Source organism: Lysobacter sp. ESA13C, from assembly GCF_019970005.1.
In the GTDB taxonomy this organism is placed as follows: domain Bacteria; phylum Pseudomonadota; class Gammaproteobacteria; order Xanthomonadales; family Xanthomonadaceae; genus Lysobacter; species Lysobacter antibioticus_B.
Genome location: NZ_JAHXYK010000010.1, coordinates 1 through 109,003 on the forward strand (window position 1 = coordinate 1; position 109,003 = coordinate 109,003).

Sequence of the window (109,003 nt, forward strand, 5' to 3'; positions counted from 1 at the left end):
CACCGCTCCTACCCAGAAGCCGCGCTGCAAAGGGTAGGAGCGGCGCGAGCCGCGACCGCGCCGCCGCACCAACGACGCCACTCGCATAGCATTCGCAATAAACAAACCCCGCAACAAAAAGGCCCGCATCGCTGCGGGCCTTTCGTTATGCACTGACCTGCCGCATCGCGCGACCAACGCGACTCAAATCCAACCGAAGAACCGCATCGCCTCGAACAGCGCGTAGGCGATGCCGCCGGCGGCCGGAATGGTCAGGATCCAGGCCCAGATCATCTTCTCGACCACGGTCCACTTGATCGAGTTGAAACGCTTGGCCGTGCCCACGCCCATGATCGCGGCGGAGATGTTGTGGGTGGTCGACACCGGGATGCCCAGCGAGGACGCGAACATGATCACCGACGCGGCGCTGGTCTCGGCGGCGAAGCCGTGGATCGGGTGCAGCTTGACCAACTTGTGGCCGAGGGTCTTGATGATGCGCCAGCCGCCGGCGGCGGTACCGGCGGCCATCACCACCGCGCAGGTCAGCTTGATCCAGGTGTCGATGTCGTTATGGGCGATCGCATTCGGCGAGGGATGCAGGAAGGCCAGCCATGCCGGCAGATTGTCGAGCGTACCGGCCTGCTGCGCGCTCATCAGCGCCAGGGCGATGATGCCCATGGTCTTCTGCGCATCGTTCATGCCGTGGGCGAAGCCCATGCCGGCGGCGCTGACCAACTGCGCCTTGCCGAAGAAACTGTTGACCCAGCGCGGCCGCGCGATCCGCGCCAGCACGCCGCCGCTGCGCGCCATGAACGAGATGATCGCGAACAGCACGCCCATCACCAGGAAGCCGGCGGTGAAGCCCAGCACCGGCGAGGTGAACATCGGCACGATCACCTTCCACAGCACGCCGGCGCTTTTCCAGATCGGTTCGGCCGGGTGCGACCAGACCACCGCGTGCCAGTTGTTCGAGGCCGCCGCGATGGCCGCGCCGCACAACCCGCCGATCAGCGCGTGCGAGGACGAGGACGGCAGGCCCAGCCACCAGGTGATCAGGTTCCAGATGATGCCGCCGAGCAGCGCGCACAGGATCAGCTGCGAGCCGACCTCGACCACGCCGGCGTCGATCAGGCCCGAGGCGATGGTCTTGGCGACCGCGGTGCCCCACAGGGCGCCGATCAGATTGGTCGACGCGGCCAGGATCACCGCCTGCATCGGCGACAGCACCTTGGTCGCGACCACGGTGGCGATGGAATTGGCGGTGTCGTGAAAGCCGTTGACGTACTCGAAGATCAGAGCCGCGACTATCACCACCAGGACGAGCGTCAGCATCGCGCGCGCCTCAGGAGTTTTTCAGGACGATCTGGTAGGCGACCACGCCGGCCTCGCGGCAGCGGTCGATCGCCTTTTCCAGGATCTCGAAGAACTCCTTGAGCAGGAACATCTGCAGGTTGTCGAGCTGGCCGGAATAAATGTCGCGGTACAGCTCGAGCATCAGCCGGTCGGCCTCGTTCTCGAGCGCACGCAGCTGGTCGTTGAGGGCCTTCATCGGCTCCAGCTTGAGCTGGCGCAGCTGGTGGACCATCTTCACCACCACCCCGGCGGCCTGTTCGAGCATCGCCGCGCGCGGCGCGAAGTCGATGTGCTCCAGATGGCGGGTCGCCAGCGAATAGCGGTCGGCGAACTTCTCGACCTGCTTGGGGATCTTGTAAAGCGCCGAGCTCAGCGATTCGATGTCCTCGCGCTCGATCGGGGTGATGAAGCTGTCGACCAGCTCCTGGCTGATCTTGTCAGAGGTCTCGCGCTCGCGCTGGCGGGCCAGCTTGAACGCGTCCAGCGCCGGCTGGCGGTCGGACTCCTTGAGCATGGCGTGCAGGGCCTTGGTGCTGTCGTGGGCGGCGACGGCGGCCTCCTCCAGCAGGGTATAGAACTGGTTGCCTTGGCCGAAAATGGTCTGCAGGGAAAACATGCTGGGGTGCCTCTGGGCTGGGCCGATACGTGCCGGCCGCGCCGGGCCGAAGGGTTTGCGGGCGCGATTATGACGGTTTGACGCCGCCGCGCCCACCTTGACGGCCGCCCGGGGCGCCCCCAAGACCTGGAAACGCGCACCGACCCTGCCGTCCCGCCCGCCCGGCCTTTCACGAGGGGCGGTCGTGAAGGCCTGCTAAGATCGGCCCCCGGTTCCTTACAGTACGCTCCCCCCAAACCTCTTCCATGGACGACGACCCAAAACCGCCGCCCGGCCGCGCCTCGACGGCCCCCTCCCATCGCGCAGCGCGCTCCTTCCGTGAACCCACCGGCCACAGGAGGCATTGCCGATGCTGGAACTACTGATCGTCATGGCCCTGATCGTCCTCAACGCCTTCTTCGCGATGTCGGAGATGGCGCTGATGACCTCGCGCAAGCTGCGCCTGAAGCAGATGGCCGAGGACCCGGCGCACCCCAGCCGCGGCGCCCGCGTCGCCCTGCAGCTGGCCGAACGCCCCGACCACCTGCTCTCGACCGTGCAGGTCGGCATCACTGCGATCGGCGTGCTCACCGGCACCTTCGGCGGCGAGTCGATCGGCCTGGCCATCGCCGGCTGGCTCAGCGGCGTGCTGCCGGGCGCGGCCGAGTACGCGCGCAGCATCGGCATCGGCACCGCGGTCACCCTGATCACCGCTTCCAGCGTGATCTTCGGCGAACTGATCCCCAAGCGGCTGGCCCTGACCAATCCGGAAAAGATCGCCAGTTCGGTGGCGATCGTCCTGGCCGGACTGGCCCGTTTCGCCAAACCGGTGGTCGGCGCGCTCGGCGCGATCAACCGCCTGGTGCTGCGCCTGCTCGGGATCAAGGACGACGCCCGCAGCGAAATCAGCGAAGAAGAGATCCGCCTGTTGGTCAGCGAAAGCCACGAGCAGGGCGTGATCGACGCCGACGAGCGCAAGATGATGAATCGCGTGCTCAGCCTCGGCGATCGCACCGCCGAAAGCCTGATGACGCCGCGCACCCGCATCGCCTGGCTCGATGCCGGCGCGAGCATCGAGGACAACCTGGCGGCCATGCGCGAATCGCCGTTCTCGCGTTTCCCGGTCTACCGCGGCAGCGACCAGGACGTGCTCGGCGTGCTCGAAGCCAAGACCCTGCTGCGCAATCTCGGCGTCGGCAATCTGCCGGACCTGTTCGGCCAGCTGACCGAAGCCTTGTTCGTGTCCGAGTCGACCCACGCTCTCAAGCTGCTGGAGATCTTCCGCGAGGAGCAGCAGTCGCTGGCCCTGGTGGTCGACGAATACGGCGACGTCACCGGCCTGGTCACGGTCAACGACCTGATGGGCGCGGTGATCGGCCGCATCCAGACCGCCGAGTCCGACGACCAGCCCGGCCCGGTGGTGCAACGCGAGGACGGCTCCTACCTGATCGACGGCGCCCTGCCGGTGGAAGAGCTGCGCGAGGTGATCGGCGGCGGGCGCCTGCCCGACGAGGACGAGCACGATTTCCACACCGCCGCCGGCATGGTGATCGCCCACTTCGGCCGCATCCCGCACGTCGGCGAGCACTTCAGCTGGCTGGGTTGGCGGGTCGAGGTGATCGACCTCGACGGGCCGCGCATCGACAAACTGCTGTTGCACCGCCATCTGCCGAAACCGCCGGAGTCCAGCGACGATGACAGCAGCGGCTGACAACGGCCCCGACGGCGAAGACGACCAGCCGTCGCGGGACCGGCGACACGGTCACAAGCCGCACGAGGCCGGCACGCGCGCGCTGCTCGATGCCATCGTCGCCGGCGATCCGGAGGAAGTGGTCAAGTTCGGCGACGTGATCGCCGGGCTCGGCAACCGTTCCTTCGGCATGCTGCTGTTCGTGTCCACCCTGCCCGCCTTCATCCCGATCCCGGGCGTCGGCGGCGCGATCAGCGGGCCGTTGGTGGTGCTGGTCGGGCTGCAGTTGCTGATCGGCCTGCGCAAGCCGTGGCTGCCGGGCTTCATCGCCCGCCGCGGCCCGCACCGCAAGGCGATGGGCAAGTTCCGCAATCTGCTGGCGCCGTGGCTGAGCCGCCTGGAGCGGATCGTCAGCCCGCGCGCGCCGGCCATGCTCGATCATCGCGCCGCCAACGCCTTCACCGGCTTGCTGCTGGTGCTGCTCGGCATCCTGCTGTCGCTGCCGATCCCGCTGACCAACTTCCTGTTCGGCGCCCTGCTGCTGTTGTTCGCGTTCGCGCTGCTCGAACGCGACGGCAAGCTCATGGGCGTGGCCTGGGTCGCCGGCTCGATCGCGGTGGCGGTGTTCGGCATTTTGTCCGGCAGCCTGGCCCAGGCCCTGGCCGAGTGGATCGCCCTGGCGCAAGACAAGATCGGCTGAAGAGCAGCTTGCGTCGAAGCGCCGCGATGGGCGTCGGGCGGCGTAGCGCAGGTCATCGATAAGGCCGCGACGCCGAGGTCGCGGCTTGCGTCGCCCCTGCCCCGGGTTGCCTGGCTTTGGAGGACGGCAGCCATGACCGACGTTCGCCGGTCGCGCCGCCTCAGCTCATCAACAGCGCCAGGAATTCCTCGGTATTGACCGGGTGACCGAGCCAATAGCCCTGGGCGAGATCGCAGCCGCGCTCGCGCAACACCGCGTACTGGCCCTCCTTCTCCACGCCCTCGGCGACCACGGTGATGCCTAACGAATGCGCCATGGCGATGATCGCCGTGGTCAGCGCCAGGTCGTCCGGGTCGCGCAACACGTCGGCGATGAAACTGCGGTCGATCTTGACCCCGTCGACCGGCACCCGGCGCAGATGGCTCAGGCCGGAGAAGCCGGTGCCGAAATCGTCGAGCCAGACCTTGACCCCGCTGGCGCGCAGGCGCGCCAGCAGGCTGCTGGCATGGATCTCGTCGCCGATCACCGCCGTCTCGGTGAGCTCCAGATGCAGATGCGCGGCCGGCAAACCGGTTTCCTGCAGGCAGGCCGCGACCACGTTCGGCAGGTCGCCGCTGCGCAACTGGCGCGGCGAGACATTGACCGACACGAACAGCGGCTCGGCGCCGGGCCGCGCGCGATGCCAGGCGATCGCATCTTCGCAGGCCGCACGCAGCACCTGCGGGCCGAGCGTTTCGATCAGCCCGCTCTGCTCGGCCACATCGATGAACACCGACGGCGCGATCAGGCCTTGCTCGGGATGCTTCCAACGCAGCAAGGCTTCGGCGCCGACCATGGCGCCGTCGGCAAGACGGAACACCGGTTGATAGACCAGGCTCAACTCGCCGCGATCCCAGGCGCCGCGCAGTTCGTGCTCCAGGTGCACGCGGCGCTCCACCGCCTGGTCCATCGCCCGGCTGTAGAAGCGGTAGCAGTTCTTGCCGGCGACCTTGGCCTGGTACATGGCGATGTCGCCGTTCTTCATCAGCGCGGTCGCACCGGACGCGTCTTCGGGATACAGGGTCACGCCGATCGAGGTGCCAAGGAACACTTGGCGGTCGTGGACCACGATCGGCTGGCCGAGTTCGCCGACCAGCACCTCGGCCAGATGGGTCGCGACGGTGCGCGCCTCGCCGTTGCGCTCGCGGCTGCCCTCGACCAGGATCACGAACTCGTCGCCGCCGAAGCGAGCCAGCAAGGCGCGTTCGCCGCCGATGCGCTGCACGGTTTCCTGGATGCGGTTGGCGAACTGCAGCAGCACCTCGTCGCCGGCGTCGTGGCCGAGGGTGTCGTTGACGCGCTTGAAGTCGTCGATGTCGGCGAACAACAAGCCCAGTTGCCCGCTGTCGCCGCGCAGGTGCAGCAGGCGCTGGTCCAGCACCTCGCGGAAGGCGAGTCGGTTGGCCAGGCCGGTCAGGGCGTCGGTATAGGCCATGCGGCGGATGTCGCGGTCGTGCCGGGCCAGGCTCTGGCTCATGCGGCCGAAGGCCTGCATCAGGTCGCCGACCTCGTCGTTGCTGTGGGCGGCCGGCGGCGCGCTGTCGAACTGGCCGTTCTCGATGGTGTGGGCGGCATCGGCGAGTTCGCGGATCGGGTTGACCAGCCAACGCTGGATCAGCCACAGCATCAGGCCGCCGAGCGCGAGCAGGCCGACGCTGAGCACGCCGACCCAGAACAACTGGCGGCGGCCGAGGTCTTCCAGGCGCTGGCGCACCTTGTCCAGGGCGGTGTCCTGGTAGGCGCGCATGGCCTTGAGGTCGTAGCCCACGCGCACCCCGCCGAGGCGTTGCTGGCCGACCTTGATCGGCGCGGACACGTCGAGCGTGGTCTCGCTCCACTGGGTGGACAAGGCCTGGGCGGTGATGATCTTGGCCGCCATCGCATCGTCCATGCGCTTGCCGTAGCTGGGGATCTCTTCGTTGCCGTCGTGGACGATGTTGCCTTCGTTGTCGTAGACGATGACGTAGCGCACGCCGGGATTCATCATCGCCGCGCGCCCGAGCTCGCCGATGGCGTCCAGGTCGAAGTAGTACAGCGGATTGGTCAGCGAGCCGGCGAGTTGGGTCACCTCGCCCTCGCCGTGCCGGCTCAGGCTTTCGGCGATGGTGTCGCGCATCGCCTCGCGGCTGATGCCGACGACTTCGCTCTGCATGCGCTCCTGGCGATTGAGCAGCATCAGGATCAGGGTCACCACGACCAGGAAGGCCACCGCCATGATGGCGAAGAACTTGACCTGCAAGCCGGCGCGCAGATTCATTCGACCTCCGCGCGCACGCGCGCGACACCGTCGGAAATATGTTCGAGCGCGCGCTGCGAGGCCGGGTCGATCGGCATGAAGCGGGTGGTCTTGAAGAAGCGCAGCAACGCCTCGCCGGCATCGGGATCGCCGGCGGCCTCCAGCAACACTTCGCGCAGGCGGGCGGCGACCTTTGGGTTCAAGTCGCCGCGCACCAGTTCGAGCGCGCGCGGGTAGTCCTCGCTGCGGCCGATCACGACCAGGTCGCGGCGGAAGGCATCGGGCACGCGGCGCGGGTTGTCCCAATCTAGGTTGCTCATCACCCCGGCATCGACCAGGCGCTTGTGCACCCAGGTCGAGATGTTGAGCTCGGACCGCGCGAACAGATAGCCGACCGCGCCGCGGTTGATGCGGTCGGTCGGCGACAGCAGGATCTCCAGCGACAGACCGCGTTCGAGCAGGGCCGCGGCCGGCACGAAATAGGCGCTGGTCGAGGACGGGCGCTGGAAGGCGACGTTGTGCCCGCTGAGGTCGTCGAGCGAGCGCAGGCCGCTGTCGCGGCGGGCGAAGAACACGCTGTGGTAGTGGCTGACGCCGTCGCGCTCGGTCAACAGCATCAGGCGCGCATCGGCGCGCTGGTGCAGCAGGACCGCGGTGCCGGCGGTCTCGGTGACCCAGTCGACCCGGCCGCGGCGCATGTAGCTGCCCATCTGCTGGGCGTCCTTGGCCATCAGGATGCGGCCCTCGCGGATGCCGACGTCGGCCATGCGCGGGATCACGTAGTCCAGCAAGGGCTTGAGTTGCTCGTAGTGGGCCTTGGGATCGTCGCTGATCCGGCCCAGGACCAGGACGTGGGCATCGGCCCCGTCCTTGTGCCCGTTTTCGGTCTCGTGGGCCGACGACACGGCCACGGGAGCCAACGCCCCGGCCAGGACGAGCCCGAACAGCAAACCGAGAAACCGCGTACTAGCGATCAACAGCCTTCACCTGGTCGGATTGCCAGCGCAGCGTAATCGAAACCCGGGGCCGACCGATACCTCGTCGCGCCGGCCGCCGATGGCCCCCTCGCCCGTGCTGCCGAATCGCTGTCACGGATGCCGCCACCGGCAGGCTCGACCCGGCTTCAGCGGCGCTGCCCGGCCAGCATGGCCATGCGCTCGACATCGGCCAGCACGCCGCGCAGCAGGCGCACTTCGCGCTCGTCCAGGTCGGCGCGCAGGAACAGCCGGCGCAGCTTGCGCATGGCCGATTCGGGCGCCCGGCCCTTGTGGAAATCGATCGCATCCAGAGCCTCGCCGAGCTGGCTGAAAAAGCCCTCCAGTTGCGCGTGCGAGGCCGGCGGGTCGCGCCGTTCCGCGCCGCCGCCGGCTTCGGCCGCGGCCAGGGCGGCCATGCGCAGTTCGTAGCTCAGCACCTGCACCGCGGCGCCGAGGTTCAAAGAGCTGTAGTCCGGGTTAGCGGGGATGTGCACGGCGGCATGGCAGAGCTGCAGCTCGTCGTTGTCCAGGCCGGTGCGCTCGCGGCCGAACACCACCGCGACTTCGCCGCCGCTGCGGGCCAGCGTGTCGACCCGCGCCGCGGCGTCGCGCGGCACCAGCTCTTCCAGGGCGATGCGGCGGCTGCGCGCGGTGCAGCCCAGGACCAGATGGCAGTCGGCCACGGCGGTGGCCAGGTCGGGCACGATCACCGCCGATTCGAGCAGGTCGTCGGCGCCGGCGGCCATCGCGTAGGCGTCGCGGTCCAGGCCCTTCTCGGGCGCGACCAGGATCAGCCGGCTCAGGCCCATGGTCTTCATCGCCCGGGCCGCCGAGCCGATATTGCCGGGGTGCTGGGTGCCGACCAGGACGATACGGGTATGGGCGGCGGCCGGGTCCGGCGCCGTGGCTGCGGGGCGGCCCTCGCAGGCCGGGTCCGGCTGCGGATGGCCGGGGGAGCCGGCCGGGGAATTGATCGGATCGGGCGCCTCGGGGGGCGCCGCTTCATTGCGGAGATCGGGGTTCATGCGCAGATGGTAAACTCCCCGCCCCGGCCAAAGCGCCGGCCCGCTCTTTACCCCCGTCAGTCCTGCCCCACCTCACACGCTCGAGGCCGTACGCCATGCAGAAACCCGCCGTCACCCTCATGGTCAAGGCCGCCCGCGCCGCCGGTAACGTGTTGCTCCGCCACATGCACCGGCTGGATGCGCTGAACATCGTCGAGAAGGACCGCATGGACTACGCGAGCGAGGTCGACAACCTCGCCGAAGCGGAAATCATCAAGGAATTCCGCCGCGCCACCCCCGACTACGCCATCCTCGGCGAGGAAAGCGGCCCGATCGGCCAGGCCCGCTTCACCTGGGTCATCGACCCGCTCGACGGCACCAGCAACTACCTGCACGGCATCCCGCATTTCTGCGTGTCGATCGCCCTGTGCGAAAACGGCGAACCGATCCACGGCGTGATCTTCGACCCGCTGCGCAACGATCTGTTCACCACCAGCCGCGGCAGCGGCACCCAGCTCAACGAAAAGCGCGTGCGCATCGCCGAGCGCAAGGACCTCAACGGCGCGATGCTGATCACCGGCTTCCCGCCGCGCGAACGCGCGCGCACCAGCGCCCACCTCAAGTGCCTGGACAATCTGCTCGTCGATGCCGAGGACGTGCGCCGCACCGGTTCGGCCGCGCTCGACCTGGCTTACGTCGCCTGCGGCCGCGCCGACGCCTACTTCGAAGCCGGCGTGAAGCCCTGGGACATCGCCGCGGGCGCCCTGATGGTGCGCGAAGCCGGCGGCAAGATCTCCGACTTCAAGGGCCGCTCGACCGGGCCGATGGACAACCGCGGCCTCGCCCCGCGCCAGATCATCGCCGGCAACCTGAAGATCGCCGACGCCCTGCAGCACCGCATCGTCAACACCGGCTACGCGGCCGCGTTCGACTGAGCCGCGCCTGCTCATCGCAACAAGAAAAACGCCGCGAGAGATCGCGGCGTTTTTCGTTGTCGGGCGGGCTCGCGGAGGGCGCGCGCCTGTCGAAGGCCAGCCCGTAAACTTACAAAGGCTCCGCCTGAATCAAAAGGCGATGCTCCCTCCCCGGTAGGAGCGACGCAAGTCGCGACCGCGCAGTTCGCGGTTGTTGCGACTCTTGCCGCAGAGCGACGAAGCAACATCAAGAACAAAGCTTCCGTCCGCTAAAGCGGCCGGGTTACTTTCTTTTGCTGGCCCAAAAGTCCGCCTGGATTCCCTTCGGTCAAAGCTAACCAAAGAGAGGCCTTTCTTGACGAAGCTCCCCTGCGAGTACGCAGCTGGCGCCGGGATTTTTCGATAGGACATCCTTGTCCGATCGAAAAACGGCGCACGTCCTGTGCGCCGCCCTCCGGGTCTGCGGTTGCATCGTGAGTTCGGAGCTGCGCCAAGCTCTCTACGGCTACCGCAACCGCAACGACTCCTCTTTCGGGTAGGAGCGGCGCAAGCCGCGACCGCGACTTTGCGATAACGACGCGCTGATCTGGAGGTGTTGCGGTCGCGGCTTGCGCCGCTCCTACAGCGGGGCTACGGCCGGATGCGCCACGAGACCGAAGCAGCGCGGTCGCGACTTGCGCCGCTCCTACCCTGCGACAGATCACCGCTTTCATCAACGACCTCGGCGGTGCAGTCTCTGCGCGTCCCGCGGTCGCGGCCAGCATGATCGGCCAACGCATTCGGCTAGACTCCATTCGCCGGAAAACAGGCTCACTTACGCCTGAGCCCGCACCCTCATCGATACAAACATCGGATCAAGGCGCGCGCGCCGTCACCACCCAGGTCGCGCCGCTGACCGCGATGCCCTGCCCGGTCGCGATGCCCGACAGCGCCTCGCGAATCGCCACCGTCGCCTTATCGCGCACCTCATCAGTCTGCGCCGCCAACAGACGCGCGATCGGACCGACCCGGAACACCTGCGACAGCGCGTCCTCGGTCATCGCCTCGCGGCTGTCCCCACGCCCGTAATAGAACGGCGCCTCGAACGGCTGCAGCTCGACGCCTTCGAAACCCGCCTCGCCAAGCACGCGCACGACCCGCTGCGGATCGCTGAACGCGAATGGCCCCGGTGCGTCGGTATCGACCGCGTCCTGCTCGACGATGCCGCGGATAGCATTCAAGGGCAACACATACCAATCGTTCTCCGCCGGCGCCTTCCAGCAGGCGAACGCGAGCCGGCCGCCCGGTTTGAGCGCCCTGCGCAACTCCGCGAACGCCGCCACCGGATCGTCGAAGAACATCACCCCGAAACGCGAATACAGCAGGTCGAAACTGTGCGGCGCGAATAGCGGCCGGCTGGCATCGGCGAGCCGGAACTCGACCGGCAGACTCAAGGCCTGGGCACGCTCCCGCGCCCGCCCAACCAAGGGCTCGGACACGTCCACCCCGACCACTCGCCCGCCCGACCCGACCGCGCGCGCGAGCTCGAACGAGGTCGCCCCAGCCCCGCAGCCGATGTCCAACACCGCCTCGCCGGCTTGCGGCGCCGCCGCGGCGAAAGCCGCCTGGCCATAAGCCGCGGTGCGCTCGTCGAGCCAATCGTTATAAGTCAGCCAGCGCGCGCCGACCGGACCGTTCCAGTCGTTGATTTGTTGTTGGTTGGTGGCGGTCAAAGTTCGCTCGGGATCGCTTTGCGGTGCGCTACAGGCTACGCCTTTGGGATTGCTCTTCTCAATGCTTCGACTGGTACGGCACAAAATCCGTACCGCGTTGCGCAGACAAACAAAAAGGCCGCGCAATGCGCGGCCTTTTCGTTCCAAACGGATTGTCGAACCGTTACGGACGGCGAGCCAGCGCCGCTTCGTCCTTGGCCTTCGGCAGCAAGTCCTGCTTGCTGACCTTGAGTATGCCCAGGGTCAACAGCGGGCAAGCGACGAAGATCGACGACAGGGTGCCGATGATGATGCCGAGCATCTGCGATTCGGCCATGCCGCGCAGCGAACCGCCGCCGTAGATGTACAGGGCGACCACGGTCAGGAAGGCGACGAACGAGGTGATGACGGTACGCGACAAAGTCTGGTTGATCGACTTGTTGAGGATCGTCTCCGGGTCGGCGCGCATCGAGCGGAAGTTCTCGCGGACGCGGTCGAACACGACGATGGTGTCGTTGATCGAGTAGCCCATCACCGACAGGATGCCGGCCAGCACGGTCAGGTCGAACTCGTGGCCGCTGATGGCGAACCAGCCGGCGACCACGATTACGTCGTGCAGGGTGGTGATGATCGCGGCGACCGCGAACTTCCATTCGAAGCGGAACGCGATGTAGATCAGGAAGCCGACGATCACGAAGATCAGCGCGTACAGGCCGTTGAGGGCCAGTTCCTTGCCGACCTGCGGGCCGACGAACTCGTTGCGCAGGATCTTGGCATTGTTGCCTTCGCCCGACACCGCCTTCATGACCGCGGCGGCGGCGTGCGCGGTGGCCGATGCGGAAGCGTCGCCTTCGCGCGGCTGCAGGCGGATCAGCAACTCGGTGCCCGAGCCGTAGGTCTGGACCTGGGCGCTGTCGTAACCGTCGACAGCCAGCTTCTCGCGCACCTGGTCCAGCGGTATCGCCTTGTCCAGGTGCACCTCGACCAGGTTGCCGCCGGTGAAGTCCAGGGCGAAGTTGAAGTTGCGGGTGAACATGGCGCCGATGGCGACGAACATGATCAGGGCGGCGACCGCGATCGACACCCAACGCAACTTCATGAAGTTGATGTTGGCGTCGTTGGGCAGCAGGGTCAGCGGGAAAATCTTCATGTCTGGGTTCTCCCGTCAGATCGCGATGGACTTGAGCTTGCGGCGCTTGCCGTAGATCAGCGTGGCGATGCCGCGCGACACGGTCACGGCGGTGAACACCGAGGTCAGGATGCCGACGATCATGGTGATCGCGAAGCCCTTGAGCGGGCCGGTACCGAACATCAACAGCGCCAGGCCCGCCAGCAACGCGGTCATGTTGGAGTCGAAGATCGTGCCCGAGGCCTTGTCGTAACCGGTGGCGATCGCCGTTTGCGGCGGCATGCCCGCCCGCAGCTCTTCTCGGATTCGTTCGTTGATGAGCACGTTGGCGTCGACCGACATGCCGACCGACAGCGCCAGGCCGGCGAAGCCCGGCAGGCTCATGGTCGCGCCGACGATCGGCAGCGACATCACCGCGACCACCATCAGCAGGTTGAGCAGCAGGGCCAGGCAGGTGATCAAGCCGAACATGCGGTAATAGATCAGGAAGAAGCTCAGCGCGAAGATGAAGGAGAACATCACCGCGGTGGTGCCGCGCTTGACGTTCTCGGCGCCGAGGCTCGGGCCGACCACGCGCTCTTCGACGAAGGTCATCGGCGCGGCCAGGGCGCCGGACTTGAGGTCGCGGGCCAGGCTGTTGGCTTCTTCGCGGCTCAGGCCGGTGGTCTGGAAGTCCTTGCCGAACACGCCCTGGATGGTCGAGGAGCTGATCACGCGCTCTTCCGAACGGGTGGCGCGCACTTCCTTGCCGTCGACGATCTGGGTGATCGGGATCTGTTCGACGTAAACGATGCCCAGACGCTTGCCGACGTTTTCCAGGGTGTGGTTGAGCATGCGCTGGCCGCCGATGGCGTTCAGCGTGATGCTGACGCTCGGCTGGCCCTGCTGGTCGTTGCTCGGAATCGCGTTGACCAGTTGGTCGCCCGAAACCAGCAGACGCTTGGACAGCAGCAGCGGTTGCTTGGCTTCGTTGTAATAGATGCGTGCGTCCGGCGGCACGTTGCGGTCGCGCACGGCGGCCGCGGCGGTGGCTTCGTCGCCGACCACGGCGCGGAATTCGAGAGTCGCGGTGGCGCCGATGCGGCGCTTGGCTTCGGCGGTGTCCTGCAGGCCCGGCAGCTGGATCACGATGCGGTCGGTGCCCTGGCGCTGGATCACCGGCTCGGCAACGCCGAAGGCATTGATGCGGTTGCGCAGGGTGGTCAGGTTCTGCTCGATCGCGTCGAGCGAGATGCGCTGCAGCTCCGACTGCGGAATCTCCAGGGTCAGGGTCTGGCCGTCGAGGCTCTGGGTCAGGGTCGGGAAGGCGGTGCGCAACTGCTTCTGCGCCTTGTCGGCATTGGCGCCGGCGGCGAGCGTGGCGACGATGGCTTCGTTGCCGCGACGCACCACCGAGGTGTAGGAGACGCTGCTGTCGCGCAGGGTCGAACGCACGTCTTCGACGTAGGCCTCAAGCCGCTTGTTGAGCGCGGCGTCCTGGTCGACCTGCATGGTGAAGTGGACGCCGCCCTGCAAGTCCAGGCCGCGCGGCATCGGCTTGGCGCCGAACGCCTGCAGCCAGTCCGGCACGGTCGGGGCCAGGCTCAGGGCCACCACATATTCGCTGCCGAGCTGCGGACGCAGCAGGTCCGCGGCGCGGGTCTGCAGGTCGGTGTCGGTCAGGCGCACCATCAGGTTGCCCTGATTCTCGACCAGGATCGACTTCGAGGAAATCTGCGCCTTGGCGAGGATGCCTTCGACGCGCTTGGCCAAGGTCGCATCGACCTGGGTGCCGGTCGGCCGGGCCGCGGAGATCTGTACGGACGGATCCTGCGGATAAGCGTTCGGCAGCGCATAAATCACGCTGAAGATCAGTACGACCAGGATGGCGAAGTATTTCCAGCGCGCGAAGGTCAGCATCGAGAACCCCTGCGGCAGCCTCCCCGGCCGCCGCGTCTATGTAAATAAAGGCGTGGCGTCGGCTCAGGCCGACTTCAAGGTGCCCTTGGGCAACACGTTGGCGATCGCGCCCTTCTGCACGCGGATGCGCACGTTGGCGGCGATTTCGACGGTGATGAAGTTCTCGCCGATGTCGGTCACGGTGCCGGCGATGCCGCCGTTGGTCAGCACTTCGTCGCCCTTGGCCAGCTTCTCGAGCATGCCGCGGTGTTCCTTGGCGCGCTTCATCTGCGGACGGAAGATCAGGAAGTACATGACGCCGATCAGGATCAGCGGCAGGACGAAGCCGCCGGCGCTGCCGAGAAAGCCGCCCGGGGCGGGCGCGCCAGCGGGCTGGGCGTAAGCGGGGGCGATCAGGAGGTCGAGCAGATTCATCGGAATGTCCTGGAACGAAAAATAGCCGGGGATTATGCCACGGCTGGGTTGGAGTCAAGGCCGGGGCCCAAATGAGCCGCAGCGCACGCTTTATCGGCAGGTGACGGAACCTCCGGGGCCCTGCCCCGTCCGCTTCGCAGCCGGTCCCACCTGTTCACGCGCCGGGCGACCGGGTTGGAGCGGCGTGTCCAGACCTGGAAGGTCGGGCTTGGATGGCCCAGGCCAGGTCGGTCCAAGCCCCGAGGCGGCCGGCAGCCCGAAGCCGTCCTAGGCGCGTGCGGCGTAGAAAGACTCCCGGAAGGCGGTAAAGGTTCCCTGCTCGATCGCCTCGCGCATCTGCGCCATCAGGCGCTGGTAGTAGCGCAGGTTGTGCAAAGTGCCCAGCATCGGCCCGAGCATTTCGTTGCAGCGGTCCAGGTGGCGCAGGTAGGCGCGGCTGAAACCGTTGCTGCAGGCGTAGCAGTCGCAGCCCTCTTCGATCGGGCGCAGGTCGCGCTCGTACTTGGCGTTGCGCACGCGCACGGTGCCGCTCGGGGTGAAGTAATGGCCGTTGCGGGCGTTGCGGGTCGGCATCACGCAATCGAACATGTCGACGCCGCGCGCAACCGATTCGACCAGGTCCTCGGGGCGGCCGACGCCCATCAGATAGCGCGGACGGTCCTCGGGCAGCTGCGGGCAGGTGTGTTCGAGCATTTCGTTGCGCTCGGCCTCGGGTTCGCCGACGGCCAGACCGCCGATCGCATAGCCGTCGAAGCCCAGCCCCTTCAGGCCGGCCGCCGACTGGGTGCGCAGCTCGTGATGGACGCCGCCCTGGACGATGCCGAACAAGGCCGCATCGTTGCCTTCATGGGCTTTCTTCGAGCGCTCGGCCCAGCGCAGGCTCAACTCCATCGACTTGCGCGCCACCTCGACGGTGGCCGGATACGGCGTGCATTCGTCGAAGATCATGACGATGTCCGAATCCAGCACGCGCTGGATGTTCATGCTCTCTTCCGGGCCGAGGAAGACCTTGCTGCCATCGACCGGCGAGGCGAAGGTCACGCCCTGCTCGGTGATCTTGCGCCGGTGCGCGAGCGAGAACACCTGGAAGCCGCCGGAGTCGGTCAGGATCGGGCCGTTCCAGCGGGCGAAGCCGTGCAGGCCGCCATGATCGCCGATCACGTCCAGGCCGGGCCGCAGGTACAGATGGAAGGTGTTGCCGAGGATGATCTCGGCCCCGAGGTCGCGCACGTGCTCGGGCATGATGCCCTTGACCGAACCGTAGGTGCCCACCGGCATGAAGGCCGGCGTTTCCACCGTGCCGCGCGGGAACGTCAGGCGGCTTCGGCGCGCAGCGCCGTCTTGACCGAGCAATTGGAAGGACATGCGGCTCATGCGCGTATTCCTTTATCTAGTGGGACGCATGGGGCGATGCGTTGGGGGCTGAGTTGGGGCATTCGAGCTGGGGCTTTCGCTTTGCTCGGCGGTGCGCGGAGACCGGAAGGACGGCTGTGGGGTCTCGGCTTCGGGGTGAGGCGGCGGGGCTACGTCGCTGCGGTTGGCCACAGCAGCATGGCGTCCCCATAGGAGAAGAAGCGATAGCGCTCGCGGATCGCGTGCTCGTAAGCGGCGAACACCGCGTCCTTGCCGGCGAAAGCCGAGACCAGCATCAGCAAGGTGCTCTCCGGCAGATGGAAATTGGTGATCAGGCCGTCGACCGAGCGGATGCGGTAACCGGGCAGGATGAACAAGCGCGTTTCGCCGGCGAACGGCTGCAGCTCGCTTTCCTCGCCTGCGACGCCGCTGTGGTGGCGGATCGCGCTTTCCAGCGCGCGCACCACGGTCGTGCCGACCGCAATCACGCGGCCGCCGGCGGCGCGGGTGCGGCGGATCTGTTCGACCAGGCCGGCGCCGACGTTGAGCCACTCGCTGTGCATGACGTGCTGGTCGAGATTGTCGGCGCGCACCGGCTGGAAGGTGCCGGCGCCGACGTGCAGGGTGACGTGGCCGAACTCGATGCCACGCTCGCGCAGTTGCGCCAGCAAGGCGTCGTCGAAATGCAGGCCCGCGGTCGGCGCCGCGACCGCACCGACTTCGCGCGCGAACACGGTCTGGTAGCGCTCCTGGTCGTCGCTGCCGGGCTCGCGCTGGATGTACGGCGGCAACGGCAGGCGGCCGGCGTGCAGCAGCCATTGTTCGAGCGACTCGGGCACGTGGAAGCGCAGGCGATAGAACTCGCCTTCGCGGCCCAGCACCTCGGCTTCGCCGCCGGCGTCGAGGGCGATGCGCGCGCCTTCTTTCGGCGACTTGCTGACGCCGATCTGCGCGCGCGCCTCCATGCCGCCGAGCAGGCGCTCGATCAGGATCTCGACCCGGCCGCCGGTGCTCTTCTGGCCGAACAGACGCGCCGGGATCACCCGGGTGTCGTTGAACACCAGCAGGTCGCCGGGCTGCAGCAACTGCGGCAGCTCGCGGAACACGCGGTCCTCGCGCGGCGCCGGCGCCGGCGGCACCACCAGCAGGCGGCTGGCGGAACGCTCGGCCAAGGGCGCCTGGGCGATCAGCTCGGGCGGCAGTTCGTAGTGGAAGTCGTTCTTCTTCAAAGGGAACCGAAGTAATTGAGCGCGAAGCGCCGTAGCCACCGAAGCCGGCGAAAACCGGCTGGGCTGACGGACGGGACGAAACCGGGCGGCAAGGGGGCCAGGCAAGGTTTCGGAGAGCGCCCATTATCCCGGGTATGGGGCGGGATCGGCAAAAGCGGGCTTGGCGGGGTCTGGCGAGCGGGGGGAAATCCTCCCTACCCCCCTCTTCCAAAGGGGGGACAGCCTGGACTTCGGGCTGGGAATGGCCCCGGTTTCGGATCCGAGACGGCCGGAATCTATGACGAGTCGGCGCCGGGCGCTTACAACCAGCCGTTCTGCCGGGCGCGGCGATAGGCTTCGATGCGGTTGCTGCTGTCGAGCTTGCCGATCGCTTCGGACAGGTAATTGCGCACGGTGCCCTGGCTCAGGTGCAGGCGTTCGCCGATCTCGGCGGTCGACAGGCCTTCGCCGGCCAGGCGCAGGACCTGGCGCTCGCGCTCGGTCAGCGGGTCTTCGTCGCTCCAGGCCGCGACCGCGAGTTGCGGGTCGATCGCGCGGCCGCCGCGGTGCACCTGACGCAGGGCTTCGGCCAGTTGCCCGGCCGGGGCGTCCTTGAGCAGGTAGCCACGCACGCCGGCGTCCATCGCCCGGCGCAGGTAGCCGGCACGGCCGAAGGTGGTGACGATCACGACACGGGTCGACATGCCGGAATCGCGCACGCGCATGGCCAGGTCGATGCCGGTCATGCCCGGCATTTCGATGTCGGTCATGATCAGGTCGGGCTGGACGCGCTTGACCGCTTCCCAGGCCGCCGCGCCGTCGCCGGCTTCGGCGACCACCTCGATGTCGGGTTCCAGGTTCAATAGCGCCGCCAGCGCGCCGCGCACCAGGGCCTGATCTTCGGCGAGCAACAGACGGATCATGCGATACCTCGTTCGAGCAGGGCCGGCGTCGCCGCCGGCGCGGAGTTTGCCGCGGGCGCGGCCAGGCGTCGGGCGACGACCAACGCCTCGCGCGGCACCAGCAGGCTCAGGCGCGTGCCGGCGCCGTTCGGGCTTTCGATTTCGACGGTGCCGCCGACCGCGCGCAAGCGTTCGCGCATGCCGGTCAGGCCGTGGCCCTCGCTGGACACGCCGCCGCGGCCGTCGTCGGCGATCCGCAGCACGATGCCGCCGCGCGGGTCCTGGGTCAGTTCGACGTCGACCCGGCGCGCCCGCGCATGCCGCATCACGTTGGTCACCGATTCGCGCAAGGCCAGCGCCAGCGCAGCTTCGATGTTGAGCGGGATGTCGATGGTCGCCAGCTTGTGGTCGAGGCTGATCTCGCCGCTCAGCAGGGCCAGCCGCGCCGCCGCGAGTTCGGCCTGCAGGCCGTTGGCGCGGATGCCGGCGACGGCTTCGCGGACCTGGGTCAGGGCTTCGCGCGCGACCCGTTCGACTTCGTTGATCTGGGCGTGCGCAGCGGCGGTATCGTGTTCGAGCAGGCGCGCGGCGAGCTGCGATTTCAACACCACCACCGACAAAGTGTGGCCGAGCAAATCGTGCAGGTCGCGGCCGATGCGTTCGCGTTCGGCCAGGCTGGCCAGGCGCTTGACTTCGTCCTGGGTCAGGCGCAGCTCGGCATGGCGGCGTTCGCGGTTGCGCGCGGCGACCACGCCGGCGAACACGATCGCGCCGACCAGCAGATTGATCAGGAAGGTCGACAGCGGCATCGCTTCCTTCGGCACCAGCAGCATGAATTCGACGCCGAGCAGCGCGAACAGCACGGCGGCCAAGGCGATGCCGCGCCCCAACGGCAGCAGGCTGGCGATCATGCCGGAGGCGAAGATCAGGTAAGTGCCGCCCCCGCCGCCGAACGGGATCACCGCATAACCGATGCAGGCCACCGCGAGCAGCAACCACAGGCGCAGCTTGGAACCGCTGCGGTAGAAGGCCCAATACAGCGGCAGGAACAACAGCACCGAGGTCACCGCCGCGGTCACCACCCACCACGGCACCCGCGGCCAGAAGAACAGCGGGATGAACACGAAACTCAGATACAGCAACGAAGCCAGGTGCCAACCGAGCAGGTTGTCTTGGGCATCCATCGTGGGCGGCGGCAAGCGCATGGTCGAGCTCCTTCAGGTCGGCAAGACCTCGGTGGCGATGCGGTCCGGCGCCGGTCCGGACCGCATCGGCGTAGCGGACTTTAACGGAGTTCGACCGCTTCGATCTCGAACGCGAACGGGCCCGGCTCGCCGCCGGCGCCCAGCACGATGCCGCGCAGGTTGGCCAGGTCGACGCCCGCCATCGTCGTCAGCGGTACCCGCACCTCCTGCCACTGCGTACCGACCGCGAGCTGTTGGATGCCCGGCGGACGGAGCATGTCGGTGCCGGAGAACACCATCACCGTGAGTTTTCGGCCGTCGCCGCGCACGCGCAGGTTGAGCTCGCGGACCGCGCGCGCATCGACCGACGCCAACGGCGCCGGACCCGGCACGAACATCAGCCCGCCCCAGGGCTGGGCGATGCTGGCGACCACGTCGCCCCTGGCCGCGAGCGTGGACGCCTTGCCGCCGTCGGCGACCGCTTCCAGCCGCGACTTCGACTTGCCGCCGATATAACGATCGTCGGAGGCGACCCAGCTCGTGCTCGGCTTGTCGCCGTCGAACAAGGCGACCTTGCCCGGCTTGAGCGTCGGCAGCGCAGTATCGATCGCGCGGTCGACCGGATAGCCGTTCTTCCAGATCGAACGGATCGCACGGGTGGCGGTGATGTCGGTGGTCGGGTCGCCGTCGACGAGGATCAGGTCGGCGCGCAGGCCGCTGGCGATGCGGCCGCGGTCGTCGAGACCGAAGCTGCGCGCCGGCGCGGCGGTCGCCGCCGTCAAGGCCTGCACCGGGCTCAAGCCGGCCTGCACCAGCAGTTCGAGCTCGCCATGTTCGCTGGCGCCGTGAGTGGTGCCGGGATTGCCGCTGTCGGTGCCGGCGAGCAGAGTCACCCCGGCCTCGTGCAGGCGGCGCACGTTCTCCAAGGAGTTCTTGAACTTCGCCTCGGTCAAGAAACCACTGGGAAAGCTCGCCGCCAGTTGGTCTTTCTGCTGCGCCCGCAGGTACGGCGTCAGGCGCGCATCGCCGGCGACGCGTTTGCGTGCGGAGCCCTCGATACCGTAGACCGACGACATCACCGTCAGAGTGGGCACCACGAAGGCGTTGCGTTGCTTGATCGCGGCGACGAGCTTCGGATCGTCGATCAGGTCGCCGTTGATGTGGACCAGGCCGTCGGCGCCGGCATCGATCGCCAAGGCGGCATCGGATGCCTGCGACACGTGCACCACCGCCAAGCGTTTGCGCGCGTGCGCGGCCTTGATCGCGGCGCGCAACGAGGCCTCCGACAAGGTATTCATGCGCGCCTTGCCGCTGGGGTCGAGCAAGGGCTCCAGCACCAGCTTGATGTAATCCGAACCCTCGGCGATGCGCGCATCGACGAAGGCCTGCGCCTGCGCCGGATCGTCCAGCGTCGCGATCGGCATGCCGTATTGGGTGCCGTGTCCGCCCTTGGCGGTGACCAGGGTTCCGGCCGACCACAAATCGGCCTTACCGGTCTTGCCGCGGCTTTCGCGTTCGGCGCGCGCCGCCGCCAGGCCTCGGTGGTCGCTGAACATGTCCAACTCGGTGGTCACGCCGAAACGCAGTGCATCGCTGCGCGCTTCGCCCCAACTGTGGACGTGCGAATCGATCAGGCCGGGCAGCACAGTGGCGCCGTTGCCGTCGACCACCGGCACACCCGCCGGCACCGCCACGCCCGCGCCGACCTCGGCGATCAGGCCGTCGCGCACCAGCACCGTCGCCGAGGGCAGCACGCGCTCGCCGTCGAACACGCGAACCTGGCGGATCGCGAACGAGGCAGCCGGCAATGCCGCCTTCGTGGCGGTCGCGGCCGGCGCGTGCGCGCTATCGGCGGCGACCGCTGCGCCCGAGCCCAGCAAGGCGCCGAGCAACAGGCCGACGGCTTGGGTATGCGCGGACGGTTTTTCCATCTTCATGTTCTGCTCCATTCGGTGGCGATGGCCGCGGCGCGGTCATCGGAGGATGCGGCGGCGCCAGCGGCCAGGGCGGCCGGCGATCGCGACAAGGGCAAGCAACGCGGCCAAGGCCGGGCCCGCGCGCCGGCCAGCATCAGGCTGGCCTGGACGGCGGCCGGAACCGGGCTGCCCGCGGACCTCTTCACGGTCGCGGCGACGACACCGTGGAAGGGGTGGATCGCACTCATCGGCTGGCTCCACGGGCTTGCGGAAGGTGCGCTCACTGTCGTCCTCGGGCGCCCGCCGGGGCAGTGGGCGAGATCATTCATCGCCGGTGACAAGCGTCACGCCCGCCCGCCAGCCCGGCCGGGCGATGGGGGTTATCGGCAACGCCTGGACATGATAAACTCGCATAAATTATTGAATTGAAACGAAAAATCGTCGAGAAGCAGCGGCGCCACGCAAAATTCTTGCGCGCACCGCGACTGCGATCTTTCGTTGTTCCTTACGTTGTATGGGTGTGAGAGATGGCGCTTGGCGGCAATGCCGCTGCAACTGCGAGCGTCCAGCCATGAAGGCGGACCGGTCTCCCATGTGATGAAGCCTTCGGCCTCGGCCGAAAACCGGAGAGGCCGCGCATATCGCCGGCCTGTGGAGATTGACGATGAACAACCTGCTCAGCCAACTCGCGCCGCTGCGCGCTCATGCCGGCAAACGCCGCACCGTCGGCCTGGACGACGACACCGTCGCCCGCTTCGCCGTGACCCACCCCGAACTCGGCGAAGCCATCGCCGCGGCCGCGGCCGAGTACGCCCTGATCCGCGACCTGCACGCCGACCTGCTCGACCTCGACGAGGATGCGCAGATCCAGGCCGTCCAGGCCGGCTACGTCAATTTCTATCCCGACGACGGCGTCAATCCTTATGTCGCCCTGACCGCGCGCGGCCCCTGGGTGATCACCCTGAAGGGCGCGGTGCTGCACGACTCCGGCGGCTACGGCATGCTCGGCTTTGGCCACACCCCCTCGGCGGTGATCGCGGCGATGGCCAAGCCGCAGGTGATGGCCAACATCATGACCCCGTCGCTGTCGCAGCTGCGCTTCGAGCGCGCCCTGCGCGGGGCCATCGGCACCACCCGCGGCGAGTGCCCGTACGAGCGTTTCTTCTGCCTCAACTCCGGTTCCGAATCGGTGTCGCTGGCCGCGCGCATCGCCGACGTCAACAGCAAGCTGATGACCGACCCGGGCGCGCGCCACGCCGGCCGCGCGATCAAGCGCGTCGTGGTCAAGGGCAGCTTCCACGGCCGCACCGAGCGCCCGGCGCTGTACTCGGATTCCTCACGCAAGGCCTACATCCAGCACTTGGCCAGCTTCCGCAACGAAGACTCGGTCATCACCGTCGAGCCCTACGACGTCGACGCGCTCAAGAAGGTGTTCGCCGACGCCGACAGCAACGGCTGGTTCGTCGAGGCGATGTTCCTGGAGCCGGTCATGGGCGAAGGCGACCCCGGCCGCGGCGTGCCGCCGGCGTTCTATGCCGCCGCCCGCGAGCTGACCCGCAACCACGGTTCGCTGCTGCTGGTCGATTCGATCCAGGCCGGCCTGCGCGCCCACGGCGTGCTGTCGATCGTCGACTACCCGGGCTTCGAAGGCCTGGAAGCGCCGGACATGGAAACCTATTCCAAGGCGCTCAACGCCGGTCAGTACCCGCTGTCGGTGCTCGCGGTCGGCGAACGCGCCGCCTCGCTGTACCGCAAGGGTCTGTACGGCAACACCATGACCAGCAACCCGCGCGCCCTCGACGTCGCCGTCGCGGTGATGGAACACGTCACCCCGGAACTGCAGGCCAATATCCGCAACCGCGGCGCCGAGGCGATCGAAAAGCTGGAGAAGCTCAAGAGCGAACTCGGCGGCCTGATCACCAAGGTCCAGGGCACCGGCCTGCTGTTCTCGTGCGAACTCGCCCCGCAGTTCAAGTGCTATGGCGCCGGTTCGACCGAAGAATGGCTGCGCGAGCGCGGCATCGGCGTGATCCATGGCGGCGTCAACTCGCTGCGCTTCACCCCGAACTTCACCATCGGCAGCGACGAGATCGAACTGCTGGTGTCGATGGTCGGCCGCGCCCTGCGCGAAGGCCCGCGCGCGCACCAGGCTGTCGCGGCCTGATAGGCTTGGTCCATCCCAACTGAGGTCGCGGAATGATTCGTTTGTCGAACAAGGACACCGGCGCCGACATCGGCGAGATCAGCGAAGAGGAATTGCAGATCCTCGTCGCGGCGCTGGAAGAAGAAGACAGCAAGGACCAGAACTACTTCATCGACCACGCCACCGTCGACATGATCGAGATCGATCATCTCAATGCGGGCTCGCTGATCACCGTGCTGCGCGCGGCCATCGGCGACAGCGACGGCGTCGAGATCCAGTACGTACGCACGGCCTGAGGCCGAACGCATGTCGGCCGCGGCCACGCCGCGGCCCGACTTGCGCCCCGTCATGGCGCTCGACCTGATCCAGGCCCGGCACGAACGCGAGGCGCCCGCCTCGCGCAAATCGTTCGCCATCGACCTGCCCTTCCACCAGCAGTTGATGGCCCGGGCGCTGCCGCACCACGAGTATCCGCTGCTGCGCAGGCTGCACGACTACCTCGCCGACGCCGAGATCTCGTCCTGCGAACTGGCGGATCTGCATGCCGAACTGAAGCGGCTCGAGGCCCGGTTCACCGACCCAGCCGAGATCCGCGGATTTTCGCTGTTCGTCGCCCAGGTGATCGCCGACGGCGACAACCTCTACGCCGTCGCAGACTGAGTTCTCCCCGCTGGCCGCCGGAAGCCAGCGGCCGGAACCTCGCTTCGCCCCGCTCGCAGCGCAAGCAGCGCCACCTTGACGCCCGCGTCGCCGCCATTTCCTTCACCGCGGTGAGCGCGAACGCCTGCATCCGCCTGCGCCACGCTTGCGCCCCGCCCTTCAACCATCAATGCTTGCGGCCAAGACCGCCCGGCAAACACCCGCATAAAGGCCGCTCATGAAAATCGTCGAAGTCCGCCACCCGCTCGTGCAGCACAAGCTCGGCCTGATGCGCCGCGCCGACAACAGCACCAAGTCGTTCCGCGAACTGGCCTCGGAAGTCGCGACCCTGCTGACCTACGAAGCCACCGCCGACCTGGAAACCGAGGAGGCCGTGGTCGAAGGCTGGGCCGGGCCGGTCGTCACCCGCCGCATCAAGGGCGCCAAGGTCACCCTGGTGCCGATCCTGCGCGCCGGCCTGGGCATGCTGCCGGGCGTGCTGGAACTGATCCCGGCAGCCAAGGTCGGCGTGGTCGGCCTGCAGCGCGACGAGCAGACCCTGCAACCGGTCGGCTACTACGAAAAACTCACCGGCCGCATGGAAGAGCGCACCGCGCTGATCCTCGACCCGATGCTCGCCACCGGCGGCAGCCTGATCGCGACCGTCGACCTGCTCAAGGCCGCCGGCTGCAAGCGCATCAAGGGTCTGTTCCTGGTCGCCGCACCGGAAGGCCTGAAGGCGCTGGAAGCGCGCCATCCCGACGTCGAAGTCTTCACCGCTTCGGTCGACGAACGCCTCAACGAAGTCGGCTACATCCTGCCCGGCCTCGGCGATGCCGGCGACAAGATCTTCGGGACCAAGCATTACGCTTGAGCGTTGTCGCAAGCGGGATCGCGCCCCGCCACGCGTGCCGGGGCAACTCGGCGCGTATCGCCGTCGATGCACTGCTCGCACTGCGTAAGCGCCCGTTGCAGCGAAGGCCGCTGCGCCCTCAAGACGTCTTGCGCTGGCGCCGCTTGCGCAACCGGTACAGCAAGATCAGGGCGAACCCCACCGCGGTGGCGAACCAGGCCGGCGACCAGCGGCCGTCGTCGCGGTCGAGCGAGGCCGCCGCATTCGGCTCGCGCGCGGGCGCGGCGTTCAAGGCCGCCGCGGCGGCTTCGGGGCGCAAACGCCAACTGCCTTCGCGCAATTCCAGCTTACCTTCCAAGGGCGGCAACCGCAGCTCGCGCCAGCTCACGCGCAGATCGCCGATCTGCGGGTCGAGCGGGTTCTCGGCACTGCCGAGGCCGTCGCCTTCCGGCTGAAAGGTCGCGGCGAGGTTCGCCGGCAGGCGGCTGAAATTCGGACGGAACAAACGCCACTCGCCGACCGCGCGCAGCACGTCGGGGCGGATCGGTTTGCCGTCGAGGGTCGCGGCGTCCGCCCACCAGCGCTTGTTCTCCAGGGGCAGGCGCGAGGGATTGACGTGCCCGGCCGAGAACTTCGAGGAATCGATCGGCGCCGCGTTCCAGACCCGCTCATAGCCCTCGCCGACCGAACGCCACTGGTACATCTCGACCCGACGATCCAGGCCGAACTCGCGCGTTTCCACGCCGAAGTCGCGATCCAGCAGGCGTTTGCCGCTGCGCGGCTCGCCGAGCGGTTCGCCCGGGTCTTCGGCTTGGGCGACTGCCGTGCCCGCGAACACGCACATCGCCAGCAAGGCGATGGCGTACGCGGCCAGCGCCGCCCGGCGCCGGCGGCCGCTCACGCAGCCCATGCGGCCAGCGTCCGCGCCTGCAGTTCGGCGACTTCGTGCGCGGTGCCGAACTTGCCCTTGTCGTCGCGCACGACCTGGGCCAAGGCGCATTCGGGGTCGTGGGTAAAGAACAAATGCACGTTGCGCGCGAGCTTGTCGCTGAGGAAGCTCTTCTTCTCGTCGATCAGCAGCTCGGCGTTGCGGTCGTAGCCCATGGTGATCGGCACGTGCACCCACGGCCGTCCGGGAATCAGGTCGGCGCAGAACACCACGCCGCCGTGCGGTTCGCCGCCGACACTGTCGGGGCCGACGATCTCGGCCAGCATCAGCCCCGGCGTGTGGCCGTCGCTGTAGTGGAAACGCACGCTGTCGCCGAGCAGCCTGGAATGCGCGCCCTCGACCAGCTCGAGCTTGCCGGTGGCTTCGAGCAACCCCGGCAACTCGGGAATGAAACTCGCGCGATCGCGCGCATGCGGGTGAAGCGCGCGTTCGTAGTGCTCGCGCCCGACCAGATAGGACGCGTTCGGAAACAGCAGGCGCGGCGCCTCGCCTTCGGCCCACGGCGCCAGCAGGCCGCCGGCATGGTCGAAATGCAGATGCGACAGCACCACCACGTCGATGTCCTCGGGCGCGAAACCGGCGCGCGCCAACGATTCGAGCAGGACATGGCGGTCCTCGACCACGCCGTAGCGCTCGCGCAGCTTGGGCTCGAAGAAGGCGCCGATGCCGGCCTCGAACAGCACGGTCTTGCCGTTGAGCGGACTGGCCAGCAGGGCCCGGCAGGCCAGGGCGATGCGGTTGTGCTCGTCGGGCGGCGACCACTTGGCCCACATCGCGCGCGGCGCATTGCCGAACATCGCGCCGCCATCGAGTTTCTGCGAGTTGCCGAGGATCGACCAGAGCTTCATGTCTGCACCGCCCGTTACGGGCACTGGCGAAGGATGGCTCGATTTTACTGCGCAAACGCAGGCATCGGGCCGGAATGCGGCGAAGCCGCGGATCGTGGACAGGCGCCGCTCACGCTGTGCAGCGGCCGATGATGGGCAGGCGCCGCCACCGCGCCTGCGGCCGTCATTGCGGCGTGGTGACGGTGGCGAAGTGGAAAATGAACTCGCCGTCGCGGCCGTCGCCGGCGACCACGCGCACCGGCGCCAAGGGCCGCTCGGCCAGCAGGGTGGCGCTGCCGCTGACCGCGGCCTTGCTGATCAGCCCGGACGAGCGTCCGTTGATCTTGACCAGCATTTCCTGCCCGGCCACCAGCACCACCCGCCCGATCGAGGGGTCGGTCGGACGCGGCGTGACGATGCGCTCGGCTTCGCTGTCCAGGTAATCGCGCGACGGCAGCGCGAACAGATCCTGGCCGCCGGCGCTGACGTCGAACGACCAGGCCGTGCTGCCGTTGGTGCCGTCGTTGACGACTTCGATCTTCTCCAGGGTCAGCAGCACCGTGTAGCGGGCCGGCGCCTGCGGCGCGGCCGGCTTGACCGGAGCGGTCGCGACCGGCTGCGAGGGCGCGGCCGGTGTCGTCGGCTTGTCCTTGAGCCCGCCGATCTCGCGCACGTTGTTGATCAGGGTGGTCAGGGCCACGAGGAAAGCGACCAGCGCGATCGAGATCGCAGGCACGCGGGTATACCAACGCTTGTCGTTGTCGTCGCTCACTGCCCTGTCCCCTGTCGCTTCGTGCTGACGCCGTCCATGCCGCGAAATCTACTGCACCGCACCGCCGTCGCGCCATCGCGGCGGCCGTTTCGCAGACGCCGCCTCAGGGCTTGTTCGGCTGCACCTCGGCCTGGCCGACCGGATTGCGCGGATCGGTGCCGCCGGACAAGGTGTTGGCGCGCTTGTCCCACATCACCGTCTGCAGGTTGCCCCAGGTCGATTCGCCGGCGTTGACCTTGTGGCCCATGGCCTGGAGCTTGGCGACGGTGCCGGCATCGAGCGCGCCGGCTTCGGCCGAGATCGCGTCCGGCATCCACTGGTGATGGATGCGCGGTTGCGCGGCGACCTGCTGCGGTTGCAGGCCGGCGTCGTAGGCGAGGATCGCCAGCAACACCTGGGTGATGATGCGGCTGCCACCGGGCGCGCCGACCGCGACCACGCGATTGGACGATTCCAGGAAACTCGGCGTCATCGAACTGAGCATGCGCTTGCCGGGTTCCGGTGCGTTGGCTTCGAAACCCATCACGCCGAACGCGTTCGGCGTGGCCGGGCGCAGGGCGAAGTCGTCCATTTCGTTGTTGAGCAGCACGCCGGTGCCCGGCGCGACCAGGCCCGAGCCGTACAGCAGGTTCACCGTCTGGGTCGCCGAGACGCGGTTGCCGTCGCCGTCGATGATCGAGAAATGGGTGGTCTCGTCGTCTTCCAGCGGCGCCGGCTGGCCCGACAGCAGATCGCTCGGCGTGGCCTTCTCGGGATGGATCGTCGCGCGCAGGCCGGCGGCGTAATCGGCGCTGGTCAGGCGCTTGATCGGCATCTTCACGAAATCCGGATCGCCCAGATAAATCGTGCGGTCGCGATAAGCGCGGCGCATGGCTTCGGCGAGGATGTGGGTGCGGTGCGCGGGATCGAGCTTGGACAGGTCCCAGCCCTGCAGCACCTGCAGAATCTCGGCCAAGGCCACACCACCCGAGGACGGCGGCGGCGCGGTGACGATGTCCCAACCGCGGTACTTCAAACGCAGCGGCTCGCGCTCGCGCACTTTGTAACCGGCCAGTTCCTCGGCGCGCCATTGGCCGCCTTCTTCTTTGACCGAGGCCAACAGCTTGGCGGCGACGTCGCCGCGATAGAAACCATCGAAGCCTTTCTCGGCCAGCAGCTCCAGGGTGCGCGCCAGATCCGGCTGCTTGAGGGTCTCGCCGGCTTTCGGCGGCGAACCGTCGGCGAGGAACACCTCGCGCGTGCCGCGGTAGCGCTCCATCACTTCACGGCGGCTGCCGTAGCCCTTTTCCAGGCGCGGGTAGACCTCGAAGCCTTCGCGCGCGATGCGGATCGCCGGCGCCAGCGAAGTCTTCAGCGGCAGCTTTCCGTAGTTCTGCGCCAGGTGCACCAGCGCCGCCGGCAGCCCAGGAATGCCGGCCGACCAGGGGCCGTTGGTGGCGCGGTCGCGGTTGAGTTCGCCCTTGTCGTCCAGATAAGCCGCCGGCGTGGACGCGGCCGGCGCGGTCTCGCGCGCGTCGACGAAAATGTCGCGATTGCGCTTGGCGTCGTGCAACAGGAAGAAACCGCCGCCGCCGATGCCCGAGCTGATCGGCTCGACCACCGACAGGGTCGAAGACACCGCGATCGCGGCGTCGAAGGCATTGCCGCCGGCACGAACGATTTCCAGGCCGGCCTGGGTCGACAGCGAATGCGCGCTGGCGATCGCGGTGCCGGGCGGATGCGCGGCCGCGCTGGCCGTCGCGGCGGCGCGCGCGGGCGCGCGGGCGCCGCCGTCGGCGCACAACGCGGGCGAGGCGATCAGCAGCAGGGTGGCCATCAAGCAGATGGGAGACTTCAGACCGGCCCGCAGCCGCAACGCCTTGCGCATCGTGTTCACTCCTGCTGTAGACGCCGCAGCTTGTCCAGCAATTGCGGCTCGGTTTCGACGTGGTTGGGGTCCGGGTCGATGCATTCGACCGGACAAACGACCACGCATTGTGGTTCGTCATAGTGCCCGACGCATTCGGTGCAACGCGCCGGATCGATCACATAGATCGTTTCGCCCTGGGAGATGGCCTGGTTCGGGCAGGCTGGCTCGCAGACGTCGCAGTTGACGCAGAGTTCGTTGATCTTGAGCGACATGGGCACTGGTCGCCGGCGAGCCGCGGGGTCGCATTGCCGGCATGGAGCTCGCAGTGTAGGGCTTGGGCGTCCGCCGGCATAGCCGAGCGCCGGGACGCTGCGTGTCGCGGACATGGCCGCGAATGTGCCGCGGCCTGCCGCCCTACCCGGCCCGACTGCCCGGGCCGATCGGGCCAGACCGGATTTCCCCGCCCACAAACGATTCGAGCCGCTTGCGCGGCTCGAATCGATGGCTCCGGCCGCGCTGGGCGGTCCGGAACGCCCCGGCCGACTCAGCGGCCGGGCCTGAATCACTTGGCTTCGACGAACACGTAGTTGACCGACGATGCCGCCACCGCGGTCTTGACGCGTTCGTTGTCGGCGGCGTCGCCGATGAAGATGAACTTGACGCCCTTCATCGTGGTCGGCTCGACCTTGGCGAACGAAGCGACGACCAGATCGGCGGTCTTGGCCGAGTTCGGCGAACCGAACGCCACCAGGTTGCCTTCGAGGATGCCGCGCGACAGGTCGGTCTGCGCCTTTTCGAGCATGCGCTCGTAGTCGCCCTGGAAGGTCGGCGCTTCCGGCGCCGGCAGCACGTAGACGTAGGTGCTGCCGCTGACGCCGTCGAGATTGCGCTGGACGACGTCGGTCAGGTAGGCGTTCCAGGCGTTTTCGTCGCTGGTCTTCGGCGCCGGCAGCGCGGCGGTCTCGGCCGCGGCTTCCTTCTTCTCCTCTTTCTGGCACGCGGCCACGAACGGCAGCGCCAGGCAGGCGATCAGCAGCAGGCGGGAGGAAGTTTTCATCGTTTGCCCCTTGGATGTTTGTTTGGTGGTCAGTGTTTGTTGCGTTGCCACTCGGCCTGCAGCGCGTCGACCACGGCCGGCGGCACGAAGCCGGAAACGTCGCCGCCGAGGCGGGCGATTTCGCGCACCAGCGAGGACGAGATGAAGCCGTACTGCTCGGCCGGGGTCAGGAACAGAGTCTCGACCTCCGGGATCAGGTGCCGGTTCATGCTCGCCAGCTGGAATTCGTATTCGAAGTCGGACACCGCGCGCAGCCCGCGCAGCAGCACGCCGCCGCCGACCTGGGCGACGAAATGCGCCAGCAGCGAGTCGAAACCGCGCACTTCGACGTTGGGCTGGTGGGCGACCGCCTTGCGGGCCAGCTCGACCCGGGTCTTGAGCGGCAGCGCCGGCCCTTTGCCCGGGCTCTCGGCCACGCCGATGATCATGCGTTCGAACAATGGGGCGGCGCGGTCTACCAGGTCGATGTGACCGTTGGTGATCGGGTCGAACGTGCCGGGATAGACGGCGATTCGGTTGCGGGCCGAGCTCATTCGATGGTCGTTCGCTGCTGGAATGACGGGGAGCGGGAAGGCCGCCCCGCCGGATGCGGCGCAGTGTAGCAGCCGCCCGCCGGGCCCGGTCAGGACGCCAGGCGGCGGTACACGGCGTAACGGACCTCGCGGGTGGCGCCTTCGCGATGCAGCAGCCAGTCGCCGGGCAGGTCGATCGCCGCATCGGCCGGCGATTCGACGTACAGCCAGGCCGAAGGCGCCAGCGTCGGCAACAAGACCGGCCAGACCGTGTTCCACAAACCGGCCGCGAACGGCGGGTCGACGAAGGCCAGGTCGAAGCCCGGCGCGCCCTCGCCCGCCCGCGGCTGCGCTGCGAGCCAGGCCAGGGCATCGGCCTGCGCGACGGTGGCCGCCTCGCCGCCTTGCAGGCGGGCGGTCAGCGCGCGCAGCTCGGCGGCCAGCGCGGGGTCGCGTTCGACCAGTACCGCCGAGGCGGCGCCGCGCGACAGCGCTTCCAGGCCGAGCGCGCCGCTGCCGGCGAACAGGTCGAGTACGCGCGCGCCCGGCAGCACCGGCATCAGCCAGTTGAACAAGGTCTCGCGCACGCGGTCGGAGGTCGGGCGCAGGCCCGGCGCATCGGCCACGGCCAGGCGGGTGCCGCGCCAACGCCCGCCGATGATGCGGACCTTGCCGGTCGGGGCGGCGCTGCGCGAGGCGGCGGAAACGGGACGCGGGCCGCGCTGTGGAGTCTTCATCGGGGGCGCCTGGAGGCCGGTGCTAGCATGTGCACATTCTCGCGCATCCTCGCGCCTTCTCGCCCCCAGCCTCCCGAATGGTCAGTTTTTTTCGCCGCAAGAAACCCGAAACCGCCGGCGGAAGCTCGTCTTCCGAGCGCCGTTTCACCACCGAAGAGCTGGCCGCCGCGTTTCCCAGCGCGCGGCCCGAGCCTGCCGCACCGCCGGCCGAAGCGCCCGCAGCGACGCCCGCCGCGGTCGAGCCGCCTGCGCCGCAGCCGCCTGCCGCCGCACCGCCTGCCGTCGAACCGGCTCCCGTCAAGCCGGCTCCCGTCGAACCAGTTGCCGTCGAGCCGCCGGTGCCGGCCGAAGTGCTGGCCGCCGCGCTCGAAGTCGAGCCGCCCTTGCCCGTGGCGCCCGCGGCAACACCGGTAACCGCATCCACCACGGTCATCTCGGTACCTGGCGAATCCGCCCCGGCCGACTACATCGACAAGCCCGCCGCCGCCGCGGGCAAGTCCGGCTGGCGCGAGCGTTTGCGCGGCAGCGTGTTCGCGCGCAGCTTCGGCGGCCTGTTCTCGCGCAACCCGCGCCTGGACGACGACCTGCTCGACGAGATCGAAACCGCGCTGATCACCGCCGACGTCGGCGTCACCGCCACCACCCAGTTGGTCGAAAGCCTGCGCAAGCGCATGAAGTCGCGCGAGTTCGCCGACGCCAACGCCCTGCTCGCGGCTTTGCGCACGGACCTGATCGCGATGCTGCAGCCGGTCGCCAAGCCGCTGGTCATCGATACCCAGGCCAAGCCTTTCGTGGTGCTGACGGTCGGCGTCAACGGCGTCGGCAAGACCACCACCATCGGCAAGTTGGCCAAGCGTTTCCGCGACGAGAACCGCCCGCTGATGCTCGCCGCCGGCGACACCTTCCGCGCCGCCGCGGTCGCGCAGTTGCAGGCCTGGGGCGAACGCAACGGCGTGCCGGTGGTCGCCCAGGGCCAGAACGCCGATGCCGCCTCGGTCGCGTTCGACGCCTTGCAGGCGGCCAAGGCGCGCGGCACCCAGGTGCTGATCGCCGACACCGCCGGCCGCCTGCACACACAACAGGGGCTGATGGCCGAACTCGGCAAGATCCGCCGCGTGCTGGCCAAGGTGGACACCACCGCGCCGCACGAAGTGCTGATGGTCATCGACGGCACCACCGGCCAGAACGCGCTGTCGCAGTTGCGCCAGTTCCACGCCGCGGTCGGTGTCACCGGCCTGGTGGTGACCAAGCTCGACGGCACCGCCAAGGGCGGCGTGGTGTTCGCGCTCGCCCGCGAGTTCGGCATTCCGATCCGTTTCGCAGGCATCGGCGAACGCCCCGAGGATCTGCGCGTGTTCGATGCCGAGGCCTTCGTCGACGCCCTGTTGCCTGAAGCACTGGGCGGCTGAGGCGCGGCCTCGCCATGCCCGCGACGACCACGGCCGCCCCGGCGCGCCGTTCGCGCAAGCGGATCGCGATCGTCGCGATCGTGCTGTTGGTCGCCGCGCTCGCCCTACGCTGGGTGTCGCAGCCCAGCCAGGTCAGCGGCATCTTGCTGAGCCAGGTCGGCAAGCCGCTGGGGCTTGAGCTCAGCGCCAGCGGCGCCAGCGAATACCGCTTGCGCGGCACGCCGATGCTGGTGGTGCGCGACCTGGTCGTACGCCAACCCGGTGCGGCCGCGCCGCTGCTGCGCGCCGAACGCGTCTATCTCGCCCTGCCGTGGCGCACGATCCGCGCCGCCGGCGCCGTGCTCGACGTGGAACGGGTCGAACTCGATGCCCCGCAACTCGATATCGCCGCATTGCAGCGCTGGCTGGCGACACGTCCGCCTTCGACCGAACCCTTGCGTATGCCGAGCCTGAGCGACGGCTTGCGCATCGTGCGCGGCCGCGTCGTCGGCGTGGGTTGGTCGATCGAGCAGATCTCGCTGTCCTCGCCCGAATTGCATCCGCAGCGGCGGCTGCGAGCGCGCATCGGCGGACGCGTGCTCAGCGATGGCGTGCAGGTTCCGTTCGATCTCGCCGCGACGCTGCAACGTCCCGCGCTGGCGCGTGGGCTCGGCCTGTCCGGCGGCGTCAGTGTGCAGGCCAAGGATTGGGCCCTGCCGATGCGGATCCGCCTCAGCGCCCTGTTGCATTCGGGCGACGACGGCCTCGGCCTCGATCGTCTGCGCCTGGGCGCCCACGCGCGCTACCGCGCCGGCGACACCGATCTGCCGTTCGTGTTCGGCCTGGCCGGGCCGCTGCGCTATCGCGATGCCGCCTTGTCCCTGGCGCCACTCGGCGCCGCTTTGCGCGGCAAAGATGCGATCCCGCAGCTCGACGCCAGCGGGCGCTTCGCCTTCGGCGATGGCATGCGACTGCATCTCGACGGCGTACTGGCGCAATGGCCCGAAGCCTGGCCCGCGCTGCCGCCACCGTTGGGGCAGTCGAAATCGCCGTTGCCGTTCGTGCTCGACTACGACGGCCCGGCCGATTTTTCCGGCGACAGCGCGCTGCGCCTGCAACGCGACCAGACTCGCTTCGATGGCCGCTTCCGCCTGCCGGCGGTATTGGCCTGGGTCGACGCGAGCGCACAAGGCTCGCTGCTGCCGCCGTTGAGCGGCCGCTTGAGCACACCGCGGATCGAAGTGTCCGGCGCCACGCTCGAAGGGGTCGAGATCGAAATCGAACAAGATGACGACGCGACGACGACGCCAGCCGCCGCTCCGCCGACGGCAGCGCCATCCCAACCCGCGCCGAAGCCGGCCGCGACTCGCCCGCTCGAATGAAGTCACCCGTATGAAGTCATCTGCATGAAGTTACCTGCATGAAGCAGCGCGCAACGAAACCACGCACGGGCAAGACCGCAGCGGTGGCCGCAGCCAGCAACAGCGCCGACGCCGGCGACGACGCCTACGCCAGCCGCCTGTTGGCCTGGTTCGACGTCAGCGGCCGCCACGACCTGCCTTGGCAGCATCCGCGCACGCCGTACCGGGTGTGGCTGTCGGAGATCATGCTGCAACAGACCCAGGTCAAGACCGCGGCCCCGTTCTTCGAGCGTTTCGTCGACACCCTGCCGACCTTGCCTGCGCTGGCCGCAGCCTCGCTGGATACCGTGCTCGGCCTGTGGTCGGGTCTGGGCTATTACGCTCGCGCGCGCAATCTGCATGCGACCGCCAAGCTTTGCGTCGAACGCCACGGCGGCGACCTGCCGCGCGATATCGATGCCCTCACCGCGCTGCCCGGCATCGGCCGCAGCACCGCCGCGGCGATTCTTTCGCAAGCCTGGGACGACCGCCACGCCATCCTCGACGGCAACGTCAAACGCGTGTTGAGCCGTTATCACGGCATCGCCGGTTATCCGGGCCTGCCGGCGATCGAACGCCAGTTGTGGGCGCTGGCCGAATCGCATCTGCCGCATGCGCGCATGACCGACTACACCCAGGCGCAGATGGACCTGGGCGCGACCCTGTGCACGCGCAGCGACCCGTCCTGCATCCTGTGTCCGCTGCAACACGATTGCGTCGCGCGCATCGAAGGCCGAGTCGCCGAACTGCCGACGCCGAAGCCCGGCAAGGTCGCGCCGCAACGCCACGCACAGGTACTGTGGCTGCTCGACCGCAAAAACCGGGTGCTGTTGCAACGCCGTCCGCCGGCGGGCATCTGGGCGTCGTTGTGGACCTTGCCGCAAAGCGACGACGAGGACGGCGCGGCGCAATGGTTCGCCGCGCACGTCAGCGGCGAGTTCGCCGACGGCGAGGAACTGGCGCCGATCGCGCACGCCTTCAGTCATTACAAACTCGAACTGCAGCCGCGGCGCTGGCGCCCGGTCGCCTTGCGCAACGGCGTGCGCGACAATGACGACCTGCGCTGGTTCGAACGCGCCGAACTCGCCGTCCTCGGCATTCCGGCGCCGATCCGCAAACTGATCGAATCGCTGTAACGCCGCGCCGATGCGGGCGACCGCAGCGACGCTCCCCCACATTCCACTACCGTCCAGGACTTTCCCCATGAGCCGCACCGTTTTCTGCGAGTACGAACAACGCGAGGCCGAAGGCCTGGATTTCGTGCCCTGGCCCGGCGAGTTGGGCAAGCGCGTGTTCGCTCATGTCGGCAAGCCGGCCTGGGCCGCATGGCTTGCGCACCAGACCATGCTGATCAACGAGAACCGGCTGTCGCCGCTCGACCCCAAGCACCGCGCCTTCCTCGAAGGCGAAATGGAGAAATTCCTGTTCGGCGGCGGCGCGGCCAAGCCGGACGGCTACGTGCCCGAAGCCTGATCCGCATCAGGAAGCCCGTCACGATTCCGACTTCGCAGCCGTGGCCTGCGTCGCGGCGATGCGCCGGTTTCGTGTAGAACCGGGGGACTCCGGCTTATCCGGAGCCCACAGGCACAAGGGAGAGTCCTGATGTTCCAGTCGAAGAAGCAGCTCAAGAAGAAGTCGCTGTTCCTGCTCGCCGCCGGCATGCTCGTCTCGCTGGCCGCAATGGCCCTGCCGCACGCCGGCCCGGGCGAGAGCTACACCTTCACGTTCTACTCCGACGCATCGCGCACGGTCGAAGTCGGCGGTCGTTCCTATGGTTACTGCGGCGAGCCCTTCCAGTGGGGCCGCATGACCTCGTACTCGACCTACTACAAGACCACCTGCCACCCGCTGCCCTGACCGGCCGCCTCGGCCGCTCACTGCGCGAATCACAGACCGGTCCAGCCCGCCGCGAGCGGGCTGGATCCGCTGCGCGCCGCGCACGGGCCTCAAGGAGAACTCCGATGTCCGCAACCAGCAAACCGCTGAAGAAGAAGCTGTCGTTGTTCCTGCTCGCGGCCGGTATGGTCGTGTCGCTGGCCGCCGCCGCACTGCCCTATCCCGGCCCCGGCGAAGGTTATGTCTTCACCTACTACTCCGACGCGACCCGCACGGTCGAAGTCGGCGGCATGGGCTACGGCCATTGCGGCGAGCCCTTCCAGTGGGGCGAACGCACCCGCTACTTCACCTATGCCAAGAGCACCTGCGGTTGGGAGCCCTGAGTCGATGCGCTCGGCGCATCGACACCGCGTTGATCCGCGACACGACGAAGCCCACCGCATGCGGTGGGCTTCGTCTTTATGGCGACGCGATCAATGGCCGCCGTCGATGCCGAACGCAGGCGGATACACCACTTCGCCCGCTTCGCCGCTCAGAGCGCCCTCGACCAATTCGAGTGCCATGAACGACTCGCCCGCGAACGGCGCCGCGAGTTTGCTCGCCAGGGCCGCGGAGAAACCGAAGCGCGGGTAGTAAGCGGCATGGCCGAGTACTACGACGGCTTCGCACCCCAGCGCTTTCGAACGCGCGAGCCCCTCGCGGATCAGCATCGAGCCCACTCCACACCGCTGGTATTGCGGCAGCACCGATACCGGGGCGAGGCACAACGCATCGACGAGGCGTCCGTCGACGACGACATGCAGGGTGGTGAACATCACATGCCCCACTACTCGCTCGCCGCCGATGGCGACCAGGGACAGCCGGACCAATCCGTCCGCACGCAGGCGTGCGATCAGTTCGGCTTCGTCGTGGCCGGCGAAGGCCGCGCGGGTGACGGCATCTACACCGGCATGATGCCCGGCATTTTCCAGTTCGATTTGCATGGATTTCTCCTGCCCGCACGCGGGCTCGTGGCGACAGACCCGACTGAACATCAACAGGCTCAACATGTCGGCCTCCGATGCTCGTGTCGCGGGGGCGCTATCCGTCGCCAAGGAATGCTGAGCGATGACGGCAACCCGTTGCAGGGTTTCGAGCACGGCCGCGCAGGCAAGACCGAAGTCCTGCAGCATGGCGGGCGCGCGCAGGAGGCGTCGCGGCAAACGATGGCGATGGCGATGAAGTCCGCGCCGACGGCGCGGCGATGGCGGATGGCTCCACCTTGAGCGGACGCGCACAGCGCGCGCCGCATTCTTTGCGAAATAGTCATGTCTGATGTCGGTTGCAGCCGAAACGGACGCGGCGGCGCGCATTCGCTTTGCGCGAATGGCGAACGAACTCGGCGCGTCTACCCACCTTCGCGAAGCGAAGGGTTTAGCGGGTGGCTACACTCTCAGACATGTTGTCCCTCTGGGCCCGCCGGATAGCGGTGATACGGGGACGCGCACCGTAGTGTGCGAACCGCGCGGGTGTCAAATCGCGCACATCCGCGCTGCAAGGATCGCGCCCTTGTCCTGGCCCCCTTCGTTCGCTGCCGCCGACCTCGGCACCGAATGCCGTCGGCCGTACTCGCGCCGTACAGGCCGGGTTTCGGCAGCCCCCGATCGAGCAAGACCCGTGCGGTTCGCCACGGGCCTTCGGGGCTCTCAACCTTACTCAGGGTCAGAAACTGACCATCAGCGGCAGGTTTGCGAGCTCGCAATAAGGGGGCTTGCGCGGTCAGCGGTCCGCTCCCATGGCCCGACATGAAAGCGATTTCCTGAAAAACTGTGATGGATGGCACATTTTTTGCGACCTGCATCACATTGGCGGCGCCCCAGCTCGAACAGGCGCCCGAAGCCTCGCAAGGATCGTCTACGAATGTTGGCAAAATTTTTGGCCCCCCTATGCCTGTTCGCCCTCTCGGCAGCCGGGGTCGGCACCGCGCATGCCCAGGCCGGCATCGGCGTCCAGGCCGGAGCCTCTCCGACCGGCACCATCGGCACCAATAAAGGCGACGTCGGCTCGGGCGCCCTGCAGTGCCAGGCGGGCACGATCGTCCGCGGCGGCTATCACCGCGACAAGTCGATGAGCGCCGGAATCAGCTCGACCCGCGGCATGACCAATCGCGTGGGCCTGTACTGCGGCGGCATCACCACCAATGGCGTTACCGTCAACGTGGTCAACCGCAATCCGAACGGCACCCCGGACGTACTGTCGGGCACCTATGCCGAGCCCGGCACCGAGGTCACCAACTACTGTCCGGCCAATCAACTGGTACACCAGTTCGGCGGCTGGGACCGCGAATGGTCGAGCGGCCAATACCCGCCGTGGTCCTCCTCGTTGAACCTGGTCTGCCGCCCGCTCACGCTCGACGCCAATTCCTGGGTCCGCATGACCACCGGCGCCTCGACCAGCGTCGAAGTCGGCGTGCGCGAGACCATGGCCGGCCAACCCGCCCACGTCGCGCGCGGGCCGTTCTGCAGCAACACTTCGACCACGCTGGTCTCGGGCCTGTACATGCAGGCCGGCGGCGAAGGCTACGACGGCATCAACGTGTATTGCGGCACCCTGCTGCAGGCACGCCACTCGGCGATCCTGAGCTTCACCGATTTCGCCTGGAACCAGACCCGCGGCGGCAGCGGTTGGCTGGTCAACCTGACCCAGGGCGCGACCTTGCTCGACAACGGCGCCGGCACCACCGGCGCCGGGCGCACCCCGCATGCCAATGCCGCCGCCAACCTCAGCACCGTGCAGACCGCGAGCGAGATCTACGTGCTGCCCGGCAGCAACTACCGCGCAGCGATCAGCCAGCGGCCGGGCGACATCGCCGCCAATACCTTCGTCACCAGCGGCACCTGCCTGACCGGCATCGCCTTGCTCAACGAGCAAGACCAATCCTGCACGCTCGACGTCACCGGCTTGCCCGACATCGCGGTGACGCTTACGACCCCCGCGCCGGCCTACAGCAACTACGGCCAGTTGCAGAACATCGTCCTGACCGCCACCAACCTCGGCCCCGGCGCGACCGACGGCAACGACGGCTTCACCGTGGTCGCGACCCTGCCCGCCGGCTGGACTGCGGGCACCTTGCCGGCCAACTGCACCGCCAATGGCGCCAACACCATCGTCACCTGTGCGCTCAACCCGACCCCGCTCGCGGCCTCGGCATCGCCCGGCGCCAACGGCGGCACGGTCAGCTTCACCATTCCGGTCACGGTCAATTCGCCGACCCTCAGCGGCACCTATACCGCCAACGCCGCGCTCGGCCGCAGCGTGCCGGACGGCGACGGCGACCCGACCAACAACGACTTCAATACGGCCAACGACACCGCCAGCGGCCCATTGGTGTTCCAGAAGCAACCGATCCTGCGCCTGCGCAAAACGCTGCCGCTGGGCCGCTTCGTCGATGCCGACCAGTTCGCGCTGAGCATCGCCGGCACCGGCGGCCCGGCCACGGCGACGACCACCGGCACCGGCAACACCGCGACCGGCGAGGCCTTGCTCACGACCGGCAGCATCGGCTCGGCCTACACCCTGTCCGAAACCGGCGCCGCCGGTGCGAACCTGGCCAACTACACGACCAGCTATACCTGCACCAACGCCCGCGCCGGCGGACAAACGCCGAGCGGCAACGGCAGCAGCTTCAGCCTCACGCCGGTGGCCGGCGACGACCTGACCTGCACGCTCTCCAACACGCGCGCGCCGCTAGCCGATCTGGTGATCACCAAGACCAATACCCCGGGCTCCGGCCCCAACGATCAGAGCGGCGACAGCGTAGCCCGTGGCGCAACGACCCTGTATTCGATCGTGGTTACCAACAACGGCCCCGACGCAGTCACCGGCGCGATCCTGCGCGACCCCATCGCGAACCGCAGCAATTTGAGTTGCACGACCCCGCCGACTTGCAGCGGCAGCGCCTGCCCGCTTACCCCGATCACCCTGTCGACGCTCGACACTGGGGTAACCCTCGGCACCTTGGCGAACGGCGCCAGCATTACGGTGACCTTGAGCTGCACGGTGAACTGAGGCGACGGCCTGCGGCCAGAGACGAAAGGCGAAGCGCCGCGACTTTCCGCGTTTCGTTTTCGTTTTCGCTTTTCGCGTTTCGTCTCTGCGCCTTCGGCCAGCGACAGCGACAGCGACAGCGATGATGCGCCCATAGCGGGCGCGTCTACGCAAGTGAATCCCCGCGCAGGCGTCGAGCGACCCGAAGAACGAGGCGTGCCGCTGGCGCTCAAGCCGCCACAGCCTTTCGAGCAGTCGCCGTCATGTTGCTGGCGGGCCTTCGTTCCCTGAAGGCCCCTGCCGTGTGGAAACAACTACCGAGGGAGGGCCACACGTTGCCAGCCTGGCCAGCTTGGCGATTTGGCCGGCGCTGCGCAGTCGGCGGGCACCGCACCGAAGGGTCGGATTTCCCCTACCCACCGTAAGGGCAAGGCCATCGTCGCTACAGGCCGAGGTTTTTGCACAGACACCTCGCCTCGCAGCCGTCGCCGAATCATGTCCTTTCCGCGGCAGGACAGGACGGTCGAATCCAGTTGAACGGCGCACGAGGCCGGGTCCCGTGGCCGCTGCCGGCCCTCATGGCCGACCGATCAGCGATACGAGGATCATCGCCAAACCGATGATCAACAAAAGGTAGAAGTAGCGATCGACACGAGTGCGATAAGACGCCGCGGTATCCCGCAGTTTCTTCGCATTGTCTGCATAGCCCGCGTCCTCGTGAGCGTCGGCGAGCGAATCGAAGCTCGATGCGCCGCCACGGCCGAAGAAAAACCTGAGAATCACGGCGAAAACGATCATGGCTACGCCGCCGCCGAGAAATTCTTCGAGCATCTCGCACCCAGTCCTTTAGTCGATCGGCACATCGTGATGCCGAGCGGCTTGCCCAGAGTTCGTCATGCGACCGTTGCCGGCCAATACCGGGCTCGGCCGGGCGCTCTGTCCGGGTCCGCTTCGATCTGCGCGATGAAGGACCGGATAGACGGAACACGCCGGGCATCGGCCGACGCGCCTTGATGGAGTCTGGCGGCTTGCGGTCGCGAGTCGGCGTTCGCTGTCGGCACCTGTCGCCGAAGCATCCGGCGAAAGGCGCTGCGCGCATCGAAAGAACCGTCGCGTTCGACGCCGGCACGAGCATGGCCGCGCCACAAAAACCAAGGGCCTAGCGCGAACGCTAAGCCCTTGATGCAAATGGTGGCCGGGGAGGGAATCGAACCCCCGACACGGGGATTTTCAATCCCCTGCTCTACCAACTGAGCTACCCGGCCGTTCTTTCACGGTGCGCCGTGAGAGGAGCGGGATGATACGGATGCCGATGGAATCTGGCAAGCCTCATCGGCGCTGAACGAACCACGAGCTCGATGCGACGCTCCGCCACGGCCGGCGCATCATGTCGGCCTAGCCCGCAATGGCGGCCCGCGCCGCCGAGGAGTGGATCATGAAACGCCTTGTTCCGGCCGCTCTCGCCCTGCTCTTGCTGAGCGCCTGCGCGAGCAATCCCAAGATGGACGATGCGCAGCGCCTGGCGCTGTATCGCGCGCATGCCGCCGCGCCCGTCGACAGCTTCCAGTACTTCGGCCGCATCGACGGCTGGACCCCGCTCGGCGACAGCGCGCTCGCGGTGTGGACCAAACCCAACCAGGCCTATCTGCTCGAACTGCAAGGCCGTTGCCCGGACCTCGACTTCGCCTCGGCGATCAGCGTGAGCAATCAGATGGGCCGCGTGCATTCGCGCTTCGACAAGGTCACCGTGCTCGGCCGACAGTCGATCAAGATGCCCTGCTTCATCGGCCGCATCCTTCCGCTCGACGTCAAGGCGATCAAGCAGGCGCAACGCGACATGCGCGAAGCCGGGACGATGCCGGAAGATCCGAAGCCCTGATGTTGTGAAGTCGGTGGACGCGCGGCTTCGCATCGCGCTTAAGCGGCGTTCGATCGAACGCGCGGATGGGCGCGAGCGAACGCATGCACCCGTTGCGAACAGGTTCTCGCACATGTCGCCGGCCACGAGCGGACGGCAACGCACCGACGTTTAGGCGCTGCAGCGCCAACCGGCGCCCGGCGACGCCGCCCACGATGATTCGCATCCGGGCCTCCGCAGTCCGCCCTCGCCGCCCTCGCCCGAGGCCGCCTGCAGCCGAACGTGACCGGGGTCAGAAAAATCCTACACGGCGCCGCGCGTTCGACCTACTGCGCCGGACCGCGCCCAGGTCCAATCTGTACTCGCCCCGGCAGCACGGTCGATGCGATGACACGGATGCCGCTCAGCAACGGATTAAGGCCGTCACCTTGAGCAGGTGAGCCAGCGGAGTCGGGGCTACTCTTTGCAAGTGTTGGGGAAGTGGGCATGCACGGCGAAACGGAGTTCGCACCGAGGGCCAGGACGGCCAGTCGGTTTGTGCCGCGTGGTCTACGTGGGATTCGTGCATGAAGGCAGCATCGGTGGTCCAGGACATGCTCCACGAGCTGCCTCGCTATCTCCTCGTACTGGCCGCCGTCTCGGTGCTGGCTTTGCTGGCCCAGGCGGCGGCGCCTTCTTCCCCGCTTACCCCCTCGCCCCTGGCCTCGCCCGATCCCTCGCCCAAGCTCTCGCCGCTGGCGGGTGGCCGCGACGCGCGCCCGGCGCCGAATTCCCAATCCTCGCTCGCCCATCGGGGCGACAGGCTGCGCGCAACGGCGGGCCAGCCCCTCGAACCGGCCGCAACCGCATCGTCCGCGCACGGCGAATCCCGCGCAGCCCGCTGAGCCCGCTGAGCCCCGGCGCCGGGCTTTACCGCAGCGCTCCGCCGGCATTCCGTCCGCCGGCACCACCACCCTGACGACGCCACCATTCGCCGTAGTATCCTCGCGGTTCTCATCACGACGGAGCGGCGGCATGAAAGCAGGGTCCTGGATGCGTCTGTTCGGGCTGGCGCTCGCCGCCGCCTTGCTCGCCAGTTGCGGCGGCGGACAGGTCCGCCGCGTCTCCGAACCCGCCGCCCGCATCCAGCAACTGACCGTGCGCGCCAACGGCAGCTGGGCGGTCGAGGTGCGGATCGAGAACTTCAGCAGCATCCCGATGCGCTTCGACCGTTTCGACCTGCAGCTCAAGCTCGGCGAGGACATCGCCGGCCAGCTCCAGGCCCAGCCGGCGGTTTCGATCGGCCCGGAATCGGCCGACGTGGTCACCGTCAATCTGACCCCATCCGGCGCGGCCAAGATCGCCATCGCCGACGCCCTGTCCGGCGGCCGCAGCCTGGCCTACAGCCTCAAGGGCGACATCGCCGCCACCCCCGACGAAGCCAAGCAACGCATCTTCACCATCGAGCGCAGCAGCGCGCTGAGCCCGGCGCCGGGCTTGCCCGGGGTGATGCGTTAAAGCCGGGATTTGGGAGTGGGGATTCGGGATTGGCGAAGGCGTATAGCGCCGCCCCTTTCCGCATCGTCACTCCGACCGGCTCAGCTGTTGCGAATCCCGAATCCCCATTCCCGAATCCCGGACCATCATGAGCACCTATAAAGCCCCCCTCGCCGACATGCGTTTCGTCCTGTTCGACGTCCTCGGCGCCGAAGCGCAGTTCCAACGCCTGGGTTACTCCGACGCCACCCGCGACGTGCTCGACGCCGTGCTCGAGGAAGGCGCGCGCTTCAACGAAACCGTGCTCGCTCCGCTCAACGCCATCGGCGACCAGATCGGCTGCAGCCACGACAAAGCCACCGGCGCGGTCACCACGCCGCCGGGCTTCAAGCAGGCCTATACCCAGTTCGTCGAAGGCGGCTGGTCCGGCCTCACCGCCGAGATCAAGTTCGGCGGCCAGGGCCTGCCGCACGCGGCCGGCGTGCCGCTCAAGGAAATGATCGACGCGGCCAACCTGGCCTGGGGCAATTTCCCCCTGCTCTCGCACGGCGCCACCGAAGCCTTGCTGCACCACGGCGAGGAATGGCAGCAGGAAGTCTTCCTCAAGCCGCTGGTCGAAGGCCGCTGGACCGGCACCATGTGCCTGACCGAGCCGCATTGCGGCACCGACCTGGGCCTGCTCAAGACCAAGGCCGAACCGCAGGCCGACGGCAGCTATTCGATCAGCGGCACCAAGATCTTCATCACCGCCGGCGAGCACGACCTCACCGACAACATCATCCACCTGGTGCTGGCGCGCCTGCCCGACGCACCGGCCGGCAGCAAGGGCATTTCCTTGTTCATCGTGCCGAAGATCAAGGTCGCGCGCGACGGCAGCATCGGCGAGGCCAACGCGGTGCGTTGCGGCAGCCTCGAACACAAGATGGGCATCCACGGTTCGGCCACCTGCGTGATGAATTTCGACGGCGCCCAGGGCTATCTGATCGGCCAGCCGCACAAGGGCCTGATGGCGATGTTCACCATGATGAATACCGCCCGCCTCGCCGTCGGCCTGCAAGGCCTGGGCCTGTCCGACCGCGCCCTGCAGAACGCGTTGCGCTACTCGCGCGACCGCCTGCAGATGCGCGCGCTGTCGGGCGCGAAGTTTCCGGAGCTGCCGGCCGATCCGATCATCGTCCACCCCGACGTGCGCCGCATGCTGCTGACCTGCAAGGCGCTGGTGGAAGGCGGCCGGGTGATGGGTTACGACGCCGCACTGCAGGTCGACATCGCCCACGCCAGCGGCGACGAGAAAGAACGCGCCGAAGCCGATGCGCTGATCGGCTTCATGACCCCGATCGTCAAGGCCTGCCTCACCGAGTGGGGCGTGGAATGCACCTACCACGCGCTGCAGTGCTTCGGCGGCCACGGCTACATCGCCGAGCACGGCATGGAACAGCTCGCCCGCGACGCCCGCATCACCACCTTGTACGAAGGCACCACCGGCATCCAGGCGCTCGACCTGCTCGGCCGCAAGGTCATGCAGCTACAGGGCGCCGGCTTGCGCGTGATGCTGGAGAAGATCGAACGCTTCTGCGCCGACAACGAAGGCAATGCCGCGATCGCCGAATTCATCGGCCCGCTGCGCGCCAAGGCCGGCGAGTGGCAGCAGCTGACGATGGCCGTCGGCAAGCGCGCCGCCGCCAACCCCGACGAGGTCGGCGCGGCCGCCTACGACTACCTGATGTACTCGGGCTATGTCTCGCTGGCCTACTGGTGGGCGCGCAGCGTCGCCGCGAGCGAGGCCTCCTCGCAGTCGGCGCGCTTCAAGACCGGCAAGCGCGAAACCGCGCGCTTCTACTTCGCCCGCCTGTTGCCGCGCAGCCAGGCCCACGCGATCGCCATCGGCGCCAGCGTCGAGACCCTCACCGGCCTGGACGCAGAAGCGTTCGACGTCTGAGGCGTCGCCCCGACGATGCGGTTCCGCCGGCCGGCTCCGGCGGAACCGTAGTTTCTACGGCATTCGATCCAGACCAGGCCGCCCCTTCGGACCGGGCGCGCGACCCTTCGCCATCGCAACTACCAAAATCGTCATCAAACGGGTATAAGCTGGATTCCCGATGGAGACCGATAGAGCGAAGATCCGCCTGGTCCGAACCGGAACCCACGCTGAAATGCTTCAGCGTGAGCCGGATGCCACCGGCGTCCCCGATCCTTACTCGCCTTGGGCCGGTCCCCGCGCGGTTCCGCGCAACGCTCTCGAACGACTCAACTCCGTGCGGCTGCTGTCGCTCGATGCGCATGGCCGCGTGCTCGACTGGATGAACTGGCAGGAAGCCAGTTGTCTGTACGTGCGCGGCGCGGTCGCCTGGACCTTGGGCGACCCCTGCTTGGAAGTGCACGGCGGCACCAACCGCCTGACCGGCGAACGCAGCGTGCTCGAACTGCATCCGATCGTCGCCGCGCGCGGCCACGCCCGTCCGAGCGCGCTCGACCCGACCCCGGCCCTGACCAACGCCGCGCTGTTCGCGCGCGACAGCCACCTGTGCATGTACTGCGGCCACGACTTCCACCGCCCGCACCTGACCCGCGACCACGTCGTCCCGGTGTCCAAGGGCGGTCGCGACATCTGGGAGAACGTGGTCGCCGCTTGCTTCCAATGCAACTCGCGCAAGGGCAACCGCACCCCACAGCAGGCCAGTATGCCGCTGCTCGCGGTGCCGTATCGCCCGAGCTGGGTCGAGCATCTGATCCTGTCCAACCGCAACATCCTGGCCGACCAGATGACGTTCCTGAAAAACCAACTGCCGAAGAACGCCCGCCTGAACGCATGAAGGCGTGAACCCCGTCGCAGTATTGAGGCAATAGCCCCGGCCGGGGTGCCGAATAAGGGTCATAAACGACGTATAGCGCGCGTTGACGACAATCCAGTCGTCCCGGACACTCGTCGCAATCGATTTCGTGGACACCTCACAGATGCCTTTGACCCTCGGTCTGACCGGCATGGACCCGGCGACGGAGTCCGCCTTGCAGACGGCCTTCAAGGTCGCCAATGCCCAACTCGGCGGTCACTGGACTCTGCTGCCCGAACAACAGGCCCACTTCGTCGTCGTCGACATGGACAGCATGTACGGCCCGATGAGTTGGCTGCGCCTGCATGCGACCGGCAAGTCGGTGATCGCCCTGACCGCGGCGCAACGCACCCAGGCCGATTTCCTGCTGTCGCATCCCTTCACCAGCGATTCGATCTCCAAGCTGCTCGGCGAGATCGCCTTGCAGTCCGGCCAGGCCCTGCCGACGCCCTCCCCGGCACCCGCACCGGCGACGGTCGAGATCCCGAAACAGCCGCTGACCGACCCGACCGCGGCTCTGCCCGAGGTCGTCGTCGAACTGCTGCAGACCGACCGCGCCCAAGCCAACGCGGCGGCGGCCAAGGCGGCGGCGCAGCAAGCCACACCCGCCCCGGCCGCGACGAATGCACCTGCGCCGGCGGAACCTGCTCTGGCGCCCACGCCGATTCCTGCCGTGGCTCCGGCGGCCGTACCGGCGCCAGTGACCGACGCAATCAGCATCGCCGCGAGCGCTATGCCTGCGACCACGCTCACTCCGACCGGCCCGACCATCACCGCACGCGGCGACGGCCTGCTCGACTGGCTGGTGCCCGGCCGCCTGCGCGGCCTGTTGCGCGTGGCCCAGGGCAACGATCGCTTGTTGATCGACGCCGACCAGCGCAAGTACCACGGCCCGGCCGCACTCAAGCCGCTGGCCGACTGGTTCGACCGCGGTTTCGCCGCCTCCGATTTCGAAGTCGTGCCAGCCGCGCAGTGGGAGACCGCCGCTAACGAACTCGGCGCCCCGATGCCGCTGACGCGCCTGGTCTGGTTCGGCAACCTGCTCGCCGGCCAGGGCCGCCTCGCCCCGGGCTACGACCCGCAGCGCCGCTACCGCATGACCAAGTGGCCGCAGACCGAACGCGAGTATCCCAAGCACTTCCGCATCGCCACGGTGATGATGAAGGCGCTCGCGACCGTGGCCGAGATCGCCGAAGCCAGCGGCGTCACCGAAGCCGAAGTCGCCGATTTCATCAACGCCAGCCTCGCCACCGGTTTCGCCGAGCCCGAGGGCGACCCGACTCCGGTCGAGCCGGCCAAGTCCAGCGGCGGCCTGTTCGGGCGTTTGCGCGGCCGCTGAGCCGCGCCTGCGGCAATCCGCCGCGGCGTCCGGTTTTTCCCCGGCACGGCGCCTTGCCGTGCCTGCTGTCTGAACATGAAGCGGCCGGACTTCTTGCTCGCCTCACGCGGGGGCGGGACAATGACCGACTAGCTGAAGACAGATGGTCGTAATGATCGATTCGCAGCGCTACCCGCGTCTTTCCCGTATTCAGGTCCCCGCCGACCTGCGCCGGTTCCCCGAAGAGGAGCTCCCGGCGATCGCCGAGGAACTGCGCGCCTACCTGATCGAACAAGTCGCGCTGGTGGGCGGCCATTTCGGCGCCGGGCTCGGCGTGATCGAACTCACCGTGGCCTTGCACTGGCTGTACGAAACCCCGGTCGACCGACTGGTGTGGGACGTCGGCCACCAGTGCTACCCGCACAAGATCCTCACCGGCCGTCGCGACGAGATCCACACCGTCAAGCAGAAGGATGGCGTGGCGCCGTTTCCGAAGCGTGACGAATCCGACTACGACACCTTCGGCGTCGGCCACAGCTCGACCTCGATCTCGGCCGCGCTCGGCATGGCGCTCGCGCTGCAGCACGCCGGCGACGAGCGCAAGGTCGTGGCGGTGATCGGCGACGGCGCGATGACCGCCGGCATGGCCTTCGAGGCGCTGGCCCACGCCGGCGGCCTGGAAGATCCCGAGCCGAACATGCTGGTGATCCTCAACGACAACCAGATGTCGATCTCCGAGAACGTCGGCGGCGTCACCAAGATGCTCGGCCGCCTGACCAGCAGCCGCACCCTCAATGCGATCCGCGAAGGCGGCAAGAAGCTGCTCGGCGACAAGCGCAAGCCGGCCGCGAAGTTCGTGCGCCGCTGGGAAGAGCACTGGAAGGGCATGTTCGTGCCCTCGACCTTCTTCGAGGAAGTCGGCTTCCACTACACCGGCCCGATCGACGGCCACGACCTGCCCGCGCTGCTGCACGCGATGAAGACGCTCAAAGGCCTCAAGGGCCCGCAGCTGCTGCACATCATCACCACCAAGGGCAAGGGCTACGAACTCGCCGAGGACGACCAGATCGGCTATCACGCGGTCGGCCCGTTCGACCCCGAGAAGGGCCTGATCAGCAAGCCCGGCGCGAAGAAGCCGAGCTATACCGATATTTTCAGCGAGTGGCTGTGCGACATGGCCGCCGCCGACGAACGCCTGCTCGGCATCACTCCGGCGATGCGCGAAGGCTCCGGCCTGGTGCGCTTCAGCAAGGAATATCCGAAGCGTTACTTCGACGTCGCCATCGCCGAGCAGCACGCGGTGACGCTGGCGGCCGGCATGGCCTGCGAAGGCGCCAAGCCGGTGGTGGCGATCTACTCCACCTTCCTGCAGCGCGGCTACGACCAATTGGTGCACGACGTCGCCATCCAGAACCTCGACGTGCTGTTCGCGATCGACCGCGGCGGCGTGGTCGGGCCGGACGGCGCGACCCACGCCGGCAACCTCGACCTGTCCTACCTGCGCTGCGTGCCGAACATGGTGGTGATGGCGCCGGCCGACGAAGACGAGTGCCGCAAGATGCTCAGCACCGGGCATCGTTACGAAGGCCCGGCGGCGGTGCGTTATCCGCGCGGCACCGGCCCCGGCGTGGCGATCCAGCCGAGCCTCGACACCTTGCCGATCGGCAAGGCCGACCTGCGCCGCAGCGGCTCGCGCGTCGCCCTGCTCGCGTTCGGCGCGATCGTGCCCGCGGCCGAACAGGTCGGCGCCGAACTCGGCCTGACCGTGGTCAACATGCGCTTCGTCAAACCGCTCGACCGCGCCCTGATCCTGGAACTGGCCAAGACCCACGAAGGCTTCGTCACCCTCGAGGACAACGTCGTCGCCGGCGGCGCCGGCAGCGGCGTGGCCGAGTTGCTCGCGGCCGAGGGCATCGTCCTGCCGATCCTGCACCTGGGCCTGCCCGACGAATTCCAGCACCACGCCAGCCGCGAGCAACTGCTCGCCGAAGCGGGACTGGATGCGGCCTCGATCCGCGCCTCGATCCTGCGCCGCTGGCCGCAGGTGAGCGCGGCGCCGGTGCAGACGGCGATCGGGTGATTCATGCATCAAGCGACGGCTCACGCCGTCGCTTTAGAGTAGGAGCGGCGCAAGCCGCGACCGTGATGTCGCCGAAGCGACGCGTGCTGGTTTCGGCGGGCCCTACCCCATCCAAACCGGCATCAGCACCAGCGCGCTGAGCACGCTGGCGATGGCGATGCGGGTGCTCGCGCGCGGCGCGAGCGTCATCAACAAGGTCCAGGCCAGCGCCGACAGCATCAGCGCCGCGCACCAGAACACCGGCCCCTGCGACCAGCCCCAGCCGGTAACGAACAGGGCGAAGTCGAGCACGAGCAAACACCAACCGGCCGCGCGCAGCCAACGGCCGCGGCGCGGGTCGAACGCACGCGCGAACAACTGCCGATGATGCTTCTCGAGTCCGAGACTGAGCAGACACCAGGCCGCGACACCGAGACTGAAACCCAACCACAGCATGCGACGCTCCTCAGTGATCGGCCACGGCCGTTTCGTTGACCGCGGCATCGCCACGCGCGGCGCGGCCGCGCGCGGGACGCGCCGGCGCCGGCTCGCGCGCCTTGGCGAACGAATGCCGCGCGAGCCAGGCGAAACCGACACACAAGCCGAGCGCGGTCAGGTCGACGCCGGCCAGAGCCCAGTCGCCGCGCGCGATCGTCGCGAACACATGGCTTTGCGGCGACGTCGCCAGGTTGACCAGCGGAATCAGCGCGCAGGCAACCGCGTTGAGGGCGAAGAAATGGCCCCAGCCACGACTGCGCACCGCCGGGATCGCGGCGTACAGCGAAGCCAGTATCCAGACCGCGCAGAACACGCCGATCTCCCAGCTCGCGCGTTCCGCCGTCGCGGCCGGGATCAAGCGATTGGCGATCAACATCGCCGCGCTCGCCAGCGGCATGCCGCCGACCACGCCGAGATTCAGCGCCTGCACCAGCCCATAGCCCGACCAGGCGCCGGCTTCGGCGACCTTCTTCGCGCGCTTGGCGACCCAGACCTGCATGCCGCTGGCGATCATCACGCAACCGGCCAGGCCGAGCACGAAGTACAGCCAACGCAAGGCGCTACCGCCCCATTGCGCCATGTGCAGGCCGCCGAGGAAGGTATAGGTCTTATAGCCGGACTTGAACGCGCCCGACTCGTGCAACAGCTTGCCGTCGTTGGCGTCGTAAAAGACCTGGTCGAAGTTCCAGGCGACCGCACGGCTGTGGTCGCCGCCGAACGAGATCGTCGCGCTGGTGTCGTCCGGGTGGTGCACGCTGACCCAGGAGATCGGCTGGCCCAGGCGTTCGCGCGCGTCGGCGATCAACTTGTCGATCGGATAGATCGACTTCAGCGGCCGGTGCGTTTCCGGGCGCTCGTAGCTGTCGCTGGCTTCGACATAGAACTTCTCGACGTCGCCGTCGTAGGCCGCGAGCAGCCCGGCCGGCATGTAGTTGGCGACGAAGATCGCCACGCCGGTGTAGGCGATCATCAGATGGAACGGCAGGCCGAGCACGCCGGTCAGGTTGTGGCCGTCGAGCCAGGCGCGCTGTCCGCCGCTGGCGGGGCGGAAGGTGAAAAAATCCTTGAAGATGCGCTTGTGGATCACGATGCCGGTCAGGATCGCGATCAGCATGAACATGCCGGCGATGCCGACGATGTACATGCCCCAGGTTTCCGAATGCAGGTTGTAGTGCAAGGTGAAGAAGAACTCGCCGCCGGCGGTTTCCGGTATCGCCTGGCCGGTGCTGGTGTCGATGCTGATCGCGTCGTGCGGGCCGGCGTCGTAATACACCGCCGATTGCAGCGCCGGGCTGCGCTCGCTCGGCAAGGTCACGTAATAGGCGTGCGGATGCGGCTTGGCGATGCCCTGCAGGCCTTCGATAGTCCGGCTCAGGTCGATGTTCGCGACCGGGGTCTTGCCGTGCAGCGCCGGCTGCATCCAGTGCGTCAGTTCTTTGTCGAAGCAGGCGATGGTGCCGCCGACGAAAATCACGAACAGCAGCCAGCCGATCACCAGACCGGCCCAGGTATGCAGCCAGGCCATCGCCTGCGAGAAGGTGTTCTTCATGCGCGCGGGCTCACGGTCGGGCACCGAGTTCGGGGAACAACGCGGCGATGCCGTACAAGGCGATCGCCCATAGCGCCGGCGCCCAGCACGCACGCCAGGGCGTGCGCGCGGCGAAGGCGTACATCGCGACGCCGCACCAGACGAAGAAACACAGCAGGCTTGCGGTAACGACCCGATCGTTACGCCCCAGCGGCAACACCAGGGTCAGGAAGGCGGTCGAGGCGTAGGCGACGGCGTAGCCGATCGCGAAGGCGGCGAATGCGCGCACCGCGACTTCGCCGCGATAGCGCCACGACAAGGTCGGGCGTGGCTTGCGGGCGGGCACGGAAGCCGCAGGAGCGAAGGTCTGGGTCATACGCGGATCATGGCCTGGCCGGTCCCCGCGGCACTCCGGCCGGATGGATGGCGAAGCGTGCTCGGAGCGTGCTTGTAATGGGGCGAGCTGCCAGTCTAATTGGCAATGGTTCTCATTTGCAAACCACTCGCATCGCGCCGCATCCTGCCGGGCGCTCCACCCCGCCGTGCTGGCAAGTCGTGACCAAGTCATGGCCGCGCCGTGGCCGAGCGGTCGCTCGACCGAGCTTGCGAACCGGCGCAGTCGCGCACCGGCGCACAGTCCGTACAAGTCCAATACAACTCTGACCCACAGTCCGCCCCCGGGACCGGCTACGATCCCGGCTTCCGCTGAGTCCCATCCCCCGCTCAGGAGCGTCACGGATGCGTCGTGCCCTTTTTGCCGTACTGCTGTTGGCCTCCACCGTCCTCGCCCAGCCCGTTGCCCACGCCCAGCAGGCCGCGCCGCCGGCCGGCGACATCCGCGATCTCGACACTCTGGTCGTCACCGGCGAGCAGCCCGGGCCGGGCATGTGGAAGGTCGTGCGCGGCGGCCACGTGCTTTGGATCCTCGGCACCCTGAGCCCGCTGCCGAAGGACATGACCTGGCTGTCGCGCGATGTCGAAGCGGCGATCGCCGAGTCGGAGGAAGTGATCGCCCCGCCCTCGGTCAACTTCGGCACCGAGCTCGGCATGCTGCGCACGATGATGCTGATCCCGACCGCGCTGAAGGCGCGCAAGAATCCCGACGGCAAGACCTTGCAGGAAATCGTCCCGGCCGATCTCTATGCGCGCTGGCTGACGCTCAAGGCGCGCTACATCGGCCGCGACGGCGGCGTCGAGAAATGGCGGCCGATCTTCGCCGCGCAGGAACTCTACGAAGCGGCGATCCGCCAGTCCGGGATGACGCTCAAAGGCGTGGTCCAGCCGGTGGTCGAGAAGACCGCGAAGCAACATGGCGTGCCGATCGTCGAAGCCCGGGTCACGGTCAAGATCGAAGACCCGAAGGCCGCGCTCAAGGAGTTCTCGGCCAGCGCGCTCGACGACCGCGAGTGCTTCGCCAAGACCTTGTCGCGCATCGAAGGCGACCTGGAGTCGATGCGCGCACGCGGCAACGCCTGGGCGGTCGGCGACATCGCCAGCCTGCGCACCCTGCCGCAAGGCGATCAATACCGCACCTGCCTGGAAGCCCTGGCCACCACCGGCGTCGCCAAACGCCTGGGGTTCGGCGATCTGCGCGAGCGCGTCACCGCGACCTGGCTCGAACGCGCGCAAGACTCGCTGGCGAAGAACCGCAGCACCTTCGCGACCTTGCCGGTGTCGGACCTGCTCGAACGCGGCGGCCTGCTCGACCGTCTGCGCGAACAGGGCTATACCGTCGAAGATCCCTGAGCGGCAGCAATCGAACCCTTGCGCCGCTGCGCGATCAATCGCGCAGGCGGCGCACCCGGCCGCGATGGCCGTCGACTTCGATGCGCTCGCCTTCGCTCAGCTCGCCCAGAATGCCGGGCAGGTTCGCCACCGCCGGAATGCCGAACTCGCGCGCGACGATGGCGCCGTGGGACAGATAACCGCCGGTCTCCATCACCAGCGCGCCGGCCTTGAGGAACAACGGCGTCCAGGCCGGATCGGTACTCGGCGCGATCAGCACATCGCCGGTTTCGAGCGCACCCGCTTCGCGCGGGTCGCGGACGATGCGCGCCCGCCCGCTGGCGCGACCGGCGCCGATCGGCGTGCCGAACCAGGCCCCGTCCTCCGCCTCGTACACCGCCCTCGCAGTGCTCTGCGCCGCAATCGCCGCGAATTCGCCGTGTTCGACCACCACTTCGGGTTCGGCCGTCGCTGCCCAGCGCAGGCGCATCGCACGACGTTCGTCGGCGCGGGCCTTGGCATGACGTAGGCCGAGCCGGCCTTCGGCTACGGCGCACAGCTCCTCGGCGGTCAGATCGAAGACTTCGTCGGCCTGTCCGAAACCACCGTCGCTGCACAGGCGCTCGCCCAGCTTCATGGCGAGACGGCGTATCGCCTCGAAGTAAGCCATCAAGGCGCTGCGTGCGGCCTCGCGCTGGTTGCAATCGACGATGGCGCTGCGCAACAGGTGACGGATCAACGGCCGCAGCCAGGCCGGTGTGCACGCGCTCAGACGCTGCCAGGCCTGCGCCGAAATCTCGCGCTGGCGCTGTCGCAAGGCCTCGGCGTCGCGTCCGACCAGGGACGCCACCATGTCGAGCAGATAATCCGGTTGCTCGCGCCAACGCGGCTGGCGCAGATAACTCTCGGCCACCGCGCGGTGGCCGTAGCGTTCGAGAAAGCCGGCGAATTCGCGGCGGAATGCGCTGTTCTGCGGCAACTGCACCGACCACTGCCCACTGTCGCGCCCAGCGCCGCGCAGCCACGCCAATGCGGCTTCGTCTCCGGCCGCGACCTGCGCCAACGCGATCAGGTCGTAGCCTTGTTGCGCGGTCACGCTCGCCTCGCCGCCGGCCATCAACGCCGCCGTCAGCGCCTGCCCTTCGCCGGGACAACGTTTGTCGACCAGGTCGACGAGAGTCGTCAAGGTGCCGCCCGCCGAACCTTGCAGGAAGAACAATTCGTCCGCGGCGCGCACCTGCGCGACCTGTTGGCGCAATAGCGCGGCGAGCCCGCGATTGCCCTGCGACAAGTCCTGTGCGCACCAGGCCCGCGCCTGTTCGCGCGCACGGGCCAGGTCCGCCGCCGCGTCGCGGCGTTTCTTCAGCGAGCGCCGCATGAAGCGCAACAAACGTCCGCCGCGTTGCGCACGTGCGCGCCAGGATGGCGCCGGTACCGCAATCGTCCCCTGGCTGCCGCCGAGCAAGGCGTTGATCGCCGCCGGCGCGATGCCGTAGGCGTCATGGCCCTCCCATTGGATCAACGACGCCTCCAGATAGACCCGGCCGTGATGCAGGCTGGCGTGGGCGACGCCGGGCAGTACCCGATAACCGCCGAGTTCGTAACCGAGCGTCAACATGCGATCGGCAGCGATCGCATACAACGACCAGTCCATCGCCGACAGCGGCTCGGGCAGGATTTCCTTGGTGTTGCCGCGCGTCCACAGGCTCGGCTGCTGCGACAGCGCCGGATAGGTATGGCGCGCGCTCGCTGTGACCGGTCGTGCCTGCACGATCCAGAAACGTTCGCCGTCCCAGACCCACTCGACGTCGAAGCGCGGCCGGGCGAAATCCAGCGCTGCCGCGGCATCGCGTGCAAGCGCGGCGATCTCCAGGGCGCCCGCCGCGGTCAGCACCGCGCGCTGGGCCAACTCGCGCGGGGTCTCGGCCAGTTCCGTGCCGCCGTCGGCGCGTTCGCGCGTTTGTTGGCGCTTGGCGCCGATGCGTTGCTCGATCGGCTCCAGGCCGTCGTCGATGCGCCGCACTTGCAGGCGGTATTCGTCGACGTCGGCATGACCGCCGACCAGGGCCTCGCCGAGCCCCCAATGCGCATTGATCAGCACGCGGTCGTCGCGGCCGGACAGCGGGTCGCAGGTGAAGACCACCCCGGAAGCGACCGCAGGCAACAGCGGCATGATCACCACCGCCATCGCCGTGTCGTCGGCCGCGAAGCCGAAACGTTCGCGATAAGCGACCGCTGCAGGCTCGCGCGCCGAATCCCATACCGAGACGATCGCGGTGGCGAGCGCCTGCGCGCCGCGGACGTTGAGGCAGGAGCGATGCAGGCCGGCGAACGAAGCGCGCGCCGAATCCTCCTGCGGCGCCGACGAACGCACCGCGAGTGCGCGCTCGCCCCAACCGCGGGCGTGTATTTCCTCAAGAATGGATGCCAGCAATTCCGGCGGCACCGAGCCGTCCTCGGCCCGTTCGCGGCTGGCCGCGGCAGCGATCACCAGGCCGTCCGGCACCGGCAAACCCAACGTCGCCATCCGGCCGAGCTGCCAGCCTTTGCCGCCGGCCTGCGCAGGCCCGGCCTCGGCCGCGGCCGGCCAGTCCAGCAACGCGGCGCTCATCGCGATTTCCGCGCGCCGACCGGACGGCTCGCACCATGCACGAAGACATCGACGATCGCGGCGAATTCGTTGTCCAGATCGCCGTCCGCGCTCGCCAGCCAGCGCATCAGCGCGGCGAGATGCAGATGCTGCAACAAGCTCGCCAGGTGCGCCGGCGACAAATCGTCGCGCAGTTCGCCGCGGCCCTGCCCGGCTTCGATCAAGGCCTCGAACAAACGCTCCATGCCGCTGCGTTCGCCCTCGTCGTCGCGCGCACGCGCCGCGGCGTCGACCTGCCGGAAACGGAAGCGCAGGTAATGCGGCAGATACGCGCGCCGCCCCTGGTACCACTGCGCCGAGGCCTCCAGCCAGCGCGACAGGCGCGAAACGAAGCCGGCGGGCTCGCGGACGCTGTCGCTCGGCCCCTCCATGGCGCCCATGGCCGAGGCCAGCTCGCCATGGAACTGATGCGCCAGCAAGGCCTCCTTGACCGGAAAGTGGTTGTAAAGCGTGCCCTTGGCCACGTCGGCGGCCTCGGCGATCTGCTCCATCGTCACCGCTTCGAAGCCGCGCGCCTCGAACAAACCGAACGCGGTCGCGGCGAGATGGTCGAGGGTCTGGTTACGCTTGCGCTCGCGGCGGCCGGGCTCCGCTGCAGGTTCGCGCACGGGTTCGGGCTGCAGTCTGGGAACGGGCATGGCCTTGACCTTGGTGAACTAAGGACAATTTTATACATCGTTCAATTTTAATGACAAGCCCTGGCCGCGGCGCCAGGACGATAGGCCGGCAACCCGCCGGACGCCTCGCTCAACGACGCGAGCGCACGTCGTCCAGCACCGGCACCAGGGCCAAGGTCATCAGCAGGGCGGCGAGCGGGATCGTGGCGCTGAAACCGATCCGGCCGAACCCGACCGCCCCGGTCACGCCGCCGACGAAGAACGCGGCGACCAGAATGCCCAAGGTCCTGAGCTTGCGGGGATTCGCCGCCACCCGCGGCACGCTTTCGCTGTCGGGGGTGCGATTCCAATAGGCGAGCTTGCCGAGCTCGATGCCGAGGTCGGTGATCATGCCGGTGACGTGGGTCGTGCGGATTTCGGCGCGCGACAGTTTGGTGATCATCGCGTTCTGCAGGCCCATGATGAAACACAGCACCATCACCGTGACCGACACGAACAACAGTTGCCGCCCCTGCAGGCTGGCGCCCAGCAGACCGAACGCGAGCAAGAGGCCGGCCTCGATCAACAACGGCAGAGCGAACTCACTGTGTAGCCGGCGTCGGCGTGCCCAATTGATCAGGATTGCCGAACACGCGGCGCCGGCGAGGAAAGACAGCAAGGCGCCGAGCCCGTCGAGCATCAACCCCAGACTGCCGAGCGCGAGGTCGTCGGCCATCGCCGACAAAATGCCGGACATGTGCGAGGTGTATTGCTTCACCGCCAGAAAACCGCCGGCGTTGACCGCGCCGGCGACGAAGGCCAGGTAATACGCGAGGTGGCGGTCGGCGCCCGGACGGCGTTCCTTGCCGGTCAGGTTACGGAGATAAGCGACAGGCATTCGGCCCTCTGCACAACCGCGCCGGCGAATCGCGACGGCCTGCATTATCGCTCGCGCGCGGCGATGCGGCTCGTTCCGCGCCCGTCCGCCTAACTCGCCGCCCGATACTCGTCCGGCAGCGCATGGCGGGCGTAACTCGCCGCACCGAGCAAGCCGGCATGCGGGTGGGTGATCGCCAGCACCGGCACGGCCGCCATGACCGGCGAGAAGCGCCCCTTGTGCTCGAAGCGTTGCCTGAACCCGGAGCGTTGCAACGAGTGCAGCATCTTCGGCACCAGCCCTCCGGCCAGGAACACGCCGTCCCAGGCGCCCAGGGTCAGCACCAGGTCGCCGGCAACGGCGCCGAACAACGCGCAGAAGATGTCGATTGCGCGCAGACAGCGCGCATCGCCCTCGGCCGCCATCGCGGTGATGTCGCACGGCTGCAGCGGACCGGGATCGGTCTTGGCGATCTGGCTCAGGGCGCGATGAATGTTGACCAGGCCCGGGCCCGAGATCAGCCTTTCGTTCGACACCCGACCGAACTCCTTAGACAGATATTTGAGGATCTGGATTTCCTCCGGCGTTCCCGGCGCGAAGCTGATGTGGCCGCCTTCGGTCTCGAGCGGGTGACAGCATCCCTCGCGCACGATCAACCCACCCACGCCGAGCCCGGTGCCCGGCCCGAGCACGGCGTAGTTGCGCGCCTGTCGCGGCTCGTCGGGCCGCCAATCGGCACCACCGACGCTGACCACGTCCTCGGGCTGGAACAACCGGATCGCCATCGCCTGCGCGGTGAAATCGTTGATCAACGACAAACGCTCGAAGCCCAGCATCGCCCGGGTGCGTTCGGTGGAAATCACCCAGGGATGGTTGGTGATGCGCGCTTCCTGCCCGGCGACGCGGCCGGCGACCGCGAACACGCCGCTGCCGGCGCTCGCCTCGACTTGCGCCAGATAGTGCTGGGCCGCGTGGCCGAGCGAAGGGAAATCGCCGACCGCGTAATCGCGCACGCTGTCGAGCCGAACCGTCGTCGATCGGTCCGCATCGCACAGCGCGAATCGGGCATTGGTTCCACCGATATCGGCCAGCAGGATATTCGGAGTCATCAGCGCCCGCCGGCCGGTGTAAAACGGATGGCCTGCCCTCCGCCCGGCGCCAAGCGGATCGACAGCACCTCGCCCCGACGCACGTCCCGGCTCTCGCGCGCAAACGAAAAACGCTCGCCCTTCCAGTCGGCATCGGCGCCGTCGCGGTAGATCTCGGCGCGATAGGTCTTGCCGGCGTCGAGGAAATCCAGCGGCACCTTCAAGGTCCGTGCGTTCTCGTCGGAAATGCTGCCGAGGAACCAGTCGTCGCCTCCGCGTTGCTTGCGCGCCACGGTCGCGTAGTCGCCTACTTCGCCGTTGAGCACGCGCGTATCCGACCAATCCACCGCCACGTCCTTGATGAACTGGAACGCCTCCGGATAACGCTCATAGTGCTCGGGCAAGTCCGGCACCATCTGGATCGGGCTGTACAGCACGACGTACAGCGCCAGTTGCTTGGCCAGGGTGCTCTGGATCGGCATGCCCTTGGCGCCGGTCAGGCTGAGGATGCCCGGGGTGAAATCCATCGGCCCGGCGAGCAGCCGGGTAAACACCAGATTGGCTTCGTGCTCGGGGGGATTCGGCGGCTTGCCCCAGGCGTTGTACTCCATGCCGCGCGCGCCCTCGTTGGAAATCCAGTTTGGGTAGGTCCTGCGCAGGCCGGTGCTCTTGATCGGCTCGTGCGCGTTGATGGCGATCCGGTGCCTGGCCGCTTCCGATACGACCTTCAGATGATGGCGCGCCATGTCCTGGCCTTCGTGCCAGGCGCGACGCAGCTTGCCGTCGGCGCCGCGCAGCTGGATATCGCCGGCATCGGCGACATAACCGGTCTTGACCGCGTTCACGCCCATGCGCTGATACAAGGCCAGCGCCGCCTCCAACTGCGATTCGTAACGGGCGACGTTGCCGGCGGTTTCGTGATGGCCGATCAGCTGCACACCCTTGGACTTCGCGTACGCGCTGAGCTTGGGCAGATCGAAGTCGGGATAGGAACGGCTGAAATCGAACTCGCCGCCGTCGCCGAACCAGTGCCCGTCCCAGCCCAGATTCCAACCTTCCACCAGCACGCCCTTGAAGCCGTTCTTCGCGGCGAAATCGATATGGCGGATCACGTTCTCGTCGGTCGCGCCATGGCGCGGCCCGGAGGACCAGGTCTTGCTGTCGAGATGCATCTCCCACCAGACCCCGGCGTACTTCATCGGCTTGAACCAGGACACGTCGCCGAGCTTGTTCGGCTCGTTGAGGTTGAGGATCAGGCTCGACATCGCCAGGCCACCGGCATCGTCGGCCACCTGCAGCGTACGCCACGGGGTATGGAACGGGGCCAGGCGCACGACTTTGCCCACACCTTCGCCCGGTGTCAGCACGCTCTTGAGCCGGCGACCGTCCACCCGCACCAGGTTCATGCCCGAGTAGTCGACCAGGGCCGCCTCGTGGATCGAGACATGGGTTCCGTCGGCCAACTTCGCCGTGACCGGTGTCTGGGCGAAGCCGATCGCCTCGATGGGCGTGCGGCGATACAGGTATTCCTCGCGATTCCATTCGCCCGCAGGGATCCACCAGGCCGTGCCTTCATGGGCCAGGTTGAACTCGGTCAGCTCTTCCTCGATCACGACCGGCTCCGGCCCCTGCTCGGGGAACTCGTAACGAAACCCCAGGCCGTCTTCGTACAAGCGGAAAACCACATCGAACCTGCGTTTCGCCCCCAGGGTTTCGCCGATCGCGACGCGCAGTTCGTTGTAGCGGTTGCGCACGAACTGACGCTCGCCCCAGGGCTGCTCCCAGGTGTCGTCGTGCGGGCTCGTGCTTTTACTCACGAAGGCGAGGTTCCGCTCCAGACGCCCGCTGCCGAGCAACATGCCCAGACGCGAGTCGCCGATCAACGCGACACCCTTGCGATCGACGCGATAACTGAGTTTGCCCTCGTCTTCGACGACGACGCTGACCTTCAGACTGCCGTCGGGCGATTGCGCCTCGGCGACGGTCGCTGCGCGCGCGGGCTCGAAGGGCGCCAACAAGCCTCCAAACAACGACAGCGCAGCCGCCATCGCGCAACGCTGCCGCCAGGATGAAACGAACACGATTTTCATCGGAAAACTCCACTCGACGGTCAAAAGGCAACTCGCACGCCCAGCTCGAAACGCCGCGCATAGGGCTCGTAGAAGGTGGTAAAGCGCTTGTCCATCGCGTAGGTGTGCTCCTCTTCCTCGGTGATGTTGTAGATCTGCAGGAAAGCGGTGACCGCATCATTGAACTGATAGCTGCCGCTGAAGTCCAGGAAGCCCGAGGCGGCGGTGGTGGCCGGCGTGTTGACCGGCCCGCACACCGAGCAGGCGACGTACTTGTCGCGGTACGAGTACGACAGCCGTGCCGCGATCGGCCCCTTCTCGTAGATGGCCTGCAGGTTGAGGGTATTCCTCGACACGCCGTCCAGCGTGGTGGTCTTGCGCGCGCCGTTGATCGTCACCTCGGCCTTGCTGTCGACGTAGGTGTAGTTGATCTGCCCGCCGAAACCGCTGGGGAACATGTACTGGTAGGCCGCTTCCAGGCCCTTGAGCTTGGCCGTGTCGCCGTTGAGCGGCGCGGTCACCTGGAAGGTCTGGCCCAGGATCGTTTCCGGGAACAGGCCGGAGGTGATGAAGCCGTCGATGTTCTTGTAGAACGCCGCGACCGAAGCCGCCGCGCCCTCGTCGCCGTACCACTCCAGCGAGAGGTCGAAGGCATCGGAGCGGATCGCCTCCAGCTTCGGGTTCCCGTTGCGGGTCACCCGCGGCGGATAGCTGTTGATCTCGTAGTTCACGTCCACGCCGAGTTGCAGGAAGGTCGGCCGGGTGATGGCGCGGGAAGCGGCGGCGCGCAATTGCAGGTGGTCGTTGAAGCGATAAGTGAAATTGGCCGACGGCAGCCAGTCGTCGTAGTTGTGATCGACGTCGACCGGGCGCACGTCCGAGAAGGTCGGCGTGTAGTTGGTGCTGTTCGGGATCGGCACCAAGGCCAGCAGTTCCTGGGTATGCCCCTTCGAGACCAGGTCGGTACGCACATAACGCACGCCGACGTTGCCGTCCCAGCGGTCGCCGCTGAAATTGGCCTGCAGATAGGTACCGTATTGATCCTCTTCGATCTGCGACGACGAACGCTGCTGCAAGCGCGGGGCGATGGTCGCGTTGAAGTAGTCCTGCCCTCGCAACTTGATCGCCGCCGCGAACAAGGCGTTCGCGTCCAGGGCCGGCCACCGGTTGCGCCCGCCCACCAGGCCGGCGCGGTATCCGCCGTCCGGGAACGGCACGACGGCGTCGATACCGGCTTCGCCGAGGGTATCGCCGAAGCCGCAATAACCGCAGCCGCTCGGCGAAGCGTAGTACTGCTTGTCCTTCTGCCGGCTCGAGTAGAACAAGCCGCCTTCCAGGACCGCCATCACATCGCCGAAATAAGTGGTGTAGTCGAGATCCACACGCGTCGAGAACGCCTCGTCGCGGGTCGACTCGCCCTTCGGCTCCATGAAGTGCAGGCCGATTTCGTCGTTGCTGACGTCCAGGCAACTGCGCCCGTCCGGCAATACGCAAGTCACGCTCGGCACCGGGCTGGTCGCCTCGTAACGATAGCGGCCGCCGTTGACGCCGGCGACGGTGAAATAGCTCTTGCCGCTGTTCGGGCGATCCGCGACCGAATAGGCCAGGTCGAACACGGCGGTCAACTTGTCGGTCGCATGGAAGCGGGTGTTCCAGCCCAGCTGGTACAGGTCGACCTTGCGCTCCTTGCTGTCGGTGCCGATCTCGAGCGGGGTGTTGTCGAGATCGAAGGAAGTGATCAGATAGCGATTGACGCCGCCGCCGTTCCACGGCGCCAGGGTCGCATTGGCGAAGCGTCCCCAACCGTCGTTGCTGTAGAAATTGACGTTGTAGGAGTAACTGGTCTCGGGCGTGTCGTAGCGCGAGTAGAACGCATCGACGGTGCTCTTCAGGCGGTCGTTCGGCTCCCAGGTCAGCCCGCCGACCCAGCTCAGGCGCTCGCGCTCTCCGGTCTTGACCTGATAGGAAATGATGCCGGGGAACGCGCCGCGCCCGTCGCTCCGGTCGTCGCGCACGCCGTCGCCGTTGGAATCGGTGGTCTCGGTGCTGCGCGCGAAACTCTCGAACGTGTCCGAGCGCCACTTGCGCTTGTAGTAGTACAGCCCGCCGAAGACGCCGACGGTGTTGTCCTTGAAGGTGTTGCTGGCGACGAAACCCAGGCGCGGGGTCGTCTCCGACGAGGCCTCGTCGTACAGCCCGCTGAAAGAGCCGTTGAAATGCCGCCCAGGCCGCGACATCGGGTCGAAGGTCGACAGCTCGACCAGGCCGCCGATGCTGCCCTCGATCTGCGATGCGGTCGGCGACTTGTATACCGTCACCCGGCTCAAGGCTTCCGCCGGCATCACGTCGAAGCTGAAATCGCGGCCGGCGTTGTCGGTGGCGAGGACGCGGCCGTTGAAGGTGGTCAGGTTGAACTGACTGTTCAAGCCGCGGATCGAAACGAAACGGCCCTCGCCGCCGGAGGTGCGGGTGATCTGCACGCCGGTCACGCGTTGCAGCGCATCGGCGATGTTGGCGTCGGGAAACTTGCCGACGTCTTCGGCGCTGATCGTGTCGCTGATGGATTTTTCTTCCTTCTTGCGATCGGACGAACGCTCCAGGCTGCCGCGGATACCGACCACTTCGATCCTGTCCAGGTCGGTGACCTCCGGAACCGCATTCGGTTCGGTCGCTTTGCCGGCAGCGGCCTCGACGGGCGCGTTCTGCGCGTGCGCCCGCTGACTCATGGATGCGATGCCCAGCAGGCAGGCAGCGGCCAAGGCCGCCAACTTCGGTGTCTCGCTCATCGGTGTCACCTCCCGCCGCCGACATGACAGCGCTGTCATAGCGGACACTAGTGCAGAAAATTTGTGCCATGCAATTGCTGCAAACCAGTGTGTCCTTCCATGACAAAACACCTTAAAACTAAGCACATTCCTTAGATCGATGCGCCGACCCGCGAGAAACCATGCGATTGCATTCGTAACGGCCGAGACTGGCCAAGATCGATCCGCGCTCGCGCAGCAGCACAGCGCTGCAGGAATCCCGCATCGCCCTTAGTTTCTTATGCCGAATCAAACGTTTGGCCCCCAGTCGTGGTCCGTCTGGCAATTCGCGCTAGCGTCGAATCGGGGCCCGGCATCTGCGGCGGATGCGGGCGCACTCGTGCTTGCATCCGCTGCCACAACGGCCGGAGCTTGTCGGGCAAAGGACGGCTACGCTCACCGGCACACGGCGGCGAATTGCTGCAAGCGCACAATCCGCTTGCGCAAACACACACTTTGACGCCGCCGACGGACGCACGAATGCGGCCACGGCCCGTCGCTTCGTTCGTGGGCGCGGTACAACGCAGTCGCCGGACTGCGATCGCTGCCGTCGAACCGCCGCGCTGCCCTCTCCGCGCCGCAGACTCCGTCCTTGAATCACTCCGACGATGCCGCGCCAGGGGACAAGAAATTGCGCCTGGAAGACATCGCCAAGAAGGCCGATGTTTCGATTTCGACGGTTTCGCGCACTTCGAACGGCGGCGCGCGCGTGAATGCCGAAACCCGCCTGATGATGATCAGCCTGACCCAGCATGCCCGGCACACCGCGCCCGGCCGGCGGCGCGCTCGCTCGATGCCGGCCAATGCCGCCAGCGACATGCTCGCGATCGGCGCGATGCGCAGGCTGAAGCGCCACGGCCTGCGCATTCCCGAGGATGTGGCGGTGGTCGGCTACGACGACGTCGAGATCTCCACCTACACCCGCCCCACACTCTCGACCGTCCGCCAAGACCCGGTCCAGGCAGGCCGCCTGTTGGTCGCAAAAGCGCTGCTCGCCCACGAGGGACAGAAGCCGACCTCCCAGCGCCTGCCTCGTGCGCGAGTCCTGCGACGCGTAGGGAACCCGCTCGAAGGGCGGCTGGCCAGGAGTTCAACCCAGGCTCGACCGTCACCCGCCCATACCCCGGCACAAAACGCGTGCGCTCGGCCGCATTCGCCATACGGCGAAGCGCGGACATGCGATAGCTCCGGCATCGTTACCCGGCAGGACGTTGAGTCTGGGAAAGGCCTTGGCCTCGAACGCCGATGAATATCGGCAGCGTCCATCCCGCTGGGATGGAGGACCGCGCGCCCTGCGTGAGGCAGCCGGTCTTTAGAATCTAGTGGTCGGGACGGCCGGATTTGAACCGACGACCCTCTGCCCCCCAGGCAGTGCGCCACACGCGCCTAACCGCATGATCTGCATCGAAAACAGGCCCCAAACCGGGGCCGAAAAACCGATCATTTCGCTCTTGTGCGATCAATAGCTTACGAGCCGATAGGGTGGAGCACGCCGGGCTATTTAGCCGCGCCGCATGGCCTCCACTTCATCCAATATCCGGTTGGCATACTTAGTCGCCCAGGCCGCCACATAGCGCAGCGCCGCCTCGCGGGTGCCGAACTCCCGGTAGAGCCTGTGGCTAAAGAGCCGGCGGTGGGTGCCGATGTTGGTCACCCATCGTCCTACCCCCTCCGACACCGCGGCAACGAACATCGGATACCCGAGCACGACGATGTGCCGCCCGCTCGGCGTCGCTCGGCGGTGCTGCTTGACGTGTGGCAGGCACCAGGCGAACCGAGGCGGCAGCGCCGGCAAGGACGCGACGTCGGGAGGGATCAGGCCGGGCGGGAGGGAGACCACCCCGGCATCGTAGCGCCGGCGGTCTCAGTGGCTGAGATCAGCCCCCCGACTCGTACCGGATCGTGTCGAGGGCAACGAAGGTCGCGCCCGCAGCGTTGTAGATGACCATCGTCCCGTTGGGGTTGACGTTGATCGTCGCGGGCGCGGCATTGCTGTTCGGGCACAGGAAGCGGCCGACCACGTTGGGCCGGAGGTGCTTCGGCAGGGTCAAGATCGTGGTCCCGTCCGTCAGGGTGCCGGGCGCCAGGTAACCGGAGAAGGACACGGTCCCCTCGTTGCTCACGGCCACGTACGGCGGCTCGGCGCCGGCAGCCCAGCCATTGGCGTAGGTGGCGACCAGGGCGGTTTGGACGCGGTCACGGCGGGGCTTGGGGACGTAGGCGCCGGCCAAGGCTCGAGCGAGCGTCCAGCCGATCGCGCGGTAGCCCGCCGAGGTCGGGTGGATGTTGTCGCGCAGTAGGGAGTCGAGGACGCTGGAGCCCAGGTAGGAGGCCAAGGCTGCGCCGGTGTACTGCGGCATGTCGACGCACTTGACCCCCCGCAGCGCGCAGAGGCGCATGATCCGGGCCCGGTGGTCGGCGCCGAGCCCGACCCCTACGGTGGCCTGGCCGTCGCCGCCGGCGTCGGCCTGGCTGTACCAGATCGGCGGGATCCATACGATCGGGGTCGCGAAGTTGGCCGCGCAGATGGTCAGCATCGCGTCGATGTTCGAGATCAGCGTGGCGGCCGATCCGCCGAACTGAATGTCGTTCGTGCCGATGCAGATCAGGATGTGGGACGCCCCCTGGGTACCGTTTGCGGTCAGCGTCGCAAGCTGGGTCGTGGAGTTGGCGCCCGAGACGGCCTGGTTCGTGATGGCGTTGACCCGAATGCCGAAGCTGTACTCCAGCGCCTCGCGGAACGCCGTCGGCCAGCCGCTGTGAATGTCTGCGGTCATCGAGTCGCCGACCAAGAGCGCGGTGATCCCGAGCTTCCCGCCTGCCGGCTTGTCGCGCCAGCGCGTCCAGCCGTTGACGAAATAGGTCGAGCTCCCGGTCAGTCCCTGCACGCCGAAGCCGGCGTCGGTGATCTCGCCGGCGACCGTCTGGACGTTGGTCACCTCGACGCCGTTGAACAGCACCGAGAACCGGTTCCGGTCAATGATGCGAATGGTCCAGTAGCCGTTTTCCGGGTAGTACTGGGCCTTGTCGTAACCGTTGTAGGTAAAGGCCGAATCGGTCGCCGCCTGCGCCAGGAGCTTGCCGCCGAAGTGCGGCGCCGCCGCCGCGCCATCCGCGTAGACGTAGTAGTAGCCGGCCGTGGTGCGGATCAGCGCGGCGCGCCGGTATGCTCCCGTCGCCGAGAAAGCCACCGTGATCTCGTCGCCGGGGCGGATCGTGGCGAACGTCGCGCGCATGACGCCGTCGACGCCGATGCTGTTCCAGGCGACCTGATCGGCGACCGCGGTCTTGTCCGCGGAGGCATCGACCCAGGAGTCGCTCACCTTGAAGTTGACCTTCTCGTGCACCACCGGAGCGGCCGAGACGTTGACCTCGGAGGTGGTCGAGTGGTCGATGTCGCCATCGCCGAGGTAGAGCGACTTCTGGGCGAAGTCCTTGCTGTTCTCTGGCGTCAGCCGGTAGTTGTAGTTCTGCGTGGTCACGCGGACCGGCACCGCGCGCGCGACCTTGATGCCGGAGTAGAGCGCGAAGGGGCCGCGGAACGACACGGACGGGTCCGCATCGATCGTGACGCCGGACAGATCCGGGTCACTGGCGAAGTAGTAGATGCCCGCGGCCGCCATCCTTGGGAACCGAACGGTGCCGTTCGCTGCGACGGCGGCCCTCGCGGCTATGAAGGGCCCGCTGTTGTCGGTCGTGTCGTCGTCGCTGCCGCCGAAGTCCAGGATGCTCACGGTCTCCGCGACCTTGTCGCCGAGGGATCGGGGCACCGCGCCGGCAGCTACCTGAGCGAACACCACCAGGTCTGCGCCCTTGCCGGGGTCGTCCGCGGCCAGGTCGCTGCGCAGCAACAGGTCGCCGCCGCCAACCGGGTCGCCGTTCTCGATGCGCGAACCATCCGCGGCCCAGGTCAGCACCTTCAGCGGGTCCGACGCCGGCAGCTCCAGATTGACCACGCCGTAGGACTCCGGCGGCAGACGCATGGTCAGCCCGATCGCGGCTGCCAACTGCTGGATCTGCATCACCGCCGAGTCGTAGTTGATGTTGACTTCGGTCGAGCGAATATCGCCGGAGAACTGGAAGTCGTCGCTGCGCTCGTAGGGCATCAAGCGCTGGCGCACGACCGTGGCGCTCGCCGCCGGCCGGAAGCCAGGTAGGAACGTCACGTTTCCACCGTTGTTATTGCCAACGCCATCGACCGTGTAATGGACGTTGAGCGTCCGCTCGACGCCATCCACCCGCACGTTGAGGTGTCCGGCCGCGAGGATGCGGAAATCGTAGGGGAAGACGTCGGTGACGCCGTTCGCGATCGAGACGTTGATCGGTTCCTGGGAAGGTACGGTCATGGCTTTTTGTCCGGCGGCTGAAGGGCGCGGATCTCGCGCATACGGGCCGTGCACTCGTCGAGCGCGGCCTTTCTGGAATTGGCCAGACGAACGGCCTCCCCGTAGGTGTTCCCCTGTTTCACCACCTCGTCGCAGTCGCGAGTCAGCTCTGCCGGGACAGCGACATACGTCGGGACCGGCACGCGGACTACCGCCGGCAGCACAGGTTCCGACGGCGGCGAGGTCTGGCATCCGGCCAGGCCGAGGACCAGGATCATTGAATAGCGGCGCATGACGTTGCCTCCAGCAGACGTTTGCAGTCCGGGTCGGCCTTGGCTCGGTCGATCTCGGACGAGATCACCCCCAGACGCTTGCGGTAATCCGCAGCGGCCATCAGGGCGCGTTCCTTCGCGAATTCGGCTTGGCGCTGCTTCTCGGAAGCGCGCTCGACGGCGGCGTCGGCCTCGTCGGTGACGACTTTCAATGCGTATGCCGCCGAGGTCAGCGCCCGATGCGAGCGATCGAGCGCATCGCCAGCCTGGGTGAGCGCCGTGTTCTTCGTTGCGAGTTCGGCCTTGTGCGCAGCCTCGGCGCTGCGGACGCCACAGCCGCGGCCGAGCAACAACAGAGCGAGGACGACGCCAGCCGCCCCACCCCACTTGGCTACGGTGATCGGGCTCATGACTTGTCCTTCGGCTTGTTCTGGCAGATGAAGCGAGCCACGAAGCCGGCAGCAGCGATGCCGCGCACAGCCCAGGCGAACGGCGCCGGCAGCGCGCCGGGTTCGAGCAGCCCGAGCGCCTGGAGCGCCGGATAGGCTTCAGGGGCCGCCACCAGCAGGGCGAACGCCCACGTGCTCCAGAATCGCCAGCCTTCGCGCCAGTTCTCGATCAGCTTCATTTGAGACCCCTCGTCCCGCGCAGCTCGCGCAGGTCTTCGTCGTGGCGGTCGACGCGCACCTTCAGTTCGGCGACGTCGCTGGTTAGCGCCGGCACGTTGGCGAGCTGCGCGCTGATCGTGGTCAGGCTGTTGTTGGTCACGGCCTGCTGCTTCGACAGCTCGGCGATCGCTTTGCCCTGGTCGTCCAACCGGCCTGTAACCGTGCTGGCCGCCCAATAGCCAACGGACACGAGCGCGGCGGCAGCGATGCCTACCAGCGCTCGCTCAACCGGCCCAAGTCGGAACCGGAGCTGGCCGTCGTGTTGTTCGGCTTGCACGGTCACCCCGGGTACTCGGCGAAGGGCAACTGGAAGTGCGGACCGTCCTTGAAGGACTTCCAATCCCCGCCCCACTCCAGCGGGACGCCGAGTTCACGGGCGGCCTGCTTCATGGCTGCGGCGAGCTGCGGATACAGCGGCCAGTCCCAGCGAATGTCCTTGCCGACGATCGCGGCCAAGTCCACGGCGTGGCCGGTGATGTGGCGGCTGCGCAGGGTCTTCGAGGCTCCCGCGTCCTTGAGCTGGCGCTGGCGCGCGAGGGAGCGCAGACCTTCGGTGACGACGAAGTCGACCTTGGTCAGCTGAATGGCGCGCTCGACGACCCTGACCAGGTCCGGGTGCACGCCCTGCAAGTTGTCCTTCGAGCGCTTGGAGAGGTAGAAGCCGGCCATGGGGTGCCCCCGGTTGGCGCAGGCTCAACGCTCGAAGGTGACCTCAAACGCGCCTGCTGATGGGCGCCAATCCTGTTGCTGGTGCGGGGTCGGATTCCCGACCAGTTTGCCGACGCGCTCGGGCACTTCCACGCAGGCCGCGGCGAGGGCGTCGATGTAGTCGTCGTCCTGGTGGTCGGATACAGCCGGGTTCCACTGCTTCATCTGGTCCCAAAGGCCGTCGTCGGCGTCGAGCACGGAGACGTGCGCCCACAGCATGCCGCGGGTCATGAGCAGTGGTTCGAGGCTCTCCAGCATCCGGCGGTTCTTGTTCGAAGTGCTTGGCTTCTCGGAGACGCCGCACTGCAACCGGCGCTGCTTCAGCGCAGCCTTCATTACGGCCGGCGCGAATCCACCGATCCCGTTGTTCTCGATGGTCACCCGCGGCACCTGGAACTGATGGATCAGGTCGCACAGCTGGTAGACCTGGCCGCCGATGATCTTCTTGCCGCTGTCGTCGAACTCGGCGACCTCGCCAGTGAGCTTGATCATCCGGTGCGCGTAGCGGCGCCCCTCCTCGTCTTGGACAACCAGGCAGGCAGCCGAGACGTCGGATTTGACCTTCCCACTGGACGGGTCCCAGCGCAGCGCAGCGGCCACGATCTTGACGTCGCCGAGCCACATGCTGACGACGTTGTTGACGAAGCGAATGTCGATCTCGCAGTCGTAGGGGGTGATCCGCTCTGGGTCGAGCCGGACCTCTTCGATGGGCTTGGCTTCGAGCATGTACTGAGAGTCCCAGGCGTTGAGGGTGCGGGTCTCCTTGCGGCGGCGCTCCAGCTCGGTGCGGTCAAATCGCTCCGGCCAGGCGCAGTTCGCATAGATGTCGATCACCGCGGCCGGCGGCTGCTCGAAGATGACCTCGCCACGGACAAGCCGGTAGTCGACGTTCTCGACCAGCAGCCGCGCGCCCTTGTGAATGCCGGTGAAAACGTACAGCCCATCCGGGCCGGGCTCGAAGTCGATGGGGTACCGGAGCTTCTTGCTCGTGTCCGTATAGCGCTTCGCCTGCTCGAACAAGGCGATCTTAAGCACCGCCGCGCCGGCTGCGATCCGCTCCGGATAGATGGAGTCGTGGGTGTGCGGGGTGCCGATCATGGTCTTCTGCGCGCCAGGCACCGCGATGTGCGTGGACTCGCTAATGCGCTGACGCAGCTTGAGCCGCGCCTCGGGAGTCTCGATGTTGCCGGGGACTTCGATGTCGTCGAAGTCGACGTCGTCGGCGCGGGCGCCGGTCGCGTTCGAAGTCACGCCGACCGCGCGCATGCTGGAGTTGCGAGCGTCGCGGTTGCCGACGACCCAGAACCGCTTTGCGCCAGGCTTTGGCGGCAGCATGCCGCGGCACAGAGGGTGGTTGCGCAGGACGTTGATCGTGTCCGCGGTGAGCATGCCGGCGGTCTCATTGTCGGCCGACCAAACGAGCGAGCGGTGCGCCCGGTTGCGGAACAGCTTCCAGGCCTTGTAGACCGCGTAGATCGTCGACTTCGCCGCGCCGCGGAATACCATCAGCACCCGCTCGGGGTCATCGCACTGCTCCAGCCAGAGGCAAATCCGGCCGTGCAGGTCGGGCACTGCCCAGCCCTGGACCTTCGCCCACATGTGGAAGAACGTCAGGAAATCGACGTTACGGCTCATCGGGCGACGGCACCTTGGCCCCGCCGCGGCGGCTCAGTCGGGTCAACATCTTCTTCGCCTCGCGCTCGGCATCGGCGATCTCGGCATCGAGCAACCCCTCACCTTCCGCCGCGGGGTCGCCGTCGGCTGGCGTCGTCTCGCCGCGGCGCTGGATCATCCCCAGCAGCGAGCCGATGCGGATCGTCAGGCTGATCGTCGCGACCGCGTTCTTCTTGCACCAGTAACGGTCGCCTCGCTCGTCCTGGGTCATGTGCTTGGGCAGCACGCCGTCGCCGCTCCAGTTCACCGGATCGGCCTCGGTGAGGAACTGCTCGGTGAGCTTTTCCTCCAGGGCCTGCATCCGTAGGTATTGGTCATCGCGCATGGTCAGCTCCCGTCGCTTCCGACATCGGGCGCTCGATCGGGCAGCGTCTCGCCCGGCGCCCACCAGAAATCCTGCCCCCACTCCTTGCGCGAGCGCTTTCGCATCCGCCGCAAGTAGCCGGGGCTCACCTGCTCCTGCAGGTCGTGCAAAACCATGTGGTCGACCGCGGCGCGTAGGTACCAGAGGTTGACCAGGGGCGTGTTGCCGCGCGCGAAGCGCACTGCATCGGCGCCGACGTCGGTCTTCTTCCCTTCTGCCGCCCGGTACGCGTTGCCGAGCGTCAGGTCGGCGAAGTCCATCGCGGTGCCGAAAACCGGCCCGGCCAGGCTTGTCCAGTTGGCTTGCCCGCCGCGCGCGTTGCCACCCATGCCGGTGTAAAGGATGTCGCCGAAGATACCGGCGCCGCCGCCCTGCAGGAATGCCGCGGTCCAGAACTTCGAGGTTGTCGGATCACGCGGATCCTTGCCGGCGGCCAGGTCCTTCAGCGACATTGCGATCGCGCCGAAGGCGGTCAGCGCGGTCAGCATGCTCACGCTGTAGGCCGTCTTGCCCTGCGTGGTCGGGATGTTCTCCAGGCGGCGCAGGTGCTTGAACACGATGCTCAGCGGGAACGACTTGAACAGCATCACCGAGCGCAGCACCTCGCCGCCCCAGGTGCCGGCGCGCGTGCCCTGCTGCACCATGGCCCGGGTCATGACGTCCGGCGCAAGGACCGCGGTACGCGCTTCCTGATCGATGTAGCCGAGCAGACGGGCGGTGGCTCGATTCCGGTCGGCTTCGGAGACATCGGCGACGCTGCGGATGCCGTCCTTCGTCAGCAGCTTCGACTCGCCAACGTCGGTCGCGGCAGCCTTCTGCCAGATCATCCAGTCGCCTTCGGTAACGCCAGCAGCCTCGAACCGGCGCTTGCTGGCCTCGTCGAGCGCAGACCAAGCTGTGTGCCGCTGGCGTTCCAGAGAGCCGGACAGCGTCAGCGAGAAACCGCGGCGCAACGAGTTCGTCCAGCCCTCGACGAGGGTCAAGCGCATCGTGGTGTTCGCGAGCTTCGCGGTCCAGCCCTGGGCGAGATTGTCCTGGTGCCAACGCGCCATTTCGCCGGCAATCTCGTCGACACCGAGGGCAAGCTCGTGTGCGATCGCCTGCTTCTTCCCGCCGAGACCGGAGAATGGGCTGGCCAAGGCCTTGCCGAGCGGCACACCGGACGATTTCGCGACGATCCACTGAAGCGGCACGTCGGTGATTGCCGAGAGCATGACGCCTTGCAGCTTGGCCGCCGTGGTGAAGTTGCGCACGCCCTGGAAGAACTGGGCCAGGCCGGCGCTCACCGGCTGCGCGGTCGTCCCATTGAGCGTGTCCCAGACCATGTCGGTCGTTGCGAACTGCTCGTGCACGCCGGCTGCGTCGTCCAGCTTCTGCGCCGTGTCTTTGAGTAGCCGATACGTGCTGTTCGGGTTGGCGCCGAATTCCTCCATGAGGCCGATGGACTTCGCCATCTGGCCGACGTGGCCATGGATCGCCGACATCATCGAGCCGCGGCCGTACTGGCCGAGGTAGTCGAGGTAGCTGTCGGCGTCCTTGAAGTGAATCGCGCGGTGCTTGTCGTCGTGCGCAGAGGCGCGCGAGCCGCCGCCGGACTTGCCCGGCACCATCTGGTTGCGGCCTTCCGTGGCGATCGATTCCCAAGCCCCGCGCAGGACGTCGAGCAGTTCGTCGTCGCCCATGAGGTTGCCGTCGGCGGACACGTAACGGTCGCGGTCCAGGCGCGGCAGGATCTCGCGCGCCCAGGTCTCGGCGCCAGCGCGCGCCACGCGCCCGACGTCGTGCGGCTGCGGCAGATAGCCGTAGTCGAGTTTGCCGATGTCGGTACCGGCGGCGTTGCTACGTTCGCGCATTCCTTCGAGGGCGTCGGTGTAGGCCTTGGCGGCCTTGCCCATTTCCGGGGTATCGGCGACGCCGTCCATCACCGCGCGCGCGAAACTGCGCACCGCAGCTGGGTCGTCGATCAGGCCGAGGAACTTCGGCGATACCGCATGAACCGCGTCGATCAGGTTCGACAGGGCCTCGTTGCGCACGCCGGCGACGTAGTCGTCGATCTGGCGAAAGCGCTCGAACAGCGCGGCATGGTGGGGATTCTTCACGCCGCGGGCGGCCAGGGTCTTCGCGCGCGCCGACATCCGGTCGGTTTCTCGGACCTGGGCCAGCAGGTTCGACGCGCGGCGCTGGGCCTGCTTGTCGGCGGCTTCGAGCGCGGCGCGCTGGGCCATTTCGGCGGCGGCCTGAAGGCGCTGCTGCCCAGTCATCGCCTGCCACTGAGCGCGGTCGCTCCGCGCCAGCTCGCGCATCTGTGACAACAGGCCGCCCTCGAACTGCTCGACCTCGGCCTTCGTGGGGGTGCGGCCAATGGCCGCGGCTACTTCGAGAACGCACTCAGGCCGCATCGCCGCCCCTCCGCAGGAAACAGTTGACCGCAGCTGGGAAGGCCTCGGCATCGTTGGCGGCCTTCTGTCGCTCGGCCTCGATCTCGGCCAGCACCTCGGACATCGGGCGGTAGCGCGGGTTGCCATCGGCGTCGAAGCCGTCCAGCACCGCGGCGTTCGGCGCCTCGGCCGCGACCTCGTAGGCGGATTGCAGCGAACTCTCGGCCGTCGTCGACGAACGGTCGGCCATCACGTCCTGTAGCAGCGACTCGACGCCGGCGCGGTCCATAACCTGGCCGCTGCGCGCGGCGACCGGGGCGCTGCCTTCGGGGATCTTGGCGGCGCTGCGGGTGTCGGCCACCCGGTAGCCCTCGGGTACCCGCTCGACCTGCAGACCGCCGACGTCCGCCGCCCGGCCTGGCTCTGCGTCCAGCTTGTCCAGGGTCGCGCGCGCGCGCTCGATGGTCCGGGCATCGGCCCCGCGGCCACGGCTGGCGCGCGGCTGGGACACCGGCTCGCGCAGGCTGCGGGCGAAGTCGATGAAGGCCGCATCCCGGTCGGGTAGCTTCTCCAGGCGGCCACGCAGGTTCTCGGCGGCGCGCTGATAGCCGGCGGCGGCGCGGTCGCCTTCGAGCGCCAGCTTGATCTCGGCGCGGCGCTGGTCGACGAACTTGATTTCGGCCTGCGTCAGGCGCGAGCCCGGCGCCGGCAGAGTGCCGGTGGCCTGCTGCTGCTCCTGATCGCGGAGCACCGCGACCAGGTCGGCATCTTCCTCACGCAGCGCGGCGAACTCCTCGCGGCTGAGGCGGCCGGTGCCGGCGCGTTCGTCCAGCGCGGCCAGGCGCGTGTCGACGATCTGGCTTGCCTCCAGCGCGGTCAGCGGCGGCAACTCGGGCAGCGGCTGGTCCGCGACCATCGGATCGGCGGCGCGCGGCACTTCAGCCACCTCGACGCCGGCCTTGCGCGCGCGCTCGTCCCAACTGGCGATCGCTTCCGCCTTGGTCTTGCCGCGCAGGTACTCGTTCGCCTTCAACTGCTGGGCAGTCAGGATGTCGGCCATCGCGGTGTCGCCGGCGGCCTTGGCGAACTTCACACCTTTGCTCGCGCCGAAGTGGTGCGCGGCGTAGAGGGTGTGATGGGTGACCTCTTGCCCGGCCGCCTTGAGCGCGGCGGTGTTCTCTGCGTCCAAGGCCAGCGCCATTTCGCCCGACTTGGCCGGGTCGATCCGCGCGGCGAGCAGTTGCTCATCCGTCAGCCCCTCGGCCCACGCCGGCTTAGCCTTGGCCACCGTCTTGCGCCAGGTGTCGGAGGTGAACTGGTCCGCGCCGGTCGCGCTGCTCTCCGGGTTGCGCGCGTTCGGGTTCCCGCCGGATTCGAGCGCGCGGCGGTAATCGACGTAGGAAGCGCCAGGAGCGGCACTAGCCGCGACCGCTCCCGTTGTAGCGCCGGTGAGCTGCGCGGCGAACTCAGGGCGAAGCGTGAAGTCCTCCGCACGAATCTGAGCCGAGACATCGACCCGGTCGCCGGCGAGGACCTGTGCCATCGCCTCATCGAGGGCATTTCGGTGCGCGCGCTCAACACCGGCCGAAACGGGCTGACCCGGCAAGCTGCGCCGGGCCTGGTGGTCCTGGTTGTTCGCGACCAGTACCGCGTCGCGCTGACTGGGTGATAGAACCTTCGGCGCGTCGATGTGGGCCTTCCACCCGAAGGCCGCCCCCATCAGCAGGTCCAGGCCACGGGCATACGGGTCGGCCACGTCGAAGGACTTCGAAGCCTGCTCGTAGCCGCCGGCTTCCAGTACCTCGGATGAGGCTTTGTCGGCGGCGGCGCCCATAGCGAGGTTCGCGCCGCCGCCGCTCAACACCCGGGCAGTCAGCGTCGATCCGAACGCCGCCGGGATGCGCATGCCGATGGCATTCACAGCGAAGTTCACCCCGCCGACCGCGGCGGCCGTTTCCGCGTCGACGCCTTGGCGGACCAGGTCGGTGGAGGGATCGAGCGCCGAGGAGCCGAGGAACACCGACGGCATGCCGATCATCTGGGGGATCGCGCCAGCGACGCTCGTGCCCATGTTCAGCGCTTTCGCCGCGGTGCCCATCGTCTGCGCGTCGGCCGTCCAAGCGTCGACCGCGTTCGAGCCGACGTCGTCGACCACGTTGCTGAAGTAGGCGTCCTGGGCGGCGGTCGTCGGCGCGGTCGCGCTCGGCCGATGGAATGGGTTGCGGAACACCTCGGCCACGTCGGCGATGTCCGAGCCGATCTGCGACGCTTCGTCGACAGCCTGGGCGAACGGTGCAGCGGCCATGAGTAGCGCGCGGCCGGCGCCAGCTGACGGCCTCAGCAGACCTTTGACCGCCTCGGCCGAGCCCGCCCATGCGGTCGGCGGCAGCTTCGACGGGTCGAACGGATTGAGCCGGGCCTGCTCGTCGAGTGCCTGCGCGCCCTCGGTGTCGAGGTCGAAGATCCCGCTCATTTCGAGACCTTCAGCTGGAGCGGCTGGCCGTCTTTGCCGGTGAGGAACTGGCCGCCGGCGCCGACGAGGTAGTAGGCGTTGTTGCCGCGCTGCATCAGGGTGTAGTCGTCGAAGTCGGTAGACGCACCGGCCGGCAGTGCCTTCGCGGTCTCGGCCCAGGACAGCTCCAGCTTGTCGACGAAGGTGTCCTCGTCCATCCCCCAGGGGGCGAACACGTCGGCGCCGTTCACGTCGACCGGTTCGCCAAGCACCGCGCGGACCGCCTCGCGCATGCGCTTCGAGTCCAGCTCGCCGGACAGGTCTCCGTCCTTCGCCGCCTTGCCAGCGTAGTAGGCGCGGACCGCCTGCGATGCCGCGTCGGCGGCGCCAGGCCGGCCCCGGAACGCAGCGCCGACGGCGACCTCGAACTCGGCGGCCATGTCCTTCGGCGTCGGCATCGGGAACGCAGCCCCCTTCCCATCCGCTGCCTTATCGCCCTTGGACTTGTTGAGCAGCGCCTCACCTTCGAGCAGGGTCTGGGCGATGTCGCCGCTGCTGGCTTTGACGGCGCCGCTGAAGATGCCGCCCGGCTCCAGCGTGGTCGACCGCTGCTCGGCGTAGACCATGCCGGCAAAGGCCCGCACCGGCGAGTCCGGCGCGATCTGCTGCATCGCCGCGCTGTAGGCAGCCGGGTCGGCGATGGCCTGGGACAGCGTGCCGAACAGGCGCGTCGCCATCACCGGCGTGGCCTTGGTCAGCCAGGCCGACAGCGAGGCGGCCTCCGCCGGGAGCAACGGCGCGTTGCCGGTCTCCGGGCCGAACTGCTTGCGCACTGCCGCGAGCGTCGTCATGCGCTCGGCGATCTGCGTGCGCAGCGCCTGCGCGTCGCCGCTGGCGAGGGCCTGGATGTCGAGCTGCGGTACGGCCTGCCCGGTGCGGTTGGCGAAGAACTCCAAGGGCGAGTCCTTGAGCTGCCGCAGATTGGTCTCGACCGCGGTGGTCAGGCGCTTGAGGTTGCCCTGCTGGGCCATGGTCGCGCCCTGCTGGCGCTGGCGCACCTCGAGCTGCTGCAGGTAGGCGCGCTGGGCGGTCGGTGGCTGGTTGAGCACTGCCTGCACCTCGGCCTCGCCCTTGAGCATGTCCTGGAACTCGGCCTCGTACTGCGTGCCCTTCACCGCCTCAGCCCACTGCGCCATAGTTTCGAGCGGCGCCTGCACGCCCGAGGAGGCCTGGGCCTGGAACTGGGTCACCGCGCGCAGAGCTATCGCGTCACGACGGTCGGCCTGGTGCTGGGCCTTCGCCTCGATCCGCGTCATCGAGGTGTCGACCTGCGACAGGATCGCGTTGCGCTTGTCGGTGTCGAGCTTGCCTGTGTAGTACCCGTCCTCGGCGGTGAGGTCGTGCTTGAGTTGGGCCAGCGCCTCCATGCTGTCGCGCGCGCCGATGGCACGCCCGATGGCCTGGTTCGTCCAGTTGCGGTCCTTGAAGGCCTGGATCTTCGCCTGCACGGCGCTGCTCTCGACACCCGCCTGACGCGCGATCGGCGCGAACGCCTCGGCCTGGGCGTTGATCTTCTCGATGTCGGCCCCGGTCGCGCCGGCCAGCTTGCCCAGAGAGTCGAGAGCGGTATCGAACTGGCCGCGGAACTCGGTTCGGCGCGCGCTCTCGGCAACGTTGCGGATGGCGGACGCGCCACCGGCCTTATTGCGGGTGAACCCGCCCTGCATACGCTCGACGTCGGCCGGGCCGAGGCCGGCAATCTTGGGCGTCTCGATCTCGTCGAACGCGGTCTTCGCCTCGACCTCGGCCTGCCGCCAATCCAGGTCACCGCTGCTGATGCGCTGTTGGAGGTCCTCGGCGCGCTGCTTCACCTGCAGTTCGTGGTCCAGCAACGCATTCGAGGCCTTGGCGCGGGCCAGGGCCTCGTTGTCATCCAACTGCTGCTGCGCGATCTGGCCGATGGTGCCGGCGACCTGCTGCAGGCCGGCCACGCCCATGCCGGGGTTCGGCACGCTCGGGTTGAACTGGCTGGGCCGATCCGGCCCGCGCTGGCCGAACGTCGATTGCGTGCCGCCGATATGCGGGATGCGCGCCATGGTGGGTCCTCAGATGGTGCCGGGGCCGAAACGAGTCTGCGGCGTGGGGCTGCCGGCGCGCTTCCAGCCGGAATAGGTCGATGCGCCGGTCTGCAGGAGCTGGGCGAAGGCGCTGCTCTTGCCCGCGCTCTTTGCCATCTTCCCGCCCTCGCGCGTGAGCTGGCCCTGCGCGTTAAGACGCGTGGCGCGGTCGCGGCCGCCGATCAGGGCGAAGTACGCGTCCTCTTCGGCGCCGCGGTAGATCTCGCGATTGATCGCGAGGGAGCCGGCCGAGCCAAGCTGCTGGCCGCTGGCCGCGATGGCTACGTTGGCCTCCGCTGCCGCTTGCCGGCCGCGCTTGCGGATGCGGTCGGATTCGACCTGCGCCGCGCCGGCCTCGGCCTTCGCATCGGCCTCGGTCTGCGCCGCCTGGTAGTCGGCGATCTTCGCCTGGTTCTTCCCGCCCTCGTACGCGGTGTAGGCGCTGTAGGCGCCCACGACCGCGGTGACGGCCAGGGCAATTGTGGTCGGCTCACACATGGCGGGCATTCCCCTTCCAAAACACGAACATTTCCCCGTTGGGGCCCACCGGGCGCGCCCGGTCGATGGTGAAGCCGAGCCATTCGAGCCAGCGGATCGAGAGCGCGTTGTCGCGGTGGACCTCGTTGGTCAGCACCAGGAACTTTTGCTGCATCAGGCGGACCTCGCCGCGGCAGCGTTCGATGAACTCGCGGCGGACCTTGCGCAGGTCGTCGGTGGCCAGCAGCCAGGGCGAGCCGATCAGCGGGTCGGCCGTCGGCGCCACGCCGTAAGCGATCGAGGCGACGCCGTCGACCTCGGCAACGATGGACCAGCGCGAAGACAGCACGCTGTCGTGCAGCACCTCGGCAACAGCGCGGCCCGGCGCGGTAACGGCAAGCTCGACGCGGTCGGCCGCACGCAGGCGTTCGGCGATGTAATCCAGGCGCGCCGGCGTCGGCGGGTGGAAGGTCAGCGCGCTCACAGGTTGGCCTCGAACTCGCGGATGACCGCGAGCAGATGGAACGGCTCCGGCCGCGGCTGGGTGATCGTGATGTCGGACGTGCCCCGCTCCCAGCCCAGCAACTCGACGCCCTTCGGGCCGGTGTACGGCTCCGGCGGGACATCGAGGACGTTCGCGCCGTAGTTGCGGAACGGGACATCGCGGCCATTGACCCGGGCGCCGATGGTCTCGCTGACCAGCAGGGTCACCTTGTTGGTGCGCATCTGCAGGCCCTGCGAGCTGCCCGACGGCGACGCCACCTCGGGGGTCATCAGCTCGACCTCGGGCACGAACGGCAGGCCGACGTCGACGCTGTTGGCGTCTCGGCCGAGGGAGATCGAGCCACCGACCACAACCTTGTCGGCCTGGGTGATCCCATCGGCCCGCACGACGACCGTCTTGCCCTCCAGGTGATCCAGCCCCGACAGGGTGTCGAACGGCGTCGGGTCGGTCACCCGCAGCGCGCAGTCCATGTACAGGTCCCAGGTGAAGATCTCGACGCTGCGCTGCTCGGCACCGTCGATGATGCGCTTCACCGTGGCCCAGACGACCTGCGTCTTGTTGTAGGGGATGACCGAGACGGACTCGATGAAGCCGTCGGTGTCGTGGCTCGTCCAGGCAACGACGTCGTTGTCGCGGTCGAGGGTGCAGACCGCGAACTGGCCGTTGGCCAGGACCGCGAACACGAAGCTCTCCGGGTCCGCCTGGTGGTCCATGTCGACCACGCCGCTTTCGGTGATGTGCTCGGCGAGTACCGCGATGTCCGGGGACGCGAACTGGTCGGTGTTGAAGCGGTCCGGCGACAGCGCCCGGATCTTGCGGCCGGACTGGTTGGCAAACAGCAGCTCGCTGCCCGCGCGCACCGGCGCCGCCTCGTTGCAGCCGAACGCCGTCTGCGGGTCCGCGTCGATGTTGCCCGGCTTGATACCGCCGTCGCCGGCCGCGCCGATCGTAAACTCGGCGCCATAGCTCAGGACGATGAGCTTGCGGATCGCGGCGAGGTGCCGGATTGGGTTGGCCTGGTCGGAGTCGACCCGGGTCTCGAAGGCGCTGTCGGCCTCGGTGCCGATCTCGAAGTCGTAGTAGTCCGCGAGCCGCGACATCCAAGCCGATTGGGGGAACCCAGGCGAACCCGCCGCCCAGAGCCGCTGCTGGATGATTGCGCCGGTGCGCGGGTAGCCGAACTCGGACCCCCACATGCTGCGGCACAGCGCCCAGGAATTCGGGATAGCCGCCACCGCCGAGCCCAGCTTCGTGCGGACCTCCGCGTTCGCTACCAAGGCGTTCGTGACGCCGGTGATGCGCACGAGGCCGCCGTCGATGACGACATGCTTGCCAGGGTCTGTGCCGCGCCAGGTATCGATGTCCGCGGTCAGGGTGATGATCGTGCCCACCGGGCCGTCCGCCGACGGCGTCACCGTCGACTGCGGACTGCCGGTGATCAGCCATTCGAACGAAGGCACAACGGTCGAGCGGAACGGATAGGTGATCGTGCCGACCACCACGGTCGAGCTGGTGAAGCCGGTGATCGTGGCGATGCCGCCGCCGGCCTCAATGTCGCGGCCGACGTCCGCTGCGACGAAGACGGGCACGGCGGCAGTGAAGGTCCGGCCGGCGCCCACCGTGGTCGCCGACAGCGTGAGCGTGGTGGTGAAGCGGTCCCCGACCTCGTCGAACGGTTCGGTCGTGAACGGCGCAGGGTGCACGCGCCAGTCGTCGTCGGCAAAGCGCTGAACGCGGTAGATGGGCCATTCCGGGTGGAACAGGAACATCGTGTCGCCGCGCTGGACGAAGTCAATCTCGTGAATCTGGGCGTCGTTGTAGGGCACGCCGATCTCCAGCGGGACGCCCGGGCTGCTCTCGATGCGCAGGCCAGCGGCCGTCCACACGCGGATCGCACCGTTGCTGAACTCCAACTGGTAGGCCTGGGTGACGCTGAAGATGTACGGGATCAGGCGGGAGCGAAAGTCGCTGTCCCGCACCAGTCCGGCGAACATCAGGCCCGGCCGGCGAACCGCGCCGCCGTGCACGAACACCATGCAGTTGCGCAGCTTCTTCGCACCGTTGTTGTAGCGCACCACCTCGACACGACCCACCATGCGCGGCGATAGCTCGCCGGCGGTGAAGTTGGTCTGGATGAGATTGACCTTGGCCATTAGAAGCGGGCCAGCAGGAACGGAGAGTCGCCGAACTCCTCGGGGGGCGAATCCTGGCCGTCGACGCCGCGTGCCTGCTGGAGGAGCCGCAGCAGCGCGCCCTCCATTTCGACCTTCTTGGCGCGGTCGTTGGTGACTGGAATAGCCAGGCGCGCGGCCATGGCGGTCGTCACCGCATCGACGAGCAGCGAATCCCAGGTCGCCGGGTTCTCGTTGCGGTAGATGTAGAGCAGTTCGAGCGACGACGAGTCGGCCAGGATGCGGCCGGACTCAGCTCGGAAGTCGATTCGACAGCCGCCTTCGCTTACGCCGAGCGTACGCAGCCAGTCGCCAGGGAGCAGGAATTGATAGGCCCAGTCGAACGCTGGGGTTTGGCTATCGGGGGACAGAACGACCCGCTTCGTCGCGCAGTTCCAAGGGTGCGCGCGCAAGGTCGCGTTCCTCACCTGCGGATACAAGTTCGCCGCCGCCAGTTCGCGGTCCGATGTAGCCTGATTCGGATCCTCCGAGAGCGAGTTGATCGGCTTGTCGCCGAGCATCAGCAGTGCGTTGGAGCAGATTTGTACCGCCGTAGACATCGGGCGCCCTCAATAGGAAACCGGGGGCACTCGGCCCCCGGAGTTGTTCCCGCGTGAGCAGCAGACCGCGGCGCTCACGCATCAGTTGCCGTCGAGGTACTGGAACTTGAGCGCGACGGTGCCGGCGGCAGTGGTGGCCGCGGTGAGAGTCGCGGTCAGGTCGTACCACTTGCCCGGGTCGCTGGTCAGGCCGAGGAGCTGCCACAGCGGTTGCTCGACCTTGACCAGGGTGATGACGCCGGACTCGTGGGTGACGTCGACGTTGACCTGGGCTGCGGCGATCGAGGCAGCCGAGGCGAACAGGTCGGCGTCGACGGCAGCGCCGCCGTTGGCTGCGGTTTCGCAGATGCCGATGTCGGCGGCACCGCTGGTGATCGCATCGCTCGACAGCAGCACACGAGACGGGCGCCAGCTCGAATGCACTCGGGCGAAGCGATACGTCGAGGCGATGCTGTCGCCGTTGAGGGCGGCGACGAAGCCGACGGCTTCCTTGATGCGGCCGCCCGCGATCTTGGTGGACGAAAAGGACTGGCTCGGCGCGGCGTCGGCATTCGTAACCGCGGTCGCCTTGGTGTTGACTACTGCCATGGTCTTGCCCTCCTGGGGCTATTGGCGAAGACAGCGCCCGGTTTCCCGGGCACTGAGCGGTTACGGTTCGTTGCAGGCGACTTCGACGACCTTCTCTTCCTCGACGCGGACCGCGCCGATGGATTCCTTGATGTAGACGCGGGCGTTGAACGACTTGCCCGGGTCGATGCCGACCTGAGTGACGATCTCCTGGCCGATGCCGAATACGACGCCGGTCTTCGCGTAGGCGTAGCCGTAGCGGGTGGTCGAGATCTTCGGCAGCAACTCGGACGGGACCCAGTTGAAGCCCATCCACTTACCTTTGAGCGTGCCCTCCTGGAGCATCTGCACCGCGAGGAAGTCCGCCGAGGTCAGCGTGGTATCGGACAGGACGTCCGACATCATTTGGGCGCTGTAGACGAAGGTCAGCTCCTGGCCGTTTTCTTCGTCCGCCTCGTTCTGGCGAAACATCTTCTTGGTCTGGATGATCTTGGCCTTCGTCAGGCCGGTGCCGCCGACCGCGATCTTCTGCGACGCCGGCAGGGCGATGTTGCCGCCGGTCTTCGAGCGAGCGGCCGCGCCCAGGCAGGTGATGATTTCCAGGTCCTGCGCGCGGTTCGCGGCCGAGACCATGGCCTTGAGGTAGTCGCTGGTCGGGTCGATCAACAGCCGCAGCTTGTCCTGCGAGTCGATCATGTCGCCGTCTTCGTAGTCGAACAGGTCGACGTAGCGGGTGCTGTGCGGCTGTTCGTTCAGCGGCGTGTCGCCGTGGCGGGTCGTGCGGCGCTGCATGCTGCGCTTGCCCAGGCGGTTGACCGACTTGGACTCGCCGACGATGCCGGACTCGACGCGAACCGTGCTGCGCAAGCGCGACTGCATCTGCTGCGCGACTTGGTTGAAGGTCGTCCCGAACTGCTGGACGAATGCTTCGGTGATTTGGTTGCTCATAAGAGGCTCCGGATTGGTTGCGATGTGGTCTGCAGTGCCGTTCCGGGGTGTCCTTGCGGGCCCGTTGTTCGCGCGGCGGCGCGGGCTGATTCGGGTATCTGGCTGCCACACCAGGCCGATGCGGCGCAGGTTGGGCGGGGCTGGGGGTCGGATTCCCGACCATTTCCGCGAGCACAAAAAAGCCCCGCACTGGGCGGGGCTATGCGCGCTGACGAGGCGTCGCGCTTTAAGGCGTCGGGTAGCGTTTCTGGAACAGGCCCTCGATCTGCTTGATGACCTTGCTGTGCTCGGGGTGCATGGCGTCCATGTAGGCCGGGCTGGCGTGCAGCGAAGCGAGCTGCGTGTCGAAGTCCGCCGCGCTCATCGGGTTCACCCGCACCGCCCGGTCTTCGGCAGTTTCACGGCCGACAGCGGCCAGGATCTTCGCGACGATCGGGTGATTCGGCAGCCCGCTGATCTCCTCGGCCGTGATGTCCGGCTCGTAGGCACGGATCGCCTTCATCGCCTGGGACATGTTCTCTTCGTACTCGCCGGCGCCCTTCCAGTGGTTGCCGACCATTTCGGCCTTGAAGGCCTCGGCGCTCAGCGCGGTGCTGTCGACCTGGGCCAAGGCGGCCGAGCTCGCGTACTGGCTCAGCACGTACTCGACCTGCTTGTTCGTGAGGCCGGCGCCGTGCGCGCCCTTGAGGAATTTCTGGTAGTCGGGGTCCTGCTTCAGGGCTTCCATGTCGAAGCCGTCGACCTTCGGGTCGTAGCTGTCGGCGTCCTTCGGCGGTGCTTCGCCGGTGCCGAGGCGCTTTTCGAGCGCGGCATGGCCGTCGAGCATCTTCGCGGTGCTGGCTTCGAGATCGAAGGTGCCGTCTTCCTTGGCGACCCGGTACTTCTCGGGGATTCGCTCATGGATCGGCGCCGGGGTCGCGGGAGGCGCGGCCGAGTCACCTTGCGCCGGCGGCGCGACTGCGGAAAACGCGCTGCCGCCGGTTGCCGCGTCTGCCGGTGCGCCAGGAGTGCCAGCAGCAGGGGGAGCAGCAGTACCGGCGCCAGCGCCGTCATTCGGGTTCGTGTCCATCGTCGTGGGCTCCGTTGGCCTGGTTGATCTTGCGAAGGATGAAGTTCACGACTTCGAGCCGTCCGGCCCGGAAGTCCGTCTCCCGCTGGGCTTCGAGCCCGCCCTTCACGTAGGGGTTGGTGCCGTATCGGGAGACCAGGTCTTCGAGGATGCGGACGCCGACGGGGTCGCCTTCGAAGACGCGCTGGTAGTCGATCGGTTCGAGCGGCTTCGAACTCATGCGGCGGCCGTTTCACCCATCTTCTTGCCGGCGGCGTCGGCCGCGGAGGTGGCGGCCTGCTGCAGCACAGCCTGCTGCTGGGCGGCCTGCGTGGCCTGCTCGCGGAGCTGGCGGACCTTGGCGATGATCTTGGAGGTCGGGACCGCGTCTTGCGGCACGCCCAGCAGCTCAGCGCGCTTGCGGGCAGCGACGTCGAAGTCGTAGTTGTCGAGGATGGCGATTGCCCGCTGCGGGTCGATCTGGGCCAGCGAGGCGGCGCTGTTGGCCAGCGAGACCTCGTAGCGGTCCATGGCCGAGACGTCTTCGAGCTTCTGCGCGCGCGCCATCGGCGAAACGTAGGTGACGAAGTAGTCGCGGTTCTGGAGGGATTCGGGCGGCGGGGTGAACACGCCAGCGCGGAAGGCCAGGCCGAAGCAACGCTCGATCATGGGCTGCAGCCACTCCGCCTGCAGGCGGCCGTAGACCGGCCCGAGCAGTTGGCGGATCAGGTTCACGCGGACGTGCACCTCGGTCGCCGTCATGGCCGGGCCGTCCTTCGGCTCCAACTGGTCGGACATCATCACCTTACGGATCGAGCGCTGAAGGTCGCCCTTGATCGAGAAGGTGACGTTGAAGTCGGCACCGGTCATCAGCGGCTTCATGCTGTCGACGCTGTTGGCGACGATGACCTTCTTCGGTCCGACCTTGACCGTGCGCGGATTGAGCACGCCGTCGTCCTCGGCGATCCACATGCCGGAGGTGGCCAGCGCCGCGGCGTCGAGCTCGTAGCGGACCAGCATGTTCAGGGTCTTGATGTCGGGCAGCGCGACCGCGATCGGGCCGATGCCGTAGGCGCTGTTCGCCTGAATCCGCTTCCAGCGCGGCGCGATGAACGGGCATTCGTGGAAGCCCGACTCGCGCACGGTGCGCTGCGTCGCGCACTCGACATGGCAGGAGGCGAACGAGAGGTTCTTGGCCAGGCGCTTGTCCTGCCGGTGGTTGAGTCCCGAGCGCGGGTAGATCGCCTGCAGGAACTCGACCAGCTCATCGGGGCGGTCGGCGGCGAGCTTGCGGACCTGCTCGCTGACGGCCTCGGCGCCGTAGTCGTTGACCGCCTGCTCGGCCGAGATCCGGAACGAGCGGTAGAGGGTGTCGGGACGGCCGTCAGCACGCGAGCTGGCGACATAGCACTCGCTCAGCGGGTAGCTGGTGAATACCAGCCCACCGCGCTCGGCGTCCTCGTCGATGAGCATCACGAACCAGCCGGCGCCGACCAGGTCGAGCGCAGCCTCGAAGCTCTCGGCGTCGTAGTTGCTGTTGTGGATGTTCTCCCAGAGCGTCTCGGCGGAGAGGTCCAGCCACTGGCGCTCCTCGTCCGTGTCGTGTCCGACCTCCATGCCGAACCAGCGCGAGTTCGAAGGCGTGACGCCCTGCTTCACGCTCGCGGCCAGCATGCGGTAGCTGTCGGGGCCGGTGCTGTCGGTGAGCAACGCCTGCTGCTGCTGGGCCTGCTCGCCGGTCATCGCCGAGCCCTGCCAGCCGTCCGCCCGGTACGGGTCGACGAACAGCATGCAATCGCGGTAGATGCGCTCGAGGGGCTCACGCTGCGACTTCAGCGAGCCCAGACGGCGGATCAGTGCGGCGGCCTCGGCCATCAGGTGCCGCCCAGGTTGTTCGACTTGCTGACGCCGGAGGCGGCCGAATAGGCCGAGTACGCGGGTCCGTTAACGACGCCGGCTTGGCCCACAGTGAACAGGCTGGAGCTGCGCAGCTTCTTGCGGCGCGCGGAGATTTCGAGGTTGGCCTCGCTCTGCGACTTCGCGTCCGCGGCGGCCTGCTCGGCCACCGGGTCACGCTGGACGACGGCCGGCACCTTCGGGGCCTTGGGCTTGCACACGGGGATCAGGCCTTCGCGCCGGTGCCGGTCTTCGGCGCCGGGCAGACCCAGCCCTGTTCCGGATCGAAACGGGGCTGCTCGATGGCGTGCGGATCGATGGTGCCCTCGACGGTCGCGGACTCGGCCGCCGCGGCGACACCGGTGGGCTCGGCCTGCACTTCGGCCTGATCGTCGACGGTGGCGGCGTTGGCGCCGGGGCGACGGACGGTGGCGGCGTTGGGACGGGACATGGGAGCTCCGAGGGTTGGTGATCGGTTGCGGCCGGAGTGTGTCGGCGGGCCCCGGTCGGTTTCCCGACCGTTTAGCCCGACCAGGCGTAGGGCATGCGGATCGGGACGTCTTCGCGGGCGTGTCCGGTCACCTCGACCCACAGCGCGATCAGGCGCTCGCCGTCGCTGTGCCGCGGCTCGTGATCGTCGGTCTTCCACCCGAGGATGCGGGTCTTCGGCACCTTCAGCCGACGAGCGACCGCTCGATTCCCCAACCCGCTGCGATTGAGGTCGGTCAGCACGCGGAACCAGTCGGTCCGTGGCTCGTTGCTGCGGCGGTAGACGGTGCTCATCCCGCCTGCGCGAACAGCTCCAGCGCGATCGGCTGACCGCGAAGGGGCTCGATGTCGACTTCGACGCGGGCTCCATGCTCGTCGGGTTCGCAGCGGATCAGCTCGATGCGGCGCAGTTGCTTGTCGTCGACCCAGGCGATGCCGTTCAGCGCGTCGCTGAGGACTTTCTCCGCGTTGCCCAGGTCGATGCAGCGCACGTCGTCGTCCCACGTGTCCGGCGCACGCTGTGCGCGCTTCGCCCAGTCCTGCGGCCGCTGCGGATACAGGCGGATCGTCACAGCGACGCGGCCGGTCAGCGGCTCTCGCACGCCCGCCGCGCGCGCCACTTTGCCGACCTCTGCCTTGAACACCTTCGCGTCCTTGGTCACGTAGGTCATCGCGCGGCCGCGGATGGCCGTCGTCGCCCAGTAGCGGTTCGCGCTGATCGGGTACGGCAGGGTCAGGGTGATCATGATTTACCGCCATCGATCACCTGCAGCCCCGGCTTGCTCTGCGGGCCAAAGAGCGCGAAGTGTGTAGGCCTGGTGCGAAACTCACACCGCACGACACCACCGGCCAGCGACTTGCCGATCGGAACGATGAACGCGAATAGCAGCGTTTCCTCAATCTCGCCCTCCATCATCCCGCGCTCCACTTCGTAGCGCAGTTCGTGGAGCAGCCGCTCGATGCGTTCCTTGCGATAGGTTGCGTCGCTCATCGCTTGCTCCTGGTGCCAAACGCGCGCGTGCGCGATGCCGGCGGATGGGTGAGCCCGCCTCGTTCCTGGCCATACCCCCGTGAAGGGGAATGCGAGGCGGGCTCGTTGAACAGGTGGTTGACGCTGGCGTGCTCGGGGCTGCTGCTGGGCAGCGTGATCGGGCCGAGGAAGGCGTCGACTTTTTCGACGCGTGCACCGAGGCGCCAGCGGTCTGACTTCGCATGCCAGCGGATGAGCTGCGGCTTCGAGCCTTCGGAGAGCGTCGTGGTGACGTACAGGCCTGGCTCGGTCGGCGTCGCCGGGGAGAAGGCCCAGTTCACAGGCTCAGCTCCCGGCGCGGCTGTGGCGCGCTGTAGGCGCGATGAGCGTGCGAGATCATCGACCAGGCCGTTGCGGCGGATACGCCCGCGTAGGTCGCGATCTCGTGCGCGTTGCAGCCAGCGACGAGCAGGTTGATCACGTCGTCGTCGGTGAGGTTCGGCCTCGGCTCGGTGGTCATACCCGCACCTCACGCAGCGCGGCTTCCTCGTTGAACTGCTCGCCCAGGACCTTGCGCATGTGCTCGATGCGCTCCTCGCGGGTCTTGGGGATGCCCTGCGGTTTCGGCTCGGGCTGGTGCTCGATCTCAGCGACGGGCTCGTCGAGGAACGCTTCGCCTCGCATGACGTGCTGAGCGGCGAGCTCGTAAGCTGCACGGCGCATCTTCTCCGCTTCCTTCGAGGTCGCGTGCCGATGCGAATAGCCGTCGATGTAGCGCCACACGAGGCGAGCGAACGGCGTGCGCTGAGCATTGAGCTTCGTCAGCAGCTCGCTGTTCACGAGCGAGAACGACGGGATGCCGAAGCACATGGCGCGGAAGCGCGGCGCGCTCGGCGGGAACTCGGCTGCTTCGAACTTCACCGCGTCGATGCCGGCGTTGAGCTGCGCACGAGTCAGCCCAGCGAGGTCTTCGTTCCAAGCGCGACCGGCGATGCCGTCAGGCGAGTCGCCGAACTGCGACGTCCAGGTGTGCCCGAAACGCGACGCCATGTGCGCCCAGATGTACTCAGCTCGGGACATCGCTGAACTCGACGTCGATCGTGTCGGCGTCGGTGCGGGCTCGCTGCTCGACAGCGTGCTGGATGTTCGCTGCGACACGGTCGGCAGCGCTGAGTCGACGAGCTGGCTGATGGGCTTCATGGGGGCTCCCGGTGATGGGCTTGGCGCCTTCGGCGAGCTGCCGGCGGCCGGTGCGGATCAGGTAGGCGGCGGGCTTGCCGCGCATGTCGGGCAGGTCGGCGAGCTCGACGAGGCGCTGGACGTCGCCGCCGGCCTGGACGTAGGCGACGAGGTCGGGGTTCGAGGCGGTGACGGCGATGCCAAGCTTGCGCAGGGCAATGGCGTGCGGCGCGGCCGGGTTCGGTGCGGCTGTGGGCTGGGAGTGCCCCTCGAACTGGCCGTAGTGCTCGATGGGGGGCTCGACCGAGACAGCCGCCGCAGGCGGGTGTGTGGTTAAACCATCAGCTCTTGATAGATCCCTTCCCTTCCCTTCCCTTCCCTTGGATGCCGTTTCCCCGGGGACAGAATCGGGACACGCCCCCTGTGTCCCTGGGGACTCGGCTTCGTTGTCCCTGGGGACAGGTCCGGGGACAGAATCGGGACGCCACTGCTCAGAGCCGGTCGCGTTGAAGTGGTCTTCCCACTGCTCGAAGGTCGGGTATACAGCGGCAAGATCGTTACGCTGCGCGGCTTTCTTGATCCGAGCGCACTCGGTACGCCACCGCTGTTGCAGGCGTTGGGCCCAGGCTTCGAGGGCTTTTTCGGCGACTGTCGGGTGGTAAAGACGGCCGTCGGCGCACAATTCCCAGCCGTAAAGCGCTTCGGCCTTGTGCTTGCGCCATTCTTTGATCGAGCGACCAAAACCGGCGTACTGCGACAACAAACGGTCGTCATCCGGGAGCGAAGCCGCAGGAAGTTGGTGCCAGGCCGCACACCAGAGGAGCACCGCGCACCGGAATCCTTCGCCGCTGGAAGTCGTGGCGAGCTCACTGTCGCGCAGGCGCACGACGTCCAGCGGCATGTACGGGAAGTCGCGCAGGTCGACGTTGCCTGGGACCAGGGGCTGGGTCACGAGGTGGCCTCCTCCCCTAACCGCGCGTCCTGGCGCGGCTCCTGCTGGCGTTGCCGAGCGTCCCGCTCGTTGAGGCGGCGCCGGTGCGCCTCGAGGTGCAGGCGCGCCATATCGGCGCCGGTGCGCTCCTGGGGCGTCAGGACGAAGTCGAGCTCGGGCAGGGTCTCGTAGCGCATCACGCGGCCCTCAGCAGGCCGGCCAAGTGCGAGACCTGGCAGGCGTCACGGCGATCGAGCGCGGCCTGCAGGTCCAGGAACTGGCGCAGGAGGTTGGACCCGGTAGCGGCGCAGAGGACGTCTACCAGCTTTCGCGGGATCGGCCGGCGGCCCGTCTGCAGGCGCGAGATATAGGCCTTCGACTTGCCCGTCACCGCGGCGATGTATTCGAGCTTGTGGTGCCCCGCCCTGATCGATACCGCCAAGGCCTGGGCCTCGGTTTCGATCAGGCGCAACACCCGGGCCGGCGCGTCCTTAGGCGCTGTATTTGCAGCACCAAACGCGAGCGGAAGTGACTTTTGGTTGCCATCGGTTGCCATCTGTTGCCTACCGTTGCCAAAGCGAAATGAGCGAAAAAATGGCCCGACCCCGTAGGAGCCGAGCCCGTGCTTTCAGCCTGTTTTTTGCCGCTCTGCCCCATCGAGCTCGACCAGCTCGTCGGTGCTGAAGATGTCCGGACGGCGCGCGCGCAGTTCCCACTGGCGACCCATCGGGATCGGCTTTTCGTCGGGCCACTTGTCGACGGCCTGGCGCGTGGTGTCGAAGAACCGAGCAAGCTCGGCGTCGGTATCCAGCCCGAGGGCGGACTTCACAGCGGTCTTGGTCATGTCCATGGCTGAGAAGTCCACCATGGTTGACCATGGCTTGTCAACGATAGCTGACGGGCGGTCGTCAACAATGCTTTACATGGAAACCATCGGCCACCGATTGAAGAACCGGCGCAAGGCGGCCGGCCTGACCCAGGGCGAACTCGGCGCCGCAGCGGGCGTCAGCAAGCAGGCGATCTCAGCCATCGAGAGCGGCGCCACCCAAAGCCCTGAGGCCAAGACGGTCGAGCCGATCGCTCGGCGCCTTGGGGTGAGCACCAGGTGGCTTCTGACTGGCCGTGGCGACCCAAACGAGACCGACGCACCATCCGCACAAGACGGAAGCCCGATTTCTCAGTCTCAGCGACTCACGATTCGTAGGGTCATGGACGCCGCCCAGGTCGTCGCTGATTTCAGACGCCGTCGGGGGGCGACGGTCGACCTGACCACCGAGGGCGATGCGGAGCTGTTCATGGCGGTGCTGGAGCAACTCGACCGGATCGAGGGCCAGCCCTCGACCAGCGACCAGATCGAACTCGGCGCGAAGATCGCGGAACTAGCCGCAGCGCGCGAGGCGAGGAATGGACGAGAAGCTAAAGGGCCAGTTGCTGGCCTCCCTGGAAAAACAGTTCGGAGAAAAGCAGCCGGCTAGACAGCCTCGGCTGTCGATCGTGGCGGCCGTGCCGGAGCCGGAACCCGAGCCACCCCCAGCGTTGGATTACATCAATCGACGCATGCACGAACGAATGATTTGGCAGTTGATGTATATGTACGCGGGCTGCGGTTTCCGCGAGATTTACAACGACGCTGTGCGCGGACGCGGGTGCTTGGCAAAACTCGGTGATTACGAGGTCGTCGAGCTGCACGAAAAAATGGATCGAGCGAGAGAGTGCTTGGCCGAAGGGATAAGTCTTCACGAAGCAGGACTGCTCAAGGAGAGTTCGTCATGGAGCGAGAATCCAAGTCGTCCGCCATAGGGGGTTTGATTTTGATTTGGGGCTACCAGTTGGCGTCAATTGCCACGCTGGTGTATTTGATGATTAGCGACTGGCCAAAGATCAATTGGTGGAACTGGGTGATCTTCTTTCCAGTGAACTTGTTTCTATCTGAGATATGGCCAATTTACTGGCTGCTACATTTCCTTTTTAACTGAGGCAGGCACATGGCTTTGCAGCTTCTCTTTCTGATGGCGCTGTCAAATGGCCAGGCAGCCCCTGCACGGGAACTCGATTTGAACGTACTGGCATCGGAATATGGCCAGTACTTCGCCTGTGTCCACGATGCAGCTGCGAAATTCGCCAGTGGCGTCGAATCAACTGCAACAGAAATAGCAACTGCCGCGTTGCACGAGTGCTCTAATCTAGGGAACTCTGCTCGATCGCGCGCACGGCAAAAGGTTATCGAGTTCAACCAGTCAAGCCTCCCGGCGCAAAGGGTTCCACTCAACTGGGTGGATGAGACTTACGAGTTGGTAATTCGCAAAGCCAGGGACGGGGCAGTTGCGGACGTCGTGAAGTTGCGCGCCAAATAGGCCATGGCCACAAAACGCGAGATCTTCGAGGCGATTGTTTTTCTCCCCGCGATGGCGGCCCTCGCCGCCCTCGCCTTCGTGGCGTTTGCCGCGATCATCTACTTCGGCTGGGGCGTCGTGTACGGCTGGCACTGGCTGCTCCGCGGCGTGCTCCACCTCCCCCGCATCGTGGCCCAGGCACTGACCGTGATCCTGTCGGCCTTCACCGTCTACGGCACCTTCTACTACGCCGGCCGGATCAACTGGCCGAGCTGGCGCCGCAAGCCCAAAGCCTGATCCGCCGCTAGTCGGCTGACCGTTCGTCGGCTCAAAGTCCACTTTGGTTGACTGCAGTATGTCCACCATGGTTGACTATAGGCGTCGCCCAAATCCGGGCCACGCGGAGCCAGCCATGAACCGTTACGAAGTGATCGACGTGAGGACGCAGAGCCGGGTCGGCCGCGTGTACACGACGCGGGATGGTGCCAACCGTGCGGCTGACCGTCTCGACCTGGCCTACGGCGCGGTGCGTTACGTCGTGCGGGCGGTGCGGTGATGTCTCCCCGCCTGGACCTCCTCGACCAGCTGCGCCGCCAGCGAGCGGACGCGCTGAGCCTGCGCCGGGATCCGTCGAACGAGTACCGGAGCTTCCTTGGCGCGCACGCGCTGGGCGAGTACCGCCGGCTCCGTGCCCGGGCGATGGCCCCCTCTCCCCTCCCTTCTGACCTCGCGCCGGCGTCGGCGCTGGAGCGCGCTGCATGAGCACTTCCGTTTTCATCCGCGGCGAAGACTACGCGGTGCGTTCGCGCCTGCTGGACGACGACCTCGCGATCTGGATCAACACCAGCGAGGCGACCATCGCGCTCACCCTGACGGTGCCGCAGATCGACCAACTGATCGCGACGGCGCAGGCCGCGCGCGCGCTGATCCTGGCGCAGGCGGTGACGGCATGAACACGCCCGCCTTTCCCATCGTGCCCTCGGTAGACGCCTCCGGACGCATCGGCATCGGTCTCCCGGACTTCGACCCGGGCATGTCCCTCCGCGACTACTTCGCGGGTCATGCGCTGGCGGGCTTCATTGCCTCCCTGCCGCAGGGCGTCGAGCCCTCCGAAGTCCGCACCGGCATGGCCCGGGACTGCTACGCGATCGCCGACGCGATGATCGAAGCGCGAGGTGCCGCATGAGCGCCCCCGCGAGCAAGGTGGATGTGCTGGCGGTGGTGTGGCCGGATCGCCGTAACGTGCCGTCCGAGACGGTGCTGTCCTGGGCGCAAGACGCATACGCCAATAACGAAATCGACCGAGCGCCGGAAGGTGCCGCAGACGCCGCCGCGCTCTTGCATGACGCAGGTTTGATTACCCTCGCCCAGGAGCCCCGCCATGTCTGAGCGAGTGGATGTGCTGGCCGTGCTGCGCCGCGACGTCGAAAGAGCCAGTGTCGATCGCTGGAGAAATCGAGACTGCATCGATTCCTTGGTGCTGATCACCCTCGACGAGCAGGGCAATGCCGCAATCGCCGCCGTGGCCGAGCTTGTCGAGGCGGATCGGGAGTTTGATTCGGCATGGGACGCCCATGGCGACCTGAGCCGGGACGAGTTGGATTCCCAAGACGCAATTGACGCTGCGCTGGCCCGCATTGATCTAGCAGAGAGCCGCCGCGCCGCCGCCCTTGCCCGCTTCGGTACGCCGCCATGACCCGCACCCACGAATCCCGCGCGCGGCAGAGCCGCGGCCTGATCAGCGAAGCCCTGGCCGTCGTCGACGCGCTGAGCGACGCGCGCATCGCCGAACTGGGCCTCCCCTACGGACTCGACGTCGCCGCAGCCCGCAAAGACCTGCGCCAGTACGCGGAGCAGCGCCCTCGCTGCGTCCTGACCGCATTCGCCAAGGAAGCCCGCTCATGAACAACGCCCAAAAGTTGAATGCCGCAATCGCCCACGTCGAGCACTGTTCTGCGGAGCTGCTGCGCGTCGCCTACAACTACGGTCGGCACGACCGCGAGGCCTACGCCGACAGCAACGACGCGAGGTCGCTCTACGAATCGGCGCGGCGCTACTCCGACGCAGTGCGGTCCCTGGCACGTCGCGCGAGGGCCAAGTCATGACCGCCCAGATCGAACCGAACCCCCGCGACGGCGTCGAGCTGTCGCTGCCGATGACCTGGCGGGACTACCTCGCCTACGCATGCGCGTGGCTGCTGATGGCCGGCCTCGGCTTCGCGCTGTGGTTCCCGCACCCGTACGTGCTCGGTCTGCTGGCTGCGCTCGCTGGACTGATCACCGCCCTCGCGTTCGTGCTGAGCGCTTGCCGCAAGCCCGAACTCTGATCACCCACGAAGGAGCAGCACCCGATGAGCACCCGCATCTACACCGTCACCGACAGCAGCGTCGCCGACTGCGCTCCGCAACTGGTGGAGGCCAGCACGAAGTCGCAAGCGATCGCCGCGGTGGTTCGCCACCGCTATGCCGCGCGGGTTTCGTCGCAGCACGAACTGGTCGAACTGCTCGACAAGGGCGTGAAGGTCATCGACGCCAGCGCCGAGGCCTCGCAGGAATGAGCGCGCGCCTGGCCGAGCAGCAGGCTACCGGCCGCGTCCTGATGGACGTGCCCGAGGCCGAGTACCACCGGCGCGAGCTGGGGGTCGCCTCCGCGACCGTCCTCAAGATGCTGCGCGAGAAGACCCCGGCGCACTACCGCGCCTGGCTCGATGCAGCGGCCGAGGCCGATACGCCGTCGCTGCTGTTCGGCCGGGCGTATCACTGCCGCGTGCTTCAGCCCGAGGTGTACGCCCGAACCTACGCGGTCATGCCGGCATTCGGCGATATGCGCAGCAGCACGAGCCGCGGCCGCCGCGATGCGTGGCTGGATCAGCACCCCGGAATGCTGTTTTTGAGCGCTGACGATTCCGAGCGGATCGAGGCGATGCACGCCGCGCTCAGTCGCCACCCGCTGGCCGCCGGCATCTTTGCCGAGGGGCATGCCGAGGTGACCATGCGCTGGACGGATCCCGAAACCAGCGTCGAGTGCAAGGCGCGTCACGACTGGTTTCGGCCGGCGGAGCTGGTCGCCGACCTCAAGTCCACCGACGACGCCGGCCCAGCCGCTTTCGCCAGGTCCGTGGATCGCTACGGCTACCACCTGCAGCACGCGCACTACATCGAAGGCGCGATCGCATGCGGCGAGGCTGTGCCCAACTTCCTGATCGTCGCCCAGGAAAAGGAACCTCCCTACCTGGTCGCCGTTTACCAGATCGACGCCGCTGCCGAGTTGCGCGGCTACGAGTTGCGCGCCCGTGGACTGCAGACCCTGCGGCACTGCCTCGATACCGACACCTGGCCCGGCCACGCGCCGGGCATCACCGAACTCTCTCTGCCCGCGTGGGCGCTGAAGGACTGACCATGAACGCTGTCGTTGCCCACACCCCGACCACCACCGAAACCGCGCGCGCGATGACCGCCGGCGAGACCGCCTTCGTGCTGGCGCAGCGCAAGGCTCAGGCCTACTCGAAGTCGACGCTGGTCCCGAAGGACTACCAGAACAACGTTCCCAACGTGCTCATCGCGATGGAAGTCGCGAACCGCATCGGCGCGAACGACCTGATGGTCATGCAGAACCTCTACATCGTGCACGGCCGCCCGTCCTGGTCGGCTTCCTTTCTGATCGCCACGGTCAACGCCTGCAAGCGCTTCACCCCGCTGCGGTTCGAGACGCGCGGCGGCGACGACGCCACGAAGGATAGCTATGCCGTTCGCGCCTACGCCAAGGACGCGAAGACCGGCGAGGAATGCATCGGCTCCTGGATCACCTGGGCGATGGTCAAGGCCGAGGGCTGGCACGGCAAGGCCGGCAGCAAGTGGAAGACGATGCCGGAGCAGATGTTCATGTACCGCGCCGCGACCTTCTGGGCTCGCGTTTACGCGCCGGAGGTCTCCATGGGCATCCACACCGCGGACGAGGTCGAGGACATCGTCGGCCACGTGCAGACCGTCGGCGCCGAAGTGCTGCCCCGAACCGATCACAGCAACCTGCGCCAGCTCGAAGCCCAGCTCACCGGCAAGGTGATCGAGGCTGAGCCGGGCACCAGCGACGACGACCTGCCCGAGCTGTCGGCCGAAGGCGTGCGCGCCGCGATGAACGATGCCGAAACCGTCGACCAGCTCAACGACGCCTTCGATCTGGTCCGCGAGCTGCCGACCGAGGAGCACGCCGACCTCGTCGCCCACTACGAGCAGCGCCGCGACGCTCTGGAACTCGACCAGCAGTAACCAGTTCCCCCCTCGTTGCCCGGCGCCGCCGCCGGAACCGTGAACCGCGCAGCGCGCCGGGCACCGAGCCTTTTCGCTTCACCCCGAGGAGCAATCCCGATGTTCAATTCCCACAAGCAGCCCGCGACCTGCGTCCACTACAACGCCACCGCCGAGAAGCGCGGCAAGAATGACTTCGTCCCGGCCGGCGATCTGAAGCTGAAGATGATCGTGCCGAACACCGTCCTCGACGAGTTCGGCCCGGACTACCGCACCTTCCTCTACAGCAAGGCCAACGCGCGGGCGGTGACCCGCGACAAGGACGCGCCGGACCAGGCCGAATTGATCCCGGCGCCGGAAGACGGGCTGACCGCTCTCGCGCACCCGATGCTCGAACCGCTGCGCCTGCGCGAGAAGTTCACCGGCTATTACCTCTCGATCGCGACCGAGCTCGGGCTGTCGGAGCCGCTGATCTTCGACGACGTGACGCTGTCCGGCTTCGTGTTCAAGGCGCTCGACGGCGGTTCGCTGGAACTGACTTTCCATGCCCGCGTGCTGGAAATGTCGCCCGAGGACTCCGGCTCGATGCACTTCCTCAGTCGTCAATCGGTGCTGCTGACCCTGGAACCGCCGGGCGCCGCTCCGCAGCAGGCCGACATCGAAGACCCCGACCAGGCCGGCGGCGACACCCTCGACCACCAGGACGCCGCGGCCGCGGCCTGATTCGCGCCGCCTGCGCGGCCGGTAGTTCCCCACGGTGGCCGGCGGCGATGCCGCCCTCTCGACCTCCCTCCAGCGGATGCCGTCGGCCACCACCTAGACCAAGCCCCAGGAGGGCGCCCCATGTCGAACGAACCCACCACCGGCATCGCGATCATTTATGAGCGCGAAAGCGGCGAGCAGTACCGCGGCCCGCTGTGCAAGACCTTCGCTTGCGCACTGCAGACCATCGTCCCCATCGAAGGCGACCGAGTGCTCGGCTACGGCGTGTTCGACGTCGACCCGGGTAGCGCGAACCACTTCATCACCAGGCACCAGGGCCTGGCCCGCGGAGAACTGACCGCCGGCGACTTGACCGACGCCGCGGCGAAGAACTACCGCGACGGCCGTGCCGCCGCGCTCCCCGCCGGTCATGCCGCGGTGCGCGTGTCGACGCTCCAGTGGTGGCGCGAGCTGGCGACGCTCAACCCCGCCGATCTGATCCCGCGCATCGACGCGATGATCGCCGCGGCCCAGGCCGCTTGATGAGCTGCGGGCGCCGCCGGCACCAACCGCGCGCCCGCCGCCTCGATAACTCAGGTGGAAACCATGGCTAACAACACAAACAACAGCATGGCGGCGCTCGCCGCTTCGCCTGACGCCCGGGACGCTGAAATCAGCATGCTGCGGGACGCGCTCGACCACATTGCGCGCACCGCTCACCAAAGCCGCTCGCAGACCGTCCGCATCCGTTGGATCGAGGCGCGCGCGAATGGTGCGCTCGAAGGCAAGCCTTACATCCGCGGCCAGTTCCGCGAGATTGGCGAGCCGCGCAACGGCATCGCGCAGTTCGAGAAGATGGCCGCCGAGATCGAGCGCATGAAGGCCTCGCAACCGGGCTTGCCCGAGGTCTTGAGCTGGGCGGTCGGCCGCTGGAATGCCCAAGTTGCGAACCGCCCCCTGCAGAACGTGCACCGCCGCACCCTCGACGGCGTGTGGCGCCAGGTCATGAGGCACTGCGGCGCCGATGACGTCGTGCTGTGCGGCCCGCGTCACGATGACTTGGTCGCTGACGAGCGCGTCGCCGAAGGGGTGGAGGGCCGCAACGATGGCTGATGGCTCGCACTCCCTCGCTTTACCGTTCGACCGCGAACTCGTCGTGGATCTGTTCGCCGGCGGCGGCGGCGCCTCGCTCGGCATCGGACGCGCGTATCGCGAGCCTGATGTCGCTGTGAATCACAATCCGGTCGCGATCGCTGTTCACCGCGCGAACCACCCGAAGACCGAGCATTTCACCTGCGACGTTTTCGAGATTGACCCGCTGCACGCAACCCGCGGCCGACCCGTCGGTGTGTTGTGGGCATCGCCGGATTGCCGCCACCACTCCAAAGCGAAGGGCGGCAAGCCGCGATCGAAGAAGATCCGCGGCCTGGCCTGGGTCGTGGTCAAGTGGGCCGCGATCTGCAAACCACGCCTGATCCACCTTGAAAACGTCGAAGAATTCGCCGATTGGGGGCCGTTACTCAAGGACGGCAGCCCCTGCAAGGTCCGCAAGGGCTCCACATTCCGCAAATGGGTTCGAGACCTAGAAAAGCTCGGCTACCGCGTCGAGTGGCGCGAACGCGTCGCGGCCGATGCCGGCGCACCGACCATCCGTAAGCGGCTTTACATCATCGCCCGCCGCGATGGGCGTCCTATCGTCTGGCCAGCGGCCACATACGGGAAGCCTGACTCCGTCGGCGTGCGCGCCGGAAAGCTGAAGCCCTGGCGGACTGCCGCCGAGTGCATCGATTTCGGTCTGCCCGCGTGCTCAATCTTCGCGGACCCGACGGAAGCGAAGGCGTTCAAATGCGCTCACCGCCTCAAGCAATCGCCGAAGCGGCCGCTGAAGTCGAACACAATGCGCCGAATCGCAAAAGGACTGTGGCGGCATGTGTTCAGCGCGCCCGAGCCGTTTATTGTCCCGATCCAGCACTACGGCCGCGGCGATCGCTCTTACCCGGTCAGCGAGTCTTCGCGCACGGTGACGGCGTATCCCATGGGCGGCGCGTTCGCACTGGCGGCCCCGGTAGTCGCGAGTCTTCGCGGCACCAGCGACGCCCATCTGAGCGCCGGAAGCGCGGCCGCGCCGGCGACGACGATCATGGCCCAAGGAACGCATCATGCTCTCGGTGCTGCGACGCTGGTCAACTTGGCGCACGGTGAGGGCAGGCCCGGCGCCGCGCAGCGCTGGGGCGACGGCACGATCGCGCCGCGGGGACCGATGAACACCGCAACGGGAAGCGGCGGCCAGGCGATCGCAGTCGCCCACGTCGCTAAATTCAGGGGCACTAGTGCCGGGACGCCCGGCAACGCTCCACTGCCGACGATCACCGCCGGCGGCGACATGGCACGCCCGGCCGGCGCCGCGCACGCGCTCGGCGTTGTCTCCGCGCACCTGACCGCATTCGGGCAGAACGCCGTCGGCGGCGCGCTCGACGACCCCGCGCAGACCGCACTCGCTGGCGCCGTGCGTTACGGCCTTGTGGCGGCGCACGTCACGCCGCTGACGCACCAGGGCGAACGAACTGGGCACGACGGCAACGAGCCGTTCCGCGCCGTCACTGGCGCGCACCGCGGCGAGCAAGCGCTCGTTTCCGCATTCCTGGAACAGGCGAACGGCGGGTATTACGACGGCGATGGCCGCGAGCTGCGCGCGCCGGCTTCCACCGTCTGCGCCTCGGGCAGCCATCAGCAACTCGTCGCGGCGTATTTCGTCAAGTTCTACAGCCAGGGCGGCCAGTGGCAAGACGCATCCGACCCGATGCACACGGTCCCGACGAAGGATCGCCTAGGCCTCGTCCAGGTCGTGCAGGTCTCGGCCGACGTGCTGCCGCCGGAACTCCGAGCGCGCGCAAGACAGGTCGCCGCCTTCCTGCACGAATATTTGCCCGAGCACTTCCCGCAGCCGGCCGATCTTGTGCTGCTCGGCGACTACGTCATGGTCGACGTGACGCTGCGAATGCTGATCCCGCGCGAACTGGCGCGCGCGCAGGGCTTCCCGGACGACTACATCATCGAGCGCGGCTTGTTCGAGGACGAAACGACCGGCGCGCTGTACTGGAAAGCGATCACCAAAACAGACCAGGTCAAGCTCATCGGGAACAGCGTTTGTCCCGCCGAAGCCGAAGCGTTGATCGCCGCCAACGCTGCCGATCTGATCCGCTTCTACGCGCGGGAGGCGAAAGCCGCATGAAAGAGCGCCCGATACCTTTCCTACCGGCGATGGTGCGCGCCGTGCTCGACGGCACGAAGACGCAGACTCGGCGCTTGGTGAAGCCACAACCCAAGGGGGCCGTCTTTTTCGACGGGCAGTGGCTAGATCACGGCCATGGTGAAGCCGGCGACACCGCGCTGCATTGCCCCTACGGTGTGGCCGGCGACCGACTGTGGGTGCGCGAGCCCTGGCGTGTCGGCAAGCCGCACGATAAGAAACCGCCGCGCGATCTCTGGCCGCGCGCCGATGGACGGGGCATCACCGTGCTGTACGAGGCCGGCGGCTGGCGCGACATGGGCGGCCGCCAAACCTACCCGGACGACCTGGCCATGCCGCCGTTCGCGGGTAAATACCGCCCTTCGATGTTCATGCTGCGCGCGTTCTCGCGCATCACGCTGGAGGTCACCGGCGTGCGCGTCGAGCGGCTGCAGGACATCAGCGCTGAGGACTGCATCGCCGAAGGTATCGAGTGCTTCGCCACCGTCGGGGGCAACGCCTGGCGGGACTACAGCGGCGGCAGCGGCTTCAGCGTCCGCGACCAGCACAGCACCAGGAGCAGCTTCAGGTCCCTGTGGACCAGCACCGGCGGCGAATGGGACGCGAACTCCTGGGTGTGGGTCGTCGAGTTCAAGCGGGTGGACTCATGATCCCGAAGCCCTTACAGCACCTCGTCGCCGAGGCGGTGAATCTGGCCGGCGGCAACTACTGCGATGCCGCCCACGACTGGGATACCGATGGCGGCCGCCGGTGCCCCCACGATGCGGATGCGTGCAGCCAGGCCGTTTACCGCTGCACCCGCTGCGGTGAGTACGACTACGGCGATCCCGGCGGCCCTGGTCACAACGACTGCCGCAACGGCCAGTGCAGCCGAGAGGCCGAGGAACGGTGCCGTCGGTTGCGGCCTTGGCGCGCGCGTCAGGCTGCGCGGCGACAAAGGCGGTCCACATGAAGACCCGGCACACCACGGACCGGCGCGAGCCGGCAAAGGGCCGGCGCTTCGCCTGGTCGCGGTTGCCTGACCCTGACCGCGGCCGCACGCATTGGCGCCTGTTCCGCCGCTCCGAGACCACGCGCCGCATCATCCCGGCCATCGTCGAGGCCAAGCACACCGACAGCCGTAGCCAGATCGCCGAGGGCCTGCGGCGCGCGCGATGGGAACTCCGCAACGACGTCGACGCGATCGACCTCCTCAACCTGGGCGTAACCCCATGAAATTGATCGCCCCGAAGGACTGGGCCGAGCGGTATTTCGATGACGCAAGCCAGCCGTCAGAAGCCACGCTGCGGCGCTGGCTCGCGACCGGGCAGGTTCCCGGCCGCAAGGTCGGCGGGACTTGGTACGTCGACGAACACGCCTGGCTAGCGGACGGCGACGCCCTCGTCGAGCGGGTACTGCAGGGGGTAGCCTGACATGATGGGACGCGCCAGATCCAAGAGCCGGGCCGGCTGGCCGGACAACCTCTACCCGAACCGGGACGGGTTCAAGTACCGGCACCCGGTGACGAAGAAAGAGACCTGGATGGGGAAGGACAAGGCCAAGGCCTTCGCCGCCGCGCGGAAGCTCAACGCCCTGTTAGTCCAGGGGGCCGACCTGGCCGCGCGGGTCTTGGATCCAGGGAAGACGGTTGCCGACGCGATCGTCGTGTTCAAGACCGACGATATGCCGGCCCGGAACTGGGCGCCGAAGACCGCTGAGAACTACAACAGCGTCATCAACCGGATCAAGAACGGCTTCGGCGATCGCGACCTCGCGACGCTGACCGTGCAGGACTGCGCGAGCTTCATTCGGACGGTGACCGAGTCAACGCGATCGCGGCAACAGTTCCGGCTCGTACTGGGCTGGATTTTGACCTGCGGTGTCGAGGAGGGTTGGCTCGAGAACAACCCGGCATTGGTAACGCGCCGCTACGACCACAAGCGCCAGCGCCAGCGACTCACGTACGAGCTTTACACCAAGGTCTGGAATGTCGCGCCGGCATGGCTGCAAGTCGCGATGGACTTGTCGCTGCTTACCCTTCTGCGCCGCGAGGATGTGTCATACGCCAAGTTCGCCGAGTACCGCGACGGCTTCCTGTGGATCGTGCCCGGCAAGACTGAAGGCTCGACCGGCGTGCGACTGAAAATCCGCCTCGGCAAATCCGGCGATGAGCTGGTGGCGCGCGCACGCGACAACGTGCTGTCGCCATTCATCGTGCACAAGCTGCCGGAACGCACGACGGCTAAGCAGAAGCGCGCCGAGGGGCGCGAGCACCACACCCAGCTTATGCCCGATCAAATCACGCGCGGGTTCCAGGAAGCGCGCGACATGGTCGGCGTCAAGGGCAAGCACGCGCCGAGCTTCCACGAAATTCGCAGCCTCGGCGCGGCGCTGCTGCGCCAGCAACGCGGCTGGAGCGAGGAGCAAGTGCAGGCACTGCTTGCCCACTCAGACGTGGACATGACGCGTGTCTATCTCGAAGACCACGAACAACCGTGGACCGAGGTCGACGTCGGTCTCGTGCTCGAACGTTAGGGTGGGGATAGGGTGGAAATAGGGTGGAGGCGAAATTCACTCACACCCAAACTGCTGAATCGCAACGATAAATGGTCGGGACGGCCGGATTTGAACCGACGACCCTCTGCCCCCCAGGCAGATGCGCTACCAGGCTGCGCTACGCCCCGACGTGTTGCTAGATCTTTTCCCGCGAAATCCGTTCTCGCGAAATCCGCTCTTGCGAACGGGCGGCAAGTATAGCCGTTGCCGCCGGCAATGGGGAATCGGGAGTGGAGAATCGATGGACTGCGGTGCCGCGTCCGATCCCCCACTCCCGATGCCCGAATCCCGGCGGCCCTTCAGCGGCGCAGCAGTTGCAGGACTTCTTCCAGCTCCATACGCACTTGCTTGACGATCTGCGAGCTCAGCGCCGATTCGTCCTTCGCCGAGTCGCCTTCCAGGCGCAGGCGCGCGCCGCCGATCGTATAGCCCTGCTCGTACAGCAGGCCGCGGATCTGGCGCACCATCAGCACCTCGTGGCGCTGGTAGTAGCGGCGGTTGCCGCGGCGCTTGACCGGATTGAGCGTGGGAAACTCGGTCTCCCAGTAACGCAGCACGTGCGGCTTGACGTCGCACAGCTCGCTGACTTCGCCGATGGTGAAGTAGCGCTTCGCCGGGATCGGCGGAAGTTCTCGGTTACTGCCCGGGTCAAGCATGCTCGCCTCCGCTGTACGCTTCGACGCGTTCCTTCAGTTTCTGGCCCGGACGGAAGGTCACCACCGTACGCGCCGAAATCGGGATCTCCTCGCCGGTCTTCGGGTTGCGACCGGGCCGCTGGTTCTTGCGGCGCAGATCGAAATTGCCGAAGCCCGACAGCTTGACCTGCCGTCCCTGCTCCAGAGCCTCGCGCAACGCATCGAAGAATGCGTCGACGAACTCCTTGGCCTCGCGCTTGTTCAGCCCGACTTCGTCGAACAACCGCTCCGCCATTTCCGCTTTCGTTAGTGCCATTTTGTCCTCTGCGCGACGCCCGGGCTGGGACCGGGGCCGCAATCGCCACACGCCTCGCGAGTACTCACGTGCGCAACCGGGCGCCGTGTTCGCGTTCCACCGCTGCCGTCACTTCGGCCACGACCGCGTCCACATCCCGATCGGTCAGGGTGCGCGATTCATCCTGCAGAATCAAGCCCATAGCGAGACTCTTGAATCCGGTTTCCACGCCCTTGCCCTGGTAGCGGTCGAACAGGACCAGCTCGCGCAGGCTGGGGCCGGCGGCCGCCTGAACGGTGGCCTGGATGGCCGACCACGCAACCGATTCGGCGACGATGAAGGCCCGATCGCGGCGCACCGAAGGGTACTTGGACAACGCCGCGGCCCTGGGGATGGCGCGCTCGACCAGCGGCGCCAGGTCCAGCTCGAACGCGACCACGTCCTGGTCGAGGTCCAGCGCCTTGAGCAGACGCGGATGCAGCTGGCCGATCCAGCCCAGGCGGCGCTCGACGCCGCCCTCGACCCGGTAGACATCGGCCGAGCGGCCCGGATGGGCCCAGGCCTGTTGCGACGGACGGTAGTCCAGGCGCGCACCGGCGGCGGCGGCCAGGCTGTCGAGGTCGCCGCGCAGGTCGTGGAAACCGACCGGACGCGCGGAGGCACCCCATTGCTCAGCCTGGACGTCGCCGCAGACCGCCGCGGCGATGCGCTGGGTCTCGAGCGGCGCGGCCGCAGGGTTGGCGCGGAACACGTTGCCGAGCTCGAACAGGCGCACGCGCGCCTGCTGGCGCGAGGCGTTGCGGGCCAGGGCCGCGACCAGCCCCGGCAGCAGCAGGGTGCGCATCACGCCGAGTTCGGCGCTGAGCGGGTTGGCCAGCGGCACCGCGCCCTCGCCGGCCTGCCACAGCGCCAGCCAGGCGGCGTCGACGAAGGCGTAGTTGACCGCTTCCAGATACTCGCGCGCAGCCAACTGGCGGCGCACGGTCGCGGCATCGACGCGGGTCTCGCTCGGAGCGACCAGGCGCGCGGAACCGGCCGGCAAGGTGGTCGGGATCCGGTCGTAACCGTGGATGCGGGCGATTTCCTCGATCAGGTCTTCCTCGATCGCGATATCGAAACGTCGGCTCGGCGGTGTCACCCGCCAGCCGTCGTCGCTGGCTTCGACGGTCAGGCCGAGCGCACCGAGGATGCGCTCGACTTCGGCGTCGGCGACGGTCAGGCCGAGCACACGCGCCAGGCGCGCGCGTCGCAGCCTGACCGGTTGCGGATGCGGCAGATGCTCCGGCAACGCCGACTCGCTCAGCGGCCCCGGGGTGCCTCCGGCGATGTCGAGGATCAGACGGGTCGCGTACTCGATGGCGATGCGCGGCAACTCGGGATCGACGCCGCGCTCGAAACGGTGGCCGGCATCGGTGTGCAGGCCGAGCTTGCGGCCGCGGCCGATGATCGCGGCCGGGGCGAAATGCGCGGCCTCCAGGAACACGTTGCGGGTCGCATCGGTGACCCGGCTGTCGAAGCCGCCCATGATGCCGCCGAGGGCGATCACGCGCTGCGCGTCGCCGCTGCCGTCGGTGATCGCCAGGAACGACTCGTCGAGGCTCACGGTCTGGCCGTTGAGCAACTGGGTGGTCTCGCCGGCGCGCGCATGGCGCACGCCGACCGGCCCCTGCAGGGTGTCGCGGTCGAAGGCGTGCATGGGCTGGCCGATTTCGAGCATCACGTACTGGGTGACGTCGACCAGCAGCGAGACCGGACGCACGCCGCTGCGGCGCAGGCGCTCGGCCATCCACACCGGGGTCGGCGTGGTCGCGTCGAGGCCTTCGATCACGCGGCCGCAATAGCGCGGCACGTCGGCGCCGGCGTCGAGCTCGACCTGCAGGCTCGCGGCGATGGCGGGCTCGATCGGCGCGATCTCCAGCAGGCTCACCGCACTGCTGGTGGCCGCGGCGACGTCGTAAGCGATGCCGCGCACGCTGAAGCAGTCGGCGCGGTTCGGGGTCAGCTTGATCTCGATGCTGGCATCGGGCAGCGCGAGGTAATGCGCCAGCGGCGTGCCGACCGGGGCGTCGGACGGCAGTTCGAGCAGGCCCGAAGCATCCGGGTCGACACCGAGCTCCTTGGCCGAACACAACATGCCGAAGGACTCGACGCCGCGCAGCTTGGCCGCTTTGATCGCCAGGCCGCCGGGCAGCGAGGCGCCCACCGTGGCCAAGGGCGCGATCAGGCCGGCGCGCGCATTGGGCGCGCCGCAGACGATCTGCACGGTGCCGTGGCCGGTATCGACCTGGCAGACCTGCAGGCGGTCGGCTTCGGGATGCTTCTCGGCGCTGACGATGCGGGCGACGACCACGCCGTCCAGCGATTCGCCCAGGGCGACGACTTCTTCGACTTCGAGGCCGATCGCGGTCAACGTCGCAGCGAGCTGCTCACGCGTGGCGGTGGTCGGCACATGCTGGCGCAGCCAGTTTTCGGAGAATTTCATGGGAGGCCGGGATTTGAGATTGGGGATTCGAGATTCGGAAAATCAGGAGCTGGGGCTCGGGCGGGAGGGATCGGCTTTTCGAATCCCAAATCCCCAATCCCGAATCCCGGTTTCTCAAGCAAACTGCTTGAGAAACCTGACATCGTTCTCGAAGAAACTGCGCAGGTCGTCGACGCCGTAGCGCAGCATGGTCAGGCGCTCCACGCCCATGCCGAAGGCATAGCCGGTGTAGCGCTCCGGGTCGATGCCGACATTGCGCAGCACGTTCGGATGGACCATGCCGCAGCCCAGCACTTCCAGCCAGCGGGTGCTGCCGTCGGGCTGCTGCCAGGCGATGTCGACTTCGGCCGAGGGCTCGGTGAAGGGGAAATAGCTCGGGCGGAAGCGCATCTCGAAATCGCGCTCGAAAAACGCGCGCACGAATTCGGCCAGGGTGCCCTTGAGGTCGGCGAAGCTGGAGTGCTCGTCGATCAACAGGCCTTCGCACTGGTGGAACATCGGCGTGTGGGTCTGGTCGCTGTCGCTGCGATACACCTTGCCGAGCGCGATCATGCGCAGCGGCGGTTTGTTCTGCAGCATGTAGCGCACCTGCATGCCCGAGGTATGGGTGCGCAACAGGCGCGCGACGCCGGCCTCGTCGGGTGCGAAATAGAAGGTGTCGTGCATCGCCCGCGCGGGATGGTGCGGCGGGAAATTCAGCGCTTCGAAGTTGTGCCAGTCGTCCTCGATCTCGGGGCCGTCGGCGAGCTCGAAGCCCAGGCGGCCGAAGATGTCCGCCATGCGCTCCATGGTGCGGCTGACCGGGTGCAGGCCGCCGCGCGCGGCGTCGACGCCGGGCAGGGTCACGTCGATGGTTTCCGACGCCAGCCGCGCATCCAGCGCGGCATCGTCGAGCGCGATCTTGCGCTCGCCTAACGCGGCGGTCAGCGCGTCGCGCGCCTTGTTGATCGCTTCGCCGGCAGCCTTGCGTTCTTCGGCCGGCAGGGTGCCGAGCTGCTTGAGCTGGGCGGTGACGCTGCCGGACTTGCCGAGCAGCGAAACGCGCAGCGCTTCGATCGCATCGGAAGACGCCGCCGCGGCGATCTCGTCCAGCGCCTGTCGGGTCAGTGCTTCGATTCCACTCATCGCCTTTCCAATCTCTTAGCGCCCGACGCGGATGTCGCCGGGCATCGTCCTCGGACCGTCGCTGCGGCGAACAACCGGACCCCGCTGGCGGTGGCGCTGTCGGGAACCGAAGCGCGGCGACCGCAAGAACGGATGGATTCGGCTTTGACCGAGCGACGAGCGGTACTGCAGCCTGCCGTTGCCGCGAACAAACCGCGGCAGCGGCCGGATCGAACGACCCCGCCGGAAACCCGCCGCGGAATCCGACGATGGATCCGAAAGCAGGGCCTGGGAACGGGGCCCAGAAACGACAATGGGGAAGGACTTGCGCCCTTCCCCATGCCTTAACCTTGTGCCCACGCCGCGAACCTCGTGCATCGGCACTCGGCTCGGACGGGGAATGAAGCAGGTTACGCCGCGAGCGCGCTCTTCGCCTTTTCGGCCAGCGCCGCAAAACCCTTCGCGTCGTGCACGGCGATGTCCGCCAGCACCTTACGGTCGAGGGTGATGCCGGCCTTCAGCATGCCGTTGATGAAACGGCTGTAGCTCAAGCCGTTGATGCGGGCCGCCGCATTGATGCGGGTGATCCACAGCGAACGGAAATTGCGCTTCTTCTGCTTACGACCGATGTAGGCGTACTGCAGAGCCTTCGTAACCGCCTGCTTGGCGACGCGGAAGACCTTGCGGCGGGCGTTGTAGTAGCCCTTGGCCTGCTTCAGGATTTTCTTGTGACGGGCTCGTGCCGTTACACCACGCTTAACTCGTGCCATTTTCTATTCTCCTCACAAATACGGAAGCATGCGGTCCAGACGGCCAGCGTCCTCGGCACGAACGTGGTTCGTCTGCCGCAGGTTGCGCTTACGCTTGGTCGCTTTCTTGGTGAGGATGTGGCTCTTGTTGGCGTGGCCGCACTTGTACTTGCCGGAAGCGGTCTTCCGGAAGCGCTTGGCTGCCGCCCGATTGGTCTTGATCTTGGGCATTGCGATGTCCTTTCGGAGGTTTATGTCACTGGCCTGGGCGGTGGCACCGATGCGCGCAATGCGCTGGCCACTCTTTCCGTCCTGCCCTTGCCGGCTTGTAAGTCGTTGATCTGAAACGAATCTACGACAGGTCCGTGATGCTGCATACAACAACCCCGGCGAACCGGGCCGCATAGTATGCGCGAGGCCGGAAGCT

General features: G+C 67.5%; 118 protein-coding genes, 2 tRNA genes and 1 pseudogene. 46 read left to right on the forward strand and 75 right to left on the reverse strand.

All coding sequences use genetic code 11. The features are described from left to right. Window positions 1-183: 183 nt before the first annotated feature. Together LC490_RS18365 and LC490_RS18370 are read right to left on the reverse strand one after the other, a co-directional pair. Entirely contained in the window at window positions 184-1,311 is a 1,128-nt protein-coding gene (locus tag LC490_RS18365) for an inorganic phosphate transporter (RefSeq protein WP_031372954.1), read from the reverse strand. Between the two features lie 10 nt (window positions 1,312-1,321). Further along, window positions 1,322-1,948: a DUF47 family protein gene (locus LC490_RS18370; protein ID WP_031372953.1), complete on the reverse strand. Its 627-nt coding sequence runs from the start codon at window positions 1,946-1,948 to the stop codon at window positions 1,322-1,324. A 349-nt stretch (window positions 1,949-2,297) separates the two neighbouring features. Between LC490_RS18370 and LC490_RS18375 the strand changes: the two genes are divergently transcribed. After that, window positions 2,298-3,638 (forward strand): hemolysin family protein, encoded by a 1,341-nt coding sequence (locus tag LC490_RS18375; RefSeq protein WP_051885177.1) that lies wholly within the window; start codon window positions 2,298-2,300, stop codon window positions 3,636-3,638. Next, window positions 3,622-4,317 (forward strand): exopolysaccharide biosynthesis protein, encoded by a 696-nt coding sequence (locus LC490_RS18380; RefSeq protein WP_031372951.1) that lies wholly within the window; start codon window positions 3,622-3,624, stop codon window positions 4,315-4,317. Before LC490_RS18375 ends, LC490_RS18380 begins: the two co-directional genes overlap by 17 nt. A gap of 160 nt (window positions 4,318-4,477) precedes the next feature. On the opposite strand, the gene LC490_RS18385 is transcribed toward LC490_RS18380, so the two are convergent. The 3 genes from LC490_RS18385 to LC490_RS18395 form a co-directional block, all read right to left on the reverse strand. Beyond that, window positions 4,478-6,613, reverse strand: a complete 2,136-nt coding sequence (locus tag LC490_RS18385) for an EAL domain-containing protein (RefSeq protein WP_223621136.1) — start codon at window positions 6,611-6,613, stop codon at window positions 4,478-4,480. Next, window positions 6,610-7,503 carry a phosphate/phosphite/phosphonate ABC transporter substrate-binding protein gene (locus LC490_RS18390; protein WP_223621137.1) on the reverse strand — a complete coding sequence of 298 codons (894 nt, stop codon included), beginning with the start codon at window positions 7,501-7,503 and terminating at the stop codon, window positions 6,610-6,612. Before LC490_RS18390 ends, LC490_RS18385 begins: the two co-directional genes overlap by 4 nt. 212 nt (window positions 7,504-7,715) lie before the next feature. Next, window positions 7,716-8,594, reverse strand: a complete 879-nt coding sequence (locus LC490_RS18395; protein WP_081931073.1) for an RNA methyltransferase — start codon at window positions 8,592-8,594, stop codon at window positions 7,716-7,718. Between the two features lie 95 nt (window positions 8,595-8,689). Between LC490_RS18395 and LC490_RS18400 the strand changes: the two genes are divergently transcribed. Continuing rightward, complete coding sequence (locus LC490_RS18400; RefSeq protein ID WP_031372947.1) at window positions 8,690-9,508, forward strand: inositol monophosphatase family protein; 819 nt, start codon at window positions 8,690-8,692, stop codon at window positions 9,506-9,508. A gap of 833 nt (window positions 9,509-10,341) precedes the next feature. Here the strand turns inward: LC490_RS18400 and LC490_RS18405 are convergent. From LC490_RS18405 to LC490_RS18450, 10 genes are all read right to left on the reverse strand, one after another. Further along, the gene (locus tag LC490_RS18405) at window positions 10,342-11,199 is read right to left on the reverse strand and encodes a class I SAM-dependent methyltransferase (RefSeq protein ID WP_223621138.1); all 858 of its coding nucleotides are present in this window, start codon (window positions 11,197-11,199) and stop codon (window positions 10,342-10,344) included. A gap of 163 nt (window positions 11,200-11,362) precedes the next feature. Further along, on the reverse strand, window positions 11,363-12,328 hold the full coding sequence (gene secF / locus LC490_RS18410; RefSeq protein ID WP_031372945.1) for a protein translocase subunit SecF: 966 nt from the start codon (window positions 12,326-12,328) through the stop codon (window positions 11,363-11,365). A gap of 15 nt (window positions 12,329-12,343) precedes the next feature. Further along, the gene (gene secD, locus LC490_RS18415) at window positions 12,344-14,206 is read right to left on the reverse strand and encodes a protein translocase subunit SecD (protein WP_223621139.1); all 1,863 of its coding nucleotides are present in this window, start codon (window positions 14,204-14,206) and stop codon (window positions 12,344-12,346) included. A 63-nt stretch (window positions 14,207-14,269) separates the two neighbouring features. Further along, complete coding sequence (gene yajC / locus LC490_RS18420; protein ID WP_031372943.1) at window positions 14,270-14,620, reverse strand: preprotein translocase subunit YajC; 351 nt, start codon at window positions 14,618-14,620, stop codon at window positions 14,270-14,272. 267 nt (window positions 14,621-14,887) lie between these two features. Beyond that, the gene (gene tgt, locus LC490_RS18425; RefSeq protein ID WP_223621140.1) at window positions 14,888-15,994 is read right to left on the reverse strand and encodes a tRNA guanosine(34) transglycosylase Tgt; all 1,107 of its coding nucleotides are present in this window, start codon (window positions 15,992-15,994) and stop codon (window positions 14,888-14,890) included. Between the two features lie 149 nt (window positions 15,995-16,143). Continuing rightward, window positions 16,144-17,202 carry a tRNA preQ1(34) S-adenosylmethionine ribosyltransferase-isomerase QueA gene (gene queA / locus LC490_RS18430; RefSeq protein WP_031372941.1) on the reverse strand — a complete coding sequence of 353 codons (1,059 nt, stop codon included), beginning with the start codon at window positions 17,200-17,202 and terminating at the stop codon, window positions 16,144-16,146. Window positions 17,203-17,501: 299 nt separating this feature from the next. After that, complete coding sequence (locus tag LC490_RS18435; RefSeq protein WP_031372940.1) at window positions 17,502-18,104, reverse strand: response regulator transcription factor; 603 nt, start codon at window positions 18,102-18,104, stop codon at window positions 17,502-17,504. Next, window positions 18,101-19,288: a sensor histidine kinase gene (locus LC490_RS18440; protein ID WP_081931068.1), complete on the reverse strand. Its 1,188-nt coding sequence runs from the start codon at window positions 19,286-19,288 to the stop codon at window positions 18,101-18,103. The genes LC490_RS18435 and LC490_RS18440 overlap by 4 nt, the downstream gene beginning before the upstream one ends. Window positions 19,289-19,368: 80 nt before the next feature. Then, window positions 19,369-21,204, reverse strand: coding sequence for a CIA30 family protein (locus LC490_RS18445; protein WP_223621141.1), 1,836 nt, complete (start codon window positions 21,202-21,204; stop codon window positions 19,369-19,371). Then, on the reverse strand, window positions 21,201-21,431 hold the full coding sequence (locus tag LC490_RS18450) for a hypothetical protein (RefSeq protein WP_223621142.1): 231 nt from the start codon (window positions 21,429-21,431) through the stop codon (window positions 21,201-21,203). Before LC490_RS18450 ends, LC490_RS18445 begins: the two co-directional genes overlap by 4 nt. 416 nt (window positions 21,432-21,847) lie before the next feature. Here LC490_RS18450 and LC490_RS18455 point away from each other — a divergent pair, with 416 nt between their 5' ends. From LC490_RS18455 to upp, 4 genes are all read left to right on the forward strand, one after another. Then, window positions 21,848-23,347 carry an aminotransferase class III-fold pyridoxal phosphate-dependent enzyme gene (locus tag LC490_RS18455; protein ID WP_031372936.1) on the forward strand — a complete coding sequence of 500 codons (1,500 nt, stop codon included), beginning with the start codon at window positions 21,848-21,850 and terminating at the stop codon, window positions 23,345-23,347. A gap of 32 nt (window positions 23,348-23,379) precedes the next feature. Continuing rightward, window positions 23,380-23,622, forward strand: coding sequence for a hypothetical protein (locus tag LC490_RS18460; RefSeq protein ID WP_031372935.1), 243 nt, complete (start codon window positions 23,380-23,382; stop codon window positions 23,620-23,622). A 10-nt stretch (window positions 23,623-23,632) separates the two neighbouring features. Further along, complete coding sequence (locus LC490_RS18465; RefSeq protein WP_031372934.1) at window positions 23,633-23,986, forward strand: hypothetical protein; 354 nt, start codon at window positions 23,633-23,635, stop codon at window positions 23,984-23,986. A gap of 217 nt (window positions 23,987-24,203) precedes the next feature. Further along, a complete protein-coding gene (gene upp, locus LC490_RS18470; protein WP_057917399.1) occupies window positions 24,204-24,839 on the forward strand; it encodes a uracil phosphoribosyltransferase in 636 nt (211 codons plus the stop codon). 118 nt (window positions 24,840-24,957) lie between these two features. On the opposite strand, the gene LC490_RS18475 is transcribed toward upp, so the two are convergent. From LC490_RS18475 to rsmD, 8 genes are all read right to left on the reverse strand, one after another. After that, window positions 24,958-25,719 (reverse strand): TMEM43 family protein, encoded by a 762-nt coding sequence (locus LC490_RS18475; protein WP_161786133.1) that lies wholly within the window; start codon window positions 25,717-25,719, stop codon window positions 24,958-24,960. Further along, window positions 25,716-26,615, reverse strand: a complete 900-nt coding sequence (locus LC490_RS18480) for an MBL fold metallo-hydrolase (RefSeq protein ID WP_031372931.1) — start codon at window positions 26,613-26,615, stop codon at window positions 25,716-25,718. Before LC490_RS18480 ends, LC490_RS18475 begins: the two co-directional genes overlap by 4 nt. Window positions 26,616-26,778: 163 nt before the next feature. Beyond that, complete coding sequence (locus tag LC490_RS18485) at window positions 26,779-27,366, reverse strand: hypothetical protein (protein ID WP_223621143.1); 588 nt, start codon at window positions 27,364-27,366, stop codon at window positions 26,779-26,781. A 103-nt stretch (window positions 27,367-27,469) separates the two neighbouring features. Beyond that, window positions 27,470-29,182 carry a gamma-glutamyltransferase gene (gene ggt, locus LC490_RS18490; protein ID WP_223621263.1) on the reverse strand — a complete coding sequence of 571 codons (1,713 nt, stop codon included), beginning with the start codon at window positions 29,180-29,182 and terminating at the stop codon, window positions 27,470-27,472. 56 nt (window positions 29,183-29,238) lie between these two features. Further along, a complete protein-coding gene (locus LC490_RS18495) occupies window positions 29,239-29,487 on the reverse strand; it encodes a YfhL family 4Fe-4S dicluster ferredoxin (RefSeq protein ID WP_031372928.1) in 249 nt (82 codons plus the stop codon). Between the two features lie 290 nt (window positions 29,488-29,777). Next, window positions 29,778-30,272, reverse strand: a complete 495-nt coding sequence (locus LC490_RS18500) for a hypothetical protein (protein WP_031372927.1) — start codon at window positions 30,270-30,272, stop codon at window positions 29,778-29,780. Between the two features lie 29 nt (window positions 30,273-30,301). Next, window positions 30,302-30,805 (reverse strand): pantetheine-phosphate adenylyltransferase, encoded by a 504-nt coding sequence (gene coaD / locus LC490_RS18505; RefSeq protein ID WP_031372926.1) that lies wholly within the window; start codon window positions 30,803-30,805, stop codon window positions 30,302-30,304. Between the two features lie 89 nt (window positions 30,806-30,894). Next, the gene (gene rsmD / locus LC490_RS18510; protein ID WP_223621144.1) at window positions 30,895-31,521 is read right to left on the reverse strand and encodes a 16S rRNA (guanine(966)-N(2))-methyltransferase RsmD; all 627 of its coding nucleotides are present in this window, start codon (window positions 31,519-31,521) and stop codon (window positions 30,895-30,897) included. A 77-nt stretch (window positions 31,522-31,598) separates the two neighbouring features. Between rsmD and ftsY the strand changes: the two genes are divergently transcribed. From ftsY to LC490_RS18540, 6 genes are all read left to right on the forward strand, one after another. After that, entirely contained in the window at window positions 31,599-32,930 is a 1,332-nt protein-coding gene (gene ftsY, locus LC490_RS18515) for a signal recognition particle-docking protein FtsY (RefSeq protein WP_223621145.1), read from the forward strand. A 14-nt stretch (window positions 32,931-32,944) separates the two neighbouring features. Then, on the forward strand, window positions 32,945-34,291 hold the full coding sequence (locus tag LC490_RS18520) for a hypothetical protein (RefSeq protein WP_223621146.1): 1,347 nt from the start codon (window positions 32,945-32,947) through the stop codon (window positions 34,289-34,291). Between the two features lie 38 nt (window positions 34,292-34,329). Next, entirely contained in the window at window positions 34,330-35,445 is a 1,116-nt protein-coding gene (mutY, locus tag LC490_RS18525) for an A/G-specific adenine glycosylase (RefSeq protein WP_223621147.1), read from the forward strand. A gap of 67 nt (window positions 35,446-35,512) precedes the next feature. Beyond that, the gene (locus LC490_RS18530) at window positions 35,513-35,782 is read left to right on the forward strand and encodes an oxidative damage protection protein (RefSeq protein WP_031372921.1); all 270 of its coding nucleotides are present in this window, start codon (window positions 35,513-35,515) and stop codon (window positions 35,780-35,782) included. A gap of 129 nt (window positions 35,783-35,911) precedes the next feature. After that, a complete protein-coding gene (locus LC490_RS18535) occupies window positions 35,912-36,166 on the forward strand; it encodes a hypothetical protein (RefSeq protein ID WP_031372920.1) in 255 nt (84 codons plus the stop codon). Window positions 36,167-36,270: 104 nt separating this feature from the next. Beyond that, window positions 36,271-36,528, forward strand: coding sequence for a DUF6289 family protein (locus LC490_RS18540; RefSeq protein ID WP_031372919.1), 258 nt, complete (start codon window positions 36,271-36,273; stop codon window positions 36,526-36,528). A gap of 90 nt (window positions 36,529-36,618) precedes the next feature. Here the strand turns inward: LC490_RS18540 and LC490_RS18545 are convergent, their stop codons facing one another. Continuing rightward, entirely contained in the window at window positions 36,619-37,317 is a 699-nt protein-coding gene (locus LC490_RS18545; RefSeq protein ID WP_223621148.1) for an N-acetyltransferase, read from the reverse strand. A gap of 727 nt (window positions 37,318-38,044) precedes the next feature. On the opposite strand from LC490_RS18545, the gene LC490_RS18550 reads away from it, so the two are divergent. Further along, window positions 38,045-40,192: a DUF11 domain-containing protein gene (locus LC490_RS18550; RefSeq protein WP_223621149.1), complete on the forward strand. Its 2,148-nt coding sequence runs from the start codon at window positions 38,045-38,047 to the stop codon at window positions 40,190-40,192. A gap of 555 nt (window positions 40,193-40,747) precedes the next feature. Here LC490_RS18550 and LC490_RS18555 read toward each other — a convergent pair. Further along, complete coding sequence (locus tag LC490_RS18555; protein ID WP_223621150.1) at window positions 40,748-41,002, reverse strand: hypothetical protein; 255 nt, start codon at window positions 41,000-41,002, stop codon at window positions 40,748-40,750. Window positions 41,003-41,360: 358 nt separating this feature from the next. Beyond that, a tRNA-Phe gene (locus LC490_RS18560) sits at window positions 41,361-41,436 on the reverse strand. A 170-nt stretch (window positions 41,437-41,606) separates the two neighbouring features. Between LC490_RS18560 and LC490_RS18565 the strand changes: the two genes are divergently transcribed. The 7 genes from LC490_RS18565 (at window position 41,607) to dxs (ending at window position 49,734) form a co-directional block, all read left to right on the forward strand. Continuing rightward, on the forward strand, window positions 41,607-42,050 hold the full coding sequence (locus LC490_RS18565; protein WP_057919981.1) for a DUF6491 family protein: 444 nt from the start codon (window positions 41,607-41,609) through the stop codon (window positions 42,048-42,050). Window positions 42,051-42,595: 545 nt separating this feature from the next. After that, window positions 42,596-42,913, forward strand: a complete 318-nt coding sequence (locus LC490_RS18570; protein ID WP_223621151.1) for a hypothetical protein — start codon at window positions 42,596-42,598, stop codon at window positions 42,911-42,913. Window positions 42,914-43,061: 148 nt separating this feature from the next. Further along, window positions 43,062-43,526 (forward strand): LEA type 2 family protein, encoded by a 465-nt coding sequence (locus tag LC490_RS18575; protein WP_223621264.1) that lies wholly within the window; start codon window positions 43,062-43,064, stop codon window positions 43,524-43,526. Between the two features lie 127 nt (window positions 43,527-43,653). Continuing rightward, window positions 43,654-45,444 carry an acyl-CoA dehydrogenase C-terminal domain-containing protein gene (locus LC490_RS18580; protein ID WP_223621152.1) on the forward strand — a complete coding sequence of 597 codons (1,791 nt, stop codon included), beginning with the start codon at window positions 43,654-43,656 and terminating at the stop codon, window positions 45,442-45,444. Between the two features lie 160 nt (window positions 45,445-45,604). Further along, window positions 45,605-46,318 carry an HNH endonuclease gene (locus LC490_RS18585; protein ID WP_081930556.1) on the forward strand — a complete coding sequence of 238 codons (714 nt, stop codon included), beginning with the start codon at window positions 45,605-45,607 and terminating at the stop codon, window positions 46,316-46,318. Between the two features lie 142 nt (window positions 46,319-46,460). Next, the gene (locus LC490_RS18590; RefSeq protein ID WP_031370369.1) at window positions 46,461-47,675 is read left to right on the forward strand and encodes a hypothetical protein; all 1,215 of its coding nucleotides are present in this window, start codon (window positions 46,461-46,463) and stop codon (window positions 47,673-47,675) included. 151 nt (window positions 47,676-47,826) lie between these two features. Continuing rightward, complete coding sequence (dxs, locus tag LC490_RS18595; RefSeq protein WP_223621153.1) at window positions 47,827-49,734, forward strand: 1-deoxy-D-xylulose-5-phosphate synthase; 1,908 nt, start codon at window positions 47,827-47,829, stop codon at window positions 49,732-49,734. 102 nt (window positions 49,735-49,836) lie between these two features. On the opposite strand, the gene LC490_RS18600 is transcribed toward dxs, so the two are convergent. From LC490_RS18600 to LC490_RS18610, 3 genes are read right to left on the reverse strand one after another with little or no spacing between them, the layout of a single operon-like run. Beyond that, window positions 49,837-50,169 (reverse strand): DUF3325 domain-containing protein, encoded by a 333-nt coding sequence (locus tag LC490_RS18600; RefSeq protein ID WP_031370371.1) that lies wholly within the window; start codon window positions 50,167-50,169, stop codon window positions 49,837-49,839. Window positions 50,170-50,179: 10 nt separating this feature from the next. Then, window positions 50,180-51,760 (reverse strand): PepSY-associated TM helix domain-containing protein, encoded by a 1,581-nt coding sequence (locus LC490_RS18605; RefSeq protein ID WP_223621154.1) that lies wholly within the window; start codon window positions 51,758-51,760, stop codon window positions 50,180-50,182. A 10-nt stretch (window positions 51,761-51,770) separates the two neighbouring features. Continuing rightward, on the reverse strand, window positions 51,771-52,115 hold the full coding sequence (locus LC490_RS18610; RefSeq protein WP_223621155.1) for a hypothetical protein: 345 nt from the start codon (window positions 52,113-52,115) through the stop codon (window positions 51,771-51,773). 362 nt (window positions 52,116-52,477) lie between these two features. On the opposite strand from LC490_RS18610, the gene LC490_RS18615 reads away from it, so the two are divergent. Next, window positions 52,478-53,485 carry a TraB/GumN family protein gene (locus LC490_RS18615; RefSeq protein ID WP_223621156.1) on the forward strand — a complete coding sequence of 336 codons (1,008 nt, stop codon included), beginning with the start codon at window positions 52,478-52,480 and terminating at the stop codon, window positions 53,483-53,485. A 34-nt stretch (window positions 53,486-53,519) separates the two neighbouring features. On the opposite strand, the gene LC490_RS18620 is transcribed toward LC490_RS18615, so the two are convergent. From LC490_RS18620 to LC490_RS18645, 6 genes and pseudogenes are all read right to left on the reverse strand, one after another. Continuing rightward, window positions 53,520-56,075, reverse strand: coding sequence for a PEP/pyruvate-binding domain-containing protein (locus tag LC490_RS18620; protein ID WP_223621157.1), 2,556 nt, complete (start codon window positions 56,073-56,075; stop codon window positions 53,520-53,522). Next, window positions 56,072-56,752, reverse strand: a complete 681-nt coding sequence (locus LC490_RS18625) for a TetR/AcrR family transcriptional regulator (protein WP_223621158.1) — start codon at window positions 56,750-56,752, stop codon at window positions 56,072-56,074. The genes LC490_RS18620 and LC490_RS18625 overlap by 4 nt, the downstream gene beginning before the upstream one ends. 115 nt (window positions 56,753-56,867) lie before the next feature. After that, a pseudogene (locus tag LC490_RS18630) lies at window positions 56,868-57,608 on the reverse strand (YoaK family protein); the annotation flags it as partial. An 89-nt stretch (window positions 57,609-57,697) separates the two neighbouring features. Next, a complete protein-coding gene (gene glk / locus LC490_RS18635) occupies window positions 57,698-58,699 on the reverse strand; it encodes a glucokinase (protein ID WP_223621265.1) in 1,002 nt (333 codons plus the stop codon). Continuing rightward, complete coding sequence (locus LC490_RS18640) at window positions 58,696-60,765, reverse strand: glycoside hydrolase family 97 protein (protein WP_223621159.1); 2,070 nt, start codon at window positions 60,763-60,765, stop codon at window positions 58,696-58,698. Before LC490_RS18640 ends, glk begins: the two co-directional genes overlap by 4 nt. A 20-nt stretch (window positions 60,766-60,785) precedes the next feature. Further along, window positions 60,786-63,530: a TonB-dependent receptor gene (locus tag LC490_RS18645; protein ID WP_223621160.1), complete on the reverse strand. Its 2,745-nt coding sequence runs from the start codon at window positions 63,528-63,530 to the stop codon at window positions 60,786-60,788. Between the two features lie 610 nt (window positions 63,531-64,140). Between LC490_RS18645 and LC490_RS18650 the strand changes: the two genes are divergently transcribed. Continuing rightward, window positions 64,141-64,797 (forward strand): substrate-binding domain-containing protein, encoded by a 657-nt coding sequence (locus tag LC490_RS18650; protein WP_223621161.1) that lies wholly within the window; start codon window positions 64,141-64,143, stop codon window positions 64,795-64,797. A gap of 252 nt (window positions 64,798-65,049) precedes the next feature. Here LC490_RS18650 and LC490_RS18655 read toward each other — a convergent pair whose 3' ends face one another. From LC490_RS18655 to LC490_RS18815, 33 genes are all read right to left on the reverse strand, one after another. Continuing rightward, on the reverse strand, window positions 65,050-65,202 hold the full coding sequence (locus tag LC490_RS18655; protein WP_223621162.1) for a hypothetical protein: 153 nt from the start codon (window positions 65,200-65,202) through the stop codon (window positions 65,050-65,052). A gap of 223 nt (window positions 65,203-65,425) precedes the next feature. Continuing rightward, complete coding sequence (locus LC490_RS18660; protein WP_223621163.1) at window positions 65,426-67,894, reverse strand: SGNH/GDSL hydrolase family protein; 2,469 nt, start codon at window positions 67,892-67,894, stop codon at window positions 65,426-65,428. Further along, window positions 67,891-68,166, reverse strand: a complete 276-nt coding sequence (locus tag LC490_RS18665; protein WP_223621164.1) for a hypothetical protein — start codon at window positions 68,164-68,166, stop codon at window positions 67,891-67,893. Before LC490_RS18665 ends, LC490_RS18660 begins: the two co-directional genes overlap by 4 nt. Beyond that, a complete protein-coding gene (locus LC490_RS18670; protein ID WP_223621165.1) occupies window positions 68,148-68,555 on the reverse strand; it encodes a hypothetical protein in 408 nt (135 codons plus the stop codon). The genes LC490_RS18665 and LC490_RS18670 overlap by 19 nt, the downstream gene beginning before the upstream one ends. Continuing rightward, the gene (locus tag LC490_RS18675; protein ID WP_223621166.1) at window positions 68,552-68,773 is read right to left on the reverse strand and encodes a hypothetical protein; all 222 of its coding nucleotides are present in this window, start codon (window positions 68,771-68,773) and stop codon (window positions 68,552-68,554) included. Before LC490_RS18675 ends, LC490_RS18670 begins: the two co-directional genes overlap by 4 nt. Beyond that, window positions 68,770-69,096: a hypothetical protein gene (locus LC490_RS18680; RefSeq protein WP_223621167.1), complete on the reverse strand. Its 327-nt coding sequence runs from the start codon at window positions 69,094-69,096 to the stop codon at window positions 68,770-68,772. The genes LC490_RS18675 and LC490_RS18680 overlap by 4 nt, the downstream gene beginning before the upstream one ends. After that, window positions 69,093-69,482, reverse strand: coding sequence for a M15 family metallopeptidase (locus LC490_RS18685; RefSeq protein WP_223621168.1), 390 nt, complete (start codon window positions 69,480-69,482; stop codon window positions 69,093-69,095). The genes LC490_RS18680 and LC490_RS18685 overlap by 4 nt, the downstream gene beginning before the upstream one ends. A gap of 24 nt (window positions 69,483-69,506) precedes the next feature. Next, a complete protein-coding gene (gene terL / locus LC490_RS18690; protein WP_223621169.1) occupies window positions 69,507-71,156 on the reverse strand; it encodes a phage terminase large subunit in 1,650 nt (549 codons plus the stop codon). Beyond that, entirely contained in the window at window positions 71,146-71,520 is a 375-nt protein-coding gene (locus LC490_RS18695) for a hypothetical protein (protein WP_223621170.1), read from the reverse strand. Before LC490_RS18695 ends, terL begins: the two co-directional genes overlap by 11 nt. 2 nt (window positions 71,521-71,522) lie before the next feature. Beyond that, entirely contained in the window at window positions 71,523-73,958 is a 2,436-nt protein-coding gene (locus LC490_RS18700; RefSeq protein ID WP_223621171.1) for a hypothetical protein, read from the reverse strand. Beyond that, on the reverse strand, window positions 73,948-76,410 hold the full coding sequence (locus LC490_RS18705; protein ID WP_223621172.1) for a hypothetical protein: 2,463 nt from the start codon (window positions 76,408-76,410) through the stop codon (window positions 73,948-73,950). Before LC490_RS18705 ends, LC490_RS18700 begins: the two co-directional genes overlap by 11 nt. Continuing rightward, window positions 76,407-78,485: a hypothetical protein gene (locus LC490_RS18710; RefSeq protein WP_223621173.1), complete on the reverse strand. Its 2,079-nt coding sequence runs from the start codon at window positions 78,483-78,485 to the stop codon at window positions 76,407-76,409. The genes LC490_RS18705 and LC490_RS18710 overlap by 4 nt, the downstream gene beginning before the upstream one ends. Before the next feature lie 9 nt (window positions 78,486-78,494). Beyond that, on the reverse strand, window positions 78,495-79,004 hold the full coding sequence (locus LC490_RS18715; RefSeq protein WP_223621174.1) for a hypothetical protein: 510 nt from the start codon (window positions 79,002-79,004) through the stop codon (window positions 78,495-78,497). Next, the gene (locus LC490_RS18720) at window positions 78,997-79,467 is read right to left on the reverse strand and encodes a hypothetical protein (protein WP_223621175.1); all 471 of its coding nucleotides are present in this window, start codon (window positions 79,465-79,467) and stop codon (window positions 78,997-78,999) included. The genes LC490_RS18715 and LC490_RS18720 overlap by 8 nt, the downstream gene beginning before the upstream one ends. Continuing rightward, window positions 79,464-81,641 (reverse strand): hypothetical protein, encoded by a 2,178-nt coding sequence (locus tag LC490_RS18725; protein ID WP_223621176.1) that lies wholly within the window; start codon window positions 81,639-81,641, stop codon window positions 79,464-79,466. Before LC490_RS18725 ends, LC490_RS18720 begins: the two co-directional genes overlap by 4 nt. After that, window positions 81,641-82,219 carry a hypothetical protein gene (locus tag LC490_RS18730; protein WP_223621177.1) on the reverse strand — a complete coding sequence of 193 codons (579 nt, stop codon included), beginning with the start codon at window positions 82,217-82,219 and terminating at the stop codon, window positions 81,641-81,643. Before LC490_RS18730 ends, LC490_RS18725 begins: the two co-directional genes overlap by 1 nt. A gap of 81 nt (window positions 82,220-82,300) precedes the next feature. Beyond that, the gene (locus tag LC490_RS18735) at window positions 82,301-82,807 is read right to left on the reverse strand and encodes a hypothetical protein (protein ID WP_223621178.1); all 507 of its coding nucleotides are present in this window, start codon (window positions 82,805-82,807) and stop codon (window positions 82,301-82,303) included. Window positions 82,808-82,867: 60 nt separating this feature from the next. Next, window positions 82,868-83,734 carry a phage capsid protein gene (locus tag LC490_RS18740; RefSeq protein ID WP_223621179.1) on the reverse strand — a complete coding sequence of 289 codons (867 nt, stop codon included), beginning with the start codon at window positions 83,732-83,734 and terminating at the stop codon, window positions 82,868-82,870. A gap of 226 nt (window positions 83,735-83,960) precedes the next feature. Next, on the reverse strand, window positions 83,961-84,803 hold the full coding sequence (locus LC490_RS18745) for a hypothetical protein (protein ID WP_223621180.1): 843 nt from the start codon (window positions 84,801-84,803) through the stop codon (window positions 83,961-83,963). Further along, a complete protein-coding gene (locus LC490_RS18750) occupies window positions 84,784-85,023 on the reverse strand; it encodes a hypothetical protein (RefSeq protein WP_223621181.1) in 240 nt (79 codons plus the stop codon). Before LC490_RS18750 ends, LC490_RS18745 begins: the two co-directional genes overlap by 20 nt. Beyond that, window positions 85,020-86,657: a portal protein gene (locus tag LC490_RS18755; RefSeq protein WP_223621182.1), complete on the reverse strand. Its 1,638-nt coding sequence runs from the start codon at window positions 86,655-86,657 to the stop codon at window positions 85,020-85,022. The genes LC490_RS18750 and LC490_RS18755 overlap by 4 nt, the downstream gene beginning before the upstream one ends. Next, window positions 86,657-86,899, reverse strand: a complete 243-nt coding sequence (locus LC490_RS18760; RefSeq protein ID WP_223621183.1) for a hypothetical protein — start codon at window positions 86,897-86,899, stop codon at window positions 86,657-86,659. The genes LC490_RS18755 and LC490_RS18760 overlap by 1 nt, the downstream gene beginning before the upstream one ends. Window positions 86,900-86,904: 5 nt before the next feature. Further along, window positions 86,905-87,129: a hypothetical protein gene (locus LC490_RS18765; protein WP_223621184.1), complete on the reverse strand. Its 225-nt coding sequence runs from the start codon at window positions 87,127-87,129 to the stop codon at window positions 86,905-86,907. A 71-nt stretch (window positions 87,130-87,200) separates the two neighbouring features. Next, entirely contained in the window at window positions 87,201-87,461 is a 261-nt protein-coding gene (locus LC490_RS18770; RefSeq protein ID WP_223621185.1) for a hypothetical protein, read from the reverse strand. Then, on the reverse strand, window positions 87,458-87,913 hold the full coding sequence (locus LC490_RS18775; RefSeq protein ID WP_223621186.1) for a RusA family crossover junction endodeoxyribonuclease: 456 nt from the start codon (window positions 87,911-87,913) through the stop codon (window positions 87,458-87,460). Before LC490_RS18775 ends, LC490_RS18770 begins: the two co-directional genes overlap by 4 nt. Continuing rightward, a complete protein-coding gene (locus LC490_RS18780; RefSeq protein ID WP_223621187.1) occupies window positions 87,910-88,158 on the reverse strand; it encodes a hypothetical protein in 249 nt (82 codons plus the stop codon). Before LC490_RS18780 ends, LC490_RS18775 begins: the two co-directional genes overlap by 4 nt. Continuing rightward, window positions 88,155-88,478: a hypothetical protein gene (locus tag LC490_RS18785; protein WP_223621188.1), complete on the reverse strand. Its 324-nt coding sequence runs from the start codon at window positions 88,476-88,478 to the stop codon at window positions 88,155-88,157. Before LC490_RS18785 ends, LC490_RS18780 begins: the two co-directional genes overlap by 4 nt. Then, the gene (locus tag LC490_RS18790) at window positions 88,475-88,657 is read right to left on the reverse strand and encodes a hypothetical protein (protein ID WP_223621189.1); all 183 of its coding nucleotides are present in this window, start codon (window positions 88,655-88,657) and stop codon (window positions 88,475-88,477) included. Before LC490_RS18790 ends, LC490_RS18785 begins: the two co-directional genes overlap by 4 nt. Continuing rightward, entirely contained in the window at window positions 88,654-89,187 is a 534-nt protein-coding gene (locus tag LC490_RS18795; RefSeq protein ID WP_223621190.1) for a hypothetical protein, read from the reverse strand. Before LC490_RS18795 ends, LC490_RS18790 begins: the two co-directional genes overlap by 4 nt. A 16-nt stretch (window positions 89,188-89,203) precedes the next feature. Beyond that, window positions 89,204-90,268 (reverse strand): DUF1376 domain-containing protein, encoded by a 1,065-nt coding sequence (locus LC490_RS18800; RefSeq protein ID WP_223621191.1) that lies wholly within the window; start codon window positions 90,266-90,268, stop codon window positions 89,204-89,206. Beyond that, a complete protein-coding gene (locus LC490_RS18805; protein ID WP_223621192.1) occupies window positions 90,265-90,444 on the reverse strand; it encodes a hypothetical protein in 180 nt (59 codons plus the stop codon). The genes LC490_RS18800 and LC490_RS18805 overlap by 4 nt, the downstream gene beginning before the upstream one ends. After that, a complete protein-coding gene (locus LC490_RS18810) occupies window positions 90,444-90,803 on the reverse strand; it encodes a hypothetical protein (RefSeq protein WP_223621193.1) in 360 nt (119 codons plus the stop codon). The genes LC490_RS18805 and LC490_RS18810 overlap by 1 nt, the downstream gene beginning before the upstream one ends. Window positions 90,804-90,875: 72 nt before the next feature. Then, window positions 90,876-91,097 (reverse strand): hypothetical protein, encoded by a 222-nt coding sequence (locus tag LC490_RS18815; RefSeq protein WP_223621194.1) that lies wholly within the window; start codon window positions 91,095-91,097, stop codon window positions 90,876-90,878. A 73-nt stretch (window positions 91,098-91,170) separates the two neighbouring features. Between LC490_RS18815 and LC490_RS18820 the strand changes: the two genes are divergently transcribed. The 23 genes from LC490_RS18820 to LC490_RS18930 all read left to right on the forward strand — a co-directional run bounded on the left by LC490_RS18820 (window position 91,171) and on the right by LC490_RS18930 (window position 103,290). Continuing rightward, the gene (locus LC490_RS18820; RefSeq protein ID WP_223621195.1) at window positions 91,171-91,722 is read left to right on the forward strand and encodes a helix-turn-helix transcriptional regulator; all 552 of its coding nucleotides are present in this window, start codon (window positions 91,171-91,173) and stop codon (window positions 91,720-91,722) included. Window positions 91,723-92,016: 294 nt separating this feature from the next. After that, a complete protein-coding gene (locus LC490_RS18825; RefSeq protein ID WP_223621196.1) occupies window positions 92,017-92,223 on the forward strand; it encodes a hypothetical protein in 207 nt (68 codons plus the stop codon). Between the two features lie 9 nt (window positions 92,224-92,232). Beyond that, window positions 92,233-92,601: a hypothetical protein gene (locus LC490_RS18830; RefSeq protein WP_223621197.1), complete on the forward strand. Its 369-nt coding sequence runs from the start codon at window positions 92,233-92,235 to the stop codon at window positions 92,599-92,601. 3 nt (window positions 92,602-92,604) lie between these two features. Then, window positions 92,605-92,877 (forward strand): hypothetical protein, encoded by a 273-nt coding sequence (locus LC490_RS18835; RefSeq protein ID WP_223621198.1) that lies wholly within the window; start codon window positions 92,605-92,607, stop codon window positions 92,875-92,877. 115 nt (window positions 92,878-92,992) lie between these two features. Further along, a complete protein-coding gene (locus LC490_RS18840) occupies window positions 92,993-93,136 on the forward strand; it encodes a hypothetical protein (RefSeq protein WP_223621199.1) in 144 nt (47 codons plus the stop codon). A gap of 202 nt (window positions 93,137-93,338) precedes the next feature. Further along, complete coding sequence (locus LC490_RS18845) at window positions 93,339-93,533, forward strand: hypothetical protein (protein ID WP_223621200.1); 195 nt, start codon at window positions 93,339-93,341, stop codon at window positions 93,531-93,533. Further along, window positions 93,530-93,766: a hypothetical protein gene (locus LC490_RS18850; RefSeq protein WP_223621201.1), complete on the forward strand. Its 237-nt coding sequence runs from the start codon at window positions 93,530-93,532 to the stop codon at window positions 93,764-93,766. The genes LC490_RS18845 and LC490_RS18850 overlap by 4 nt, the downstream gene beginning before the upstream one ends. Continuing rightward, window positions 93,763-93,969, forward strand: a complete 207-nt coding sequence (locus LC490_RS18855) for a hypothetical protein (protein WP_223621202.1) — start codon at window positions 93,763-93,765, stop codon at window positions 93,967-93,969. Before LC490_RS18850 ends, LC490_RS18855 begins: the two co-directional genes overlap by 4 nt. Continuing rightward, entirely contained in the window at window positions 93,962-94,276 is a 315-nt protein-coding gene (locus LC490_RS18860) for a hypothetical protein (protein WP_223621203.1), read from the forward strand. Before LC490_RS18855 ends, LC490_RS18860 begins: the two co-directional genes overlap by 8 nt. Then, window positions 94,273-94,485: a hypothetical protein gene (locus tag LC490_RS18865; protein WP_223621204.1), complete on the forward strand. Its 213-nt coding sequence runs from the start codon at window positions 94,273-94,275 to the stop codon at window positions 94,483-94,485. The genes LC490_RS18860 and LC490_RS18865 overlap by 4 nt, the downstream gene beginning before the upstream one ends. Then, window positions 94,482-94,685, forward strand: coding sequence for a hypothetical protein (locus LC490_RS18870; RefSeq protein WP_223621205.1), 204 nt, complete (start codon window positions 94,482-94,484; stop codon window positions 94,683-94,685). Before LC490_RS18865 ends, LC490_RS18870 begins: the two co-directional genes overlap by 4 nt. Further along, entirely contained in the window at window positions 94,682-94,906 is a 225-nt protein-coding gene (locus tag LC490_RS18875) for a hypothetical protein (RefSeq protein WP_223621206.1), read from the forward strand. Before LC490_RS18870 ends, LC490_RS18875 begins: the two co-directional genes overlap by 4 nt. A 24-nt stretch (window positions 94,907-94,930) precedes the next feature. After that, window positions 94,931-95,137, forward strand: coding sequence for a hypothetical protein (locus tag LC490_RS18880; protein ID WP_223621207.1), 207 nt, complete (start codon window positions 94,931-94,933; stop codon window positions 95,135-95,137). Next, window positions 95,134-95,976, forward strand: coding sequence for a PD-(D/E)XK nuclease-like domain-containing protein (locus LC490_RS18885; protein ID WP_223621208.1), 843 nt, complete (start codon window positions 95,134-95,136; stop codon window positions 95,974-95,976). Before LC490_RS18880 ends, LC490_RS18885 begins: the two co-directional genes overlap by 4 nt. A gap of 2 nt (window positions 95,977-95,978) precedes the next feature. Continuing rightward, window positions 95,979-96,845, forward strand: a complete 867-nt coding sequence (locus tag LC490_RS18890; RefSeq protein WP_223621209.1) for a recombinase RecT — start codon at window positions 95,979-95,981, stop codon at window positions 96,843-96,845. A gap of 99 nt (window positions 96,846-96,944) precedes the next feature. Then, window positions 96,945-97,547 (forward strand): hypothetical protein, encoded by a 603-nt coding sequence (locus LC490_RS18895; protein ID WP_223621210.1) that lies wholly within the window; start codon window positions 96,945-96,947, stop codon window positions 97,545-97,547. Between the two features lie 120 nt (window positions 97,548-97,667). Continuing rightward, entirely contained in the window at window positions 97,668-98,069 is a 402-nt protein-coding gene (locus LC490_RS18900) for a hypothetical protein (RefSeq protein ID WP_223621211.1), read from the forward strand. Between the two features lie 54 nt (window positions 98,070-98,123). Next, window positions 98,124-98,639, forward strand: a complete 516-nt coding sequence (locus LC490_RS18905) for a hypothetical protein (protein ID WP_223621212.1) — start codon at window positions 98,124-98,126, stop codon at window positions 98,637-98,639. Beyond that, the gene (locus LC490_RS18910) at window positions 98,632-100,758 is read left to right on the forward strand and encodes a DNA cytosine methyltransferase (RefSeq protein ID WP_223621213.1); all 2,127 of its coding nucleotides are present in this window, start codon (window positions 98,632-98,634) and stop codon (window positions 100,756-100,758) included. Before LC490_RS18905 ends, LC490_RS18910 begins: the two co-directional genes overlap by 8 nt. Beyond that, window positions 100,755-101,426 (forward strand): hypothetical protein, encoded by a 672-nt coding sequence (locus tag LC490_RS18915; RefSeq protein WP_223621214.1) that lies wholly within the window; start codon window positions 100,755-100,757, stop codon window positions 101,424-101,426. Before LC490_RS18910 ends, LC490_RS18915 begins: the two co-directional genes overlap by 4 nt. A 298-nt stretch (window positions 101,427-101,724) precedes the next feature. After that, window positions 101,725-101,991 (forward strand): hypothetical protein, encoded by a 267-nt coding sequence (locus LC490_RS18920; RefSeq protein WP_223621215.1) that lies wholly within the window; start codon window positions 101,725-101,727, stop codon window positions 101,989-101,991. Further along, complete coding sequence (locus tag LC490_RS18925) at window positions 101,988-102,188, forward strand: helix-turn-helix domain-containing protein (protein ID WP_223621216.1); 201 nt, start codon at window positions 101,988-101,990, stop codon at window positions 102,186-102,188. Before LC490_RS18920 ends, LC490_RS18925 begins: the two co-directional genes overlap by 4 nt. A gap of 1 nt (window position 102,189) precedes the next feature. Beyond that, window positions 102,190-103,290: a tyrosine-type recombinase/integrase gene (locus LC490_RS18930; protein WP_223621217.1), complete on the forward strand. Its 1,101-nt coding sequence runs from the start codon at window positions 102,190-102,192 to the stop codon at window positions 103,288-103,290. 72 nt (window positions 103,291-103,362) lie between these two features. Here LC490_RS18930 and LC490_RS18935 read toward each other — a convergent pair. The 7 genes from LC490_RS18935 to rpmI all read right to left on the reverse strand — a co-directional run bounded on the left by LC490_RS18935 (window position 103,363) and on the right by rpmI (window position 108,807). Further along, window positions 103,363-103,439: transfer RNA gene (locus LC490_RS18935), tRNA-Pro, on the reverse strand. 171 nt (window positions 103,440-103,610) lie between these two features. Next, the gene (locus LC490_RS18940; RefSeq protein WP_031370382.1) at window positions 103,611-103,967 is read right to left on the reverse strand and encodes a MerR family transcriptional regulator; all 357 of its coding nucleotides are present in this window, start codon (window positions 103,965-103,967) and stop codon (window positions 103,611-103,613) included. Continuing rightward, a complete protein-coding gene (locus LC490_RS18945; protein WP_031370383.1) occupies window positions 103,960-104,262 on the reverse strand; it encodes an integration host factor subunit alpha in 303 nt (100 codons plus the stop codon). Before LC490_RS18945 ends, LC490_RS18940 begins: the two co-directional genes overlap by 8 nt. 64 nt (window positions 104,263-104,326) lie before the next feature. Then, window positions 104,327-106,723 (reverse strand): phenylalanine--tRNA ligase subunit beta, encoded by a 2,397-nt coding sequence (gene pheT, locus LC490_RS18950; protein WP_223621218.1) that lies wholly within the window; start codon window positions 106,721-106,723, stop codon window positions 104,327-104,329. 114 nt (window positions 106,724-106,837) lie between these two features. Further along, entirely contained in the window at window positions 106,838-107,848 is a 1,011-nt protein-coding gene (gene pheS, locus LC490_RS18955) for a phenylalanine--tRNA ligase subunit alpha (RefSeq protein WP_031370385.1), read from the reverse strand. Window positions 107,849-108,237: 389 nt separating this feature from the next. After that, window positions 108,238-108,597 (reverse strand): 50S ribosomal protein L20, encoded by a 360-nt coding sequence (gene rplT / locus LC490_RS18960; RefSeq protein ID WP_031370386.1) that lies wholly within the window; start codon window positions 108,595-108,597, stop codon window positions 108,238-108,240. Between the two features lie 12 nt (window positions 108,598-108,609). Then, window positions 108,610-108,807 (reverse strand): 50S ribosomal protein L35, encoded by a 198-nt coding sequence (gene rpmI / locus LC490_RS18965; protein ID WP_027083463.1) that lies wholly within the window; start codon window positions 108,805-108,807, stop codon window positions 108,610-108,612. Window positions 108,808-109,003: the final 196 nt, after the last annotated feature.

What these genes read in the sequence shown, in the direction of transcription:
- LC490_RS18480 (WP_031372931.1), bottom strand. Translation starts at nt 26,615, where the DNA reads ATGAAGCTCTGGTCGATCCTCGGCAACTCGCAGAAACTCGATGGCGGC.
- ftsY (WP_223621145.1), top strand. Translation starts at nt 31,599, where the DNA reads ATGGTCAGTTTTTTTCGCCGCAAGAAACCCGAAACCGCCGGCGGAAGC.
- LC490_RS18375 (WP_051885177.1), top strand. Translation starts at nt 2,298, where the DNA reads ATGCTGGAACTACTGATCGTCATGGCCCTGATCGTCCTCAACGCCTTC.
- LC490_RS18545 (WP_223621148.1), bottom strand. Translation starts at nt 37,317, where the DNA reads ATGCTGCAGGACTTCGGTCTTGCCTGCGCGGCCGTGCTCGAAACCCTG.
- LC490_RS18930 (WP_223621217.1), top strand. Translation starts at nt 102,190, where the DNA reads ATGATGGGACGCGCCAGATCCAAGAGCCGGGCCGGCTGGCCGGACAAC.
- LC490_RS18665 (WP_223621164.1), bottom strand. Translation starts at nt 68,166, where the DNA reads ATGCGCCGCTATTCAATGATCCTGGTCCTCGGCCTGGCCGGATGCCAG.
- LC490_RS18805 (WP_223621192.1), bottom strand. Translation starts at nt 90,444, where the DNA reads ATGCGCTACGAGACCCTGCCCGAGCTCGACTTCGTCCTGACGCCCCAG.
- LC490_RS18400 (WP_031372947.1), top strand. Translation starts at nt 8,690, where the DNA reads ATGCAGAAACCCGCCGTCACCCTCATGGTCAAGGCCGCCCGCGCCGCC.
- LC490_RS18495 (WP_031372928.1), bottom strand. Translation starts at nt 29,487, where the DNA reads ATGTCGCTCAAGATCAACGAACTCTGCGTCAACTGCGACGTCTGCGAG.
- LC490_RS18540 (WP_031372919.1), top strand. Translation starts at nt 36,271, where the DNA reads ATGTCCGCAACCAGCAAACCGCTGAAGAAGAAGCTGTCGTTGTTCCTG.
- LC490_RS18460 (WP_031372935.1), top strand. Translation starts at nt 23,380, where the DNA reads ATGATTCGTTTGTCGAACAAGGACACCGGCGCCGACATCGGCGAGATC.
- LC490_RS18845 (WP_223621200.1), top strand. Translation starts at nt 93,339, where the DNA reads ATGAGCACTTCCGTTTTCATCCGCGGCGAAGACTACGCGGTGCGTTCG.
- LC490_RS18385 (WP_223621136.1), bottom strand. Translation starts at nt 6,613, where the DNA reads ATGAATCTGCGCGCCGGCTTGCAGGTCAAGTTCTTCGCCATCATGGCG.
- LC490_RS18940 (WP_031370382.1), bottom strand. Translation starts at nt 103,967, where the DNA reads ATGCTTGACCCGGGCAGTAACCGAGAACTTCCGCCGATCCCGGCGAAG.
- LC490_RS18500 (WP_031372927.1), bottom strand. Translation starts at nt 30,272, where the DNA reads ATGAAAACTTCCTCCCGCCTGCTGCTGATCGCCTGCCTGGCGCTGCCG.
- LC490_RS18625 (WP_223621158.1), bottom strand. Translation starts at nt 56,752, where the DNA reads ATGCCCGTTCCCAGACTGCAGCCCGAACCCGTGCGCGAACCTGCAGCG.
- LC490_RS18710 (WP_223621173.1), bottom strand. Translation starts at nt 78,485, where the DNA reads ATGGCGCGCATCCCGCATATCGGCGGCACGCAATCGACGTTCGGCCAG.
- LC490_RS18765 (WP_223621184.1), bottom strand. Translation starts at nt 87,129, where the DNA reads ATGTCCCGTCCCAACGCCGCCACCGTCCGTCGCCCCGGCGCCAACGCC.
- LC490_RS18550 (WP_223621149.1), top strand. Translation starts at nt 38,045, where the DNA reads ATGTTGGCAAAATTTTTGGCCCCCCTATGCCTGTTCGCCCTCTCGGCA.
- LC490_RS18465 (WP_031372934.1), top strand. Translation starts at nt 23,633, where the DNA reads ATGTCGGCCGCGGCCACGCCGCGGCCCGACTTGCGCCCCGTCATGGCG.
- LC490_RS18615 (WP_223621156.1), top strand. Translation starts at nt 52,478, where the DNA reads ATGCGTCGTGCCCTTTTTGCCGTACTGCTGTTGGCCTCCACCGTCCTC.
- LC490_RS18915 (WP_223621214.1), top strand. Translation starts at nt 100,755, where the DNA reads ATGAAAGAGCGCCCGATACCTTTCCTACCGGCGATGGTGCGCGCCGTG.
- LC490_RS18445 (WP_223621141.1), bottom strand. Translation starts at nt 21,204, where the DNA reads ATGAAGATGGAAAAACCGTCCGCGCATACCCAAGCCGTCGGCCTGTTG.
- secD (WP_223621139.1), bottom strand. Translation starts at nt 14,206, where the DNA reads ATGCTGACCTTCGCGCGCTGGAAATACTTCGCCATCCTGGTCGTACTG.
- LC490_RS18925 (WP_223621216.1), top strand. Translation starts at nt 101,988, where the DNA reads ATGAAATTGATCGCCCCGAAGGACTGGGCCGAGCGGTATTTCGATGAC.
- LC490_RS18600 (WP_031370371.1), bottom strand. Translation starts at nt 50,169, where the DNA reads ATGCTGTGGTTGGGTTTCAGTCTCGGTGTCGCGGCCTGGTGTCTGCTC.
- LC490_RS18910 (WP_223621213.1), top strand. Translation starts at nt 98,632, where the DNA reads ATGGCTGATGGCTCGCACTCCCTCGCTTTACCGTTCGACCGCGAACTC.
- LC490_RS18790 (WP_223621189.1), bottom strand. Translation starts at nt 88,657, where the DNA reads ATGACCACCGAGCCGAGGCCGAACCTCACCGACGACGACGTGATCAAC.
- LC490_RS18900 (WP_223621211.1), top strand. Translation starts at nt 97,668, where the DNA reads ATGTCGAACGAACCCACCACCGGCATCGCGATCATTTATGAGCGCGAA.
- LC490_RS18835 (WP_223621198.1), top strand. Translation starts at nt 92,605, where the DNA reads ATGGCCACAAAACGCGAGATCTTCGAGGCGATTGTTTTTCTCCCCGCG.
- LC490_RS18825 (WP_223621196.1), top strand. Translation starts at nt 92,017, where the DNA reads ATGGAGCGAGAATCCAAGTCGTCCGCCATAGGGGGTTTGATTTTGATT.
- LC490_RS18755 (WP_223621182.1), bottom strand. Translation starts at nt 86,657, where the DNA reads ATGGCCGAGGCCGCCGCACTGATCCGCCGTCTGGGCTCGCTGAAGTCG.
- LC490_RS18870 (WP_223621205.1), top strand. Translation starts at nt 94,482, where the DNA reads ATGAACAACGCCCAAAAGTTGAATGCCGCAATCGCCCACGTCGAGCAC.
- LC490_RS18895 (WP_223621210.1), top strand. Translation starts at nt 96,945, where the DNA reads ATGTTCAATTCCCACAAGCAGCCCGCGACCTGCGTCCACTACAACGCC.
- LC490_RS18555 (WP_223621150.1), bottom strand. Translation starts at nt 41,002, where the DNA reads ATGCTCGAAGAATTTCTCGGCGGCGGCGTAGCCATGATCGTTTTCGCC.
- LC490_RS18580 (WP_223621152.1), top strand. Translation starts at nt 43,654, where the DNA reads ATGAGCACCTATAAAGCCCCCCTCGCCGACATGCGTTTCGTCCTGTTC.
- LC490_RS18610 (WP_223621155.1), bottom strand. Translation starts at nt 52,115, where the DNA reads ATGACCCAGACCTTCGCTCCTGCGGCTTCCGTGCCCGCCCGCAAGCCA.
- LC490_RS18885 (WP_223621208.1), top strand. Translation starts at nt 95,134, where the DNA reads ATGAGCGCGCGCCTGGCCGAGCAGCAGGCTACCGGCCGCGTCCTGATG.
- LC490_RS18565 (WP_057919981.1), top strand. Translation starts at nt 41,607, where the DNA reads ATGAAACGCCTTGTTCCGGCCGCTCTCGCCCTGCTCTTGCTGAGCGCC.
- rsmD (WP_223621144.1), bottom strand. Translation starts at nt 31,521, where the DNA reads ATGAAGACTCCACAGCGCGGCCCGCGTCCCGTTTCCGCCGCCTCGCGC.
- LC490_RS18380 (WP_031372951.1), top strand. Translation starts at nt 3,622, where the DNA reads ATGACAGCAGCGGCTGACAACGGCCCCGACGGCGAAGACGACCAGCCG.
- LC490_RS18880 (WP_223621207.1), top strand. Translation starts at nt 94,931, where the DNA reads ATGAGCACCCGCATCTACACCGTCACCGACAGCAGCGTCGCCGACTGC.
- rplT (WP_031370386.1), bottom strand. Translation starts at nt 108,597, where the DNA reads ATGGCACGAGTTAAGCGTGGTGTAACGGCACGAGCCCGTCACAAGAAA.
- LC490_RS18520 (WP_223621146.1), top strand. Translation starts at nt 32,945, where the DNA reads ATGCCCGCGACGACCACGGCCGCCCCGGCGCGCCGTTCGCGCAAGCGG.
- LC490_RS18450 (WP_223621142.1), bottom strand. Translation starts at nt 21,431, where the DNA reads ATGAGTGCGATCCACCCCTTCCACGGTGTCGTCGCCGCGACCGTGAAG.
- dxs (WP_223621153.1), top strand. Translation starts at nt 47,827, where the DNA reads ATGATCGATTCGCAGCGCTACCCGCGTCTTTCCCGTATTCAGGTCCCC.
- LC490_RS18945 (WP_031370383.1), bottom strand. Translation starts at nt 104,262, where the DNA reads ATGGCACTAACGAAAGCGGAAATGGCGGAGCGGTTGTTCGACGAAGTC.
- LC490_RS18715 (WP_223621174.1), bottom strand. Translation starts at nt 79,004, where the DNA reads ATGTGTGAGCCGACCACAATTGCCCTGGCCGTCACCGCGGTCGTGGGC.
- LC490_RS18725 (WP_223621176.1), bottom strand. Translation starts at nt 81,641, where the DNA reads ATGGCCAAGGTCAATCTCATCCAGACCAACTTCACCGCCGGCGAGCTA.
- LC490_RS18795 (WP_223621190.1), bottom strand. Translation starts at nt 89,187, where the DNA reads ATGGCGTCGCGTTTCGGGCACACCTGGACGTCGCAGTTCGGCGACTCG.
- LC490_RS18750 (WP_223621181.1), bottom strand. Translation starts at nt 85,023, where the DNA reads ATGAGTTCGAAGCCGCTCGAACCGATCGACTACCAGCGCGTCTTCGAA.
- LC490_RS18435 (WP_031372940.1), bottom strand. Translation starts at nt 18,104, where the DNA reads ATGATCCGTCTGTTGCTCGCCGAAGATCAGGCCCTGGTGCGCGGCGCG.
- LC490_RS18575 (WP_223621264.1), top strand. Translation starts at nt 43,062, where the DNA reads ATGCGTCTGTTCGGGCTGGCGCTCGCCGCCGCCTTGCTCGCCAGTTGC.
- LC490_RS18365 (WP_031372954.1), bottom strand. Translation starts at nt 1,311, where the DNA reads ATGCTGACGCTCGTCCTGGTGGTGATAGTCGCGGCTCTGATCTTCGAG.
- LC490_RS18740 (WP_223621179.1), bottom strand. Translation starts at nt 83,734, where the DNA reads ATGAGCAACCAAATCACCGAAGCATTCGTCCAGCAGTTCGGGACGACC.
- LC490_RS18530 (WP_031372921.1), top strand. Translation starts at nt 35,513, where the DNA reads ATGAGCCGCACCGTTTTCTGCGAGTACGAACAACGCGAGGCCGAAGGC.
- LC490_RS18875 (WP_223621206.1), top strand. Translation starts at nt 94,682, where the DNA reads ATGACCGCCCAGATCGAACCGAACCCCCGCGACGGCGTCGAGCTGTCG.
- LC490_RS18920 (WP_223621215.1), top strand. Translation starts at nt 101,725, where the DNA reads ATGAAGACCCGGCACACCACGGACCGGCGCGAGCCGGCAAAGGGCCGG.
- LC490_RS18660 (WP_223621163.1), bottom strand. Translation starts at nt 67,894, where the DNA reads ATGACCGTACCTTCCCAGGAACCGATCAACGTCTCGATCGCGAACGGC.
- secF (WP_031372945.1), bottom strand. Translation starts at nt 12,328, where the DNA reads ATGAAGATTTTCCCGCTGACCCTGCTGCCCAACGACGCCAACATCAAC.
- LC490_RS18395 (WP_081931073.1), bottom strand. Translation starts at nt 8,594, where the DNA reads ATGAACCCCGATCTCCGCAATGAAGCGGCGCCCCCCGAGGCGCCCGAT.
- LC490_RS18860 (WP_223621203.1), top strand. Translation starts at nt 93,962, where the DNA reads ATGTCTGAGCGAGTGGATGTGCTGGCCGTGCTGCGCCGCGACGTCGAA.
- LC490_RS18590 (WP_031370369.1), top strand. Translation starts at nt 46,461, where the DNA reads ATGCCTTTGACCCTCGGTCTGACCGGCATGGACCCGGCGACGGAGTCC.
- LC490_RS18815 (WP_223621194.1), bottom strand. Translation starts at nt 91,097, where the DNA reads ATGGACATGACCAAGACCGCTGTGAAGTCCGCCCTCGGGCTGGATACC.
- LC490_RS18735 (WP_223621178.1), bottom strand. Translation starts at nt 82,807, where the DNA reads ATGGCAGTAGTCAACACCAAGGCGACCGCGGTTACGAATGCCGACGCC.
- LC490_RS18685 (WP_223621168.1), bottom strand. Translation starts at nt 69,482, where the DNA reads ATGGCCGGCTTCTACCTCTCCAAGCGCTCGAAGGACAACTTGCAGGGC.
- LC490_RS18745 (WP_223621180.1), bottom strand. Translation starts at nt 84,803, where the DNA reads ATGGACACGAACCCGAATGACGGCGCTGGCGCCGGTACTGCTGCTCCC.
- LC490_RS18890 (WP_223621209.1), top strand. Translation starts at nt 95,979, where the DNA reads ATGAACGCTGTCGTTGCCCACACCCCGACCACCACCGAAACCGCGCGC.
- pheT (WP_223621218.1), bottom strand. Translation starts at nt 106,723, where the DNA reads ATGAAATTCTCCGAAAACTGGCTGCGCCAGCATGTGCCGACCACCGCC.
- LC490_RS18440 (WP_081931068.1), bottom strand. Translation starts at nt 19,288, where the DNA reads ATGCGCTTGCCGCCGCCCACGATGGATGCCCAAGACAACCTGCTCGGT.
- LC490_RS18675 (WP_223621166.1), bottom strand. Translation starts at nt 68,773, where the DNA reads ATGAAGCTGATCGAGAACTGGCGCGAAGGCTGGCGATTCTGGAGCACG.
- LC490_RS18570 (WP_223621151.1), top strand. Translation starts at nt 42,596, where the DNA reads ATGAAGGCAGCATCGGTGGTCCAGGACATGCTCCACGAGCTGCCTCGC.
- LC490_RS18455 (WP_031372936.1), top strand. Translation starts at nt 21,848, where the DNA reads ATGAACAACCTGCTCAGCCAACTCGCGCCGCTGCGCGCTCATGCCGGC.
- mutY (WP_223621147.1), top strand. Translation starts at nt 34,330, where the DNA reads ATGAAGCAGCGCGCAACGAAACCACGCACGGGCAAGACCGCAGCGGTG.
- rpmI (WP_027083463.1), bottom strand. Translation starts at nt 108,807, where the DNA reads ATGCCCAAGATCAAGACCAATCGGGCGGCAGCCAAGCGCTTCCGGAAG.
- LC490_RS18535 (WP_031372920.1), top strand. Translation starts at nt 35,912, where the DNA reads ATGTTCCAGTCGAAGAAGCAGCTCAAGAAGAAGTCGCTGTTCCTGCTC.
- yajC (WP_031372943.1), bottom strand. Translation starts at nt 14,620, where the DNA reads ATGAATCTGCTCGACCTCCTGATCGCCCCCGCTTACGCCCAGCCCGCT.
- LC490_RS18730 (WP_223621177.1), bottom strand. Translation starts at nt 82,219, where the DNA reads ATGTCTACGGCGGTACAAATCTGCTCCAACGCACTGCTGATGCTCGGC.
- LC490_RS18820 (WP_223621195.1), top strand. Translation starts at nt 91,171, where the DNA reads ATGGAAACCATCGGCCACCGATTGAAGAACCGGCGCAAGGCGGCCGGC.
- LC490_RS18370 (WP_031372953.1), bottom strand. Translation starts at nt 1,948, where the DNA reads ATGTTTTCCCTGCAGACCATTTTCGGCCAAGGCAACCAGTTCTATACC.
- LC490_RS18705 (WP_223621172.1), bottom strand. Translation starts at nt 76,410, where the DNA reads ATGAGCGGGATCTTCGACCTCGACACCGAGGGCGCGCAGGCACTCGAC.
- LC490_RS18775 (WP_223621186.1), bottom strand. Translation starts at nt 87,913, where the DNA reads ATGATCACCCTGACCCTGCCGTACCCGATCAGCGCGAACCGCTACTGG.
- LC490_RS18645 (WP_223621160.1), bottom strand. Translation starts at nt 63,530, where the DNA reads ATGAGCGAGACACCGAAGTTGGCGGCCTTGGCCGCTGCCTGCCTGCTG.
- ggt (WP_223621263.1), bottom strand. Translation starts at nt 29,182, where the DNA reads ATGGCCACCCTGCTGCTGATCGCCTCGCCCGCGTTGTGCGCCGACGGC.
- pheS (WP_031370385.1), bottom strand. Translation starts at nt 107,848, where the DNA reads ATGAGTGGAATCGAAGCACTGACCCGACAGGCGCTGGACGAGATCGCC.
- tgt (WP_223621140.1), bottom strand. Translation starts at nt 15,994, where the DNA reads ATGAGCCGCATGTCCTTCCAATTGCTCGGTCAAGACGGCGCTGCGCGC.
- LC490_RS18810 (WP_223621193.1), bottom strand. Translation starts at nt 90,803, where the DNA reads ATGGCAACCGATGGCAACCAAAAGTCACTTCCGCTCGCGTTTGGTGCT.
- LC490_RS18640 (WP_223621159.1), bottom strand. Translation starts at nt 60,765, where the DNA reads ATGAAAATCGTGTTCGTTTCATCCTGGCGGCAGCGTTGCGCGATGGCG.
- coaD (WP_031372926.1), bottom strand. Translation starts at nt 30,805, where the DNA reads ATGAGCTCGGCCCGCAACCGAATCGCCGTCTATCCCGGCACGTTCGAC.
- LC490_RS18840 (WP_223621199.1), top strand. Translation starts at nt 92,993, where the DNA reads ATGAACCGTTACGAAGTGATCGACGTGAGGACGCAGAGCCGGGTCGGC.
- LC490_RS18620 (WP_223621157.1), bottom strand. Translation starts at nt 56,075, where the DNA reads ATGAGCGCCGCGTTGCTGGACTGGCCGGCCGCGGCCGAGGCCGGGCCT.
- LC490_RS18700 (WP_223621171.1), bottom strand. Translation starts at nt 73,958, where the DNA reads ATGCGGCCTGAGTGCGTTCTCGAAGTAGCCGCGGCCATTGGCCGCACC.
- LC490_RS18780 (WP_223621187.1), bottom strand. Translation starts at nt 88,158, where the DNA reads ATGAGCGACGCAACCTATCGCAAGGAACGCATCGAGCGGCTGCTCCAC.
- terL (WP_223621169.1), bottom strand. Translation starts at nt 71,156, where the DNA reads ATGAGCCGTAACGTCGATTTCCTGACGTTCTTCCACATGTGGGCGAAG.
- upp (WP_057917399.1), top strand. Translation starts at nt 24,204, where the DNA reads ATGAAAATCGTCGAAGTCCGCCACCCGCTCGTGCAGCACAAGCTCGGC.
- LC490_RS18770 (WP_223621185.1), bottom strand. Translation starts at nt 87,461, where the DNA reads ATGAGCACCGTCTACCGCCGCAGCAACGAGCCACGGACCGACTGGTTC.
- LC490_RS18605 (WP_223621154.1), bottom strand. Translation starts at nt 51,760, where the DNA reads ATGAAGAACACCTTCTCGCAGGCGATGGCCTGGCTGCATACCTGGGCC.
- LC490_RS18830 (WP_223621197.1), top strand. Translation starts at nt 92,233, where the DNA reads ATGGCTTTGCAGCTTCTCTTTCTGATGGCGCTGTCAAATGGCCAGGCA.
- LC490_RS18585 (WP_081930556.1), top strand. Translation starts at nt 45,605, where the DNA reads ATGGAGACCGATAGAGCGAAGATCCGCCTGGTCCGAACCGGAACCCAC.
- LC490_RS18695 (WP_223621170.1), bottom strand. Translation starts at nt 71,520, where the DNA reads ATGCGCGATGACCAATACCTACGGATGCAGGCCCTGGAGGAAAAGCTC.
- LC490_RS18855 (WP_223621202.1), top strand. Translation starts at nt 93,763, where the DNA reads ATGAGCGCCCCCGCGAGCAAGGTGGATGTGCTGGCGGTGGTGTGGCCG.
- LC490_RS18670 (WP_223621165.1), bottom strand. Translation starts at nt 68,555, where the DNA reads ATGAGCCCGATCACCGTAGCCAAGTGGGGTGGGGCGGCTGGCGTCGTC.
- LC490_RS18850 (WP_223621201.1), top strand. Translation starts at nt 93,530, where the DNA reads ATGAACACGCCCGCCTTTCCCATCGTGCCCTCGGTAGACGCCTCCGGA.
- LC490_RS18865 (WP_223621204.1), top strand. Translation starts at nt 94,273, where the DNA reads ATGACCCGCACCCACGAATCCCGCGCGCGGCAGAGCCGCGGCCTGATC.